Origin of the sequence: Thermanaeromonas toyohensis ToBE, from assembly GCF_900176005.1 — a bacterium.
Taxonomy (GTDB): domain Bacteria; phylum Bacillota; class DSM-521; order Neomoorellales; family Neomoorellaceae; genus Thermanaeromonas; species Thermanaeromonas toyohensis.
Window position 1 is genome coordinate 286,845 of record NZ_LT838272.1, and the last position, 100,656, is coordinate 387,500.

Here is a 100,656-nt window from a genome sequence, read left to right on the forward strand (position 1 = left end):
TTCCTTCGAAGGTGCCGAGGATATTCATACCTACATTGAAAAAGTCTTGACGCAGAGGATAGGGGAAGCGGGGAAAAAATTACATACCGCCCGTAGCCGTAACGATCAGGTAGCCTTGGACCTGCGCCTTTTCCTTAAGGAGGAAATCCCGGAAATCTCTTACCTCTTGCACCGGCTACAAGAGGTACTGGTTAATCTTGCCCAAGAACACCTTAACACTATCATGCCCGGGTATACCCACTTACAGAGGGCGCAGCCTGTAACCTTGGCTCACCATTTCCTGGCCTACTTTGAGATGCTAGAGAGGGACCAGGGCAGGCTAATGGACTGCTTGAAGCGCCTGGATGTTTCGCCTTTAGGCTCCGGTGCCCTAGCCGGAACTACCTTACCCATAGATCGGGAAATGGTGGCCCGGGAGCTAGGCTTTAAAGAGATCGCAGCCAACTCTTTAGATGCTGTGGGAGACCGGGATTTCGCTATAGAGTTCCTGGCTGCGGCTAGTCTCCTTATGATGCATTTGAGCCGCTTGGCCGAAGAAATCATCCTCTGGTCCACCGAAGAATTTGGGTTTTTAGAGCTGGATGATGCCTACACCACCGGTTCCAGTATGATGCCCCAGAAGAAGAATCCAGATGTAGCAGAACTTGTGCGGGGTAAAACCGGTCGGGTATACGGGCACCTGGTGGGGCTTTTAACAGTGCTTAAAGGATTGCCCTTAGCCTATAACAAAGATTTACAGGAAGATAAGGAAGGCGTATTCGATACAGTGGATACTTTGAAGGGTTGCCTGGCTGCCTTGACTCCTCTCCTGGCCACGGCTAAATTTAAAACCCAACGGATGCGGGCGGCGGCGGAGGGCGGCTTCAGCAACGCTACCGATGTGGCAGAATACTTGGTGCGTAAAGGAGTCCCCTTCCGCGAGGCCCATTCTATAGTGGGGGCGCTGGTCCTTCGATGTCTTGAGCGGGGCTGCCGCTTGCAGGATCTGAGCTTGGAAGAGTTTAAAGCCTTTTCCCCCCTTTTTAGTGAAGATATTTATGAGCAGCTCTCGGTAGAGGCCTGCCTTGCCCGGCGAAATCTACCGGGTGGTCCGGCACCCCAGGCTGTAAAGAAAGCCCTGGAGCGGGCCCAGGGTTTGCTCGCCCAGCGAGCTGGCTTTTTTAAGCTATAGAAAGGGTTGGCGGATAGAAATGAAACCGGGACAGGAAAATAATAAGCAAGAGAATTTGCTAGGCTGGTTTTGCAGCTATACCCCGGTAGAGATTATCCGGGCCCTGGGGTTTAAGCCCTACCGTATCTTACCCCCTTTGGGTAGGGCTCCGCAGGCTGATGGTTTTTTTGTGGGTAACCTCTGCCCTTATGTAAAAGTTTGTCTTGAGAGCGCCCTGGCTGGCAGGTTACCGGGTCTTTTAGGGGTGCTTCTGGTCCCTTCCTGCAATGCCATGATCCATTTAAGTAACCTGTGGCGAGACTTAAAACTTCCTGGGCCGGTTTGGATACTAGATGTACCCCGGAGCTATAATTCTTTAGCTGTAGAGTATTTCAGCCGGCGGCTAAAGGAAGTTGCTTATGAGGTAGCCGCTTTTTACGGTCGGCACCTCCGGGAAGAGGATTTATGGGAAACTATTGAGGAAGAAAGGCGGCACAAAGAGCTTTTTAAGATGTTGCTTGAAGAAAGGGCAGCGGGGAGGATATTCTTAAGGGGTACACAAGTTCTAAATCTTTTAGAAGATGGGCTAAAAGGAGGAGAAATTTCGTTCGATAAGGGGAAAATGGCTGCTGTACCGGTGGGCAGGCCCCGGTTATTATTGATAGGGAGCCTTTTGCCTGCGCCTCTCCTGGAGATAATAGAGCAGGCAGGGGCCATAAGTAGTTTAGAGGACGCGTGTACCGGATGGCGCTTCCTACCTGGAGAGGCACCGCGGGTCACTTCTCCTTATACCTATTTGGCCCATTTGTATTTAAGCAAGCCGCCCTGCCCGCGGATGGTGGCTGATAAGGGTCGAAGGCGGAAATACTTACAAGACTTACTTTCCCGTTACCGGATCGACGGGGCCATATATCACGTTATGAAATTCTGCGATGCCGGGCTTATGGACTGGGTTTTGGTTAAGGAAGAACTGGAGATGAGAGGCATACCGGTGCTACGGGTGGAAGGAGATTATACTGGCGGAAGCCGCGGTCAATGGAGTACCCGCGTGGAAGCCTTTCTGGAAAGATTAAGAAGGCAGGTGGATAAAGATTGAAAGAATTATATAAAAGTTTGCGCTCGGCCCTGGCCGTACCCCTGCGGCGTAGGGCTTTTTCTCCTTGGGTAATCAATTTGGTAAAACGTCTTGTAGCGATCTCTCCCCACGCCTTTCCCTGGCGGGCTACCCATCTTATGGTCCTTAAAGCTTTAGATCAGGTTGCGGCAGCTTACCTTCGAAAGCGACCCGTAGTATGGCATAATGTCTTTTTTCCTACCGAAATCCTCTACGGCTTAAAGGTTATTCCTTTTGCGCCAGAAGCAGCCTCTGCCTTGGCTGTGGGTTTAGGCTTAGCTTCCGAAGCCTTCCAGGTGGGGAGTACCCATTGGGTGGGTACCGATATTTGTTCCTTCCATAGGCTGGCTATAGGCCTTGACCTGGCAGGTTATTTTCCGGCCCCCGATGCTGTAGTATGTACTTCCCACCTCTGCGATATAGCTCCCCACTCCCTGGCCTGGAGCTCAGCCCGGCATGGTAAGCCTTTTTATCTTCTTGATGTTCCCTTGAGGAAAGGCCCAGGGGAAGCCAGTTTTATAGCCCGGCAATTGAAGTGTATCTTTTTTTCCCTGGCCCGGGACCTGGGGGTGTCTCCTGATATAGAGGCTTTGGTGAAGGCCATGGAGAAGTCTAATGAGGCAAGAAGACTCCTTCTTAAGGTTAAAGAGATCCGCCGAGAGCCGCCGGCTGTTATTCGAGGAGAAGAAGCCCATGGTTTCTTGTATCTTATGTTAACTAGTTGGGGGGCGAGTCTCGCTAAAGAAGTATATCAGGAATGGTTAGAGGAGCTTAAAGCCCGGCGGCAGGAAAGGAGATGGGCTATTCCCCAAGAGAGATTTCGCCTTCTGTGGCTCCATTTAAGGCCTTACTATCCCACAGAAATTTTTAAGATTCTTGAGGAGGAAGGTGGAGCTGTAGTCGTTTTTGAAGAAATGCATCATGTTTACTGGGAAGAGCTGGACACTAGACGTCCCTTTTATAGCCTAGCCCTTAAAGTATTGGGGCATCAAGGCTTAGGTTTTCTGGACAGGCGTATTAAGGTGATTTTAGATATGGTGCGAGAATTTAAAGCCCAAGGGGTGATCCATTTTGCCCACTGGGGATGCCGTCAAAGTACAGCAGGGATACGCGTATTACAGGAGGCTCTCCGGCGAGAAGGAGTAGCCTTCCTTAACCTTGATGGAGATTGTGTAGACCGAGAAAAGTATGCTGGGGGTAGCGTACGTACCCGGTTAGAGGCTTTTTTAGAACTTTTGGCTACTGGGAAGGTTTTACATTAGAACAGAGGAGGCGAGAAGACTGTGGTAATTACGGCAGGATTGGATCTAGGCTCCTTATCCACTAAAGCAGCTATTGTCGCTGGAGGAGAATTATTATCTTTTTGTATACTACCTACCGGCCGAGGTGGGCCAAGGGTAGCGGAAAGGGCTCTGGAGGAAGCCTTAAGCCGAGCTGGCGTTAGGCGGCAGGATTTGAGAGGTATTGTGGCCACAGGTTACGGAAGGATAAGTGTACCCTTCGCCGACCGCCGGGTTACAGAGATAACCTGTCATGCCCGCGGAGCCTGGCACCTGTTCCCTGAGGTGGCTACGGTTATCGATATAGGAGGGCAAGACAGCAAAGTTATCCGGGTAGGCCCTGGGGGAAAGGTTTTAGATTTTGAGATGAATGAAAAGTGCGCGGCAGGAACCGGCCGGTTTTTAGAGGTTATGGCCCGGGCCCTGGAAGTTGATTTAGAGAAAATGGGGGAGCTAGCTTTAAAGGCCCGCCAGGCAGCCCCGATAAGCAGTACTTGTACTGTTTTTGCAGAATCGGAAGTGGTATCCCTCTTGGCAGAGGGAAGGCCTTTGGAAGAGATCCTTAAAGGATTGCATTATGCCGTAGCAGAGAGGGTAGCGGCCATGGCCCAGCGGCTGGGTTGGGAGAATCCTGTGGTCATGAGCGGGGGGGTAGCTAAAAATAGGGGGGTAGTAAAGAGCCTGGAAGAGAAATTAGGTGCTTATTTTTATATACCGTCAGAACCTCAGATACTAGGAGCTTTAGGAGCGGCTTTACTGGCAGCCGAAGAAAACTAGAAGCTATAGGAAAACTAAAAGCTTTAGCAGGATTTCCTTAAAATTTGTGGAATATGTTTGCGTATCATTTTAAGGACGGGAGGACGGTAGTCAATGAAAATTTTTATTTTACTCCTCTACTTTATCGTAATGCTAGCCATCGGCCTGGCGAGCCATCGGCGCTCGCGGGATGTCGGTGGCTTTTTCTTGGGCCACCGTAGCATAGGACCTTGGATCTCCGCTTTCGCCTATGGCACCACCTATTTTTCTGCTGTTATTTTTATAGGGTATGCAGGTAAAGTGGGTTGGGGGTTTGGCCTATCTAGCCTATGGATCGCCTTGGGCAACGCCTTGATTGGTAGCTTCCTGGCCTGGAAGTTCCTGGCTAGGCCCACACGGGTTATGACGGCGCGGCTTAATGCCTTGACTTTACCGGAGTTCCTAGCCGCCCGTTATGATAGCCCTGCCTTAAAGACAGCATCCGCTTTGCTTATCTTTATATTTTTAGTTCCCTATTCTGCCTCTGTGTACTTGGGGTTGAGTTATCTTTTTGAACAGGTTTTCCACTTGGATTTTAACTTGGCCTTGATGCTTATGGCTGGCCTTACGGCTATATACCTGGTTTTGGGCGGTTACATAGCTGTAACTTGGACCGACTTCATCCAGGGCCTAGTGATGTTAGGTGGGGTATCCCTACTCGTTTACTATGTAGTTACTGCCCCTCCTATAGGAGGCCTTGTCCAGGGGATAAAAGCTTTAAAAGATATCCACCCGCAATTGGTTTCTCCCCTAGGGCCTAATTGGGTGAGCCTGCTTTCCCTGGTTGTTTTAACGAGCTTAGGGCCCTGGGGACTACCCCAGATGCTCCAGAAATTTTATGCTATAAAGGATGAAAAAGCCATCCGGCCTGCTACTATAGTATCTACCCTTTTTGCCCTGATAATCGCTGGAGGGGCCTATTTCACAGGCTCTTTTGGACGTCTATTTTTCAATAACCAGATGCCTTTACTAAACGGCAGACCTAATCCCGATCTTATCATGCCTCTAATTATTGAGCGCTTTTTACCCCCTGGCATCGGGATAGTGATATTGTTGTTAGTCCTAGCAGCTTCCATGTCTACTTTGTCTTCCCTGGTTTTGGTGAGCAGTTCGGCGGTGGCTATAGATCTTCTACAGGGAGCTTGGCCTAAGATTTCTAAACGGACAGTGCTTTTGTGCTTGCGCTTTTTTTGCGTTTTGTTTATAGTTCTCTCGGTATATATCGCTTTAAAGCCTACTATTATACTGGTCCTCATGTCCCTTTCCTGGGGTACGGTGGCCGGTGGGTTCCTAGCTCCTTACCTTTACGGCCTGTATTGGCGCAGGACTACTAAAGCTGGAGCTTGGGCTGGGTTTATCACCGGGGTGGCCCTTTCCTTAGGCTTATCCTTCTATTACCGGTTAGACAGTACTATAATTCCTACTATTGGGTCCCTGGCCATGCTCCTTCCCTTGGCCGTGGTACCTGTGGTGAGCTTGTTCACCCCTGCTTTCTCTCCTGAACACCTAAAACATGTGTTCGGCGAGGAATCTCCTGGATTGTTAAGGGATTTACGGGGTTGGACGCGAGAAACCGAACGAGTCACTGGATAAAAGTTTGCTGGAGGTTGTAGTCTAGGATGGAAAAACAAGGAGACTGTATGATTTGGGACCCGGTTAATGAGTGCCGGCCGCGGAAAGAAATAGAAGCTTTACAATTAGAAAGGCTAAAGAATATTGTTGAGTATGTATATGAACGGGTGCCTTTTTATCGCCAGGCCCTTAACGAGCGTGGGCTACGTCCCCGGGATATTAGGAGTCTTGAGGATATCCGGATTCTTCCCTTCACTACCAAAGAAGATTTCCGTAAGAATTACCCCTTTGGGCTTTTTGCAGTACCTTTGAAAGAAGTAGTACGCCTCCACGCTTCTTCGGGGACCACTGGGAAACCTGTTGTGGTGGGGTATACTCGGCGGGATATGGAGATCTGGACAGAAGTGGTGGCCCGCTTGGTAACAGCAGCTGGGGTCACATCTGGGGATGTGGCTCAAGTGGTCTTTAGTTACGGTCTTTTTACTGGAGGCTTTGGGCTCCATTATGGTCTCGAGCGGGTAGGAGCTACGGTGGTCCCGGCGGCTGCTGGCAATTCTAAGCGGCATATTATGCTTATGCAAGATTTTGGGACCACAGTGTTGGTGGGTACGCCTTCTTATGCCCTGCACCTGGCGGAGGTGGCTGAGGAGATGGGAGTAGATCCTAGGGCCCTTCCAGTGCGGTTAGGGCTCTTTGGAGGGGAAGCCTCTAGCCGGGAGATGTTAAAGGAGATCGAACGGCGCTGGGGTATGCTAGCTACGGATAATTATGGCCTTTCGGAAGTGATGGGCCCCGGTGTCTCTGGGGAGTGCCGGTATCAGGATGGTCAACACATAGCTGAGGATCATTTCCTTGTGGAGATCATAGATCCTTCCACAGGAGAACCTTGCCCGCCAGGAGTGCCCGGGGAAGTGGTGATCACTACTTTAACTAAAGAGGCCGTACCTGTACTCCGGTATCGCACAAGGGATATTTCCTCCCTTAACTATGAACCTTGCCCCTGCGGCCGTACTACTGCCCGCCTGGCCAAGATAACAGGGCGTACTGATGATATGCTTATTATCCGTGGGGTTAATGTCTTTCCCTCCCAGGTGGAGAGCGTGCTTATGGAAATAGAAGAGGTGGCTCCCCATTACCAGTTAGTGGTCTCCCGCCGGGGTTATTTGGACGAGCTCGAGGTACGGGTGGAAGTAGATGAGCGTTTCTTTACTGGGCGCTTTAGCGACCTGGAGAAGCTAGAGGAAAAGGTAGCCGACCGGCTTAAGACGGTGCTACAGCTTAAAGCCCGGGTCCGCTTAGTAGAACCCCGTTCCATTGCCCGTAGTGAGGGTAAGGCCCAGCGCATCATCGATCTTAGACCCAAGCAGGCATAAATAATAGGTATAAATTAAAGTAAAAGTAGCTTAAAGGGAAGTCCTAGTATGCTTTATAACATTTAAGCTTAGCGTAAGCCCAGCGGGCTATTAGCGTGGTGGCTTCTGCCGGGGGAGGGCCTCTTGTCTTACCTTGCTTGGGGTAAGATAGAGGTCTCTTCGTTTTTTCTTGCTCACATGGGAAGACAGGGAGGGAATTGTACTTCTAATGGCGAATTAACTGTACCTGGCAGAACAGAGTCCTTAAAGCTTTATAGAGCACGGCCTTTTTGCTATTACAGGAAAAAGATTAAGGAGTGAAGTTTTAAGATCATGCGCGAAGTCATGCTAGGCAATCACGCTGTAGCTCGGGGGGCTTGGGAAGCTGGGGTGCGGGTGGCGGCTGCTTACCCGGGTACCCCGAGCACCGAAATTATCGAAGCCTTAGCCCAATATCCAGAAGTATACGCTGAATGGTCGGTTAATGAAAAGGTGGCTTTGGAGGTAGCGGCCGGGGCAGCCATCGCTGGGGCCAGGGCCCTGGCGGCCATGAAGCATGTAGGCGTAAATGTTGCTTCTGATCCTCTGATGACCCTGGCTTATACAGGGATAAATGCCGGATTGGTGCTAGTTTCCGCTGATGATCCTAATCTTTATAGTTCCCAGAACGAACAGGACAACCGGATATACGCCCGGTTTGCCCAAATACCTTGCCTGGAGCCAGCGGACAGCCAAGAAGCTAAGGAGATGACCAAGCTAGCTTTTGCCTTAAGCGAAGCCTTTGATACTCCTGTTATGCTTCGCCTGACCACGCGGATAGCCCATTCTCAAAGCTTGGTAGAGCTAGGGGAACGAGAAGAAGTTCCCCTCAAAGAATATTCTAAGAAACCTTCGAAATATGTGATGTTGCCAGCCTTCGGGCGGGAGCGGCATAAAGCGGTAGAAGAAAGAAGGGCTAAACTTTTGGCCTATGCCGAGATCACCCCTTTAAACAGGGTGGAATGGGGAGATCGGCGGGTAGGTGTTATTACCTCAGGGATTTCTTATCAATACGTAAAGGAAGCCCTACCGGGGGTTTCTGTCCTTAAATTAGGCTTAACTTATCCCTTACCCAAGAACCTTATTCGTCAATTTGTAGCGGCGGTAGATATGTGCTTGATAGTGGAAGAGCTGGAACCCTTTCTGGAGGAACAGATCTCTTCATGGGGATTGCCGGTACAGGGTAAGGAGTTTTTGCCCCGTATTGGAGAATTCAACCCTCGCCTGGTGGCTGAAAGTATAGGGCCTAAGGTGGCCGAGATAAACCCTTCCTTGGTCAATGATATTTTGTTGCGCGACAATTCTTCCCCTATAAGTTTTGCTCTTCCTGGACGGCCGCCCGTTATGTGCCCTGGATGTCCCCATCGTGGGGTGTTCTACATCTTGCGCAAGTTAAAGCTTACCGTAGCAGGGGATATTGGCTGCTACACCCTGGGGGCCTCTCCTCCCTTAAACGCCATGGATACCTGTATCTGCATGGGAGCTAGCCTGGGGGTGGCCTTGGGGATGGAAAAGGCCCGCGGGCAGGACTTTGCCCGGAGGCTTGTGGCTGTAATAGGGGATTCTACTTTCTTACATGCGGGTATGACAGGCCTTCTAGACATGGTTTACAACCAGGGTACAAGTACTGTTATCATCCTGGACAATGGTACTACGGCCATGACCGGGCACCAGGACCATCCCGGCACGGGGTACACCGCTTCTCAGGCACCGACTACCAAAATTGAGCTAGAGCAGGTAGTGAGGGGTCTTGGAGTTAAGCGAGTACAGGTGGTGGATCCCTATGATCTGGCCCGTACCAGGGAAGTTATAAGTACTGAGGTGGCTACCTCGGAACCCTCTGTGATTATTGCACGGCGTCTTTGTGCTCTGCTGGCCAAGGGAACCGGTAAATACCGGGTAGTGGGTATGTATTGCCGCTCTTGCCAGTGTTGTTTAGATTTGGGCTGCCCCGCCCTCACTTTTAACGGCGAAGAGGCGGTAATCGATGAAATACAGTGTACAGGCTGCGGCCTCTGTGCCCAGGTGTGCCCGGCAGAGGCTATTGAAAAGGTAGGTGAGAAAGATGCATGAGCAGGTTACCAGCATTATTTTAACTGGTGTAGGGGGGCAAGGGACGGTTCTGGCAGGCCGTATCCTTTCTCGGGCTGCCGCGAGTTTAGGGAAAGAAGTTAAAGTGGCGGATCTCCACGGCATGGCCCAGCGGGGCGGCAGTGTAATAACCCATGTTCGATTCGGCCCCAAGGTTTATTCCCCAGTGATAGCATCAGGTACGGCTGATTACTTAGTAGCCTTTGAGAAATTGGAAGCCTGCCGGTGTTTACCCTTTCTTAAGCCTGAAGGGGTACTGATTGTTAATAACCAGGAAATTCCCCCACTTCCGGTTCTAATTGGTGCTGCTAGTTATCCTCGGCAGCTTCTAGAAATATTAGATATGTACGTAGAAAAGCTAGTGATTGTGGATGCTTTAAAGAAGGCGAAGGAAGCAGGTACCGTCAAAGCAGTAAATATGGTCCTCTTGGGAGTCCTGGCTCGCCATCTATCCATCCCTAAGGAGTGCTGGGAAGAAGCTATTCTTACCTCTGTAAAACCTGAATTCCAGGAGGTTAACCTTAGAGCCTTCTCATTAGGATGGGAGACTGAGAGCTAAGGGGGAACTTTGGGGGTGCCGGGAGGGATAGGAGAGCCCGAGCTTAAACCCAGACCTCCTATTAAGTGGGCAGGAGGAAAGACACAGCTTATCTCTCAGTTTAAACCCTTGTTTCCTAAGGTTAAATATCACCTTTATGTGGAACCCTTTGTAGGGGGAGGGGCGGTCTTTTTCCACCTCCTCCCCATTAGGGCTATACTTATGGACAGCAACGAAGAGCTGATAAATTTCTACCTCGTAGTTCGGGATAGTTTGGAAGACCTCCTAAAAGATTTAAAAAGGCACCAAAACACTCCGGAGTATTATTACCGTATCCGCGCCTTGGACCCTGAAAATTTATCCCCTGTGGAACGGGCCTCTAGGTTTTTATACCTTAATAAAACAGCCTACAATGGATTATGGAGGGTAAATAGTCAAGGGAGGCACAATGTTCCCTTTGGACGCTATAAGAATCCCAAGATAGTAGATGAGATAAACTTACGTCGGGTAAGTTTAGCTTTAAAGAGGGCAGAGATTTTTTGTAGCGACTTTAGCTTAAGCCTAGAATATGCTTCCCCTGGGGTCTTTATCTACCTTGACCCGCCTTACTATCCCCTATCCGAAACCGCCAACTTTACGGGATACACCCCGGCTGCTTTCGGCGTGGAGGATCAGTTGCGTTTGGCCGCTGTGTTCAAAGAGCTCGACCGGAAGGGATGTTTAGTAATGCTTAGCAATTCTGACACACCCTTTATCCGGCAACTTTATGCTGGTTATGATATCCGGACAGTTGTGGCCCGGAGGGCTATAAACTGCCGTGGGGACAGGCGGGGCCCGGTAGTGGAGCTTGTAATCAGAAATTACTGGTGAAAGCTTTTACCATTCTTTCAGTCCCAACTTATCTTTTAACACGCTGCACTCCAGATAATATTCCCATCGCTTTCCAAGGTTTGAAATAGAGTACCCTTAGAAGTAGAATTACGCTCGCCCTAAAGTTTTTGTTCCCTCTTTAAGAGGGGCTCTTTTTTACCCTAGTAGCCTGCTTTTTCCTTTTTATCTTGATCTGGTAAAGCAAGATCGAGAGCTATAAATATAACTAAATGTTATAAGAAATATAACAGGAGTTTGAGATAGGATAGAGAATAATATTCTCCTGCAAAAAGGTTTTATGCTAGTCTGGAGGGGGACAAGGTTATGAGAAGTAAAAAAGAAATTTTACAAGACTTGAAGAATGCAGTTGTGGAGCTGGATGAAGAGAAAGCTATACAAGTGGCTAGGGAAGCTATAGCAGCCCATATTGATGCTTACGAAGCAATAATGGAAGGCCTAGTGGCCGGAATGGATGTTGTTGGGGATAAATACGAGAAGGGAGAATATTTTATTCCGGAAGTGTTGCTAGCTTCCGATGCTATGAATGCAGCTCTTTCAATACTTAAACCCTACCTCCCCAAAGAACATACTAATCCTTATAAGGTAGTTATTGGTGTGGTTCAAGGAGATACGCATGATATTGGCAAAAATATAGTGAAGATAATGCTGGAGGCAGGCGGGTTTCAGGTTATTGACCTTGGGCGTGATGTACCACTGGAGTGTTTTATCGAAAAGGCAGAGGAGACGGGGGCTCATATTATAGCCATGTCTACTTTGATGAGTACTACTATGGATGGCATGAAAGAAGTTATTGACATGTTAAAAAAGCAGGGAAAGAGGCACAAATACAAAGTAATGGTTGGTGGGGGGGCTATTTCTCAAGCCTTTGCTAATGCCATTGGGGCAGATGGATATGCACCTGACGCTAATGCAGCCGTAAGAAAAGCAAAAGAACTGATGGAGGGTTATAGCTATGACCTCTAAGGAAAGAATTTTGGCTCTTTTACAAGGCCGACCTGTAGATCATATTCCTTGTGTGCCTTTAGTAATGAACCATGCGGCACGGGTATTGGGAGTTAAAGTTTCTGAGTTCAATAGCAATCCTCGAGTAATGACCAAGGCCCACCTGGCAAGTTGGGAAAAATATGGTTATGATATGATTTTAATTTTTACTACTACAGCTACGATAGCTGAAGCCATGGGAACTACCCTCTATTTTCCAGAGGATGATGTACCTTATGTACATGTTCCAGCTGTTCAATCTCCAGAGGATATTAAGAAAGTAAAAATAATTGAGCCCCAAAAGGATGGTCGAATACCCGTCTATTTAGAGGCTGCTGAACTTTGCCTTAGAGAAGTAAAAAATCAAGTTCCCGTGGGGGTTATTTTTGCCGGACCTTTTACAACTGCTGCCCATCTTAGAGGTACAGAAGTTTTTGTTAAAGAAACTTACAAGAATCCCCAATTAGTTAAAGCTCTATTAGAAATAGCTAGGGAGAGCATAAATATTATGCTGGAGGCTATATTGCACATAGGGGCTGTACCAGTATTAGTAGAACCCGTTGCTAGCGGTAGCCTCATAAGTCCCAATATGTTTAGCAAATACGTTTTCCCTTATGTACAGCAATTGGTAGACCGGGCTCATGAGCTAGGGTCTCCCATTTGTTTACATATTTGCGGGAATGCCAATCCCATTTTAGACCTAATGGCGGATACAGGGGCTGATATTTTGAGTTTAGATTATCTTGTTGACTTGGAGGAGGCGAAGGTACGAGTAGGGTCTAAGGCTTGTTTGATGGGCAATATAGCCCCAGCAGACATTTTACTTCGGGGTAGCCCAGATAGGGTTGTGCTAGAAACTAAAAAAGTTATAGCCAAAGCTTCTGATAATCCGAAAGGGTTGATTGTCGCTTCGGGATGTGAAGTACCTTTAAATACACCTGCTGCCAACTTAAAGACAATGGTAGATACAGTACGTATGTGGGGTAATATTAAATGCGGGGTAAGGGAAGATGGATAGCCGCGAGAGGTTGTATAAGGCCATGGCGAGGGAGGAGATTGATCGGCCTCCGGTAATTTGTCCGGGAGGAATGATGAGTGCAGCCACTACGGAAACTTTAAATAGGGTAGGAATTCGATGTCATACGGATCCCGTGGCTATGGCTAAACTAGCCGAACTAATCCATGTCTTTTCTGGTTTTGAGAATATAGGAGTTCCTTTTTGTATGACAGCGGAGGCCGAAGCTTTCGGTTGCCAGGTCGATTTAGGGAGTTCTGAGGTAGAGCCGAGGATAAAAAAATATTTAGACATTAAGCCCAGAGATATTATAGATAAACCTTTGCCTCGACCCGAGGATTCTGGACGTTTACCGGTAATTTTAGAAGCAATAGCTATATTAAAAAAAGCATATCGTGATATACCAATAATAGGAAATATCATCGGCCCCTTTAGCTTGGTTACTTCTGTCTTTGATCCTTTGTTAATCTTTCGCATGGTATATAAAAATTCTAGAGAGCTTTTAGAGGTTCTAGATTATATAACTACATTTTTGCTTAATTTTGCTTGTACACAGGTACGAAAAGGAGCAGATATCATTACTATTGCTGATCCTGCTGCTACTGGAGAGATTCTTGGGCTAAAGAATTTTGAGGTGTTTGTAAAACCGTTTCTTAGGAAAATAATCCAGAGTTTAACAGACCTTAGGGTACCAGTTATTTTGCACATTTGTGGTGATGCAAGAAGATTAATACGAGAATTAGTTCATCTTCAGGCTTCAGTTTTAAGCTTTGATGCTTCTGTGAATTTAAGAATGATAAAGGCAACCTATCCCGAACAAGTAATTATGGGAAACGTTTCTACCCTATTATTGCACCGGGGTAGTCGTGAAGGTATAAGAAAAGTTGTAAAGCATTTATTGCGCGCCAACGTAGATATAATTTCACCCGCCTGCGGTATAAGTTTGAGGACGCCGGTCGAAAACCTACGTGTTTTGACTGAAAGCATCAAGTATCACAGACGGATCACAACCAGCTAAAAAAGGTGTTGACAGGTTCGCTACAGCGTGATAAACTGTAGGCAAGAGAAAAACGTTTTCCTCAGGAGTGAAGTATGGTTACTATAAAAGATGTAGCTCGGCGAGCTGGAGTTTCCGTAACCACAGTATCACGCGTCTTAAACAACACCCCTCACCCTGTAAGCCCAGAGACGAGGCAGAAGGTATTGGAGGCAGTAGCCGAGCTAGGGTTCTGCCCTAATGCTGCGGCACGTAGCCTTCAACTCCATGAGACGAGAACCATAGGGCTTATGTTACCTGATGTAGCCAACCCTTACTATTCGGGTATCGTACGCGGTATCGAGGATGTGGCCCACGAGGAGGGTTATACCATCGTCCTCTGCAATACAGATCGTTCCCGGGAGCGAACCCTTAAGTACCTCCGTGTATTGCGAGAAAAAAGGGTAGATGGTGTAATCTTTATGGGTGGGGGTATAGCAGAAGATGCTAAGGAGGACCGTTTTTTCCAGCAAGAAGATATTCCTACGGTAGTCATAGGTCGCCATTCCGGGGCCTTCCCTTCTGTGCAGATCGATAATGCCGAAGCAGCCCGGCAAGCGGTGATGCATTTGCTTACCCGGGGATATCGATATATCGGTTGTATTGCTGGCCCTTCTTCTTCCACCACTGTCCAGGATCGCTTGGCTGGATACCGCCGAGCCTTAGTGGAAAACGGGCTGGAGTATGAACCTTCGTGGGTAGTCCACGCCGACTTTACCCCTGCCGGGGGGTACCGGGCAGCCCAGGAGCTTTTAGAACGTCAACCTCGACCGACAGCCCTTTTAGTGCATAACGATCTTATGGCTGTAGGGGCTATAAAGGCTCTAGCTGATAGAGGATTGGTAATACCCCGGGATGTGGCTGTAATAGGTTTCGACGATATCCCTTTGGCGTCTTATGTTACACCTGGGTTAACCACAGTTAGGATACCCGTATATGAGCTGGGCGCTACTGCCATGCGCCTTTTGCGGGACTTACTGGTTGGTCAACCTGTCCCTGAGGTAACTATACTACCTGTAGACTTAGTGGTGAGAGGATCTACCTAAAAAAATTTACCTGCTTAAGCAACCCAATATTGATTGTGCTTATTAGCTTCGAATATGGGGAGCCGCGGCTATTCCCTTATAAACCAAATAATTTTTGGAGGTTTTAGGAGATGGCTAAGAGATACAATTTACTAGAATGTTCTTATGTTGAAGCCCAAGAATGGTTTAAAGAGACAGATGTAGTTTTAGTACCTGTGGGCAGTTGTGAAAAACACGGTGCTCATGTACCTCTAGGTACAGACAGTTTTACTACCATTTCTGTAACTGAACGGGCGGCTAAGCTAGCTAATGTTCCCTATACACCTCTTCTACCCTTCGGATATTCCCCCCATCATATGGGCGAGGTAGGGGAAGGCTGCGGTACCATAACTTTGGCTGCAGAGACCTTCCGCCGCGTCCTCTACGATATCGCCCGCAGCCTTATATATCACGGTGCTAATAAAATTATCTATGTTTCTCACCATGGTTCTAACACCAAGCCCATAGATGAACTCTTACGTAGGATCCGGTACCAGACGGGAGCTTTTGTGGCTTGGTATAAGACACCGACAGAGAGGGAGTGTGAAGTAGTTAAAGGGATAATTGAGGGCCCACCCGAGGAGACGCCTGGTTGGCATGCGGGAGAGATGGAAACGTCCCAAGTATTGGCTTATGATGAGAGCCTGGTAGATATGAGCCGGGCGGTTCGGGATACTGCCCACGCTCCTCGCTGGATGGGGCCGGAGTTTTCCAAAATAGATGGTACAGCTACGGTAAAATTCCGGGGTTCGGAAAACATTATTGTACCTATGGAGCATCATGAGTATTGTGACACTGCCACTATCGGTAATCCCTTCCGGGGAAGCAAAGAGAAAGGTTTAAAGCTCTTTGAAAAAGAAGCGGAACACCTAGCGGCCTTTATCAATGAGGTAAAGAAGTTCCCCTTCCAGGTTAGGAACCGCGATTTTCCTGAAAGGGCGTAAGTCCCCAAATGTTACTTCCCCGGGCGCAAGCTGGCTGTTTGCCAGATGCGTCCGGGGGAGAAACCTCCTATAGGGAGAAGGTGCGAGGAAATTGTCTTGGCCGGCTAAACTTAAGGAGCTAAAAGATGAGCTTATAGAGGTAACGCGAAAGCTTTACGATAGGGGCCTTTCTTCAGGTACTAGCGGTAACACCAGTGCAAGGCTTCCCGGGATGCCAGATAAGGTATTGATTAAAGCTAGCGGGCGTTCCTTTGGTGAGGTAGGAGAAAAGGACTTCCTAGTAGTAAATTTAGATGGAGAGGTACTGGAAGGGGAAGGAAAACCTTCTAAAGAGATAAGGTTTCATCTGGGAATTTACCGGGTGCGGCCAGAAGTTAATGCTGTAATCCATGGTCATTCCCCGTATGCTACAGCTTATGTCACGGCTTTCGGTGGGCTACCGGTAGTCACGGCGGCAGCTGAGATGGGTCTGCGGCGGGTGGCTGTGGTAGATTTTGCACCACCTGGTTCGGAAGAGTTGGCGCACCTTGTCATAGAAACCTTCCGGGATCCGGAAGTTAAGGCGGCAGTTCTGACCCGACATGGTTTTGTGACGGTGGGAGAGAATATCCGGAAGGCTTATTACCTGGCAGATGTGTTGGAAGACAATGCTAAGGTAGCCTGCCTTCTCCAGAGTTTGAAGGGCTTGGCGGCTGGGGACTTTTAAAAGCTTTACTGTAAACAAAGGTGAACTTCAGGCAATTGAGGGGGCGTTTTAAGTTGGAGGGCTCTATTTACCGTTACATGAAGGTGGGCATTGTCCATTTTAAAGCTTTCCCAGAGACGGTGCAGGGGACCGGGCCTATCTTAGAGACTTTGCGCCGGATAGCGGAAGACGATTTCTTTACTGCCGTAGAGGTAGGTTGGATACGGGACGTGAAGGTGCGGCTGGAGGCTGCTCACATGCTAAAGGTATCCCACTTGGAGGTATGTTATGCCACCCAGCCGGCCATGTTTAGCCAAAAACTAAACCTTAACTCCCTGGATCCTCAGGAGAGGAAAAAGGCTATCAAGCAGGTCTTCAATTGCCTTAAGGAAGCCCTTGACCTAGGAGCTACGGCGGTGCGGATACCTGCAGGCAAGGATCCTGGGCCAGAGAAGCGGGAGGAAGCCAAAAAGCTTTTAGTAGATTCCTTGGCCCAGATCTGCGAGTATGCCCGGGAGATGGGTGATCCTTTTATTACCTTGAAAATCTTCGACCGGGATATCGACAAAGAATCCTTAATAGGGCCCTTCCGGGATGCCCTGGATATAGCCCGGCAGCTTAAGCCCCAATATCCTAAGTTCGGACTTCTAGCTGATCTTTCGCATTTTCCTCTACTTAAGGAAAAGCCAGAAGAAGCTTTGCCGCTGGTGAAAGATTATCTTTTAGCCTTCCATATCGGCAACTGTGTAATGAAGGATCGTCGTCATCCCTTATATGGCGATTTGCAGCCTCGTTTTGGTGTAGAGGATGGTGAAATAGATGTAGCTGAAGTAGCAGCCTACTTCCGGCTGCTGGTGGATATGGGATTAGTAGGTCCGGAGAAGAGGCCGGTTTTGAGCGCTGAGGTGCGTCCACTGTTGCCAGGGGAGACCTCAGAGCTTATCTTAGCTAATGCCAAGCGCGTAATCAGGGAAGCCTGGGCCCTGGCCTGAGGCTAGGTAACCTTGTTTGTGTAGCGGCCAAAATTTTTGCTCAACACAATGATTAGCAGCTTTTTCGGGAGGAACTTCCTGTGCCCCTTCCAGCTATAGCTATAATTGCTACAGTAGACACTAAGGAAGCAGAGACTCGCTTTTTACAAGAATTTGTTAGGTCCCATGGGTTTGCTGCCCCGGTATTGGATGTTAGCACCTATGCTCCCCATGGCTTCCAGGCAGACTACCCCCGGGAAGTTATAAGTCGGCTGGCCGGGGTGGAGTTCAGCGAGCTTAAAAGTTTGCGACGGGATGCCATGATGGAGACCATGGGCCGGGGAGCGGCCAAGGTACTGCAAGAACTTTATGAACGGGGTGAACTAAAGGGAGTATTAGGTATCGGGGGTAACCAGGGGACGGCTATAGCTTCCATAGCTATGCGTTCTCTACCCTTCGGGGTTCCCAAGGTTATTGTTTCTACCGTGGCTTCGGGGAATGTAAGACCCTATGTTCAGTATAAAGACATAATGATGCTTTTTTCAGTAGCTGACCTCCTAGGGGGGCCTAACACGGTAAGCCGTTCTATCTTGACTAATGCTGCGGCAGCTGTGATAGGTATGGCGCAGCATGGGTCAGGCCTTAAACGGGGGAACAGGCCGGTTATCGCGGTTACCGCCTTTGGTAACACTAATGCAGCAGTTACCCGGGCCAGGGAATGGCTAGAGAATAAAGGATATGAAGTTATTGCCTTTCACGCTTCTGGAGCCTGTGGTTCAGCCATGGAGGAACTTATTGAGGAGGGCTGGATAGAGGGAGTATTGGATCTTACTCCCCATGAACTAGTGGGGGAGATCTTCGGGGATGACATCTATGCTCCCTTACGTCCCCGGTTGGAGGCGGCGGGGAAAAGAGGGATTCCCCAGGTGGTGGTACCAGGTGGGTTGGATTATTTCTGCTTCGGTCCTCCAGATACTATTCCCCCCCGCTACCGGGGAAGGCCCACCCACTATCATAATCCCTATAATACCAATGTAAGGGCTACTGCCGATGAACTAGCGAAGGTAGGCCAGGTGCTGGCGGAAAAGCTAAATGCTTCCTGCGGCCCGGTGGTGGTACTCATCCCTTTACATGGTTGGTCTGAAAATGGCCGGGAGGGAGGGCCATTACACGATCCTAAAGCTGATAAAGCTTTGGTAGAGGCCCTGGAGGTACATTTGAAGCCGGAAATACGCTTAATTAAGGTGGAAGCCCATATCAATGATGCTACCTTTGCTGAGCTGGCCGCTAGCACCTTACATGAGATGATAAGGATAAAGATGGGAGCTGGAAATTCTTAGGATAAAAGTTGGAATTTTTAAGAAGAAAGGGGTCAAGAAAATTATGGAATTTACTATTCCCGAAAAAATGAAGGCCTTAGTCTTATTTGGACCTAACGATGTCCGGCTAGTAGAGAAGCCTGTCCCTAAACCTGGACCGGGGGAGGTTCTAGTAAGGGTAGCGGCATGTGGTATTTGCGGAACCGATGTCAAAATTATTACTAAAGGTATGCCTAAGATGCCCCCCTATGGAGAATTTACCTTCGGCCATGAGTGGGCCGGCACAGTGGTAGCTGTAGGGGAGACAGTGGACGAATTTAAAGTGGGCGACCGGGTGGCCATCGAAGCCCATAAGGGTTGCGGACGTTGCGAAAATTGCATTGATGGAAAGTATACCGCTTGCTTGAACTACGGCCGGCTGGATAAGGGTCATCGGGCTGCCGGGATGACGGTAGATGGGGGGTTTGCTGAATACGCTGTCCACCATGTAAATTCTGTATATAAGATCCCCGATAACATTTCCTTTAACGAAGCGACTTATGTGACTACAGCGGGCTGCGCCCTCTACGCCATAGATAAAAGCGGAGGCTATATTGCGGGAGATACGATAGTAGTCATCGGCCCCGGTCCCATCGGGCTTTCCGTAGTCCAGTGCGCTAAAGCTTTAGGAGCAGAAAAGATAATCCTGGTCGGCACGCGCGAGGATCGCTTAAATAAGGGCCGCCTGTTGGGAGCCACCTATACCATTAACGTGCGGGAGGAACCCGCACCCTTAGACAAGATTTTAGCCTTGACTAATGGTAAGGGTGCAGAAAGAGTCTTTGAATGTGCGGGAACCTCCGACAGTTTCGAGCTAGCTATTAAGTCAGCTAAGAAGGGCGGAGTGGTAGTACTGGTATCTTTCTATAAAGAGCCAGTCACCGCCAATTTAGACTATGTGGTCCTTAACCAGATAAGCCTTCTTACCGTACGTGGCGAGGGTAATCGTAATTGCCAGCGGGCTCTCTCCCTTATGGCCCAGGGGAAAATTGATGCTAAGCCTATTATGACCCATGCTTTCCCCCTGGAGGAGTTCCATACAGCTCTGGATTACTTTGTAAACCGTAAAGACGGGGCTATGAAGGTGGTGGTGAATCCTTAAAAAAACCATTTTGAGATTTTGAACTTATGATTATTTTAAGAAGGAGGTCTGGATGCAAATTATGGTTAAAAGAATTTTAGGTATAATAATGGCCAGTATGCTACTAGCGGGCTTAAGTTTTATAGTAGGAGGTTGTGGGGGGAAACAGGGTTCCCCTGGCGGGCAGGCTAAGGAACAAAAAATAGAGTTCCCTACTAAACCCATTGAAATGACTGTTCTTTTTGGACCGGGCAGTGGAGCTGATCTTTTGGCTCGTAAAGTGGCAGAGCTGGCTGGTAAAGAGCTAGGACAGCCTATTGCTGTAGTTAACCGGACTGGTGCTGGTGGGGCTGTAGGATATAGCTATGTAAAGGAACAGAAACCGGATGGTTATTCAATTGTGTGGAATTCTAACTCTATTAATACTGCCTATCATGCTGGTAACATGAATTTCAACTATACCGCCTTCAGCGGGGTGGCCGAACTCACTACCGAACCCGTGAGTCTCGCTGTTAAAGCCGATGCACCTTGGAAGGATATAAACGAATTTATAGAGTATGCCAAGAAAAATCCTGGCAAAATTAGGATTGGTAATTCAGGTAAAGGTAGCTTCACCCACTTGGTAGCTGTAGCGTTAGAAAATAAGACAGGTGCTAAATTTACTCATGTACCCTTTGGACAGGGTTTAGCTGTATCTAGCCTATTAGGAGGTCAGATTGAGGCTAGCTCCCAGTTACCGGCAGAGATTATGTCTCAAGTAAAGGCCGGTCAGGTAAGGATTTTGGCTATTACAGGAGAAGAAAGGCTTAAGATTTTACCTGATGTACCAACGTTCAAAGAAAAAGGCATCCCCCTTACCCTTTCCCTGTGGCGTGGTATTGCAGTACCTGCTGGTACACCCGAACCGGTAATCAAGAAACTGGAGGAAGCCTTTAAGAAAGTAGCCGAGAACCCTGAGTTCAAGAAATTTGCCGAAGAAATGGGCGCTAATATCGAATTTCGCGGGGCTAAAGAGTTTGACCGGTTTATTGCCGAGCAGGATAAGGAACTGGCGGCATTGATGGAGCAGATCGGCATGAAGAAGCAGTAGTATTTTTTGAATGATAATTGGGGGACACCTTACTTAAGGGTGTCCCCCTCAAGATAACTTGGGGGAGTTGATAGATTGGGTAAGGGAGTAGCGAGCAGCCTAGTAATAGCAGGTATTGGAATATTCTTTCTGATATATTCTTTTCAATACGATTTAGGGACCCTAGATTCCCCGGGAGAGGCCGTTTTCCCCTTGCTTGTAGCCATAGCGGTTGTAGCGATGGCAGGCTGGTTATTGTTGGCTAATATATTAACTTATAGAGTCCAAAGGCAAGGTGGAGAAAGAAATAGTAAAGGTATTAATTGGGGTAGCGAACGAAAAATAGTGGCCCTTGTGGTGTTAAATATTCTTGTGCTTTGGGGTATGGAATTTTTAGGTTTTTTTACTAGTAGCTTTATTTTAGTCTGCCTATGCTGCAAATTATTGGGGGTTAGAGAATGGAGTAAAGCTATAGGAATAGCGTTGGGCGCTGTTTTAGGAGCTTACCTAATTTTTGCCTTCTGGCTACAGGTTTCGTTTCCTAGAGGTCTTTTCATCTAAGGAGGTCCTGTTTAATTATGTCCCTTCTTTCTGCCTTAGAAATAGCCCTTACTCCTTATAACCTCTTTGCTTGCTTTATAGGAGTAGTAGTAGGAACATTGACAGGAGTTTTACCGGGCTTGGGCCCTGCTGCAGCTATGGCTCTGCTTTTACCTTTAACTGTAAAGATGGGACCTACAGCAGGTTTGATCATGCTAGCAGGAATCTATTATGGGGCTATGTACGGTGGTTCCACTACCTCTATTCTGGTCAATGTACCAGGAGAGCCGGCCAGTGTAGTTACTTGTATAGAAGGCTACAAGATGGCTAGAAAAGGAAGGGCCGGTGCAGCCTTAGCTGTCAGTGCTATAGGTTCCTTTATAGCTGGAACCCTGGGGATAATCTTATTGCAGCTCTTCGCTCCCCCTCTGGCTAAAGCAGCCCTAGCCTTTGGGCCGGCTGAATTTTTTGCCTTAACTGTAGTAGGTATTATTTTGCTTTCCAATCTTTCAGGCAAAGGTGGTATAAAAGCATTCTTGATGATAGCCTTGGGACTTTTGCTTTCTACTGTGGGACTGGATCCCTTGGGCGGGGTGAACAGGTTTACCTTTAACCAGGCTTTGGCAGGTACTGGCTTAAGTTTTATTGCCCTAGCTGCGGGTTTATTTGGAGTGGGCGAAATTTTATGGTTAGCCAGCCAGCCAGAAGAAAAGACGGAACTTGTCACTAAGGTACGCTTACGAGATCTTTATCCTACTAGGGAGGAAATAAAGAGGTCTCTACCTCCTATACTTCGAGGGAGTTTCCTTGGATTTTTAATCGGCCTTATTCCAGGCCCAAGTGCGACCATTGCCTCTTTTGCTTCTTATAGCTTAGAAAAAAGCATTTCTAAGCATAAAGAGGAGTTCGGTAACGGGGCCATCGAAGGCGTGGCTGGCCCGGAATCGGCTAACAATGCTGCCTGCGCGGGAGCCATGGTACCTTTGCTTTCCCTTGGAATACCTTTTTCCCCTGCCATTGCTGTTCTTTTAAGTGGTATGCTCTTGGTGGGAGTTACACCTGGCCCCCTTTTCTTGCGTGATCATCCCACCGCTTTCTGGGGAGTAATTGGCAGCATGTATATTGGTAATATAATGTTGTTAATTTTAAACTTACCACTGGTAGGAATATGGGCCAGCATCACTCGTATTCCTTCCAAATACTTGATGCCTATCGTGTTACTATTCTGCATTGTGGGGGCCTATGCTGACAACAACAATATATTTGATGTATGGGTAATGCTTGGGGCTGGAGTAGTGGGATATTTGATGCGGAAATATGAATACGATCCTGCTCCCCTCCTCATCGGCTTGGTAATGGGGCCCATAATGGAGCGTTCTTTGCGCCAGGCCTTAATTATGGGCCGGGGAAATCCCATGATCTTTGTGTCCTCACCCCTTTCCCTCGTTATGTATGGGATAGCTTTGGCTATCGTTATTTTCATGCTAGTTAAAAAGCCCAGGGTTATAAGTGCAGATTGATATAGTGAGCTTGATGGGGAGGCAGGATACTTTGCAGGGAAAATCAGGCCTTTGGCTTTACGCCCTCCAGTGGGTTGTTTTTCACCTAGGAGTCATTATTTCAGTTCCCGTCATCGCGGGGAGCGCCCTGGGAATGAGTGCTTGGGAAATAGCTAGATTAAGTCAAATAACCTTTTTTCTAACCGGCTTGGCTAGTTTAATTCAGGTCAAGTTTGGCCACGGAGTATTGTTAGTGGAAGGGCCGGCAGCTCCTTGGTGGGCTGCCTATATACTTTTGGCTAGTATGGCGGCCGGGACGGGTAAGTCTCTGGTACAGGTCCGGACTAACATCGAAGGGGCCATGATCGTTGTGGGGGTTATTCTGGCTATAATGGCATGGGCCAGGCTAATCACCAGGTGGCGGTCCCTTTTTACACCACGCATTACAGGAGTACTCCTTACAGTATTAGGATTACAGATTGGGGGCGTAGGGGTTAAAGGTATTATTAGTGGGGGAATAAAGCTTTTTGGTATTGGCCTCTTGGTTCTGATAATGGTGGTTTATCTCACCCTGAACGGTAGAGGGATGTTAAAGCAAGGGGCCATTGTAGTAGGTGTTGCCTTTGGGTGGGTATTGAGCTTAGTAACCGGCTCCTCATCCTTCCCCAGGATAAAAGATGTGGGCTTGATTTCGTTGCCCTCTCTTTTCCCTTGGGGTAGGCCTACCTTTGATTTTGGAACCCTATTTTCCTTAAGTTTACTGGGTATATTGCTGATACCTAATGTAATAGGTAGTATTTCAGCCTGGGAAGCCGCTACAGGCGATAGATTGTCCGCCAATAAATATGACAGGGGGCTAGCAGCCAGTGGGGTGGTTAATATAATGAGCGGACTCGGGGGCGGAGTGGGAACTATTCCCTTTGCTATTTCTGCTGGACTTATTTCCGTTACGGGGAACGCATCTTCCCCACCTTTTATACTGGCCTGCCTAATGTTTATTGCTATGGGATTATTTCCCCCTTTAGGGAGGCTTATTGGGAGCATTCCCCAACCGGTAGTTGCTGCAGTATTGCTGGTATCAGGCAGTTCCCTAGCGGTGATTGGGCTAAAGGATATGTTACGGGAGGAAATTGCCATAAGGGAAAGCTATATAATAGGCTTAAGCCTCCTTTTAGGGATAGGAGTAATGCTTTTACCTTCGTCATATTGGGCAAAGGTGCCTGCTTGGGCCGCAGGGGCTTTGAGCAATGGTGTCATTGTGGGGACGTTAACCAGTATCTTGCTAGAACACGTAATCCTTAGGAGAAAACGCCAGCACCAATTAACCCAGAAGAAAGGTTAGGCTAGTAGATCTAATAGATCCCTAGCATTGGCGAGGGCATATCCTTGGGCGTCATTATTAAAGTAAGCATAGACGTCCAGGTTCTGTTCTAGCCAATGCTTTATTTTTTTAGCCCATTCCTTCAGCTCTTCTCGGGTGTAAGAGGAAGCGTACAGCTTCTGGCTTCCGTGGAAGCGTATGTATACAAAGCTTGCTGTAATTTCCTCAACCTTAGGCCAGCGAGGGCTGTCCGCCAGACAGAGGGCACACCCCGCTAAAGATAAAAGGGAGTAAACTTGAGGAGAGAACCAGGTTGCATGGCGGAATTCAAAGGAGTGACGTACTTGACTAGCCAGGGGGTGAGCTTGAAGGGCGGCGATAAAATCCGCTAGTAGCTTTGTGTCTGCTTTAAGGCCAGGAGGTAACTGCCACAAGATGATCCCTAGTTTATGCTGCAAGTGGGATACATGATGAAAGAATTTTTCAAGCTCAGTTTCCGTTTCTTTAAGGCGCTTGTAATGGGTTATCTGGCGGTGGCCCTTTAAAGCGAAGGTAAAATCTTCTGGAGTTTGTTCGTACCAGTTACCAAAGGTGGTGGGCCGGGGTAGGCGGTAAAAAGTTACGTTGAGCTCAACAGTAGGAAAATAGGAGGCATAAAATTTAAGCCAATCTTTGCTTGGCAGTTCTAGAGGATAAAACCGGCCCCGCCAATGGGGATAGTTAAATCCGCTGGTTCCAAGGAAAAGCTTGGCCACCCTGGAATCCTCCCTCTAACTTTAAAAGCGAGAATAGCTTACCATGGTAAGCCAACCCATGAATTATGAGAGGTTTATTCTACATGTTTAATTCTATTTCCTCTAAAAATATAACATCTCCGTATAAGTACTCGTACTCCCAGGGAATACTCCAAAGAGGCGTTGCGCTTTGGCAAAGCTTGCCTTATCTTGGCGAAGGAGTATAATTAACTTAGCAGGGGGTGACCGCCAGTGCCTTTACGGGTGGGTATCCCACGGGGATTGTCGTATTATTATCTTTTTCCTTTTATGCAGGGTTTCCTGGAAGCCTTGGGGGTAAGAATAGTAGTATCTCCTCCTAGCGACGGGCGGACCTTAGCCGATATGGTTTGCTGCCCTACAGATGAACCCTGTGTATCGGTAAAGCTCTATTTTGCCCATGCTAAGAGGCTCTTGGAAAAAGGAGTAGATTACCTGTTTGTCCCCGTTCTTTCTAGTGTAGATAAGGACAACTATTGTTGCCCCAAACTTATTGGGATAGCAGACATGCTAAAGAATGGGCTTGGTCTAAAGAGGAACCAGATTTTAACCCCTGAGTGGAACGAGAGGGAAAAACCTGGGTTTTGGGAAGAAAGCCTCAAAGAAGTGGCGGCTTGTTTAGGGGCAAGTATAGAGAAGGCGGAGGAAGCTATAAGGGCGGGAAAAGAAAGGCAAGCTTTCTTTGAAAGGTTAACCCGCCAGGGTCTCACTGTGGTAGAGGCTTACGCACAAATAACGGGTCAGGGTGGGGGGCCACGGCGCCGTTTTGACCCTGCGGCCGAGTATGATCCTTCCCAGGTTATAGGAGTATTAGGTCACCCCTATGTCCTTTATGATATAGTGGGACATAACCTAGTTGACCGGTTGCGCGAGTATGGGCGAGTTTGGACAGCCGAGATGGTCCCGCAAGAAGAGATCTCAAAGGAAGTGGGGACCCTTTTTGAAGGGAACAGGATGTGGGCCTTTGAGGCCCGGCTGTTAGGGGCAGGGTTTTACTTGTTACGGCGGGGTTTGGTAAATAAACTTATCCTAATGGAAGCCTTTTCTTGTGGCCCTGCCTCTGTACTGGAAGCCTTTCTAGAAGCTGAGGCTGAAGCTAGAGGTATACCTTTTTTGCGTCTTACAGTGGACGAGCATACTGGAGAAGCCGGCTTCGTTACCCGGTTGGAAGCTTTCCTGGACACCAGCGCCGGAGAGCCCTGGATGTCTCCTTTAGGATCACAAGCATCTCCTGGAGCAAGGTCAGATTCTTTAGTGTTGAATGGCGAGCTAGCTAAGGTTAGCGAGAGCCAGCGGTTACCAGTTTCGCACATCCCTGCCTTAAGGAGGGAAGAACTTAAGGTAGGGGCCCCGGGGATGGGGCTTTTGGATATCGCCTTGGAATCTGCCTTGGCTGAGTGCGGGGTTGAGATGATACCTACACCTCCCATAAGTAAAACCATTGTGGAGCTAGGGAAGGAACTGGCTCCTGAGTTTATCTGTTATCCCTTGGTTACCACCCTAGGCCAGATGCGAGCTGTTTTGGAAAAAGGCGCTAATACCATTATCATGGTGGGTGGTAAGGGAAGATGTCGCCTTGGTTGGTATGCCCAGCTCCAGGAACTCCTCCTTAAGAGTAAAGGATACGACTTCCGGTTAGTGATTATAGATTCCCCGGTACCTTTAAAAACCCGTTGGAAAACCTTCCGCCAGGCTTTGCGGGAAGCTACAGGTAACGCACCTTTATGGAAGATAGCGAAAGGCTTATACTTAGGTTATCATAAGATGGCTGCCTTGGACCGGGGTGAGGCTTGGGTCCGGCGGAAAAGGGCTTATGAAAAAATTAGAGGGGCAGCCGATAGGGTATGGAGGAGATTTGTACGGCAGATCAAGGAGGCGGGTTATGTTGGGCAGGTTAAAAGGGCAGAAAAAGAATTGTGGGAGGAGTTGCAAGCTATACCGGAAGAAGAGATTATCCCTTTGCGGGTAAAGATTATAGGGGAGATTTATACAGTTTTAGAGAGTTTTGTTAATCAAGAAATCGAGCGTTTCTTAGCTTCGCGAGCCGACTTAAGGGTAGAAGTAGTACGTAATTTGACGGCTACCCAATGGTTTGATCTCCATGTACTAAATAAGCAGGAAGCTCGTCAACACCACCAGCGGGTCATATCTGCTGCTAGGCCTTATTTAAGCGTTCCTGTAGGAGGTCATGGCCAAGAAAGCGTAGGCGAGCTAGTGCTGGCTAAAGAGGAAGGCTTTGATGGAGTGATACATCTTTTGCCTTTTACCTGTATGCCCGAAACAGTAGCCCAGAATATAATGGTGCCCTTAAGCGAGAAACTAGATTTACCCTTGCTTTCTCTGATAATCAACGAGCAGACAGGAACAGCAGGTTGGGAGACGCGGCTGGAAGCTTTCTTAGAGGTTCTGGCCGAAAGACGAGAAGAGGGCTTAAGCTATGGAGGTGGAAGATTTGGAGTGCTTCTTGGGTATTGATGTGGGTAGCGTAAGTAGTAAGATAGTGGCCTTAAGCCCGGAAAAGGAGATCCTTTTTGAAACTTATCTTCGAACCCACGGTGGCCCCATTGAGGCTTTGCAGACGGGTTTTAAAGAACTTCAGGATGCACTCCCCGATGCCCAGGTACTAGCTGTAGGTACCACGGGGTCTGGACGCCATTTGGCCGCGGCCATGGTGGGGGCGGATACTATAAAGAATGAAATTACTGCCCATGCAGTGGCGGCGCGAGAAGTTCATCCTGAGGCTAGGACAGTGATCGATATTGGGGGACAGGATTCTAAGATTATATACCTTAAGGACGGGGTATCTCGCGGGTTTAACATGAATACTGTGTGTGCAGCGGGGACAGGCTCTTTTCTGGATCATCAGGCAGCACGGTTAAATGTACCCATCGAAAAATTCGGGGAACTAGCTTTAAAATCTAAAAGCCCTGTACGCATTGCGGGACGCTGCGGGGTCTTTGCGGAGTCTGACCTTATCAGTAAACAGCAGATGGGGTATAGCAAAGAGGATTTAATCGCTGGACTCTGTTTAGCCTTAGCCCGCAATTACCTTACCAATGTGGCCCGCGGTAGAGAAATAAAACCTGTGGTTCTTTTCCAAGGCGGCGTGGCGGCCAACGTGGGCTTAAGAGCAGCCTTCGAGGCTCTTCTAGGTTTACCCATAGTTGTTCCCCCCCATTTTCGCGTGATGGGTGCCCTGGGAGCAGCACTACTTGCGCGGGAGAGGTGGCTAAAATACCGGATGCCCACTAAGTTCCGGGGCATCGCTGCCATAGCTAGTTTCAAGTGCACCCCGCGGAGCTTCATTTGCAACGATTGCGCTAACACCTGTGAAATAAGCGAACTTTATGTCCATGGAGAGCTTGTGGGCCGGTGGGGCAGCCGATGTGGTAAGTGGGCTAACTTAAGCCTTTCTTCCGCTGATCGTGAAGATCAAAGGGAAAAGTTGACCCTTTTACGCCCCGGTGCTTAAGCTAAAGGGGGAGAGCATGGTGCGGGTAGCAGTTTATCCGGGCACCTTTGACCCTATTACCAATGGTCACCTGGATGTCATCAAGCGGGCGTGCAAGCTTTTTGACCGAGTTATTGTCGGGGTGGCCAGGGATAACTATAAGCAAACCTTGTTCTCTTTGGAAGAAAGGGTTAGGCTGGTCCAGGAAGTTACGCGGGATATTCCCGGGGTGGAAGTTAAGGCCTTCCAAGGCCTTTTAGTTGATTTTGTACGGCGTGAAGGGGCCTGCGCTGTGGTACGGGGCTTAAGGGCGGTTTCCGATTTTGAATACGAGTTTCAGATGTCTATTATGAATAAAAAGCTGGCCGAGGAAGTGGAAACCGTTTTTCTTATGACAGCCACGGAGTATTCCTTCCTGACCTCCAGTATTATACGCCAGGTGGCTGCCCTGGGTGGGTGCATCAGGGGGTTGGTCCCTCCGGCGGTAGAACTAGCCCTTTACGAGAAATTCAATTTAGCAGAGAAATATAGGGTCTAAGGCGTTTCCGTTAAATAAGCTTTTTTTAGATAAGGGTTTCTTTGGGAATAGGTAATAGGGTGATTGGATATAGGCAGGCTAAGGCCTGCTATTTTTTATTCTTCATTTTTTACTTAATTAGGTTGTCCTTAAACAAGAAATTAGCTATTCTATATTGCGTACTAGAGGCATATAGTATAACATAATTATTGTAAGATCTTATGATGCAGATCGCCTCATTAAAAGGGGGGTTGATACATGCCAGAGAAAATTACCTTAACGGTGATCAAGGCGGACATTGGAGGGTGGGTAGGCCATTCCAGCGTGCATCCGCGCCTGTTAGAGACAGCAAAGGAAGTCCTCGCTGGAAGTGATCTTCTTGTGGATTTTCATGTTACCCATGTAGGAGATGATATTAACTTAATTATGACCCATCACCGGGGAGTGGATAGCCCGGAGATCCATCACCTGGCTTGGAATGCCTTCTTACGGTGTACCGAAGTTGCCCGGGAAATGAAGCTTTACGGCGCCGGCCAGGATTTGCTTTCCGATGCCTTCTCAGGAAATGTTCGAGGCATGGGACCTGGTGTGGCGGAGATGGAATTTGAAGAGAGAAGAAGCGAACCTGTAATTATCTTTATGGCCGATAAAACAGAACCTGGCGCCTGGAACCTTCCTCTTTATAAAATGTTCGCCGATCCCTTTAATACCATCGGTTTAGTTATAGATCCCAAGATGCACCAGGGCTTCCGCTTTGAAGTCTATGATTTGGTGGAAAATAAGCGTGTGGTCTTCTCCTTACCTGAGGAAATGTATGATCTTTTAGTATTCATAGGCGCACCGGGCCGGTACTGCATTAAAGCTGTTTATTCTAAAGCCACGGGGGAAATTGCGGCTGTTTCCAGCACCCAGAGGCTGAACTTCCTAGCTGGCCGTTATGTGGGGAAAGATGATCCGGTGTGTATTGTGCGCTGCCAGAGCGGGCTACCGGCTGTGGGAGAGGCTTTGGAGCCTTTCGCCCATCCTCACTTAGTGGCGGGTTGGATGCGAGGGTCACATGTAGGCCCTTTGATGCCTGTATCTGTGGCCCAATCTGCACCTACCCGATTTGATGGCCCGCCCCGCGTGGTAGCCCTTGGTTTCCAGCTAGCTAACGGGAAGCTTATAGGGCCACAGGATCTCTTTGCAGATGTGGCTTTCGACCAGGCTCGCAGGCTTGCCAATGAAGTAGCTAGTTACCTCCGCCAGCTAGGGCCCTTTGAGCCCCATCGTCTTCCTTTAGAGGATATGGAGTATACTACTTTACCAGAAGTAATGGCGAGGTTAAAACACCGGTTTACCAAGGTAGCCCAAGGGGTAGAAAGAGAAGTGGCTGCTGCGCGTGAGGAATTGGGCGCGAAGTAAGCTTAAGTACCATATTCTTAAGTAACGCTTTTAAGGGGGCCTGAAGAAGGGGCCCTCTTTAATTTTTAAATTTTACCCGCTATGGTTTTAAGTTGTTGACGAAAGCCCGGGATATTAGCATAAAAAATAAATAGACCAAGAATTTTTTCCTTGCATTTACCCCCAGCTTGTGGTGTAATTGATTTTGCTTGCTACTTAATAAGTGGGGGTCTGTAGAGGTGCTAGACCAGACAAGAACACCCATTTTCACTGCTTTAAAGCGGTACGTTGAAGAGGGAGTTTTGCCTTTCCATGTACCCGGGCACAAACAAGGCCGGGCGTTACCGGAATTTAAGGAATATGTAGGCGAACGGGTCCTGGCCATGGATTTAACTTGTATGCCTGATCTGGATAATATTTGTAACCCCCGGAGCGTTATTCGTGAGGCCGAAGAGTTGACAGCCGAAGCTTATGGTGCTGACCATGCCTTCTTCCTGGTCAATGGTACTACCTCCGGGATCCAGGCCATGATCTTAGCTCTATGTAACCCTGGTGACAAGATTATTATCCCTCGTAATGCTCATCGTTCAGCTCTAGGTGGTCTTATTTTAAGCGGTGCGCGGCCCATTTATATAGAACCGGAGATCAATCACGATTTTGGAATCTCCATGGGTGTAACACCGGAGAAGGTGGAGCGGGCTTTAAATGAACATCCAGATGCTAAGGCAGTCTTTATCATAAACCCCAACTATTACGGTACAGCTCCGGCCCTAAAGGAAATAGTAGAAGTAGCCCACCGGTATAACGTTCCGGTAGTGGTGGATGAAGCCCACGGGGCTCATCTAAAATTTCATCCGGCTTTGCCGTTATCCGCTATGGAGGCGGGAGCGGATCTGTCGGCGGTAAGCGCTCATAAGCTGGCGGGTTCCCTTACCCAGAGCTCGTTTCTCTTAGCGCGGGGCGATAGAATAGATCCTAAGCACCTCAAGGCTGTCCTTAATATTTCCCAAACTACCAGTCCCTCTTATATCCTTTTAGCCTCCCTTGATGTAGCGCGCAAGCAGATGGCTCTTTGGGGCCGCCAGCTTCTAGATCGTACTCTAGAGATCGCCCACTTTATCAGGCAGGAATTATCTGGTATCGAAGGCCTGCGGGTTTTAGGTGAAGAAGTAATTGGGGTGCCCGGTTGCCATGCCCTAGATCCTACCAAGATTACAGTGAACGTGCAGGATCTAGGCCTTTCGGGCTATGAGATGGAAAATATCTTACGTAGAGAATATCGCATCCAGGTGGAGTTATCCGACTTGTACAATGTGCTACTCCTTATCTCCATAGGCGATGATTGGGAGATGGCCAGGCAGGTGGTAAAAGCTTTTAAGGATATTGCCAGCCATCGCCCTGTGAAGAATGTGGTACGCTTCTGTCCTCCCTTACCTGCTATACCCCGTATGTCGGTGTTGCCGCGGGAAGCCTTTTATAGCCAGACCCGCAGTATAGAGCTAGAGTATGCCGAAGGGGAGATTAGCGCCGAAGCTATTACAGCCTATCCCCCGGGGATTCCTTTAGTCTGCCCCGGAGAGGTGATTACGCGGGAGATTATAGATTATGTCAATCTGCTTAAAAAAGAACAGGCCGATCTCCAGGGACCCGAGGATCCCGAACTTAAATATATCCGGGTGTTGAAGGATACGGTGAGCCTCCTAGAAAGGGAGGCGATAAGCCGCGCCGGGCGGGCTTAGGATATTGGCAGTAAGCTTTCGGTAGAAGAAGGGCTAAAGAAGCGGAGTTAAAGCGTAGATGAAGTGGAGAGGGCCTCTATACTTATGTTATAATATCCATAGGGTGAGTTAGCCCATGGTTGTATATGGGGTTATTCTTTTAGGTGGAGTAGTGTTAGTCTGCGGGTATTACCTCTATCGTCAACGGAAGGATCCAGGAATAGAAATTTTCCCAAGGAATACACCTCCGAATAAAGGATAAATTCAAATTGTGTCGAATAACTGGTCGTGAGCAGGGAAAGGGAGGAAGGGGAACATTTGCGGGTACTTCCTCTGGAATGCTTGCGACCGGGTATGGTGGTAGCCCGGCCCATCTTTGATGCAGAAGGCCGGGTATTATTAAATAAGGGTGTTATCTTAAAGCCATATTACATACAGCGGCTACGTGAATTAGGTATACCGGCCGTTTATATAGCCGATGAGACAGGGCCGGAGGAAGAAATAGCGGACGTAGTGTCCGAGGCCACCCGGCTTAAGGCCCTAAAGTTGGTTAAAGAAACAATGGAAGGAGTTAAAGGAAATAGGAGCGCAGGTAAGGCAACTTTAATTGAACCACAACGTGTACGGCAAGTAGTAGAAAATATTATCGAGGATCTCTTGAGCCATAAGGGTATAATGGTTAATCTTAAGGATATAAGGGCCCTTGATGATTACACCTTTGCCCATTCAGTTAATGTGTGCATTTTCGCTGTTATTACAGGGATAACCTTAAAGTATCCTAAAGCCAGCCTCCTCCAGTTGGGCATGGGTGCTTTACTACATGATATTGGGAAAACCCTTATACCCGTTGAGATTCTTAATAAGCCGGGTCCCTTAACCCCAGAAGAATATGAAATAGTATGTAAACATGCACAGCTAGGTTTTGAGATATTAAACCAGCAGGAAGGGTTGGGGAAGCTTGTTCCCCTTGTGGCTGGTCAGCATCATGAACGGTATAACGGCAGCGGTTATCCTTGTGGTCTTAAAGGGGAGGCTATTCATGAATTTGCAGCGATAACAGCTATTGTGGATGAATACGATGCTTTGACAGCTGACCGGGTGTATCGCAAAGCCTATCCCGCTCACGAGGCTTATGAGATGCTGGCAGCAGCAGGTAATTTTAAACATGATTACCGTTTAGTGAAGGCTTTCCTCTCGAACGTAGCCGCTTATCCTGTAGGTACTTTAGTGCAGCTTAATACGGGGGAGGTAGGAATAGTACTAGAAACCCTCCCGGGAAATTCCCATAAGCCCCGGGTGCGTCTTCTTTACGACCGCGAGGGGAGACCGCTTAAAGTTCAGCCAGAACTAAACTTAGCTGAGGAATGGGAACGGTGGATCGTGAAGGTGGTACCGCCTGGGGATGAACTTAAATAGGTAAACGGGGTGAGAATAAATGCCAACCTATGATTTTAGGTGCCAGGAATGCGGGCATATCTTCAGTGAATTTGTACCTATAAAAGATAAAGATAAAGTGCGCTGTCCAGCCTGCGGAGGGGCTGTGAGCCAGCGGTTTACCGGTTTTATTTATATGGCGAAAGGTAACGGTGGTAGCGTAAGCTCGGGTGGCAGTTGTAGCGGTAATAGCTGTAGCAGTTGTAGCGGGTGTCATTAGAACGGGAAAGGCCTCGTGGAAGAGGCCTTTTTTCTTCACTTTTTGCTAAGAGCTATGAGATAAATTTCGTCCGTTCCTGCAATTGTATTGAGGAGCTGTTCTGCTTCTTTAAGCTTTTCTAGCTGGTTTTCATTTAGGGTAGCTATTTTTAGCCTTTCCCAGTTAAGCATTCCTTTGACCTCCTTTCCAAAGATTATTTTTGCTTTATTACTTATGTATGATGCTGGGAATTCACTCCGAAAGATAAAAAATTGCATTGTCTTAGATTTTAGTAGATCCAAAGGGAAAAGTCGACATTAGTGAAAGAGAGTATTTGCTTTCGCTTCATTTTTCAGGTTTAGTGTTTAAAGTTGCATAAAAATTATTATTTAACTGGCAGGATTTTTTGCTTTCATGTTGAATATATTGTACATGTAAGATGGTCTAACTATCAGAACATATAAAAAGAGAGGGGGCGAGAGGAGTAGACTACGCCCAACGAAATAATTTAGAAAAGTGATTTTAAAAAATACCCTAAACACGGTATTGGACAAAGCACAAGGGAATTTTTTAGCGGACGATATAATAAAAGCAGTAAAGTAATAAAAGCAGTAAAGTAAAAGCAGGAGGAAGGGGTGGCAAAATGAAGTTTTATCAGAATTATAACCCGCTAGGTAGTTTTGCACTCTCTACTCTTGTGGCAGCTCTACCTATAATAGTTCTACTTTACCTTTTAGCCATTCATCCATGGAAAGATGAGCAGGGGCGACAGCATAGGGGCATTTTAGCTCCGTATGCCGCAGCTTGCGCTGTTGCCACGGCTCTCCTTATAGCTATCTTAGTAGAAAAAATGCCAATACCCACAGCTATCGCAGCTTTTATAAATGGTTTTGCCTTTGGAATGTTACCTATTGGATGGATTGTATTTTCAGCTATGTTTCTTTATACCATGACCTTAGTAACTGGTAAATTCGAAATTGTAAAAAACACTGTCGCTGGAATATCGCCTGACAAGCGGCTTCAAGCTCTGCTAGTCGCCTTCTCCTTTGGAGCTTTTATGGAAGGCGCTGCAGGCTTCGGGACGCCAGTGGCAGTAGCAGGGGCAATGATGGTAGGCTTAGGATTTCGTCCGTTACCAGCGGCCGTGATCTGCTTAATTGCCAATACTGCACCTGTAGCATGGGGGGCTATCGGTACTCCTATTATTACTTTAGCTGGTGTAAGCGGTATACCAGAGAAACTATTGACTATGATGGCGGGTAGACAGCTTCCTTTGTTTTCTATTATTGTTCCCTTCTGGATGGTAGCCACCTTAGTATTTATGAATAGAGGTACCTGGCGGGATGTTTGGGAGGTATGGCCTGCCACTTTAGTATGTGGTTTATCTTTTGCAGTGGCTCAATTCACCATGTCTCAGCTGGGTAATACCATGATTGTGGACATAGTTAGTGGTATCTTTAGTATGGTGGTAACGGCGCTCTTCTTAAAGATATGGCAGCCTAAACGTATTATTACTTCTGAAGAAGAATTCGGAAATCATGGTAAGACTAAGGGCTTAGATCCTGATTGGCGCAAAAAATTGCCCCACTATAGTACTGGTGAAATTATCCAGGCCTGGATGCCCTGGATTCTCCTATCTGTTGCGGTTTTCCTATGGGGCCTGCCCGGTTGGAAAAGCTTCTTAAACAAGATTTCTGTGATAAATATACCTGTCCCTTATTTGCATAATGTGGTATACAGGGTACCACCTGTTGCTCCACAGCCTCATCCAGAACCTGCCATTTACACTTTTAATTGGCTTTCAGCAGCTGGGACGGGGGTATTTATTGCCGCTCTTATTTCAGGACTCTTTGTCCTTCGTATGTCTGCAGAAGAATGGAAGTTGACCATTAGACGCAACATAAACCGCATGAAATTGCCCCTTGCTACCATCGGCCTAGTACTTGGTCTCGGGTTTACTACCCGGTATTCTGGTCTGGATGCTATTTTAGGGCTAGCTTTTACCCGGACAGGATGGCTTTATCCTTTCTTTGCTTCCATGTTAGGATGGTTAGGCGTGTTTTTAACGGGTAGCGATACTTCTTCCAACGCTATGTTCGGTAGCCTCCAGCGTATAACGGCAGAACAGTTAGGTATGAATCCTGTGCTTATCGTTACAGCTAACAGCACTGGTGGTGTGATGGGCAAGATGATCGATGCCCAAAGTATCGTGGTGGCTACTGCTGCTTGTTATGAAAATCAAGAGGAAGGGACCAAGGCAGTAGGACCTATCTTCCGCAATGTAGTATGGCACAGCATTTCCTTAGCTATCCTACTTAGTTTCTGGATTTTCCTACAGGCATATGTATTCCCCTGGATGATACCGCCTTACACGCCGCGTTAAGTAAAAGTAAAAGATTTAGCTGGGCTTTCAAAACTTGTATGCCCCGGTTATATATACCGGGGCTTTGTTTGTGTGCCCGGCATGGGCGTTGGCTATAGGGTGGAAGTCCCGAACGACGAAGGTAGCAGTAGTCGTTAGCTTAAGGCAAGGGTGTCCGCCGTGAGGCGGAATCCGAAGGAAGCCGGCGGCAAACCTCCGGTCCGACGAACAGGAACCGCATAGGAGGCTAACAGCAGTTGGATGAGCTTGCGAACCAAAGCGAAGTCCTTGCTACCGAAGGCTGCTGAGAGTATATGCGGCGGATGGATGGAGGGAAAGTCAACGCTCTTACCCGGGGAGGCCTGCCAGGTATGCCAGGTAACCTGGTAACCTGCACTGGAAGGTGCGGTTGAACTGGCAGGAGTCAGCAGAGGTCATAGTACCTCTCTCAGACGTCAGAGGGAGGGAAGGACCGAACATAAGGACAGGGAGGCACTTTATGAGTTTGAGAGAAGGGCGAAGACAGCCGAAAATCCTGGAAGGGAGCTACCCACGGGAGGAAGCGGTGAATCTGCGGGGGACCGTGGGAGTGCCTAGTCCTTCTCCGGCACGAGTAGGGGAGCCACCCTGCGGGGACGGTACCGACCTGATGGAGAAGGTGGTAGAGCGGAGCAACATGCTTCGTGCCCTGCGCCGGGTAGAGAGCAACAAAGGAGCGGCTGGTGTAGACGGCATGGAGATAAAATCCCTTCGACCATACCTCAAGGAGCACTGGCTGAGGATAAGGGAAGAGTTGCTCAAGGGAACCTATAGGCCGCAGCCGGTACGGAGGGTCGAAATCCCGAAACCCGACGGAGGCGTAAGGCTATTAGGGATACCCACGGTGCTGGACCGCCTGATCCAACAGGCCCTTTTACAAGCGTTAACGCCGATTTTTGACCCGGGTTTCTCAGAACATAGTTTTGGCTTTAGGCCGGGCAGGAACGCCCACCAGGCGGTAAAAGAAGCCCAGGGGTATATTCGAGAGGGATACAGGTATGTGGTGGACCTGGACTTAGAGAAATTCTTTGACCGGGTAAACCACGACATTCTCATGGCCAGGGTAGCCCGGAAAGTTAAGGACAAGAGAGTACTGAAGCTTATCCGTGCTTACCTTAAGGCAGGGGTCATGGTGGGTGGTATCTGTATAACCTCAGAGGAAGGAACGCCGCAAGGAGGGCCGTTAAGCCCACTTTTAGCCAACATAATCCTTGACGATCTGGACAAGGAGTTAGAGAGACGGGGTCACAAATTTGTCCGTTATGCGGATGACTGCAACATATACGTAAAGAGCCAAAGGGCAGGACTTCGCGTAATAGAGAGCGTGAAAAGGTTTGTAGAGGGGCGACTAAAGCTCAAAGTCAATATGGAGAAGAGTGCAGTAGACCGGCCATGGAGAAGGAAATTTTTAGGCTTCTCCTTCACCTGGGAACGGGAACCGAGGATAAGGCTAGCGCCCAAGACGATAAAGCGGTTTAAGGATAGGATACGGCAGATAACGAGGCGGAACTGGAGTATAGAGCTTAAGCAGCGCATAGAGCTTTTGAACACTTATCTTAAGGGATGGATAGGGTACTTTCGGCTAATAGACACGAGAAGCACTCTGGAAGCGTTGGATGAATGGATAAGGCGACGGCTCAGGATGTGTCTGTTAAAACAATGGAGGAAACCCCGCACCAGGAGACGTAACTTAGTAGCGCTAGGGATACCTGAAGACTGGGCGAGCCTTATAAGCGAGTCCCGGAAAGGGTACTGGCGGCTGGCGAACACTCCCCAAGTGAATAAGGCCCTTGGCCTTAAATATTGGAAAGACCAAGGGCTGACGAGCTTAGTTGAACGGTACTTAGAACTTCGTAGCGCCTTATGAACCGCCGTATACCGAACGGTACGTACGGTGGTGTGGGGGGACGGGGGTTAGCCACCCCCTCCTACCCGATAACTTAACAAGAATTTAACATAGGAAAATCCTTGACACCCCTAGCTAGGTTCTTTATACTGAAACATAAACATATTTTTTAAGGCTTTATTATTTCTTCTTTTGGGCGGGTGAGGCCCTAAGGAGAGTGGGAGGGAAGAGATAGGGTGGGGCTTATTATTTACTTAGATGGTAAATTTGTGAACGAAGAAGAGGCTAAAGTTTCTGTGTTTGATCACGGGCTCCTTTATGGTGATGGTGTGTTTGAGGGTATCCGAGCTTATCATGGTCGGGTGTTTAAGTTAAAGGAGCACATCCAGAGGCTTTATGAATCGGCCAGGCATATAGCCCTGGACCCTGGTCTTACCCAGGAACAAATGATGGAGGTAGTACTGGAAACCTGCCGGCGTAACAACCTTAAGGATGCTTATATCCGGCTAGTGGTAACTAGGGGCCGTGGTGATTTGGGACTAGATCCGCGCAAATGCCCCAAACCCTTCATCTTCTGCATCGCCGCTGATATTCAGCTTTATCCAGAGGAGCTGTATGAACGGGGGTTGGAGCTGGTTACGGTAGGGACGCGAAGGAACGCGCCCGATGCCTTGGATCCGCGCATTAAGTCCCTAAATTATCTTAATAACATTCTAGCCAAAATAGAGGCTACCCGCGCGGGGGCACCAGAAGGATTGATGCTCAATAAAGAAGGCTATGTGGCAGAAGCAACGGGGGATAACATATTTATTGTTAAAAATGGCTACCTCTATACCCCTCCTGCTCACATCGGCCTTTTGGAGGGCATCACCCGGAATACAGTCCTTGACTTAGCTAGGAAGCTTGGTATACCTGCGGCAGAAAAAGTGTTCACCCGCCATGATGTATATACGGCGGATGAATGCTTCTTAACCGGGACTGCAGCAGAAGTTATCCCTGTAAGCCAGCTAGATAGCCGGCCTATCGGGGATGGCAGGCCGGGACCTATAACCCGGAGGCTTATCAGCGCTTTTCGCGAGTTAACCCAGGTAGATGGACCGGAAATCTTTCCCCGGAAGGAGTAGTGAGGGAAATTGCGTAGCGATAGCATGAAAAAAGGCTTAGCGCGGGCTCCTCACCGCTCGTTATTTAAAGCTACTGGCCTTACGGATGAAGAATTATCTCGCCCCCTTATAGGAATTGTAAACTCCTACAATGAACTCGCTCCGGGCCATGTTCACTTAAAACTTGTAGCCGAGGCCGTAAAAGCAGGTGTGCGGATGGCCGGGGGAACTCCTTTAGAGTTTTCCACTATAGGGGTCTGCGATGGTATTGCCATGAACCACCTGGGTATGAAATATTCTTTGGCCAGCCGTGAACTTATTGCTGATAGTATCGAAATAATGGCTATAGCTCATCCCTTTGATGGCCTGGTTTTCATTACCAATTGTGACAAAATAGTTCCGGGGATGCTTATGGCTGCCGCAAGACTAAACATACCCGCCATTTTTATAAGCGGTGGCCCTATGTTGGCTGGACGATACCTGGGAAGGGATGTATCCCTTACCACCATGTTTGAGGGCGTAGGTGCAGTTCAGGCAGGTAAGATGACGGAAGAAGAGCTTAAGGAGCTGGAGGATTGCGCCTGCCCAGGATGCGGTTCTTGTGCAGGGATGTTCACGGCTAATACCATGAATTGTCTTACAGAAGCCTTAGGGATGGGCTTGCCAGGCCATGGCACCATCCCGGCTGTACATGCTGCTAGAGTGCGCTTGGCTAAGGAGGCCGGGCAAAAAATTTTGGAGTTGGTGAAGAGGGACATCCGTCCCCGGGATATCATGACCGAAGCGGCCTTCCATAACGCGGTGGCTGTAGATATGGCTCTGGGAGGCTCTACCAATACCTGCTTGCATCTTCCGGCCATCGCTAGGGAGGCAGGGGTAGAGTTACCTTTACAAGTTTTCGATGAAGCTAGCCGGCGCGTACCCCAACTTTGCAAGCTAGATCCAGCGGGTAACTATCATATACAGGATTTACATGAAGCTGGTGGTATCCCAGCGGTTATGGCTGAGCTATACCGTGCTGGATTGCTAGAGGGTAATTGCCTGACAGTAACGGGCCGGACGGTAGCAGAAAATTGCCAGGGGAAAAAGGTGTACAACCCGGAGGTCATCCGGCCTGTGGAAGATCCTTATAGCCCGGATGGTGGTCTAGCTATACTTTATGGTAGCCTAGCTCCGGAGGGAGCAGTGGTTAAAAAGGGAGCTGTGCTCCCAGAAATGATGGTCCATAAGGGACCAGCACGGGTCTTCGATAGTGAAGAAGAAGCTTTTGAAGCTATCATCGGCGGAAAGATTAAGCCGGGCGATGTAGTAGTTATTCGTTACGAGGGGCCGAGGGGAGGCCCCGGGATGCGGGAGATGTTAAGTCCCACCGCGGCTCTGGCTGGCATGGGTTTGGATACTTCAGTTGCTTTGATTACCGACGGCCGCTTTTCTGGTGCCAGCCGGGGAGCTTCCATAGGTCATGTGTCCCCGGAAGCTGCGGCTGGAGGGCCCTTAAGTTTGGTAAAGGAAGGAGATCTTATTTCTATTGATATCCCAGGACGTCGATTGGATCTCTTAGTAGAAGAAGAAGAGATGGAGCGCCGGAAGAAGGAGTGGCAGCCGCCGGCTCCAAAGATAACAAGCGGATATTTGGCTCGCTACGCACGCCAGGTGAGCTCTGGCGCCCGGGGTGCAGTACTAGAGTAGATTGCCTTTAAGGTGGTAGTTAAGCACCGCCATGGCGTTACTTCATGGTAGGTGCAGTGCTAGGCAAACTCCCTTCAAGGAGGTGCTTTTACCATTGGGGATTTCGGTACGAAAACGAGGTTAACAGGTGCCCAGATAATTATCAGGGCTTTACAAGCTGAAGGTGTGGATACAGTATTCGGGTATCCCGGCGGGGCTGTGCTTCCCCTCTACCATGAACTTTATACAGCCAATATCCGCCATATTTTAACCCGCCATGAACAGGGAGCTGTCCATGCTGCTGACGGTTATGCGCGGGCTAGTGGGAAGCCAGGAGTATGCATAGTAACTTCCGGGCCGGGGGCTACTAACCTGATAACAGGCATTACCAACGCTTTTATGGATTCTATCCCCCTTGTACTCTTAACTGGCCAAGTAGGTGTAAACTTAATCGGCCGGGATGCTTTCCAAGAGGCGGACATCACGGGCATCACCATGCCCATTACTAAATACAATTTTCTAGTTAAAAATATAAAGGATCTTGCGGCTACCATCCATGAAGCTTTTTATATTGCCACTACAGGTCGACCTGGGCCAGTCCTTATAGATATCCCTAAAGATGTTACCACCCAGATAGAGGTTTTTAATGGTTACCCGCCTAAGAGTACTTTAAGGGGTTATCGCGTGTACCAAGACCCCCATCCCCTACAGGTGATCCAAGCGGTTAAGGCCATATCCAAGGCGGAGCGCCCCTTGCTTTTTGCTGGGGGAGGAGTTATAAGTTCTGGCGCCCATGAAGAGTTAAGGCTTTTAGCTGAAAGCCAAGATATTCCAGTAATTATTAGCATGATGGGTAAGGGCGCCTTCCCTGAGGATCATCCCCTTTTTGTGGGTATGGTGGGCATGCATGGAACCGTGGCCGCCAATAATGCCGTCTGCGAATGTGATCTTTTAATCGGAGTAGGCGTGCGTTTTGATGACCGGGTTACCGGGAAGATTGAGGATTTTGCCCCGCGGGCTAAAATAATCCATATTGACATCGATCCAGCAGAGATCGGGAAAAATGTTCCCGCCCATATTCCTTTGGTGGCTGATGCCCGGCGGGCTCTACAGGCCTTGCTGGCTGAGCTACCTGGTCCCCAAAAACATCCTGCTTGGCGAGAAAGGATCCGCCGCTGGCAGGAAGAATATCCCCTCCAGTATAATAGGGATTGTGGTCTTAAGCCCCAATATGTGATAGAGGAACTTTACCGTTTAACTCAAGGAGAGGCCATTATTTCTACTGATGTAGGGCAGCACCAGATGTGGGCTGTGCAGTATTACCCGGTCAGGCGACCGCGCACTTTCTTGTCTTCTTGTGGCCTAGGAGCCATGGGTTTTGGTGTGCCTGCAGCTATGGGTGCCCAGATTGCTAAACCTGAGGCTACTGTTATAGCTATTACCGGTGATGGTAGTTTCCAGATGAATTCCCAGGAGCTGGCAACCATAAGCTATTACAAGCTCCCTGTTAAGATAATATTACTGGATAATGGTTATCTAGGGATGGTACGCCAGTGGCAGGAATTCTTCTTTGACAGACGTTATTCTTATTCAGATCTGTCCGCTGGTAACCCTGATTTTGTAAAACTTGCCGATGCTTATGGTATCCCTGCCCTTAGGGTTACGGAGAGATCCCAAGTAACTCAAGCTTTGGAAAAGGCCTTAAGTTATAACGGTCCCTTCCTGGTGGATGTTAAAATAGACCGCGAAGAGAACGTCTTACCCATGGTGCCTCCCGGTGGCACCTTAAGTCAGATGGTGGTAGGGAGGTAAAGGGAATATGAAACATACTTTAGCTGTTCTGGTAGAGAATCGACCAGGGGTCCTGATGCGGGTAGCCGGTCTTTTTGCCCGCCGGGGGTACAATATCGAGAGCCTGGCTGTAGGGCCTACGGAAAACCCTTCTATTTCCCGCATGACTATAGTAGTAGAGGGAGACGAGCGCACCATTGAACAGGTGTGTAAGCAGTTAAACAAGTTAATAGACGTTATCAAAGTTAGCGATATAACTGCCGATCCCCATGTGGGCCGGGAACTTATCCTTATCAAGGTAAATGCAGATCCCCAGGTGAGAGGGGAAATCATGCAGATTGTGGAGATCTTCCGGGCCCGCATTGTGGATATAGCCCGCGACACCCTTATTATAGAAGCCACAGGCGATGAGGATAAGATAAACGCCATAGAGAATGCCCTAAGGCCTTTCGGGATCCGGGAAGTAGCCCGCACAGGGAAGATCGCCCTGGTGCGGGGGGCGAGAGGCAAGATTTTGGAGGCTAATATCAATGGCCAGGAGACGGCTACTCAAACCGGGTAGAAGGGGGGAAGGGGATTGGCCCGTACTGGTGCCCAGGCAGTTATCGAGGTTTTGCTGGAGGAAGGCGTAGAACTTATTTTTGGTTACCCTGGAGGGGCGGTATTGCCCCTTTACCATGCTTTGGCGGACAGCCCTATAAAGCATATTCTGGTCCGCCACGAGCAGTCGGCTGTACATGCCGCTAGTGGATACGCCCGGGCCAGCGGTAAAGTGGGAGTCTGTTTTGCTACTTCCGGTCCAGGGGCCACCAATTTGGTTACCGGAATCGCTACTGCTTATATGGATTCCATTCCGGTAGTAATTATTACAGGTCAAGTACCTACCAGCATGGTGGGTACTGATGCTTTCCAGGAAGTAGATGTGACCGGTATTACCATGCCCATAACTAAGCATAATTATTTGGTTAAGAATGTATCTGACCTCCCGCGGGTGGTTAAAGAAGCTTTCTATATCGCCCGCACCGGCCGGCCGGGACCTGTATTGATAGATCTTCCCCGGGATGTGGCTTTGTCTCCCTGCGAGGCACCCATCCCTTCTAAAATAGAGATACGGGGTTATAAACCTACCTACCGGGGGCATCCAGGTCAGATCCGGGCCCTGGCGGACCTATTGCTTAAGGCTGAGCGCCCGATTATCTTTGTTGGTGGTGGAGTTATCGCCTCGGGTGCGGAAGAGCTTCTCCTTAAGCTTGCGGAGACCCTCCAGGCACCAGTAGCTACTACTTTACCGGGCCTGGGAGCTTTTCCAGAGGATCATCCCTTATCTTTAGGTATGGTAGGCCTCCATGGAAAACCTTATGCTAACCATGCTGTTATGGAGTGCGATGTTCTGTTTGGGATCGGAGTTCGGTTTGACGATCGGGTGACGGGTGCCCTAGATAAGTTTGCTCCGCAGGCCAAGATAGCCCATGTGGACATTGATCCTGCTGAGATCGGTAAAAACGTCCGCGTGGATTTGCCACTGGTGGGGGACGCCCGCACGGTTTTGGCGGATCTCCTACCTTTGCTTAAGCCTGTTAAAAGGGAGGCCTGGCTTAAACGTATAAAGGAGCTACAAGAAGAATTCCCCTTAACTTATGGACGCGGGGGCGGGGATGTGCGTCCCCAATGGGTCATCCAGCGGCTAGGAGAGATGACCCGTGGCCGAGCTATTATCACCACTGATGTAGGCCAGCACCAGATGTGGGCTGCCCTGTATTATGGGTTTACGCGGCCGCGGAGCTTCATATCTTCTTGCGGCCTAGGTACCATGGGTTATGGTTTTCCCGCAGCTATCGGGGCCAAACTTGCACGGCCGGAGGAAATGGTGTGGGTGATCACCGGGGATGGCAGCTTCCAAATGGGGATGGCCGAACTAGGTACGGCCATGGAACACAATCTCCCTATCAAGATCCTCCTCTTTAATAACCAAAGCCTAGCCATGGTTCGTCAACTCCAGCATTTTTATTATGAGGGTAAGTATACAGCTGTACATTTCCATGGCAACCCTGATTTTGTTCGGCTGGTGGAAGCTTATGGTGCGGTGGGCCTGCGGGTGACTCGCCAGGAGGAAGTAATTCCTGCCCTGCAGGAGGCTATGCAGAATGGCCGTTTAACCCTTATAGAGTTTCTCATCAGCGAAGAAGAGATGGTATATCCTATGGTCCCTGCTGGAGCTGCCTTAAACGAGATGATCTTACCGGAGGATTAAAGTAAATCTTAAGGGGAAGAAGGGAAAGGGAGCATTTAAGACATGGAAAGGGAAGGACGAAGGATTTATATCTTTGATACAACTTTGCGCGATGGCGAGCAATCTCCGGGTGTAAGTTTAAACGTCCAAGAAAAACTGGAGATCGCACGGCAATTGGCTAAACTAAAGGTGGATGTTATCGAGGCTGGCTTTCCTATCGCTTCGCCAGGAGATTTTGAAGCAGTAAAGGCTATAGCCCAGGAGATAGAGGGGCCAGTTATAGCCGCCTTGGCCCGTATAAACGAAAAAGATATTGATCGCGCTTGGGAAGCAGTTAAATATGCTGCCCGGCCTCGCCTGCATGTGTTTATTGCCACTTCCGATATCCACATGAAACACAAATTACGCATGACGCGGGAGGAGGTTCTGGCTGCTGTCCAGCGAGGGGTAACTTATGCTAAACAGCACTGCCAGGATGTAGAGTTTTCTCCTGAGGATGCCTCCCGGAGCGATCCTGACTTTTTATGCCAAGTTTTGGAACTGGCCATCGCTTCGGGAGCTACTGTACTTAATATTCCCGATACTGTGGGTTATGCCACTCCGCCAGAGTTCGGGAGGCTTATAGCCCTTATACGCCAGCGCGTGCGAGGTATAGAAGGTGTGACTTTAAGCGTGCATTGCCACAATGATCTGGGCTTGGCAGTAGCCAATTCTTTAGCGGCTATAGAAAACGGCGCCACCCAGGTAGAGTGTGCCGTAAATGGGATCGGTGAACGGGCTGGGAACACGGCCCTGGAAGAGATCGTTATGGCCCTGTTTACCCGCTATGATTACTACCGTTGTAAAACCGGCATCGTTACCGAGGAGATCTACCGCACCAGCCGCCTGGTTAGTACCCTTACGGGTATGCCGGTCCAATACAACAAAGCCATTGTGGGTAAGAACGCCTTCGCCCACGAATCTGGTATCCACCAGGATGGCGTGCTTAAAGAAAGAACCACCTACGAGATCATGAATCCAGCCATGATTGGCCTGGTGCAAAGCAATATCGTCCTGGGCAAGCACTCTGGTCGTCATGCTTTACGTACGCGTTTAGCTGAGCTAGGTTTTAATTTAACTGAAGCTGAGTTAGAAAAAGCTTTTCAGCGCTTCAAAGAGCTTGCCGACAGGAAAAAAGAGATAACTGACCGGGATCTAGAAGCTATTGTAGAGCACGAAATACGGCATATCCCGGAAAAGTATGCTTTAGAACACCTGCATATCTCCACGGGTACCCACGTGATACCTACGGCTACAGTAGGGCTTAAAGTGGGAGACCAGGTATGGGAAGAGGCGGCTTGTGGCGAAGGCCCGGTGGACGCTACCTTCAAGGCTATAGATAAAATTACGCGCCTCCCTCTAGCTCTTAAGTCTTATTCGTTAAATGCCGTAACTGGGGGCAAGGACGCCATGGGCGAAGTCACTGTGCAAGTGGAGTATGAAGGGCGGACCTTCATCGGGCGCGGTATAAGTACTGATATCCTGGAGGCCAGCGCACGGGCTTATCTTAACGCCATAAATAAATTAGTTTATGATGTGGGCGAGGAGAACTTACACTATGTAGACGAAGTGAATAACGGAAACGCACGCACCGGAGTCAACACCTAACTCCAGAAAATACGGGGCAGGATATTAGGAGGCTATTGGAGAGTATGGGCTTGACCATGACAGAAAAGATTTTGGCTTTCCATGCTGGCCTTAAAGAGGTGGAGCCGGGGCAGCTCATAAATGCGCGCATCGATCTAGCCTTAGCTAACGATATCACGGCTCCCCTAGCTATAAAGGAGTTTCGCCGCTTAGGTGTAAGCTATGTCTTTGATCCCCAACGGGTGGTCCTGGTCCCCGATCATTTCACCCCCAACAAAGATATAAAATCGGCTGAGCAAGTAAAGATAGTGCGAGAGTTTGCCCGGGAGCAAAAGGTTATCTATTATGAAGTAGGCCGCATGGGGATCGAACATTGCCTATTACCTGAGGAGGGGCTGGTGGGGCCGGGGGATCTCATTATAGGTGCGGACTCCCATACTTGCACTTATGGAGCCCTGGGTGCCTTTGCCACGGGTGTAGGTTCCACCGATCTGGCCGCAGCCATGGCTACTGGAGAATGCTGGTTTAAAGTGCCGGAGACCATACTCTTACGGTATTACGGAACCTTACGCCCCTGGGTGGGAGGTAAGGACTTGATACTATATACTATCGGGGACCTGGGGGTAGACGGTGCCCGTTATAAAGCTTTAGAGTTTACTGGGGAAGCCATAGCAGAGCTATCCATGGACAGCCGGTTCAGTATGGCCAACATGGCTATTGAAGCGGGGGCCAAGAACGGGATCTTCCCGGTGGATGAAAAGACCTTGGAATATATTCGAGGAAGGGTTAAACGCTCTTACCAAGTTTATACCAGCGATCCCGATGCCCGCTATGCTGAAATACGGGAGTACGATGTTAGCCGTATTGAACCCCAGGTAGCTTTCCCTCACTTGCCGGAGAACACCCGGCCTATAAGCCAGGTGGGGGATATCAAAATAGATCAGGTTGTAATAGGTTCCTGCACCAACGGGCGGATGGAAGATCTGCGGGTGGCGGCTAAAATTTTACGGGGGAAGAAGGTACATCCGGAGGTCAGGCTTATAATTATCCCGGGAACCCAGAGGATCTACGCCCAAGCCATTGAAGAGGGTCTTATAAGCGTATTCATTGAGGCCGGGGCAGCTGTATCCACACCTACCTGTGGGCCCTGCCTGGGCGGTCATATGGGTATCCTGGCTCGGGGAGAAAGGGCCGTGGCTACTACCAACCGTAACTTTGTGGGGCGTATGGGACATCCCGAAAGTGAGGTATACTTGGCTGGACCGGCGGTGGCCGCTGCCAGCGCCATTAAAGGCCGTATAGCTGCGCCCGAGGAAGTATTGTAAAGATCAAAGGGGGAATCCGGGCGAAATGCAGCCTATCCAGGGTAGATGCCATAAATTCGGCGACGACATAGATACTGATGTCATTATCCCGGCCCGCTATCTTAATACCGCTGATCCCCAGGAGCTAGCCAAACACTGCATGGAAGATGCGGATCCTACTTTTCCCGCCAAGGTTAAACCTGGCGACATTATAGTAGCGGGAAAAAACTTCGGCTGCGGGAGCTCCCGGGAGCATGCGCCCTTGGCTATTAAAGCGGCTGGGGTAGCAGCAGTAGTAGCTTCTTCCTTTGCACGTATTTTTTATCGCAATGCCATCAATATAGGGCTTCCTATTTTTGAAGCTCCGGAAGTGGCCAAATCTTGTGAGGCGGGAGATGAAATAATTATCTATCCGGAACAAGGTATAATCACCAACTTGACTAAGAATATCACCTTCCGGACAGCACCTTTCCCGCCCTTTATGCAAGGGATTATGGCGGCGGGAGGACTTATACCTTATGTAGCAAGGAAATTGAAGGGAGAGATTTAACGGTAAATGTACAAGATCGCTGTTCTCCCTGGTGACGGAATCGGTCCAGAAATAATTCCCCAAGCTATTAAGGTTCTTAAGGCCATCACCAAGAAGTACGGGGTAAGGTTTGAATTCCAGGAGGGCCTGGTAGGGGGAGCGGCCATAGATGCTTATGGGACGGCCCTGCCGGAGGAGACTTTGAAACTTTGCCAGGAGAGCCAGGCCATCCTCTTGGGGGCAGTAGGGGGGCCTAAATGGGATTCCCTTCCTCCTCCTCAGCGGCCGGAAACAGCAGCCCTACTTGCCCTGCGGAAAGGGTTGGGGCTCTATGCCAACATAAGGCCAGCTTATCTTTTTCCTGCCCTGGCCGATTCTTCCCCCCTAAAAAAAGAAGTGGTAGAAGGAACTGATCTTCTGATCTTGCGGGAGCTCACCGGTGGCCTCTATTTTGGAGAGAAAAAAAGGGAACGTACGGCCACCGGGGAGGTAGCTTGGGATACCCTCATATATACTTCTGAAGAGATAGAACGCATACTCCGTTTAGGCTTCGAGTTGGCCAGAGAGCGTAGGAGGAAGCTCACCTCTGTAGACAAGGCTAATGTACTTATAACCTCCCGCCTCTGGAGGGAAACAGCGGAAAAGTTAGCCCAAGAGTACCCCGATGTAGAGCTAGAACATATGTACGTAGATAACTGCGCCATGCAGCTCATCCGCCGGCCACGCCAATTTGATGTCCTGGTCATGGAGAACACCTTTGGCGATATTTTAAGCGATCTAGCCTCGGTGTTGAGCGGTTCCATCGGAATGCTACCTTCGGCTAGCATAGGAGGGAAAACTGCTCTATACGAGCCGGTTCACGGCTCAGCTCCAGATATCGCGGGCCAGAAAAAGGCTAATCCTTTAGCTACCATACTCTCAGCGGCCTTAATGCTCCGGATCTCCTTTAAAATGGAACAAGCGGCTCGTGACATAGAGAACGCGGTAAATAGAGTCCTGGAACAAGGTTACCGGACGCTGGATATCTTGAGCGAAGGTACAACCCTGGTCAATACTGAGGAAATGGGAGATCTGGTAAGGCAGGCAGTGGAAGAGGGGTAAAGGTATGGCGGAAAAGATATACCTCTATGATACTACTTTACGGGATGGCAGCCAGGCGGAAGGTATAAGCCTTTCAGTAGAAGATAAAATTAAAATAGCTAAGCGGCTAGATCTTTTCGGTATGGACTATATTGAAGGCGGCTGGCCCGCGGCCAATCCTAAGGATATGGAGTTTTTTGAGCGGGCTCAAAGACTCACCTGGCACCACGCAAGGCTTGCTGCCTTTGGCCGGACACGAAAGCCCGGAGGCCGGGTAGAGGAGGACGAAAATCTCTTAGCCATACTACAGACAGGTGTTAAAGTTGCCACCATTTTTGGCAAGACATGGGATTTACATGTCTACCAAGCCTTAAACACCACCCTGGAAGAAAACCTGGCCATGATCCGGGAAACAGTGGGCTTCCTGGTGGAACGGGGTCTCGAGGTTGTTTATGATGCTGAGCACTTTTTTGATGGGTATAAGAACAATCCCGATTATGCCCTGGCCTGCCTTAAAGAGGCAGCTTCGGCGGGGGCTAGCTGGATCGTTCTTTGCGATACCAATGGTGGCTGCCTGCCGGGCGAGATCGAAGAGGCGGTTAAACGGGTGCGCCAAGTTATAGATAAACCCTTGGGCATCCACACCCACAACGATGGTGAGCTGGCAGTAGCCAATACTTTGGCGGCGGTTATGGCCGGGTGCCGCCAGGTACAGGGTACCATTAACGGGTTCGGGGAGCGTTGCGGTAACGCCAACCTTTGCTCTGTAATTCCCAACCTAGAGCTAAAATTGGGCTACAGGTGCTTACCACCCGGCCATCTAAGGGAGCTCACCGAAGTATCTCGCTATGTAAGCGAGATTGCTAATGTAATCCAGCCTAACAATCAACCCTTTGTAGGTTATAGTGCCTTTGCCCACAAGGGCGGTATCCATGTTAGCGCAGTGATGAAAAATGCCTCTACCTATGAACATATTCCGCCTGAAAAGGTGGGTAATAAAAGGCGCGTATTAGTCTCCGAGCTGGCTGGGGCTAGCAATCTACGGTATAAAGCAGCAGAGATGGGCCTAAAATTAGACGGCCGCCAGACAAGTGATGTGGTGGAATGCATTAAGGAGCTCGAACGGCAGGGTTATCAGTTTGAGGGAGCTGAGGCCTCCCTGGAGCTTCTCTTACGTAAGGCCAGCGGGGAATACCGCCAGCCCTTTCAGGTGGATTACTTCCGGATCTTAGTAGAAAAGAGGGAAGATCAGGAGGCTACTGCTGAGGCTATTGTTAAGCTCCGGGTAGGTGACCAGGTAGTACACACGGCGGCGGAAGGGAACGGCCCGGTTAATGCGCTGGATAATGCCCTGCGTAAAGCCTTAGAAGAATTTTTCCCTGCCATCCGGCGTATGCGCTTGACTGACTACAAAGTTAGGGTACTAGATGAGGAGGCGGCCACCAGCGCCAAGGTACGGGTATTGATCGAATCCCGGGACGCTAACAATTCCTGGAGTACAGTGGGAGTATCTACCAACATCATCGAGGCTAGCTGGGAGGCCCTGCTAGATAGTATGGAATATGCTTTACTTAAAGAGGGTGCTCAAAGAGAGGCGGCGGGAGCTTAAAAGGTATAGATGTGCAAGAACTGCTTATTTGCTTGCAGCTTCTTCTTTAGCAGGATGGCCGTATTTTAACCTTATGGGCGGGGCTGCGGGGAGCTTAATTTCTTGGTGCTTTTTAATATCCGGGCGGATGTTATAAAGTGTGCTTAAGTTATCTATAAGACCGCCTGTAAAGGTTAAACCTTTTTCCAGGGTATCAGGATCCCCGATGGCCTTGATCACAATAGGATAGAGGAGTTTCTGGCCGTTTACTGTGTGGTAGATACTGCGGCCTTCTTCTTTATCCAGTATAAATGTGGCCGGGGTTACACGGTGGTCGTTTATAGCGATGGCCTCGGCACCGGAAACCCAAAGTTCATTTACCAGGTCCACCAGGTCAGTATCCAGAAGAGGGGCATCGCCAGTGAAACTTACGGTGATCCCGGGGCCCTTTACAGGAATAAGTCCTAGGGCGATCTTCAAGCGCAGGAGCTCCTTTTCCAGGGCGACCTGGGCTTTATCACTTTCTCCCCAGGTATTAGTTAAAGCCTGAAGCTGTTCCTCAAGCTCATTGACTTCTTGGACGAGCTGGCTACGCTTGGCATTAGAATTTTTCCACATGGCTACCAGATCCTCTGTTTTCTGGGCTTCCAGAGAGCTAGCCAGGAGCCTTTGTGTACGAAATTGTAAAGCCAAAAGGATGCCTAGGATGACCAATACTACTGTTAGACAGGTTTGACACCAGACTCTACGCGGGAGCATGAGCTTAATTACCTCCTTAATTGGCTGGGCGAACATATTGGGATGGTAGAGCGCCTTTATAAGCAGGGAGCACTATTTGGGAAGCTTTGGTTAATTTAACAGGAAACTCCCGGCTCTTAAGATAAGTGAATTCCTCTGAGCGTAAGATGGCAGCCTCTAACTTTTCTGGATCGCCTATAGCCTTTATCTCATAGGGCGGAGCCAAGCGAGTAGAATTGACCAGGATAACTGTACCTACGCAGCGTATATCTGAAGTAGTTACTAAACGCTGGCCATTTACAGCTATGCCCTCCGCCCCTGCAGCCTTTAATTCATTGACCAAATAGAGGATATTTTTATCATGGATAATATAATTTTCTGGGTTATAGGTAGCAGGAGAACTTGTTTTAGCTGCCTGAGCCCCAGCAGTGTTATCATCTAAGGTAATAATTATGCCAGGACCTGTGAGGGGTACCAGGCCAGCTGACACTTTAAGTTCGTCTAGTTGTTGTTGCAACCCGGTCAAACGGTTCTCAAAGCGGGCTTGGTTTTTTTGGTTTTCTTCTAGTTTTTGGCGTAGAGTAGCGATTCTTTCTTCTAATCCTTTGTTCTCCTGTTCTAGGGCATGGATCACTTCGATTAGACTAGTATCTTTTTTGTTTTGGGCAGCGCTGGTGAGCTGGGTGCGTAGCTGCCAAGCCACTAGCAGTCCAGAAAGGAAACATATTCCAACTAAAGAGATAAACCGGCGCAATTTACTTTTCCTCCTTTACGGTCTATTCTAGCTTAAGCCTTAAGGGATCTGCAACTGACAAAAAGGGGAAAGATTAAATTAAAAAAGGGTTTTACGGTGTTCTGTCGAATGAAGTGAGGGGTGGGAATTTTGGAAGCCCTCTGGTCACGCTTAGCAGAGTTAAATTTTTGGGATGTGTTGCGCCTTATTGTAGATATTGCTATAGTGTCTTATGTAATCTATAGGTTTCTTTTGCTTATCCGGGGAACCAGGGCGGTCCAATTGCTTAAAGGCCTAGCTGTGTTAGTGGTAGCTTCTGTAGTGGCAGAGAAATTGCAGCTTACTACCATTACTTGGCTTTTAAGCCAGCTCCGTTTAGTGATTGTGGTCGCCTTGCCGGTGGTCTTTCAACCGGAATTACGCCGCGCCCTGGAACAGCTTGGCCGGGGCAAATTTTTTGCTCGCCCTTTTAGGTTATTGGGTACGGAAGACATGGCCCGGGTTATAAGTGAATTGGTAAGGGCGACACAGGTGTTAGCTAAAGGCAAGACAGGGGCTTTAATTGTAGTAGAACGGGAAACGGGTCTCAACGATTATATTGAAACAGGCATCCGCGTGGATGCTGTGGTCTCGGCTGAGCTACTTATAAACTTATTTGTCCCCCTTACCCCCTTTCACGACGGGGCTGCTATCATTCGAGGCGATCGGGTGATAGCTGCGGGTTGTTTTCTCCCTCTTTCTGATAGCCCCTACCTCAGTAAGCAATTGGGTACTAGGCACCGGGCAGCTTTAGGGATAAGCGAGATTTCTGATGCAGTGGTTATAGTGGTTTCCGAAGAAACTGGAGCTATATCGGTGGCAGAAGGGGGACGGTTAACCCGCTTCCTGGACGAAAGGAACCTGCGAGAACTGCTACAAAGTTTGCTTTTACCGCAGTCCAATCATAGCTCCTTTTTCTGGCCCTGGAGGTCCTAAAGGATGTTGGAACGCTGGCGGGAAAACTTAGGTGTGAAACTTCTGGCCGTAACTTTAGCTCTTATTCTGTGGCTTTATGTAACTTCGGAACAGAATCCCACCACTGAACACGTGGTACGTATCCCCTTGGAAGTGGAGAATTTAAGCGCAGGACTGGTAGTGGCCAATTTGCCTTCCGAGGTCCAAATAAGGTTAGAGGGCCGTAAAGGGCAGATAAAGAACTTGTTGCCCAGGGATATTAGAGCTTATGTGGACCTGCGGGCGGCCAGGGTCGGTGAAAATACCCTTCCTGTCCAAGTAACCCTCCCGGAAGGGGTTAGACTAGTGCGGGTTAACCCGGCCCAGGTGACAGTAAAGGTAGAGCAGGTTCAAGAAGTTTCCCTTCCTGTCCAAGTTAACTTAAATGGAGAACCTGCGGGTGGTTACCGGGCCCTAGATCCTATCCTTAAACCCTCCCAAGTAATAGTTTCGGGACCCGAAGCGCTCCTTAAAGAGATAGGGAAGGTATATGTAGAAGTGAAGCTCGACCAGGCGCGGGGGAACTACTTAGCTCAACTACCAGTACAGGTGGTTGATCGGGAGGGCCACCCTTTAAGCCGCTGGCTTACCCTTAAACCAGAAAGCGTGGAGGTATTCGTTCCGGTAGTCCAGGATATGCCTAGCCGGATGGTCGCTATTAGGCCGCGGCTGGTGGGAGAACCAGCAGCAGGGTACCAGATAAAGAGAGTAATTTTGCATCCCGAAGTAGTGGAGGTATTGGCTCCATATAATGTGCTAGCAACTTTAGATAACCTTTACACTACTCCTATTAACATCGCGGGGGCTCGCAAGAATATTATAGTGGAAAGCCAACTGGAGATACCGCCGGGTGTCCAGCTCAGTAGCTTCCCGCGAGTTCGCGTAATAGTGGAGATTGAAAGGGTGGGATAGGTGTGGGGAGGTTATTCGGAACCGATGGTGTACGGGGTGTGGCTAATAAAGAGTTAACCCCGGAGCTGGCCTTTAAGCTAGGCCGGGCGGGTGCTGCCATTTTAGCCAGGGGTCATACCCGGGTTCGGGTAGTTGTAGGGAGGGATACTAGGATTTCCGGCGATATGCTGGAGGCAGCCTTAGTGGCCGGCATTTGTTCGGTGGGCGGTGATGTGCTCAAGGTGGGGATTATACCTACCCCGGCGGTGGCCTGGCTTACCAGAGCTTTAGGTGCTGATGCGGGGGTGGTTATTTCAGCTTCCCATAATCCGGTAGCAGATAATGGTATTAAGTTTTTTAGCTCCCAGGGCTTTAAACTGCCGGACCCTGTAGAAGAAGAGATTGAAAGGGAAGTGTTAAAAGAGAAGGATGAACTCCCCCGGCCCACAGAAGGAAATTTAGGGCGAGTATGTGAGGTCCCGGAGGGAGCTGATAAGTATGTATCTTATGTGTGTTCTACTACTAAAAAGACTCTTGCGGGGCTTAAAGTAGTATTAGATGTAGCTAATGGTGCTGCCTACCAGGTGGCTCCGGAAGCGCTTCGCCGTCTAGGTGCGGAGGTTATAGTCCTCAATAATGCTCCCAATGGAACTAATATCAATGTAGGTTGCGGTTCTACCTGCCCTGAAGTTTTAGCTAAGGCTGTAAAAGAATCCCGGGCCGATGTAGGCTTGGCCTTCGATGGAGATGCCGACCGGGTTATTGCGGTAGATGAGGAAGGCCAGGTGGTAGATGGAGATGCTATTATGGCTATCCTGGCCTTGTACCGCCAGAAGCAGGGAGGCCTTCCAGGCGGGAGAATAGTGGTGACTGTTATGAGTAATTACGGCCTCCATCAAGTCTTGACTGCGGCCGGGCTTAAGGTACATCAGACTCAGGTGGGGGATCGTTATGTACTAGAAGAGATGCTTCGTACAGGTGCTATGCTGGGGGGTGAGCAATCGGGGCATATTATCCTTTTGGAATATAATACTACAGGGGATGGATTGATCACCGGCTTACAGCTTTTGCAGGTTATGGTGGACACGGGGAAGCCCTTAAAGGAGTTGGCGGCAGTTATGCCCCGCTTTCCCCAGTTGCTAGTGAACGTACCTGTCCGGGATAAGGAACAGGCCATGGCGGATCCTGTTCTTTTAGCAGAAGTGGAAAGAGCCCGGGAAAAGTTGGGGGGAAGAGGCCGGATACTTGTACGGCCTTCAGGGACCGAGCCTTTTTTAAGGCTTATGGCTGAGGGGCCCGATGAACAGGAACTTCAGGAGATTTTAAGCCGCCTGGAGAGGGTGGTCAGGAGGCTAAGCTAAAGGGATGATTTTATAACCGAAGAGAAGCCGCTCATAGGGGCTGGTAAAGTAGGGTTAAAAGCCCAGTTCAAGGAGGTGGTGTTATAGAGAAATAAAGGGGAGTTTTCATCTGGGAGAGAGGTTAAAGCACCAAGATTAAAAGACCTTACTAATTCAAGCGCCTGGACCGCCAGCTAAAGTTACACCCTTTAGGCTTTGAGCCGGCGGTTGACGAGGAAGGGGTTAATCGAGGTTTTCGGCGGGTGCCCCTCGGTTGGTTACGACCGTTAAAGGCGCTACAAAACCCGGGAGCAATCCCGGGGACAAAGGGCGCCGGGTAACCTTTGATCTCTCTCCTTACATGAGCCCACCTTATAGCTTTGATCTTACCCTCCTTGTCTTCTGTCACCAGCGAGGTTGGGAGTGAGGTTGTTTTTCCCACTTTAGGCGTGGGCTTATCTTCTCCTGAAGCGCTTTTGCCATTTTAAATCCAATATTTACCAAGTTCTGTTGGGAGAAGGAGGAACCTTAAGATGTGTGGGATCATCGGTTACCAGGGTTACCGGGAAGCGGTGCCCGTATTGCTGGAAGGATTGGAAAGGCTCGAATACCGGGGCTACGATTCCGCCGGTATCGCAATAATAGAGGGAAGGGAACTTAAGGTTGCCAAAAGGGCAGGTAAGTTGGTAGAGCTTAAGGCTCACCTTAACGGTTACTTTGGCTCAGCGCGGGTGGGTATCGGACACACCCGGTGGGCTACCCATGGCCGACCCACCGATACTAACGCTCATCCCCACTTGGATTGTAGCGGGAACTTCGCCGTAGTGCACAATGGGATTATTGAAAATTACCAAGAACTAAAGCAATGGCTTACCGCGGAGGGCCATCACTTTCTTTCGGAAACCGACACCGAAGTCCTAGTTCACTTGATAGAACACTATTATCGAGGCGACCTCTTGCAAGCAGTCCAAAGGATGTTGCCTAAATTACAGGGCTCTTACGCCCTGGCTGTAATAAGCCCGTGCCATCCGGAAGAGATAGTAGGTGTACGCCAGGATAGCCCGCTTATCGTAGGCTTGGGGGAAGGGGAGACTTTCCTGGCCTCCGACATCCCAGCTTTGCTCCCTTACACCCGGGATACGTACATCCTCGAGAACGGCGAAGTGGTTTATGTCACGCCGGAAGGCGTCCGCATCCTAGATTCTTACGGACAGCCTAGGGGAAAACAAGTATTTCACGTTACCTGGGATTTAGAAGCAGCCGAAAAGGGTGGTTATGCCCATTTTATGCTTAAAGAGATCCATGAACAACCCCGAGCCTTACGGGATACTTTGGCTAGCCGGCTAGATGTATCTTCCGGCGGGGTTAAGCTAGAAGGGGTAAACTTGACTTCAGAGGAAGCCCGGTCTTTGCAGAAGGTGGTACTTATCGCCTGCGGTACGGCCGCCTACGCAGGAATGGCGGGTAAGTATATATGGGAAAGACTCTTACGGTTGCCTGTGGAATTCGATGTAGCTTCCGAGTTCCGTTACCGGCAGCCACTATTAGATGAACATACCCTAGCCCTGGTCATCAGCCAGTCGGGCGAGACGGCGGATACCTTGGCTGGCCTGCGGGAAGCTAAAAAGCATAAGGCTAGGATACTGGCTATTACTAATGTGGTCGGAAGCTCAGTAGCCCGGGAAGCCGATGATGTGCTTTACACTTGGGCCGGGCCCGAGATAGCTGTGGCTTCTACTAAAGCCTATCTTACCCAGCTTGCAGCCCTATATCTCTTGGCCCTTTACTTGGGGCGGGCGAGGGGAGAGGCTACTTGGGCCCTGGAACTGGCCCGGGAATTAGCTTGTGCCCCTTCGAAAGTAGAAAAAATATTTGATTTGGAAGAAGAAATACAGGAACTGGCGAGTAACCTAGCCCCCCATGAGCACGCCTTCTACCTGGGCCGGGGTTTGGATTATGCGGTAGCTTTGGAGGGGGCCCTCAAACTTAAGGAGATTTCTTATCTCCATGCCGAGGCCTGCCCGGCAGGAGAACTTAAACATGGCCCTTTAGCTCTCATAGAAGACGGGACACCGGTGATAGCCCTGGCTACCCAAGAGGACTTGCTGGAGAAAATGCTGAGCAATATAAAAGAGGTTAAAGCCCGCGGAGCTTGGGTATTAGCCCTAGCCTTAGAAGGAAACGAAGCGGTAGCTCAAGAGGCTGATCGAGTGCTTTATTTGCCGCGCATCCACCCGATCCTCTCTCCTTTGGTGTCCGCTGTGCCTTTACAGCTTTTGGCTTATTATGTAGCTAAAGCCAGGGGCTGTCCCATAGACAAACCTCGTAACCTGGCCAAAAGCGTGACCGTAGAGTAAGAGCCTCCTTAGCCCTGGCCATAGCGCCAGGGCTAAAAGAATTTTAGGAGACCTTTAGAGGAGAAGTTTATTGCTTGCCAGCCTTTCCTCTATGAGCTTTAGGTTATAGTTTTGGAGAAACCTTTTAGAAGGTAAACCTAAGGAAAAACCTAAAGAGGAAGGAGACATAATCCTCTATGGGCCAAGTATTTCCCTCGGTTTGCCCGCTGGACTGCCCGGATACCTGTGGGCTCTTGGTAGAAGTGGAGGGAGGTAAAGTAATTAAAGTAACTGGAGACCCGGAGCATCCTTTCACCCAGGGTTTTATCTGTGCCAAGATGCGGCATTACCCTCTCCTTATCCATTCTCCTGAGCGAATCTTAACCCCCCTTAAACGTACAGGTCCTAAAGGGAGCGGCCAGTTTAAGCCTATCTCTTGGGAGGAAGCGCTGAAAGAGATAGCCTGCCGGTGGGGAGAGATTATAGATACTTATGGAGCCGAGGCCATACTACCTTATTCCTACGCGGGAGTTATGGGACTGATCCAGCGGAATGCCGGGCATCCTTTTTTCCACCGGCTGGGCGCATCGATCCTAAAAAGAACCATCTGTTCCCCAGCGGCTGACGCTGGCTGGCAGCTAGTGATGGGGGAAACGATGGGGACAGACCCGGAAACAGTTATCTACTCTGACTTTATTATCTTATGGGGTACCAACTCGGTTTCTACCAACCTCCACTTTGCCTCCCTGGTAAAGAGAGCCCAACATCAAGGAGCCCGGGTGGTATTAATAGATGTTTACCGCACCCGAACAGCGAGTTTAGCCGATGAAGTGGTCTTGGTAAAACCAGGAAGCGATGCTGCCCTAGCCTTAGGGATGATGCATGTACTGGCCGAAGAGGGCTTGGTGGATGAGGATTTCCTCGCGCGTTATGTGGTGGGCTACGAGCGGTTAAAAGCTGAGGTCCTACCCCATTTCCCATCCCACCGGGTGGAGGAATTAACCGGGGTACCAGCTGGCCGGGTGATAAATTTGGCCCGGGAATACGGGAAAGCTAAGGCTCCCTTCATCCGTATAGGCCACGGCCTTTCGCGCCGCAGCAACGGGGCCATGACTATACGGGCTATAACTTGCCTGCCCGCCCTGGTAGGGGCTTATAGAAAAAAGGGCGGGGGAGCCTTGCAATCTACTGGCACTGGTATAGCCTTTAACCTGGAGGTAATCACCCGGCCCGATCTTAAACCCAAACCGGTCAGGGAAATTAACATGGTCCAGCTAGGCCGCGCTTTGACCTCTGGCCTTCATCCTCCTATTAAAAGCCTGTACGTTTACCATGCCAATCCCGCTGCTGTGACCCCTGACCAGAACCGCGTTATTGCTGGGCTTAGCCGGGAAGACCTCTTTACCGTTGTACATGAGCGCTTCATGACCGATACAGCCCTTTACGCCGACCTTATCCTGCCGGCCACTTTTTCAGTGGAACAATGGGATATCTATCGTAGCTATGGCCACTTTTACATCCAAATGTCTCGACCTGTTATTTCTCCTCCTGGCCAGGCTAAAAGCAATTGGCAGACTTTCTGCCTTTTGGCTCAAGAGCTAGGCTTTGAGGAGGATATTTTCCGCAGTACAGAAGAGGAACTTATACGAAAGCTTTTAGCCTCGCCCACCCCTTTCCTTGAAGGGATCTCCTATAATTTTTTAGCTAGCGGCCGACCAGTACGTATAAATACTGGCCACCTTAAGGAGAAAAAGTTCTTCACCCCTTCAGGTAAAATAGAAATTTATTCTTTCCAAGCCCTGGCTAAGGGGCAGCCGGCATTACCACAATATATACCTCTTAAAGAGGAACTCAAAGAGCTATATCCCTTCCAGTTGATAACCGCTCCTGCCCATTATACCCTTAACTCCAATTTTGCCCAGCTTAAATCTTTACAGGATAAAGAGGGTGGGCCCCACATTTTAGTAAACCCGGGGGATTGTCGTAAGAAGGGGCTTATTAATGGTGGTTGGGCCGAAGTATATAACCACTATGGATCCTGCTTCTTAAAAGTGGTAGAAACTGAAGATGTCCCGCCTGGTATAGTGGTGGCCCCAGGGGTATGGTGGCTTAAAGATTCCCCAGGGAAAAGAAATGTAAATACTCTAGTGGGGGATGAGCTCACGGACCTAGGAGAAGGGAGTACTTTCTATGGCTTTCGGGTTGATCTGCGGCGGGCCTTTTAACGTATCGTCCAGCTTAATAGATTTTGGGCATGTCCCTGGAGGATTTTGTGGGCTGTTTAAGATGATTTGGAGTAAGCTTAAGTTTTGACTAATGTTTACCATTAAAGGATTTTAAAGCCTAAATGGCGAATATTAGTTTAGCCAGGATGGAACACCGAGAAAAAGGTGGCGATTTTCGTGTCAGAACAAGTTCTAAAAGAGATCCTTGGTGAACTAAAAACTTTAAACTACCGCATGGGCAACCTAGAGCAAGGGCAACAGGAGTTAACTGGGCGCCTTGGCAATCTAGAGCGAGGGCAGCAAGAAGTTATTGGTCGTATCAGCAATCTAGAGGAAGGGCAGCAAGAACTTGTTGGGAGCATCAGCAATCTAGAGCATGGGCAGCAAGAACTCACTGGGCGTATTGGGAATCTTGAACGAGGTCAACAGGAGTTAACTGAGCGTATCGGGAATCTTGGGCGAGGGCAACAAGAGCTCGCTGGGCGTATTGATAATCTTGAGCGGGGGCAACAGGAGTTAACTGAGCGCATCGGCAATTTAGAGCAAGGGCAACAGGAGCTTGTTGGTCGTATCAGCAACCTAGAGCAAGGCCAACAGGAACTGGCCGGACACATCAGCAATCTGGAACGGGGCCAACAAGAACTCACTGGGCGTATTAGCAACCTAGAACGGGGGCAACAGGAACTCGCCGGGCGTATCACTAATGTAGAGCAAGGTCAGCAAGAACTTACAGGCCGCATAGGTGACCTGGAGGGCCGTATGGGTAATTTAGAAGGCCGCATGGGGAAACTGGAGGTTCGCATAGAAAACATAGAGGGTCGCATAGACAACCTAGAAGGCCGCATAGATAACTTAGATGGTCGCCTAAGTAACCTAGAAGGCCGCATAGACAACTTAGATGGTCGTATAGGCAACCTAGAAGGTCGCCTGGGTAATCTAGAGGTCCGCATAGATAATTTAGACCAAGGGCAGCAAGAGCTTGCCGGTCGCATCGGAAGTTTGGAACAGGGCCAACAAGAACTTGTCGAGCGTATGGGTGAGTTAGAGCAAGGGCAGCAGGAAATAAATAGCAGGCTAAACAAGATTGAACTCCGTATGGAAAGTGAGCTAATTGAGAAAACCCGTGCCCTATACGATGGTTTCCTCCTTAGAGGAGACCAGATTGAGAACTTAAGAAAGCACCTTGATGAACGGCTAGATGCTATTATCCTTGACCTCAATTACCTGGTTAGAAAAACCGCTCAACAAGAAACTGCAATTCAAGAACTAAAGCGTGCTAGATAAGCTTTCCTTTATGTCTTGGACTTTACCACCTTGAAGGCGGGAATTTTATAGAAACCTTCTGCTCTGTTAAAATATATTCCATGGAGAAAATACCTTTAAAGGAGGTTTTTACAAATTGCAGCCTAACTCTCTTCTGGAAGAGTTATCACAGCCTGGCCAGACCAAAATGGTACTTATAGTCCTAGATGGACTAGGTGGCTTGCCCGTCCCAGAACTAGGTAATAAGACCGAATTAGAAGCTGCAGCTACACCTAACCTAGATGAGCTAGCTGCTAGATCTTCCTTGGGGCTAGCTTACCCAGTGATGCCAGGTATAACCCCAGGTTCTAGTGCTGGGCACCTAGCCCTTTTTGGCTATGACCCGGTAAAGTATGTGATAGGCCGGGGGATCTTAGAGGCTTTAGGTATAGGTTTTGACATTAAGCCTCAGGATATAGCTATCCGGGGTAATTTCTGCACTGTAGAAAAAAAGGGAAGTGAGCTAGTAGTTACCGACCGCCGGGCAGGGCGGCCGAGTACTGAGCATACAGTTAGAATATGCCAAAGGCTACAAGAAGAGATACCAGAAATCGAGGGAGTAGAAGTATTTATCCGGCCAGTTAAAGAGCACCGGTTTGTGACCGTATTAAGGGGAGAGGGGCTAGATGCCAGGGTGAAGGATACTGACCCGCAGAAAGAGGGACTAGCGCCATTAACTCCTGAGCCTCTAGTACCTGAGGCCAGCCGCACAGCTAGTGTGGCGCGCAAGCTCCTAGAAAAAATAGCTAAGCTTTTAGCCGATGAACCCAAGACCAATTATGCTCTCTTGCGCGGTTTCTCCCGCCAGCCAGGTCTCATCCCTTTTCCTGAGCGGTTTAAACTAAAAGCCGGGGCTATCGCAGTGTATCCCATGTACAGGGGACTGGCTTCTTTGGTAGGTATGGATCTCCTTACCGTAAAGGGGGAAACACTAGCCGATGAAATAAGCACTTTAAAAGAACACTGGAGGGAGTATGACTTTTTCTTCTTACACCTAAAGGCTACAGACTCTAGAGGAGAGGACGGGGACTTTAATGGTAAGATCAAAGTAATAGAGGATTTCGATAAACACCTTCCTTCTATCTTAGAACTAAAGCCTGATGTCCTGGTGATTACCGGCGATCATTCTACCCCTTCTCTATATGCTGCCCACAGCTGGCACCCGGTTCCCTTTTTGTTACATTCGCGCTGGGTACGCGCGGAAAGGGAGACTGGCTTTAACGAATATACTTGTGCCCGGGGTATGCTGGGCCAATTCCCCCTTTTATACACTATGAATTTTATGTTAGCCCATGCTGGCCGCCTGGAAAAGTTTAGCGCTTAAGTTTGAAAGCTTTAAGGCTGGGGTGTGATAGAAAGGGTGTAAGGCGGGCTTGAAAATTTCCCTTATTCAATTTGCCCCAGAGAGAAAAGAGCTCGAGAAAAACTTAAGGCGAATGGAAGAGTACTTAGCAGAGGTACCTAAAGATACAGAAGTTATTTTGTTACCGGAAGCTTGGATGGGCTCTCAAGTGCTTACCGAAGAAAAATATAAGGAGCTGGTGTTCCAGTTATACAAGCGGCTCCCCCAGGAGGGCCCCCTTCTTATTCCTGGAGCCCAGTATGTAAATATGGGGTCTAAGGTGTATTCCTTGGGTATGGCCTTAGGGGGCAAACTAAAGGAGCCCCTTTATTACCCAAAGATATTCCCTTCCCAAGCCATCGGGGAGAGAGCTTATGTAGAGCCAGGTAATAGGCTATTAGTAATAGAGCACCAGGGTTCGGGTATCGGGATATTGGTGTGTGTAGATCTTTTTTACCCTGAACTAGCCCGGAACCTTGCCCTCCGTGGCGCCCTTCTTATCCTAAATCCAGCTAACATCCCTGAAGAAAGGATGCCCTTATGGCATAGCCTAGGGCTTACTAGGGCTTGTGAAAATACTGTATTCCTGGCCATGGCTAATAATACCTATACCTATTACCCGGATGGCAGGGAAGTTAAGGGGGAAAGCTTTGTAGCCTACCCCGATGGGTACACCCTTTTAACCTGTGGAAAAGAACCGGGAGTGTATACTCTTGACCTCGACCTCTCCCTTATACCCCGCGTACGCCAGAGATGGCCTTACCTGGAAGATATAAGAAAAAGGTTTACCGATGAAAGAGGACCTTTTTAAGGGGGATTCTTATGGTTTTAAAAGGTAATTGCGTAATAGCCCAGTCCGGCGGGCCGACACCTGTTATCAATAATAGCCTTTACGGGTTGATAGAGGAGGCCTGGAAGAAGGAAGAGATCGCCGCTCTTTATGGTGCCCTTTACGGGATAACCGGGCTTCTTAAGGAAAGACTAATAGATTTAAAGAAAGAAGACATCGCTGTTCTTAAAGGCCTACGTTATACCCCCGGTGCTGCCCTGGGCTCTTGCCGGCATAGACTTAAGGCAGAAGAATACCCCCGGCTTTTAGAAATATTTAAACGCCATAACATCCGCTATTTTTTCTATATCGGCGGCAACGATTCCATGGATACGGTATATAAAATAAACAGGCTAGCCCAAGAAGAAGGGTACGAAATGCGGGTAGTGGGGGTGCCTAAAACTATAGATAACGACTTGCCTGGCACTGATCATTGCCCTGGATATGGGAGCGCAGCTAAGTATATTGCCAGCGTAGTGCGGGAGACTGGGCTAGATCTTAAAGGGATGCTATCCCAAAACAGGGTGACCCTTTTGGAAACCATGGGCAGGAATACGGGCTGGCTGGCAGCAGCAGCTATGCTAGCTAAGAGATCCCCTGAAGAAGCGCCTCACCTTATTTATCTCCCTGAAAGGCCTTTTAATATCGATAAATTCCTTTCTGATGTAAAAGTAGTTTACCAGGAATACGGCTATGCCTATGTTGTGGTAGCTGAGGGGCTTAAAGATATAAACGGTAATTATATTGTAGCTGAGGAAAGCAAGGATGTTTTTGGCCATAGGCAGTTAGGAAGTGGCCTAGCTGCTTACTTAAAAAATGCCATCGAGGGATCCTTACCAGTAAAGGCTAGATACATTGTACCCAGCACTGCCCAGCGTAGCTCTATGCTTTATGCCTCCAGGACGGACGCGGAGGAAGCCTATCTAGTGGGGAAGGAAGCTGTAAGCCTTGCTTGCCAGGGGCTTTCCGGTATTATGGTAACTCTAGAAAGGGAAAAAGGTAGCCCGTATCTTTGCCGGGTGGGCTATATAGATGTAGCCCAAGTCGCTAATCAAGAAAAAAGCGTACCTTTAGAGTGGATAACTCCAGAAGGAAACTTCTTGACTAGGGATTTTATAGAATACGCTTTGCCGCTGATACAAGGGGAGATCCAGGTGCCTTTTGCTGGGGGCCTGCCGGATTATGCAAAGCTGAACGTGGAGAGGAAGTAGAGAGGGGCTAATAGGGGCAGGTGGGAAATTTTTTTAAAAACCAGAAGGAATCTTTTATTGTACGTCGAATATATGACAACGATAGACAAAGACAACGTTATCAAGCCTGAGGAGTCTGGTATTTTTGGAGAACAATAAAAAAGATACTTTTAGATCTATTCCTACCATAAAAGACGTAGCTATTGCTGCCGGTGTTTCCTTAAAGACGGTATCGCGTGTGATAAATAATAGCGATAACGTAAGACCTGAGACGCGGGAGAAGGTATTAGCGGCCATTAAAGCAATAGGTTACCAGCCCAATGCCATCGCCCGGAGCCTCAGGGTAAAAAAGACTTATACCATCGGCGTAATTATTGCTGATATTACTAACAGTTTTTACAGCGCCATTGTCCGGGGCATTGAAGATGTAGCGGTTAGTAAAAATTATAGCGTGCTCATAGCCAATTCTGATGAGGTATTAAAAAAAGAAAAGCTTTACGCCCGGGTCTTTGTAGAAAAGCAAGTAGAGGGGATGATTATTGTACCGGCCAGCGGTTCGCAAAAATATCTAGAAAACCTGGCGGGGCATTTGCCCTTAGTCTTTGTAGACCGTTACCCGGAGGGGATAAGCGCTCCTGTAGTTAAAGTAGAAAACGAGAAAGGCGCCTATGATCTTACTTCTCACCTTCTAGATCATGGCTATGAAGAGATAGCTTTTATCGGATACGAGCCTGCCTTGACAACTGCCCAGGAACGCTTTGCTGGTTTTCAAAAAGCATTGCAGGAACGGGGGTTAAAGCCTAGACCAGAATTAATCAAGACAGGGAATAAAACTGTGCTAGATGCTTATCACGCTACCGAGGAAGTTTTAAAGCAGCCACGCCGGCCCCAGGCGATATTTGCTGCTAATAACTTCATGATGCAGGGTGCCTTACGCGCCTTAAACCATGCCGGATTAGAAGTGCCGCGCGATGTGGCCGTGGTGGGATTTGATGATTTTGAGATGGCCGATGCTTTTCGCCCTCGCTTAACTGTAGTTTCCCAGCCTGCCTATACTATAGGCCGGGAGGCAGCGTGTTTACTTTTTAGCAAGATGGAAAACCGTAGTGGAGGAGCAGAAGCTGTTGTATTACCTACGGAATTGATAATACGAGAATCGTGCGGATGCTTGCGAAGAAAGTTGGAACATGAATTGCGGTTCAGGTAGGGTGTTCTACAGGGATTGACAACGTTGCCAAAGATTAAAGAAGTTTCTTTAAAGGGGAGTTTGAAGTGTGGCGGAAGTAATATGTTTAGGCATTATGGTAGCTGACCTGGTGGGGCGGCCGGTACGAGGTCTTCCGGAAAAGGGGAAATTGGTTTTAGTAGACGAGATGGAGCTTCATACCGGCGGGTGTGCTGTGAATACGGCTATAGCTTTAAGAAAGCTAGGGATCAAAACCGGGGTTATAGGTAAAGTGGGGAGGGATGTTCTGGGAGACTTTATAGTAAACCGATTAAATCAGGTAGGGATTGATACCAGGGGAGTTAAGCGGGATCCCAGTACTACTACTTCGGCCACCATGGTAATGGTCAATGAAGACGGTGAGCGCAGTTTTATCCATTATGTAGGTTGCAATGCCAAACTGACTCCCGAGGATATTGATTGGGACATAGTAAAGGGAGCACGGATCCTGCATATTGCTGGAAGCCTGATCATGCCTGGGTTTGATGGAGAACCAACAGCAGAAGTTTTAAAAAAGGCCAAAGATATGGGTTGTCTTACAAGTATGGATACAGCCTGGGATCCGAGTGATAGGTGGATGCAAGTTTTAAAACCGAGTCTTCCTTATGTGGATGTTTTCTTGCCTAGCCTGGAAGAAGCTAGAAAGTTAAGCGGTTATGATAAGGTAGAAGAAATGGCCGATGTTTTTCTGGAAGTTGGCGTGAAAATAGTGGCTATAAAGATGGGTGAAAAGGGATGTTATATTCGAACAAATAAAGAACAATTGATGCTTCCAGCATTTAGTGTCAAGGCTGTAGATGCGACAGGTGCAGGAGATGCTTTTGTAGCAGGTTTTTTAGCTGGTTTAGTTAAGGGACTGGATTTAGAAAGTACCGCCAAGCTAGCTAACGCTGTAGGTGCCCTCGCTGTTACGGCTATAGGAGCTTCTAGCGGGATACGTAGCTGGGAAGAAACTCAGGCTTTTATAGCAGCGAATGCTTAAGAAATTAATGAGGAAAGGAGAAGAACTTACTATGCTCTACCCGCTCAAGTTCAAACCTCACCTGCGTTTTTATCCCTTCGGCGGTTACAAGATAGCTCAGATGTTCAATAAAGAAGATATCCCGAAAGATCGGCCGGTAGCCGAGAGCTGGGAGATCAGTGCCTGTCCTGGCTCTGAAGGAATCATTAAGAACGGTCCTCTAGCCGGCTTAAACCTACAGGAAGCAGTGGATAAGCTCCAGGCTGATTTGGTAGGAGAGGTTATCTGGGAACGTTACGGGAATTACTTCCCCCTTTTAATAAAGTTTCTAGATGCAGCTAAAGTGTTACCTCCCCAAGTTCACCCTGATGATGAATATGCTGCCAAAGTAGGCCTACCCTACCGGGGCAAAACAGAGGCGTGGTATATTCTCCAGGCTGACCCGGGGGCAGAAGTTTGGTGCGGGAGTAAGCCGGGACTTACTCTAGAAGAGTTCCGGAGGCTGATTGAACAAGGCGATACCTTTGCTCCCATGAAGAAGCTAAAGACCAAGGCAGGGGATGTTTACTTCGTTCCTGCCGGGCATCTCCATGCCATTGGTGCCGGGAACTTTATCGTTGAAGTGCAGCAAAATAGTGACGCTATCTTCGCCTGGGACTGGCTGGACTGGGAGATAGATGAAGAGAGGCGGAAAAGCGATATCGAGCACAGTTTGGCCGCGGCTGTAATTCAGGAGGGAGACCCAGAGGATATTCCACCTATAAAGTTAGAAAGAGGGAAAAACCTCCAGGAGTATCTATGTGCCTGCCGTTACTTCACCATGGAGCGGTTGGTCCTCCATGAACCCTGGACCGAAATTGGGGATCCGAGGCGGTTTACGGCATTGATTCCGGTAGCGGGGCAAGGGCAACTTCGTTACAAAGATGGTATAGAGAAAGTTAAAGCCGGTGAATCCATACTTATACCGGCCAAGATGGACTCGTGGACAGTAGAACCGGAAGCAGAGTTGGTCTTAATCCGCGCTATGGTACCGGTGGACTTACGGGAGGATGTCATACAGCCCCTGCGTGAGGCAGGGGTAGACGATGAGCGAATTATATCCCTTGGTGGTTACGTCATCCAGAACGATTTACGCATGTTGCTCGTACCTAAATAACGTAATGGAAGCGGGAAAGGAGTCATGTGCTGCTCTACTTTTACCAAGAATTATAGCGGGGTTAACTTTTAGCGCAAGGGAGGGGATGATCTTTTATGACAGCTAAACTATTATAAATTGAACGTAATTAGTAATGTAAGCCGGAGGTTTTTGAATTTAAGATAATTTTTTACTCGGAGGGGTTAAAATGAAAAACTATAGAAGTGTGAAAAACATTTTGGCATGGGCAATTGTAGCAGTTTTAGCTCTATCGTTAGTGGCATGTGGAGGCCCGAAAAGTGAGGGAACAAAAACCGAAGGTTCATCTAAGCCTACAAAGATAATAGTTGCCGGTGTCGTATTCCAGGAAGACCAGTTCATGAAGTTGCTACAGAAAGGTTACCAGGATGCGGCCAAGGCAGCGGGAGTAGAATGCTTACTAGCTAATACCAATAATGACCAGGCTAAAGAGACAGAGTTAATCAATACCTATGTTGCCCAGAAAGTCAGCGGTATTGCCATAGCTCCCTTGAGCAATACTACTTCGGTGGAGACGCTTAAAAGGGCCTCTGAGCAAGGAGTAAAGATTGCTGTATCTAATACAAACTTAACAAACGCTCCCTTTATTGTAGGCGGCTATACTTCTGACCAGAAGGAACTTGGTAGGCGCACAGGTCAGGAAGCTGCTAAGTTTATCCAAGAAAAACTAGGCGGAAAAGCTAAAATAGCTATTCTCCAATTTAAATCGCTTCTTCCTGAGCAGAGCGGCGACCGCACCAGTGGCTTCCTAGAAGAAGTCAAGAAGCTACCCGGTGTAGAAATTGTGGCGGATCAAGATGCATGGCTGCAGGATAAAGCGATACAGGTAGCAGGAGATATCATCACCGCTCATCCCGATGTTAACATCATCTGGGCTGCAAATGAAGGCGGTACGATAGGCGCTACTATGGCAGTCAAAAATGCAGGTAAAGCTGGCAAAATATTTACTTTTGGAACAGATGCCAGTGAGCAGATAGTTGCTATGTTAAAAGATCCCGCTAACATACTGCAAGCTGTAACAGGCCAAGACCCGTATACTATGGGTTACAAAACCATGGAGACTCTCATAAAAGCTATTAAGGGTGAAGATGTAAGTAGTACTCAAGGGAAATGTATTCCAGTTCCTGGTGTAGTTTTAAGCCGTTCAAATCCCGACGGTATAGCTAAATTTGAAGCCGATCTAAAAGCAAAAATGGGCAAATAATTAAGCATTACAAATGCAAAAGGTGGGGATTTGCGATTTGCAAATCCCCACCTAAAATGCGAGGTAAAATGTGATGAGCGTTTTACAGGCACGTAACATCACAAAAATATATCCTGGCACCGTAGCCTTAGATAACGTATCCATATCTTTTGAAAGCGGTAAAGTCCACGCATTGGTAGGTAAAAATGGTTCCGGAAAATCCACCTTAGTAAAGATATTTTCTGGAGCGGTAGAGCCCACCAGGGGTGAAATTTTGATAGATGGTACCCCCATTAAATTTAGTGATCCGGCGGAAGCTTTTTTAAAGGGTATAGCCACCGTATATCAAGAGCTTAGCCTCGTACCAGGCCTTACAGTAGCAGAAAACATCTTTATGGGAAGATTGCCTACGAAAGGGAGATTTGTAGATTGGAAGAAGACTTATGCCATGGCTAAAGAACTCCTTGAAGAAATGAAAGTAGATATTCCCCCGCAAGAAATAGTCTATAATCTAAGTATGTGGCAGCGGCAGATGGTAGAGATAGTAAAAGCTATGAGCTTTAAACCCAAAGTATTACTATTGGATGAACCTACATCGGCTTTATCTTATAATGAGACCCAATCTCTCTTTAAAATGGTAAAAGAACTTAAGAAAAAAGATGTCATTATAATCTATGTTTCCCACCGTCTCCAAGAGCTTTGGGAGATAGCTGACACATGCACGGTCTTAAGAGACGGGAAACTAATAGGCACCATATCTATGGAAAGTGCCACCCATGAGCAAATAATAAAAATGATGTTTGGCGACGTTAAAATATACACCAGGCCTTCTGATCTCCAAATATCTGATGAAATAGTATTAGAAGTAAAAGACCTAACTCGTAAGAACTATTTTGAAAACATATCTTTTAAGCTGAAAAAAGGAGAAATACTGGGAATAGCTGGGATGTTGGGCTCCGGAAGGACGGAACTTTTAAAATCTATTTTTGGAGCCGATCCCATAGATAACGGTGAGATAATATTAAACGGTAAACACATAAGCAAACCTGATCCTATAAAAATGAAAAAAGAAGGTCTTGTGTTGAGCCCGGAAGACAGAAAAAACGAAGGGTTAAACCTGATGGGTTCAATAAGAGACAATTTATGTCTCGCAAGTCTTGATTTAATAGCCAGTGGCCCCTTCATAAAACCTGAATTAGAAAATAACTTTGCAAATCGACAAGTAAAAGACCTTGAAATAAAGGTAGCGGATATAACCCATCCAGTATCCTCCCTTTCAGGAGGGAATCAGCAAAAAGTAGTAGTGGGTAAGTGGTTAAATACAGATCCCCAAATAATATTGTTCGATGAACCTTCCCGGGGCATCGATGTAAATGCCAAACAACAAATATTTAAGATAATCTGGGACCTGTCAAGAAAGGGTGTATCCAGTATCATAGTATCATCGGAACTAGAAGAACTTTTAGAGATATGCCACAGAATACTCATTATGAGGCAAGGACATATCATAGGAGAAGTAAAGCCGGAAGAAACGAACATAGAACAGCTATATTCACTGTGCATGGGAGTGGGAAGAATTGAAGCTCGAAATACGAACAGCAAATAATGGTATAAGAATGATAATAAATAAGTACACGCTGGAATGTATTCTCTTAGTAATAAGTATAGCCATAGCTCTTATGACACCGGGATTTTTGACCCCTAGCAACTTACTTAATATCTTGAGAAACATATCCTTACAAGGAGTTATAGCTTTTGGCATGACCATGGTAATTATAGCCGGAGAGATAGACCTATCTATAGGCTCCACCGTAGCCTTGACTGGTGTCATTATAGCCCTTACCTCAGGTAGCCTTGCAAAGGCCGGTATAATGCCTATGGAGACAGGAGTTATTGTAGGGATAGTCCTCGCATTTGTTCTAGCTGCATTAATAGGACTTTTTAATGGATGGCTCTTGACTACTTTTAAAATACCCTCGTTCATTATTACCCTGGCAATGCTGAATGCCTTGTATGGTATAACGGCGATTATATCCAAAGGATTTCCTGTTACCACACTTCCCAGATGGTATAACATGCTGGGAGCGGGCCACATATTTTCCATACCCATACCTGCCATTATACTAGTTATAGTATTTATAATAATATCCGTTATAATGAACAGAACAAAATTTGGGAGAGCAGTTTATGCAGTAGGTGGTAATCCCGAAGCCGCTCGCCTTTCAGGCATAAATGTGCGAAGGGTTAAAATTACAGTTATGATAGCTGTACAGGTCCTGGCAGCCCTTTCTGGTATGTTAGTATCATCTCAGGTGATGGCGGGTTCCTCTACCTTTGGCAGAGGTTGGGAGCTAAATGTCATCGCATCGGTCATTATCGGTGGTGCTAGCCTATTCGGCGGCATAGGCAAAGTATGGGGTACCTTCATAGGTCTTGCATTTCTAGGTGTATTAATAAACGGTATGACCCTGCTCAATATCAATGAATACGTACAATACGTAGTAAGAGGTTTATTGATACTAGCAGCGGTGCTCATAAATACCATGCAAACACAGCCCAAACAGTAGGATAACCTCAATATTCCCTAACCACTCTTCTTTTTAAGATTCTTACCCTTTTGCCAATCTAGCTAACCAGGGACATCTTATCAGGGAAATGTTTTTCTACCAGAACCAAGATATTCTTTTAGTTAACCCTGGGCTATGGTTAAAACGTTTCTTTAAATAAAGCTTAAGATAGAACTTAAAAATATTGAGGTGGTTAAAAATGCGCGAAATGACTCCCCTTGAACGCTGCCTGGCTACTCTCCGGTTTGAGATTCCAGACCGAGTGCCAGTAGTTCCTCAAGCCTTTATGGTGGCCTGCGCCACGGCAGGATATAAAATTGGAGAGATTAATAAAAGCGGCAAACTTATGGCTGAAACCCACCTTATTTGCCAGGCTAAATATGGCTATGATGGCGTTGTTATTGATATTGATGATGCTACTTTGGCTGAAGCATGTGGTGCTAAGGTAATCTGGAGGGAGAATGATGTAGCTATTGTAGATGAAGAACAGCCAGTATTAAAAGATTTACGGCAGATCGAAGATTTGCCATTGCCTGATCCATATAGTTCTGGTCGCTTGCCGGAATGGTTAGAGGCTACTCGCATCTTAAGAGAGAAAATTGGTGATCATGTATTTATTATGGGTAGAGCTGACCAAGGACCATTCGACTTAGCCTGTTTACTGCGCGGCACTCAACAATTCATGATTGATCTAGTGACTGCGCCGCCGGAATTAATTTGGAAGGTTCTAGATTGGTGTAGGAAGGCTGGTACCCTTTTTGCCAAAGCCCAAAAGGATGCGGGAGCTCATGCTACCTCAATCGGTGATTCCTTTGCCGGGCCAAACTTGATTTCACCAGCAATGTATCGCCAATTTGCTCTCGAACATGAAATTACCATGACTAAAGAAGTACAGGACTATGGTATCCCTTTCTCCATTCACATCTGTGGTAATACCACGGCTATTTTAGAAGATATGGCCAGTACTGGAGCACATATTTTGGAGCTTGACTGGCAAGTAGATATGGGCTATGCCAAGAAAGTTGTTGGGAACAGGGCAGTATTAATGGGGAACATTAACCCTAGCGATCCTTTGGTATGGGGTACGCCGGAAGAGGTCGAGGCTCAAGCTAAAAATATTATTGAAGCTACGGGAGGTATTGGGCTTTTCTTAAGTTCTGGCTGTGCTATGGGTTATAACACGCCCGAAGAAAACATGTGGGCCCTGGTTAATGCGGCCGAAAAGTATGGTACCTATGAACAATTGATGGAATTGCAAGTGAAAAGGAGTAAGGCATAAAATGGTATGGCCCTGGGGCGGGGAAATTAGTTTTCGTAGAATAAAACGATATTGTGGTAGCATAAAACAGCTAGCTGGCATTACCCGGTTCATTTATGCTGAAGGCAAGGCTGCTGGCTTGGAAGCTGCTGAAGTGCGGACAGGTGCGGGCTTTCGCTTTGTTGTACTCTTAGGCCGGGGGATGGATATTGGCCTTGCGGAGTACAAGGGGATACCGCTAGCCTTTTATTCGCCGGTAGGGGAGGCCCATCCTAAGTATTATGAGCCTTCTGGGCTAGGATGGCTTAGAAATTTTGGTGGTGGGTTATTAGTAACCTGCGGGCTTACCCAGGTAGGGACGCCCTGTGAAGATTATGGTGAAGAGCTAGGGCTTCACGGCCGTATCTCGAACATACCAGCCGAAGAAGTAGGCACAGGTGGCTACTGGGAAGGTGAAAAATATGTAATCTGCGTGCAAGGTAAAGTTCGTGAGGCCAGCGCCGTTTTCGGACCCCACCTGGTACTCAAGCGCCGTATATGGACCTACTTAGGAGAAAAGCGCCTTTTTTTAGAGGATGTAGTGGTAAACGAAGGGTTCACTCCCGTGCCCCATATGCTTCTTTACCATATTAATATAGGTTTTCCGGTTTTAGACGAGGGGTCCGAACTTCTAGCTCCTAGCCGCCGGCTAGAGCCCAGGGATGAAGTGGCGGCTAAGGACTTGGCTAATTATCGCACTTACCAAGGTCCTACTCCCGGCTTTCCAGATACTGTTTTTTACCACGACCTCGAAGTAGACCAGGAAGGTTGGACTCAAGCAGCTCTGGTTAATCCCAGGTTAAATATGGGAGTATATGTGCGCTACGAGAAGAAAAACCTCCCCAATTTCATCCAGTGGAAATTCACTAACGAGGGGAACTATGTGGCTGGCCTGGAGCCAGCCAACTGCCGGGTGGAGGGCAGGGTACGGGAGAGGGAGCGAGGAACGTTGGTGGTGCTTTTGCCAGGGGAAGAAAGGTGCTACCGGTTGGAAATAGGTGTATTGGCTTCTAAGGAGGAGATAGAAATTTTCCGGGAAGGTATAAAGGTAGCTTGACCAGTGGAACTTCCGCGGAACTTTTAAGAATTGAAAGCGAGCAATAGAGCTGGTACTGGGAGTGACTTTTATGCGTCAAGCCCTGGGCATTATAGAGACTAGCGGTCTGACAGCTGCCCTTGTTGCGGCCGACACCGCTGTTAAGGCCGCCAATGTAACCTTATTAGGATATGAACTGACCAAGGGCCGCGGTATGGTAACCGTACGTTTTACTGGCGACGTAGGGGCAGTAACTGCCGCACTAGAGGCAGCAGTAAAAGCTGCTTCCGCAGTAAAAGGGGTTCATGCCTTTCACCTTATCCCTAAGCCCCATGAAGAGCTAGACAAATACCTCCTAACCCCCAAGAAAGACGCTGTAGACTAAGGGGAAGAAGATCCGCCATGCCGATAGTAACTCTAAAGGAAATTCTACAAGATGCTTTTCAAAATCGCTACGCAGTAGGAGCTTTCAACGTAATCAACGTAGAAATGCTAGACGCTATCTTAAGTGCAGCTATAGAAGAGCAAGCTCCCATAATTTTAGCCTATGCACCCATACACAAACAATATATCAGCCTGGAGACCATAGCACCCCTCATGCTTAAGGCCGCGCGGGAGGCGCCTGTACCGGTGGCCGTCCACCTCGATCACGGCCAAGAATTTGCCGACTTGATCAAAGCTATGCATTATGGCTTTACCTCTGTGATGTTCGATGGTTCTACCCTGCCTTATGAAGAAAACGTATACCGTACCCAAGAAATAGTAAAAATAGCCCGGGTTTTAGGTGTCTCCGTAGAGGCGGAACTAGGGCATGTAGGAGGTGCAGAAGGTGGAGCGGGTGGGATCGAAGACCCGGCAGCCTGTTATACAGACGTAGAACAAGCCGCTGACTTTGTAGCTCGGACTGGAATAGATGCCCTAGCTGTAGCTATAGGAACCGTGCATGGTATTTACCGCTTTCCACCCAAGCTAGACTTTGCACGGCTTAAAGCCATAAAAGAGCGGGTAAATATACCTCTGGTACTGCACGGCGGCTCAGGTTTAAGCGAAGAAGACTTCCGTCAGTGCATAGCCCGGGGCATTGCCAAGATTAACATTTTCACCGACATGTCCCAAGCTGCGGTAGGGACCCTGAAGGAAACCCTGTGTACTTGTAACAGACCTAGCTGTGACCCTTCCTGCGCTGACACCTGCCTGATACAGCGGGAATCCCTTCCTGCTCCCGGTGCCGGTGATATAGAAATGTTGGTTCAGCGGGTAGTGGCTCGGGTGTTACAAGAGCTAAACCTAAAATCAGCCCACAGGCAGCCAACTACCTGGAGCTACCCAGAGCTAGTACTTGCCGCTCGGGAAAGCATAAAAGCCGAAGTAAAGAAAAAAATCCGCATCTTTGGCAGTAGCGGTAAGGCTTCAAAAACAAACCTAACCTAAAACCTAAAAGGGAGGACTGAGCTATGTTAAACGGAGCTTTAGGAATGGTAGAAACCAAAGGCTTAACAGCAGCCATAGAGGCGGCTGATGCCATGGTAAAGGCGGCTAGCGTAAGCCTCCTAGGCCTGGAAAAGATCGGCTCCGGCCTAGTCACCGTCTTCGTAACTGGTGATGTAGGAGCAGTAAAGGCAGCTACTGAAGTAGGAGCTCAGGCTGCCCAGAAAGTAGGCGAGTTAGTAGCAGTCCATGTAATCCCACGGCCCCATGCCGACCTAGAAAAAATACTGCCGGCGAGGGAATAATCGGTGCTCCAAGGCTTAGTAACCCAAGAAAAGCTGGTAATCCTTATCACGCGGGCAGTACTAGCTGAACTGAGGGAACAAAAAAGACTTATACCGGTAGGCGTCTCGGCCCGCCACCTTCATATAAGTCGCGAACACCTAGATATTTTATACGGTCCCGGATACCAACTGCGCCCGCTTAGACCCCTAATGGCTGGCGAATTTGCTGCTGAAGAAGTGGTCACTCTGGTGGGGCCCAACTTGCGTACCATAGAAAACGTGCGCATCCTGGGTCCGGAAAGAAAACAAACTCAAGTAGAACTAGCCCGGACTGATGCCTTCCGCCTAGGTATTGATCCTCCAGTAAGGCAATCTGGGGATCTAGGCGGCTCTCCAGGCCTGGTGGTAGTAGGCCCTAAAGGAGCAGTAGTGCTAAAAGAAGGGGCCATCATCGCGAACCGTCATATTCACATGACCCCCCAAGACGCCTACCTTCTGGGCTTAAAAGATAACGACTATGTAGATGTGCAAGCCCTAGGGGAGCGGGGTGCTATCTTGCACCAGGTACAAGTGCGCGTGCACCCCAAGTTCCGTACCGAAATGCACATCGACACTGATGACGCCAATGCAGTTGGTTTGCGCTGCGGCGATAGGGTAAAAATACTAATCCAGGGGTCGGATACTTGATGCTCATAGGCAAAATAGTAGGCACCGTAGTTTCCACCCGCAAACATAAAGAACTCACAGGTCTAAAGCTTCTAATAGTTAGGCCACTTAATACCCGTTCGCCGCATCAAGATCTAGTCGCTGTGGATAACATCGGCGCCGGGGTAGGGGAGATAGTACTGGTGGTTCTGGGTAATAGCGCCCGGCTGGCCATAGGCAACCCCCAAGCTCCGGTAGATGCTGCCATAGTAGGGATTGTAGACCAGTAGAGGGGAAGAATAACCATGTTATTAGAAGAAGAACGCCTGGCCGAATTGGTAGCTAAGGTTCTGCAAAATCTTAGACCCTATTTGAACGAAGGTCCGACGGAAACACAAACTGCCTCCTGGGAACCTCGGGGAGAAGAGGGCATCTTTGAGACTGTGGAGGCTGCCCTCAAGGCAGCCCAAGAAGCCCAGTCGAGGCTTATGAGATTAGACAAAGGGGCCAGGAAGGCTATTATATCTTCCTTGCGCCAGATTTTCCTGGAAAATGCTGAAAGGCTTGCCCGATTAGCTATAGAAGAGACAGGCCTGGGTCGGTACGAAGATAAAATAATCAAGAACAAAAATGCTGCTCTTCTTACCCCTGGGCTGGAAGACCTGGAACAAAAAGTAGATGCCGGCGAAGCGGGGATGATTTTGACCGAACGAGGGCCCTTTGGTTTGATACTTTCCATCGAGCCGGTTACTAACCCTATAGCCTCGCCAGTCAACCATGGCCTAGCCATGATAGCGGCTGGCAACGCCGTATTTTTTGCTCCCCATCCCCGTGCTGTTAGGTGTTGCCAGGAGGTGGTGCGCCTCTTTAACGAAGGTATCAGGAGGGCCGGAGGACCGGCTAACCTGGCTGTAACCTGTCGTACAGCTAATTTGGATAACGTACGGCAAGCCCTAGCTTCACCTTTGGTTAACTTGGTAGTAGCCACTGGCGGTCAAGCCCTAGTGGAGGTGGCCTTATCTAGTGGTAAAAAATGTATCGCTGGTGGGCCGGGCAATCCGCCTGTCATCGTGGATGAGACGGCGGACCTGGAGCTAGCGGCCAAGAATATCACCCTAGGGGCTTCCTTTGATAACAACCTCCTTTGCATCGCTGAGAAAGAAGTTTTTGTAGTCGAAAGCGTAGCTGAAGCCTTCTTGGAAGCTATGGGGCGACAAAGCAATTATCTAGCAAGCAGGCAGGAAATGGAATCTCTTACCAAATTACTGGTAGTTGAAGGTCGCATCAATTCTCGTTTTATCGGCCAAAACCCCTCTAAAATTTTAAGAGAGATTGGTGTAAAGGTGGGGGATGAAGTAAGGCTGGTAGTGATAGAAGTACCGGCCGACCATCCTTTGGTTTTCCTGGAACAACTGATGCCTGTATTGCCGGTAGTAAAAGTAAAAGACTTTTCCACTGCTTTGAAATTAGCTAAAGAAGCAGAACACGGTTTTAGGCACACGGCTGCAATTTACACCCGCGATTTTACCCGAGCTGCCGCCATGGCCCGTGTCATGGAAACCACCTTGCTGGCTGTAAACGTCCCTACTTATGTAGGCCTAGGTGGAGAAGGCATAGGCAAGCCCACCATGACTGTAGCTGGGCCTACAGGCGAAGGTATCACCACCCCCCGGACCTACACCCGTGAGCGTAACATAGTCTTCGGTGGGCATTTAACCATTATTTAAATTTGAGGTGAAACACCTTGACTGGCCCGGAACTAGTGGCCAAAGTGTGGGAAGGCGGAGTGGTGGGAGCTGGTGGCGCTGGCTTTCCTACTCACCTGAAGCTTAAGGCCAGGGTCGAGATAGTAGTGGCCAACGGGGCCGAATGCGAGCCTCTCCTACAGGTAGACCGGCAATTGCTGGCCGCCGAAGCAGGAGTTATATTACAGGCCCTTAAAGCTGTGAAGGAAGCGGTAGGGGCGGTGCGGGCTTACGTGGCCCTTAAAGCTAAGTACCTAGAAGCAGCAGAAACAATAAAAAGGCTTTTGCCTTCCTATCCAGGTCTAGAGCTTAAATTCGTGCCTGACGTTTACCCGGTTGGTGATGAGCAAGTATTAGTCTTTGAAACAACAGGTCGCCTAGTACCCGAGGGAGGTATTCCACCCCAGGTGGGGGTGCTGGTTTTAAACATAGAGACGCTATTTAATATATATAATGCCCTGACAGGGTGGCCGGTAGTGGATAAGTACGTTACGGTAACCGGGGCTGTAGCTCGACCCTTAACCCTTAAAGTGCCAATAGGTACTCCGGTAGCCGAACTTTTAGCCCTGGTTAACCCAACGGCACAAGACTTTATTGTACTCGATGGCGGGCCTATGATGGGCAAGCCGATTCTACCTACCCAGGCAGTAGTGACCAAAACCACCAAAGGATTGATAGTTTTACCCTCCCAACATCCCTTAGCACGAAGAAAGCAACTTTCAGCCCGAGTAGCCTTAAAAAGGGCCCTGGCGGCCTGCTGCCAGTGCCGCGAATGTACAGAGTTTTGCCCACGCTACCTTTTGGGTCAGGCAATAGAACCTCACAAGACGTTAAGATCTGTGACCTATGGAGTGAGTAGCGATAGTTCCAGTATCCTCTCGGCCTTTTTATGCTCGGAGTGTGGACTGTGTGACCTTTTTGCCTGCACGCTGGAATTGTCCCCACGCCAGGTCAATATAGCCCTGAAAGCAGAATTAAAGCGGCAGGGATACCGGCCACAACCAAAGAACCGATTCCTAAAAGTAAGGCCGTGGAGGAAACATCGCCAGGTGCCAGCCAGCAGGCTTCTCGCAAGGCTAGGGCTTCTACCCTACGAGCGGCCAGCTCCGCTATCTCTTGAGCTTTATCAGCCACGCCAGGTTATATTACCCCTGCAGCAAGGGGCTGGGCGACCGGTCCAACCCCTGGTTAGGCCGGGGGATAAGGTGGCGCGGGGAGAAGTGATCGGGCGATTAGCCGAAAATGAGATGGGTGCCAATCTTCACGCCAGTATAGCGGGGACAGTAGTGCACGTTGGTGATACTATTGTAATTAGGGCCTAAAAGGAGGAACAACGAGTTTGAGGCACGCCATTGGGCTAGTAGAGCTAACGAGTGTGGCTCCCGGCCTTAAGGCTGCGGATATTATGGTGAAAGCCTCTAAGGTAGAGCTTCTCCAGGCTATCAGTATGTGCCCGGGCAAGTTTGTGATACTTATAGCCGGAGAGATTAGTGCTGTGCAGGGAGCTATAGAGGCAGGGATAAAAGATTTGTCCGCCTATGTTATAGGTAGCCTAGTGCTGGGCAACATACATGAAGATGTGTTCCCGGCCTTAAAGGGTGAGGTCCCGGTGGACGACCTGGGTGCTCTGGGGCTTATTGAGACTTTTTCCGTAGCTACCGCTATACGAGCGGCGGACGCGGCGGCCAAGGCAGCTAAAGTAAAGCTCCTGGAAGTGCGGCTGGCCCGGGGTATGGGTGGTAAAGCCTTTGTGCTCTTGACGGGAGACGTAGGAGCAGTGACGGCAGCGGTGGATAGCGCATCTAAGCTGGCGGAAGAAGAGGGGATGCTGGTAGGAACAACTATTTTAGCCAATCCTGACCCTCAATTGTGGGCGCAGATATTATAGTGCAATTTATTAAGGAAGGGAATGTGTTATGCAGCTTTTGTGCCTCAATTGTGGCGGTTCTTCTATGAAATATCAATTGCTACGTATGCCGGAGGAAGAAGTGTTAATAAAAGGAGGGATTGATCGCCTATTTACACCTCGTGCTGAGTTCAAATTTAAAATGCCGGGAAAGGAAGAGAGGCGGTGGCCGATACCTGGCGCTACTTTTGCCAGCGGCATACAGTATTTGGTAGATATATTGCGTCAGGAAGGCCTTATAAGTAACACTCAGGACATTGCGGCCGTGGTCCACAAGTTGGCCCATGGAGGAGAAAAATTTAAAGAGCCTACCTTGATTAGTGAAGAAATGATAGCGAATTTAGAAGAGCTTTATCTCCTAGCACCGGTTCACCTGCCGCCGGCAGTAGAAGGTATAAGGGTGTGCCAAAGACTTATGCCTGGAGTACCTCAGTATGCTGTTTTTGAAACCAATTTTCACCAGACTGTTCCCCCTTATGCCTATATTTATGGCCTACCCTACGAGTGGTATGAGCAGTACGGGATTAGGAAGTACGGTTTCCACGGAACTTCCCACCGATATGTTAGCGAGGAGGCAGCCAGGATTTTGGGATGTAAGGTGTCAGAGCTAAAGATTATCTCTTGTCACTTAGGTAGTGGGACTTCAGTAGCCGCTATAAAGCAGGGGCGGTCGGTGGATATTAGCAGTGGACTCACCCCCCAGTCGGGGACCATCATGTCCACCCGGCCAGGGGATTTTGATCCTTGGGTGCTCCCTATGGTTATGGCCAGAACCAACATGACGGTAGAAGAGGTTAGTGAGGTACTGGTGAGGCAAGGAGGACTTTTGGGTATCTCTGGTCTAAGTGGTGATATGCGCGACCTGGAGGAGGCGGCCAGCCAAGGCCATGCCCGGGCAAGATTGGCTATTGAGGTGTTCTGTTATCAAGTTAAAAAATATATCGGCGCTTTTGCAGCAGTTATGAACGGACTGGATGTTTTGGTTTTTACTGGGGGTATAGGGGAGAAATCGCCGCGCATACGAGCTAAAGTTTGCGAGGATATGGATTTCTTAGGTATTAGGCTAGATCAGCAAAAGAATGAAAACCCCACCTCGCCTGGTATCATCTCACCTGAAGGTGCACCGGTTGCCGTTATGGTTATCGCTACTAACGAAGAGCTGATGGTGGCCAGGCAGGTGTTCGCTTTGATAAAGACTGCAGCTCAATTTTAGGCCGCCCCTAATGCATTACATATTGACCTACTCTTGACGGTTTTAATGTGAATTCATGAGCAAGAGCGGGAAAAAAGCGGCGATATTGAAATAGGGATCCGGTTGTTAACTACAACTTAAGGGAGGAGAAACTTAAAAATATGGTTTCCAAAACCCTAGACGTGCTCTCCATCGGTGAAATACTTATCGACTTCGTGGGCAAGGATACAGGTCTCCCCCTGGCCGAGGTAAAGGAATTCACGCGGGCTGCGGGCGGTGGGCCAGCCAATGTAGTGGTAGGGGTGGCCCGGCTAGGCGGCAAGGCGGGCTTTATCGGTAAAGTGGGGCGAGATGCCTTTGGAGAACATTTGCGCAAGGTTTTAGAGGAAAATGGAGTGGATGTGCGTGGGCTTATTGAAGATCCGGAGGCTAATACAACCTTAGTTTTTGTAGCCTTAAATGAAAAGGCGGTCCCAGAATTTATATTTTTCCGCCGGGGCACGGCGGATACCCGGCTTTCACCCCAGGAGCTACCCCTAGAGATTCTTAGCTCTACCCGCATCCTCCATTTTAGCTCTGTTTCCCTTACCGTTGAGCCTGCCAGAAGCGCAACATTAGAGGCGGTGAGGATAGCGCGGGAAGCTGGCTCCCTTATCTCCTTTGACCCTAATATTCGCCTTTCCCTCTGGCCGGACCTTGAGAGCGCCCGGGAGGAAGTGCTTAAAGCTTTAAGCTTGGCCGATGTGGTAAAGCTTAATGAAAGTGAGTTAGGTTTTTTGATGCTTCCAGATCATCCTCCAGAAACAAGCCAGAGTTACTATGCTATGGGTTCTCTAGAGGCTTTAATATTTGAGGCTTATACCCTTCTTAATAAGGGCCCGCGGCTTGTAGCCGTGACTTTAGGAGACCAGGGCGTTCTGGTTATGACCCTTAAGGAAAAGATACATATACCTGCCTTCCAGGTAGAAGTGGTGGATACTACCGGGGCCGGGGATGCTTTTATGGCCGGGATGCTTATGGTACTGGTGGAGGCCTTAAAAGAGGGAATGGGTGTGGGAGCTCTGGAAGGGGAATGGCTTAAAAGAATAGGCCTTTTCGGCAATGCTGCTGCAGCTTTAACTTGCACCCGTCCTGGGGTGATGCCGGCTTTACCTAGGAAAGAAGAAGTGGAGACGTTGGTGGGAACGAAGACGCTTACCGCTGGATGTTAAAGTTTTATTCTTGCTGCTTTATTTTGGTGTATATACCTAAGCCTTCCTGTACAGGCTAAAATAATAAAAGCCTGGTATAGGAGGGCTTTTTTGGTGTCTCCTACTTCTAGGCGCTATTTCCGAAAGACCAGAAAGATAGGGAACCATCATACAGGGGAGGCGGGACCATCAGAGATCCTGGATAAACCTCCCCAGCGTTACCGCTTGGCTTCCCCTTTGGCTGATGAAGGAGAGGCCCGGCCAATTCCTTTCCATTATAACTTGGAAGCTAATCTAAAATTGTTTCAAGCTCTTTTAAAGGATTGCCAGGATGTGGTGTATCGCCGCTTGAAAATCGGGGGGCTAGAAGGCCGGGAGGCTGTACTTATTTATATCGACGGCCTGGTAGATAACCACATGGTGGACACCCAGGTGGTAAAAGCCTTGCTCTTGGAGGCTCCTTTAGCCACGCCCTTTTTAACCTCACCCGGGTGGTTTTTTCGACAGGTGCGGGATTCCCTTGTTACGGTAGCCCATATCCAGGAAATGAAAGATTTAAGGGAAGCAACCCTTTTTCTTATGAGCGGGTTTGCTTTGCTCCTTCTTGATGGAGTTAAAGAAGTCTTAGCCCTGGAGGTTTGCGGCTGGGAGCATCGAGGCGTAGAGGAACCCCCGGCAGAATCCCTTATCCGCGGTTCCCGAGAAGGCTTTTCGGAGTGCCTGCGTACCAATACTACCCTTCTCCGCCGGCGTATACGGGATCCCCAATTAAAGCTAAAAATCCATTTCCTCGGCCGTCGGACCCGGACAGCGGTGGGGATTATGTATCTGGCCGGAGTAGCAGACCCGGCTTTGGTAGGGGAAGTAGAAAGGCGCATTAAGGGGATTGACATAGATGGGATCCTGGAGAGTGCCTTTATCGAGCAATTAATAGAAGATAAGTGGTCCTCCCCCTTTTCCCAGATCCAGAACACTGAGCGACCAGATGAAGCTGCGGCAGCTTTGCTAGAAGGAAGGGTGGTGATTTTAACCGACAATACTCCCTTTGCTTTGATCGTTCCGGCCACCTTTAATACCTTGTTACATACCCCAGAAGACTTCTACCACCGGTGGTTCATTACTGTGCTTATTCGTTTATTGCGTTTCTTAGGATCTATCCTGGCCTTAATCCTTCCCTCTATGTATATAGCCATGGTTTCCTTCAACCCAGAGATGATACCCACATCCCTAGCTATTTCCATCGGTGCTGGCCGGGAGGGGATACCTTTTCCTACCATCATAGAAGCCTTTATTATGGAATCTACCTTAGAGCTCCTGCGGGAAGCAGGGATAAGGTTACCCAGCCCTTTAGGCCAAACCTTAGGCGTTGTAGGTGCTATTATCTTAGGGCAGGCGGCGGTCCAGGCCGGGATAGTGAGCTCCGCTATGGTGATCGTGGTATCTTTAACTGCTATAGCCGGGTTTGTAATCCCGAGTTACGATGCTGCTATTGCCATACGTATTTTACGCTTTTTCCTTATGATAATGGCAGCTATCTTCGGGCTTTACGGTATTATCTTGGGTTTGATGCTTATCCTTGTCCACCTGGTCACTCTTAAGAGTTTTGGGGTACCTTATCTTAAACCCTGGGCGCCCTGGACCTTACAAGATCTTAAAGATAGCGTATATCGCGCCCCCTTGTTTAAACACCGTACGCGGCCTCTTTATGTTAAGCCTTTAGAAGAAAAACGCATAGGGGAGTAATTAAAGGATGGGGGGAGTTGTGGGTAAGGCTCTAAGGTTAGGGTTAGTTGTACTTACAGTTATACTTTTGGCCGGTTGTTGGGATAACCTGGATCTAGAGCGGCGGGCCTTGGTTTTAGGTGCCTTTGTAGATTTGGCATCTTCCTCTCCAGATAAGTTTGAGTTGACCTTAGAGATGCCTATCTTACGCCGTATGGCTGCGCGGCCTGGGGCTGGAGGGGGAGGCGGGGGCGAAGGCCGGGAGGAGACGCTGCCTACCTGGCGCCTGACGGTCACTGGAACCACCTTTGCTGAAGCCATGCGGAAGGCGGCTACCCGTTCGGAGCGTCAGCTTTTCTTTGGCCATCAGAAGGTGCTTTTAATTGGGGAGGAGCTAGCCCGGAGGGAGAAACTTGAGGAAGTTATTGATTTTTGGGCCCGCAACCGGGAGAGTTACCTGGCCATTACAGTCCTTTTGGCCCAGGGACGGGCGGGAGAAATTTTTTCTGCCCACCCTAAATTCGCCCGCAGTGTAAGCATGTTTCTGCAAGAGCAGTCTGAACGGCAGATCAGAACTTCGCGTTTTGTTAAGCATAATTTGATGGAACTATTCGCTGCCCTCTATGGAGGTAGGGATATCCTAGTTTCCCGGGTAAGGACGGTACCCGGCCAGGATTCCTTAGAACTAGAGGTTAGCGGTACGGGGATAATTAAAGAAGGGAAGCTGGTGGGCTGGCTTAGCCCAGAGGAGACCCAGGCTGCCTTGTGGGTTACCGGAGAGGGAAGGGGAGGAGATATTATCCCTTTGCCTTTACCAGAAATTAAGCACATCTTTACCTTGGAACTTTGTAACGTAAAAAACAAGATAAGGGCCCAGGTGAAAGAGGACAAGCCTGAGTTTAATATTAAGCTAGAGGTCATGGCTGACATTTTAGAGAGAATAGGTTTTACAGAGCCCTTTAATCCCCCTATTTTACGCTATATCGAAGCCCGCGCGGCTGAAATTATAAAAAAGCGCGTGGAAGGGGTGGTATTTAAACTGCAGAAGGAATACCAGGCTGACGTGTTGGGTTTCGGAAAAAAGATCGAAGAAGTCCAGCCGCGCTGGTGGCAACAAGTTAAAGGAAACTGGCGGGAACTATACGCCCGTGCACCTGTCCGCGTAGAAGTTAAGGTTAAAATAAGGAGCACAGGAATGGTGAGTTAAAAGATGCTTACTCGCGAAAGGATAGGCACCCCGGAGGCTTTCTTTTTAACTGTAGCCGCCATGATCGAAGTGGGGACTTTAGTTGGGGCTAAGGATATTGTGGACAAGGTGGGGGTGGATACCTGGCTGGTTTCCCCTTTAGAGACCTTGACCAGCCTGGGGGCCATTTACCTTGTTACCAAGCTAGCCATGAAATTCCCCCATTTGGATTTGCTAGGTTATAGCCAGCTATTGGTAGGTAAGTGGCTGGGCTGGCTTTTAAGCCTTCCTGTATATGTTTATTGGCTTGGCCTTTCTGCGGAAGTAAGCCGGGTAACGGTAGATGTAATTAAAAACACCCTTCTTCCCCGTACTCCCATGGAAGTGATATTATTTACTTTTATTTTAGCGGCTGCCTATCTAGCCAAGCAGGGTCTAGAACCTTTGGCTCGGGCTTGTGTTATTATTGTAATCATTTTCCTACCCCTCACCATGCTCCTTTTTCTCCTCGTTATACCCCGGGTGCGCGTAGAGAATTTTTTACCTTTTCTACCCCAAGGGCCCTGGCCGGTATTGAAACTTGCCTTATGGCGCATAAGCAACGCGGAAGAGATGAGTTTTTTTCTTATTTTGGTTCCCTTTATGCAGAAGCCTAAAGAAGCCTGGAAGGCAGCCAGTTTAGGGTACTTACTCGTTATGGTAGTGGTTGTTATTGTTTTAACCACTTGTCAAGGCGTATTAGGAGTAGATAAACTTAAGTACACCCTTATTCCTGGGCTGGCCGTAACGCAGCTTGCGGAGTTTGCGGGCACTTTCATTGAACGTATAAGCTTACTGTTCATTTCTTTATGGGTGATTATTGTCTTTCCTACTGTTTCTTCCCTGCTCTGGGCTAGTTCCTATCTTTTAGGCTGCCTTTTTAACTTTAAAGATTACCGGATGTTAGCCTTTTACCAACTTCCCGTAGTGTATTTCTTGGCTATCCATCCGCGGAGTACCTTTGATGTCAAGCGCTTCTTTTTCTTTTTGCAGCCCTTAGGGTTGGTGGTGTTGGTAGCTATACCGGTCCTGCTCCTGATGGTATCTTTTTTCCGCTTTAGAGGCCGAGGCGAGCTTTAAGGGGTCCGGCTTGGTTGCGGCTTACCGGTACTTCGCTATGCTCTTTGTCGGAGAGGATGAGGGTATAGGTACCGTTAAAGAAAGGCACTATTTCCCTTACTTTAGTGAGATTCACAATATAGCAACGGTGGGTGCGGAAGAAAATACTAGGATCCAGGCGGTTAAGGAGCTCTTTTAGAGTATAGCGCGTGGAGTAATGCTCGGCAAAGGTTTTTAGATAAACGCTATCGTTTTGGGTGTAAGCATAATAAAGATCGTTTTGATCTAAAAGAAGGGTTTTGCCATCCTTCTCTACAGGTATACGGTTAAGGCGGCTATCTGGTTCTGGAGGACGAGGTACTTCCTCGACCTTGGCCTGCCGAGGTCCCTGACCTTGTTCTAAGAGGCGGCGGACCTTTTCTAAGGCCTGGCGCAGGCGGCGGGTCTCAAAGGGCTTAAGCAGATAATCTACGGCATTAACTTCAAAGGCTTTAAGAGCATATTCTTCGTAAGCAGTGACGAAGATTACAAAGGGAGGGCTGGACTTTTCTTGTAGCGCCCGGGCAAGCTCTAAACCGTTCATCCCGGGCATGTTGATATCCAGGAAGACCACGGTATAATCCAGGGCACTGATGAGACTTAAGGCTTCCTTGGCATTGGTGGCCTCCCCTACGATCTCTACATCTTTAAATTCTCCAAGCATAAATCTTAGCTCCTGCCTGGCAGGATATTCGTCGTCCACTATGAGGGCTTTAATTTTAGTCATAGGACCTCCTCTCCTTATTTATATCCTTGTTTTGCTGGGCACGGCGTTTTCTAGTTTAGACTAGCTCTATGGCTTTCCCTTATAGAGGCTGGGAGGGGTATGACCGGGACCCTTAAAACTATTTCCGTACCCCGGCCGACTTCACTTTTAAGCTTAAGCCCATACTCAGGCCCATAGAGGCTTTGGAAACGTAAATTTACATTACTTAGGCCCACACCGTTTCCAGAACCGCATCCCGGTTCCAGCACATGGGGTAGTTTCTCGGGTGCTATCCCTACACCGTCGTCACTTACGGTAATTTGTAACTCGCCATTTTGGAGGCGGGCGGATACTCGGACTACCCCCGGCCCTTCCTTAGGTAAAATGCCATGATGTAGAGCGTTTTCTACCAAGGGTTGTAGGCTCAAAACTGGAAGATGATAATCTAAAACTTCTAAAGGTACATCCTGGATATAGCGGAATTTGTCACCAAAGCGAGCTTTCTCCAGGGTAAGATAATTGCGCACGTAAGCTAGCTCTTCCCTTAAAGTAGTGAAACTGCCGCGGCGGTTTAAAGTCTGGCGGAAAAGGCTAGCCAGCCGCACAAGAAGCATGCGGGCGCGCTCAGGATTGGTGCGGATGAAATTTATGATAGTATTCAAGGTGTTAAAGAAGAAATGGGGGTTTATCTGGGCGTTTAGGGCTTCCAAACGGGCTTCGGCCAGCAACTGCCGCTGGCGGTCTATCTCAGATAACTCGATCTGTAAGCTCAAAAGTTCACCTAAACCTATGGCTAGACGGATCACCTGGGGCGGTAGCGTCCCTTCCTCCGTTTGGTAGAGCTTTAGAGCCCCTACTATTTCACCTCTGCACTTAAGGGGCACGATAACAGCTGCCGCTAAAGGACACTCGCAGTAGTGATAACGAGGGCAATTAAGGCCACGGGTAGAATGGACCACTTTGTAACGGCCGGTGGCCAGGACCTCTTTAGTGGCCTCGGTTAAGATGCGCTCCCCCGGGGGATGTTTTTCACAACCCGCCCCCAAGAAGGCCAGCACCCGCTCGCGATCCGTAATGGCTACTGCGGCCACTTCCGCGATATCCTTGATTATTTCTGCCGTCTTGGCTGCGGTGACTTCATTTAGGCCTCGCCGGAGGTAGGGCAGGGTCTGATGGGCGATCTGGAGGGTGGGATCTATGGGTGCATCTACAGGCTGGCACACCTTTTCCTCCTTCCAAGCCTCTTGGCAGGGGGGAAGGAGGTAGCGGAGGAGGATAAGAAGGGCGACAGCATTTAAACTGCTAAAGAACGTTAAGGCCCCAAGCAAAGGAGCCTTAAATAAGCCCACTGCCCCTATGGTTTCTCCTAAGCTTAAAGCGATAGCTCCGGCGATAAAGACCCAGGGTTGCAAACTTATAACACCTCATTCTTAATATTTTGCACATTTAAGCTTGATTTCCGTACCTTTGTATTTTTGTACTTTTATGCTACACCTAGGTAGGGTTCTTGTCAATAAAGAAGCCCTGCCAGGGAGACCGGCAGGGTAGGGTATCCTGGATAGGGTATCCTTAAATTTTAGTTTTAAGCTTCTTCGGCATAAGCTTGGCGAAGACGTTCTAAAGATGAGGGATCGGCCAGGGTGGAAGTATCTCCTAAAGCCCGCCCTTCGGCTATATCCCGGAGGAGCCGGCGCATTATTTTGCCGCTCCTGGTTTTGGGGAGTTCGGGGGTGAAGAGGATTTGCTCTGGTCTAGCTATGGCGCCGATTATTTTTACCACGTGCTCTTTAAGCTCTTGGGCCAGCTCAGGAGAAGGGGTAAAACCCTCCTTCAAGGTGACAAAAGCTACGATGGCCTGACCCTTAATGGGATGGGAACGGCTAATTACAGCGGCCTCGGCTACAGCCTGGTGATCCACCAGGGCGCTTTCCACTTCCATGGTACCTATCCGGTGACCAGAGACGTTTATGACATCATCCACCCGGCCCAGGATCCAAAAGTAACCGTCTGCATCCTTCCGGGCACCGTCGCCGGTGAAATAGCAACCGGGGATGCGAGACCAGTACTGCTCTACGTAGCGCCGGTGGTCGCCGTAGATGGTTCGCATCATGGCTGGCCAAGGCTTCTTAATAACCAGATAACCCCCTTTTCCAGGCGGAACAGGATTCCCTTTTTCATCTACCACGTCAGCCTCGATACCCGGTAACGGGCGGGTGGCCGAGCCTGGTTTTAAAGGGGTCTCCCCAGGCAGGGGGCTTATGAGGATCATGCCCGTCTCTGTCTGCCACCAAGTGTCTACAATGGGGCAGCGCCGGCGGCCGATGTGGATATAGTACCACATCCAGGCTTCAGGGTTTATAGGTTCTCCTACAGTACCCAGGAGCCTTAAGGAGGATAGGTCATGGCGGGCCGGGTAGCTCGGGCCCCAACGCATAAAAGAGCGTATGGCGGTGGGGGCGGTATAGAAAATGTTTACTCCGTATTTTTCGATAATTTCCCAGAAACGGTTGGGCTGGGGATAATCAGGAGCACCCTCGTAGATGAGGACTGTGGCTCCGTTACTTAGGGGACCATATACGACATAACTATGGCCGGTAATCCAACCGATATCTGCTGTACACCAGTATACATCTTCCTCTTTGAGATCGAAGACATATTTGGCTGTCATGGTTACCCCTACCAGATAACCACCAGTAGTATGCACTACCCCTTTAGGTTTTCCGGTGGTGCCGCTGGTATGGAGGATAAAGAGAGGATCTTCGGCCTCCATAGGTTCTGGTTCTATATAGAGGGAAGCAGTATGCATAATTTCATGCCACCATAAATCGCGGCCCAGCTGCATATTTATATGGTGACCTGTGCGTTTGGTTACAATAACCCTTTCCACAGTAGGCGCGTTTTGTAAAGCGAGGTCAGCGTTATCCTTTAATGGTATTACTTGTCCCCGCCGGAAACCGCCATCGGCGGTTATAAGGAGCCTGGAGCCGATATCGTTTATGCGTTCTTGTAAAGCATGGGCGCTAAAACCGGCAAAGACCACATTATGGATGGCCCCTATACGGGCACAAGCTAGCATGGCAATGGGGAGTTCTGGTATCATGGGCAAATATATGGTTACCCGGTCCCCACGCTTTATCCCTAAGGAGCGCAGCACACTGGCAAATTTATTGACTTCCCGGTATAGATCACGGTAGGTAAGGACGCAAGAGTCGCCAGGTTCACCTTCCCAGATGAGGGCGGCTTTGTTGCGGCGGAAGGAGCCTAGGTGCCGGTCCAAGCAGTTATAGGAGACGTTTAAGGTGCCTCCGGTGAACCAGCGGGCTTGGGGATAGTCCCATTCTAATATCCTCTCCCAGGGCTTAAACCAATGTATAAGGGAAGCGCACTGGCCCCAGAAGGCCTCCGGGTCTTTGATTTTGAATAGTTCTGTCTCTTGAGTGTTGGCCTTTTGGCTAAAATGTTCTGGTGGAGGGAAAAGACGAGGTTCCCGCAGGAGGGCCTCCAGGACTTTGGCCTCCGGGCTCATGGTTATCCCCCTTCCAAACTGTTTTAATCTTAGTTTTATTTACTATAATACGTACGGACCCTTGTTCCAGAAAAGGCTTTGGCGGCCAAAAGTAGGGAATAAAGGGTAGGAAGAGGATTTTTAAGGCCTAATGGTTAAAGAGAAGGTATTCGACATTTTTTGCCGAACCTTAACAGAAGATAAAGGCCAGGGTGGAGGGCTTAAAGCTTAAGGCAAAGTATAAAGGTAATACTTGGAGATAATGGTTAAAGAAAGGATAAAGGGAGGAAAGCAGAACACTGGACTTAAGTAGCTAGAATAGAAGGAGGTCGCGGTAAACAAGGGATGATCGGAGGGATAGGTGTCGATATAATGGAGATTGACCGGATTAAAAGGGCGTTAGAGAGGCACCCGAGGTTGTTAAAGAGGGTTTTTACCCCCCAAGAGGAGGCTTATTGCTTAGCTAAACCCCGACCGGAAGTTTCCTTGGCTGCGCGCTGGGCGGCTAAGGAAGCAGTGTTTAAGGTTTTAGGCCTTAGGAGGGGTGAGCTTAGGTGGCGAGAGATAGAGGTATTGAGTAACAATTGGGGGGCGCCGAGAGTGAGACTGCATGGCCGGTTGGCGGAACTTGCCCGGTCTTTGGGAATAAAAGAGATAACTTTAAGCCTTTCCCATAGCCGGGAGTATGCTGTGGCTGTAGCTATAGGAGTAGGAACTTCTGTCGACGCCAGGACGCCTACTTGAGGTAGTTTATAGGCTACCTAAAGTAGTTTATAGAAACGTAAGCATCGGGGCCTAGTGAGGGGAATATCCAGAAGGTTCAGGGGGTAAGGAGAATGTATGTAGTTACCGCAGCAGAAATGGCAGAAATAGACCGGATGGCCAGCCGGGATTATTTTGTACCCAGCATAGTTCTTATGGAAAATGCAGGCTTAAGGGTAACTGAATCCATACGGCGCTATTTTGGCGGCCGGGTAGCGGGGAAACGGGTGCTGATTTTTGCTGGTAAAGGTAATAACGGTGGAGATGGCCTGGTGGTGGCCCGGCACCTGCATAATGAAGGAGCTGAAGTTAAGGTCTTTCTTTTAGCTAGGCCGGAGGATCTGCGGGGAGATCCCCGGACTAATCTGGAAATATACCAGAAGATGGGAGGAAAAATCTTTCCTATCTTGGAGCAGAGCCATCTCCAGAGGGCTGACATTTCCCTGTTGTATGCGGATCTGGTAGTAGATGCCATCTTCGGTACAGGGTTTAAAGGTGCTGCTTTGGGACTTACGGGAGAAGTTATTAAATTGATTAACAATGCAGGTAAACCTATAGTCGCGGTAGATCTCCCTTCGGGCCTGGATGCCGATACAGGCCAGGTGCACGGACCTTGTATTAAGGCTACCTGGACGGTGACCTTTGCCCTTCCTAAAAGGGGGCTGGTCCTAGAACCAGGGGCTACCCTGGCTGGGGAGCTGGAGGTTGTGGATATAGGTATACCCCGGCGGCTTATCGAAAGTCGAAATTTAAGGTTGCGGTTGTTAACTCCTGCCTGGTGTAGGGAGCAACTTAAGCCCCGGGATCCCAGCAGTCATAAGGGAAATTTCGGACATGTCTTGGTAGTGGGGGGCTCTCAAGGCATGGTGGGGGCTGTAGCTCTAGCGGCTCTAGGGGCCTTACGGGCTGGGGCGGGTTTAGTTACCGCAGCTGTCCCCCGTAGCCTCCAGGATGTACTTGCGGCCAAGACGACAGAGGTTATGACGCGGGGGTTGCCAGAGATGCCGGGAGGGGTTTTAAGCCGGGAGGCCCTTCCCTACATTTTAGAGCTTCTGGAGAAGTGTACTGTCCTGGCCATAGGCCCGGGTTTATCGCGGGATAAAACTACTGTTTCTTTAGTTTTAGAGCTTCTCCCGCAGGTCCGTTGCCCGGTGGTTATTGATGCCGACGCCCTCAACGCCTTGGCCGAGGATAGAAAATATCTCAGGGAAGCCGAAAAGGAGGCTGTTTTGACTCCCCACCCCGGGGAGATGGCGAGGTTAATAGAAACCACCACAGCACAGGTCCAGGCGGATAGGCTAGGGGTAGCTACCCGGGCAGCTCAGGATTGGCGGGTTACTGTAGTACTCAAAGGAGCCCGGACAATTATTGCTTCCCCTTCTGGAGAAGCCTTTATCAACCCGACTGGAAATCCAGGTATGGCTACCGCCGGCAGTGGCGATGTGCTAACAGGGGTGGTGGCTGGACTTATAGCTCAGGGGCTTCCAGTACCGGTAGCTGCGGCCTTGGGCGCCTACATACATGGTGCGGCCGGAGATTATGCTGCCCGAACCCAAGGCCAACAGGGGCTGGTAGCAGGGGACCTTTTGAATTATTTACCGCGGGTTTTCCGGAAGCTGGAAGCAAGAACGGAAAAAACTTGCCTTGGTAAAGGTTTGCCGCTATAATTAGATATAGCTTGTTTGTTATACTCTCAAGGAGGTGCCTTCCTTGCCAGGCGTAAAAAGGATCATGATCAGCCTACCCGAAAGCCTTCTAGCCGAAGTGGACGGACTGGCTACCCTGGAGAAGCGCAACCGCAGTGAATTTATCCGTGAAGCTATGAAATTATATATAGCAGAACGTAAACGCCGGACCTTACGGGAACAGATGAAGCGGGGTTACCAAGAAATGGCCCAAATTAATTTATCCCTAGCCGCGGAAAACTATGCAGTAGAGGAGGAAGTCCAAAACTACTACGATAGTAAACTGGCGGAGTGCAAATAGGATGCTAGTAAGGCGTGGCGATATTTTTTACGCACAACTCAATCCAGTGGTAGGGTCTGAGCAGGGAGGTACCCGACCTGTATTGATTATACAAAATGACATCGGCAACCAATACAGCCCCACCACTATTGTAGCTGCTATTACTTCCCAGATAAATAAGGCCAAGCTCCCTACTCATGTAGAAATAAGCGCAGCCAAAAGCGGCCTGGAGCGAGACTCGGTAATTTTGGCGGAGCAGATCCGTACCATTGATAAAAGCCGCTTGCGTCAAAAAGTAGCAGCCTTGGATGAGGAGACTATGGAAAAGGTTAACCGGGCCTTGGAGATAAGCCTTGGATTGACGGAAATATAGGCTTAAGGGTTAAAAGGCTAAGTCTACCTGCCCGGCGGGTAGACTTTTTATTTTTGGTATATTTTTGGTAGAAGAACCTATGGGGGAGGGTAGCCCGTGGCTGCTGTTATAGGTTTGACCTGTGATGGCGATCTAGAAGGTAGCAGGATTTTCTTAAATTCTGCCTATGTAGCCGCTGTTTCCCAAGCCGGGGGCATTCCTCTCCTTCTTCCTCCTGGATCTCAAGAGATGGCAGAAGAGTATTTAAAGATAATCGATGGTCTTCTTTTAACAGGGGGTGGGGATGTAGATCCCCGCCTTTATGGCGAGGAACCTAAGGAAGGCTTGGGCCGTGTGCTAAGGGAGAGGGATACCTTCGAACTTTATATTACCAGGCGCGCCCTTCTTTTGGGAAAACCTATTTTAGCTATTTGCCGAGGGATGCAACTTTTAAATGTGGCGGCCGGCGGCACCCTTTACCAGGATATAGTTCGAGAGTTAGGTTCTTCCCTGCATAACCCAGGCGGCCCTCGGTCCGCATTGCATCATAGGATAGAGATACAACCGGGTACGTTATTATACAAATGGCTAGGTGGCCAAGTTAAGGTCAACAGTATGCATCATCAGGCAGTGCGCTCTTTAGGCCAGGGTTTAAGGGTAAGCGCGACATCCGAGGACGGTCTAATCGAGGCAGTGGAGGGTACGGGAGAGGCTTTTGTGGTGGGTGTACAGTGGCATCCGGAAGAATTGACAAATTTTTACCCCGAACAGCGAAACCTTTTTAAAAATTTCGTGGTTGCAGCAGATATTTCCACTTAATGCAGGATTTTGGAAGGGAAGGTCGAATTTAAACATGGAGATACGAGGTGTCTCCCAGGAGAGGTGGAGGGATGAGTAGCCCAGCCAAAGTGCTTATAGTAGATGATGAGACAGGTGTGCGGCTGCTCTTAGAGTTGGTCTTTCGCGAAGAAGGGTATCAGGTAGCAGCTGCCGCTAACGGTCTTGAAGCTTTGCAAAAGGTGCGGTCTTTTCAGCCCGATATAGTAATTATGGACATTAAGATGCCTATCATGGATGGTCTAGAAACCCTTCCCCGCATTAAAGCCCTCTCTCCCCTTACTAAGGTTATTATTATAACGGCTTACCTGGAAGCAACCACCATGAAACAGGTCTGGGAACGAGGGGCCAGCGGTTTTCTTTATAAGCCCTTCGATTTAAGGGATATAAAGATGGCGGTGCGCCGATTGGTGGAGGAAAGGGACCAAGCCTATGGAACCTAAATTAGAGGTGAGAAAGGAAGTATGAAATACGATCTTTATGTTGTTACTTCTTCAGAATTATCCCGGGGTCGCGATACTTTGGAAGTGGTGCAGGCGGCCTTGGCCGGAGGAGCAACAATCATCCAGCTACGGGAAAAACATTGGCCTGCCCGCAAGTTAGTAGAGGTGGGAAGGGAAATCAGGAGGCTCACCTTAAAAGCTGGGGCAGGTTTTATTGTAAATGATCGGTTGGATGTAGCCCTAGCTTTAGAGGCCGACGGGGTCCATATAGGGCAGGAGGACTTGCCTGTTGATGTGGCCAGGAGTCTCCTTGGCCCAGGTAAAATCCTAGGGGTTTCGGTGGGTTCAGTGGAGGAGGCTAAAGAAGCTATAGCTCAGGGGGCGGATTACCTAGGGGTAGGTTCTATTTTTGCCACTACTTCTAAAGCCGATGCTGGTCCTCCTGTAGGAGTAGAACTCATCCGGCAGATAAAGGAAAAAGTTAATGTTCCCGTGGTGGGTATCGGGGGTATAAACTTAAGTAACGCTGCCCAGGTCATAGAGGCTGGGGCCGATGGAGTAGCTGTGATATCAGCGGTGGTGTCCGCAGATGATATAGAATCCGCAGCTAGGGCGCTGCTTAAAGTTGTACAAGCTACTAAAGCTAGATTGGCCCGGCCAAGGTAGAAATAAGCCCTATGGAGGATGGAGGGCCGTGAACTGGGAAGAGCTAGAACAGCAAGTAAAATCATGCCGATCTTGTGGCCTACACCGAAGGGCTAAACAGCCTGTGCTCGGGGAAGGGAATTTAAGGGCGTTACTTATGTTGGTAGGGGAAGCTCCAGGTGCCAGGGAAGATGAGCTAGGCCGGCCCTTCGTGGGGGCAGCTGGAGAACTCCTCAACAGGATTTTACAGGCTGCCGGGTTCAAAAGGGAAGAAGTATATATCACTAATGTAGTAAAATGTCGTCCACCCGGTAACAGACTTCCTACACCAGATGAAGTACAAGCTTGCCGGCCCTATTTGGAAATCCAAGTTGAGTTGGTAAGCCCGAAAATTATCGTCTGTCTAGGAGCCTTAGCTACGCAAGTTCTTATCGCCCCTGGGGCCCGGATAACCCGCCTTCGTGGCCAGTGGATCCAAAAAGATGGCATTTACTATCTTCCTACCTTTCACCCTGCAGCTTTGTTGCGGGATGAAAGCAAAAAACGACCTGTATGGGAAGATTTTAAGCGTGTACGGGCTCTTTATCGTGAGCTAAGTACTGTACAGCTCTCCTGGAATTTTGTGGGTAGGTAGCTGGCTATACTACTGCTGGGTGGTACAGGGATGGAGATATATTTGGAAAACGAAGAAATTACCCGGCACCTGGGACGGGTGCTAGGGGAACTGCTTAAACCAGGAGATGTGGTCCTACTTTGCGGAAGCTTAGGGGCAGGGAAGACCACCTTAGTTCAGGGTCTAGCTGTTGGTTTGGGGGTAAAGGAGCGGGTAACCAGCCCTACCTTTACTTTGGTGCAGGAACACCGGGGGCGCTATCCCCTATATCACATCGATCTTTACAGGTTGGAAACACTTGAAGAGATACAAGAGCTAGGGCTGGAAGAATACTTGGGAGGGCCTGGGATCACGGTTATAGAGTGGGGAGAGAGGTTGCGCGAATTTTTGCCTGAACGGTTGGAGGTACATTTAGAAATGACCCCCCAGGGAGGGCGGTGGGGACGTTTAAAGCCTTATGGAGCACGTTATCAGGAACTTATTAAGGAGATGGCTAAAAGACTTCCTTAAAAAAAAGGAGCTGAAGTTGTTGTTAGTTTTAGGCCTGGAAACTTCCACCGCAGCCGCTAGTGTAGCGTTAGTAAAAGAGGATAGGTTGCTAGCGGAAATATTTTTTAACACCCAGCGGTATCATTCTCGTCAGACCCTCTCTTTAATTTCCTTATTACTTAAACAAGCCGGAGTGGAGTTTAGGGAACTGGAAGGTATAGCTGTTGCCCTCGGCCCGGGCTCCTTTACTGGCCTGCGCGTAGGAGTGGCCATAGCTAAGGCCTTGGCCCATGCCAGCGGTAAACCCCTGGCCGGGGTGCCCACCTTAGATGGCCTGGCTTTAAACGCGGCTGGCGTTGCGGGGTTAATTTGCCCGGTGGTGGTAGCTCGGCGGGAGGAGGTATACACTGCCCTTTATCGCTGGCAGGAGGGAAGGTTATGTCGCCTTACTCCTTATCAGGCAGTAACTCCAGTTTCGTGGGTTGGCTATCTGGCCTCTTACAACGAGCCAGTTTATTTTTTAGGCGATGGGGTACAGCCTTTCAAAGAATTTTGGATAAGCTTAAGGGAAAGAGCTTTGTTCTTGCCCCCCGAAAGTTCTTTTCCTCGGGCCGGCCATATTGCTCGGTTAGGAGAGGAGCGCTTGAGGCAGGGGGAGAGGGACGATCTTTTCCAGTTAAAGCCACTTTACCTGCGCCCGCCGGCAGCGGTATTCAAGGGGCTTTAGAGGTTTATGTAGTACCTATGACTAGCCAACATTTAGATGGGGTACTGGCCATCGAGCGGCTATCCTTCCCTACCCCTTGGAGCCGCTCTTCCTTCTTAAATGAACTTTACACTAACGATTATGCTTATTACTATGTGTGCCTTTGGGGAAATAAGGTTGTAGGATACGCGGGAATGTGGATTATATTAGATGAAGCCCACCTTACCAACATTGCTGTACATCCTGGATTTCGGAGGTGCGGGATAGGCGAACTACTTTTGGATACGTTAATTAAGGAGGCTTTAGATTTAGGAGCTGAGCGTATGACTTTGGAGGTACGCATATCTAATATACCTGCCCAACGGCTTTACGAGAAAAAAGGTTTTGTGCGCAGCGGAATCCGGAGGGGTTATTATACTGATACCCAAGAAGATGCTATTATCATGTGGAAGACTTTGCGCGAAAAAGGTGGTGGAAATGGGTAATGTTATCCTGGCCATTGAGACCTCTTGCGATGAAACAGCTGCCGCGGTAGTAGTAGATGGGGTAGAAGTGCGGGCTAATATTATTGCCTCCCAGGATATTCACCGGCGTTACGGAGGGGTGGTACCGGAGATCGCTTCGCGGCGCCATCTAGAAAATATTGTACCAGTAGTGCAGGAAGCCTTAGATCGAGCAGGAATTACTTTGGCCAGGGTGGATGCGGTGGCCGCTACCTATGGGCCTGGCTTAGTAGGTTCTTTACTTGTGGGGCTGTCCTATGCCAAGGGTTTGGCCTTTGCATTAGAGAAGCCCTTCATTGGTATCCACCACCTGGTGGGCCACATTTATGCGGGCTTCCTAGAATATCCTGAGCTGCCCCTGCCTGCTGTATGCTTGGTGGCTTCGGGGGGCCATACTAGCCTGTTTTACCTGGTAAGCCATGAGGAACGGTATCTTTTGGGTTCTACCAGGGATGATGCGGCGGGGGAGGCTTTTGATAAGGTAGCCCGGGCTTTAGGTTTGGGTTATCCTGGGGGGCCTGAACTGGAAAGACTAGCTCACAAGGGTAAACCAAATATCTATTTCCCGCGAGCCTGGCTAGAGGAAGATAGCCTGGATTTTAGTTTTAGCGGGTTAAAGACGGCCGTGGCCAATTATCTACGCCAAAGTAGGGAGACAGGCCAGGATATTTGCCTTCCTGATGTGGCGGCCAGTTTCCAAGAGGCTGTAATAGAGGTATTGGTGGTCAAGACCCTGCAGGCCGCCCGCAGGAAAGGAGCTAGCTCTATTCTGGCGGTGGGAGGGGTGGCCTCCAACCAATACTTTCGCCGCTCCTTAAAGACAGCGGCCCTTGAGGTAGGGATACCGGTGTTTATACCCCGCCCTGTTTACTGCACAGATAATGCGGCTATGATTGGCTGTGCCGCCTATTACCAGTATTTGCGAGGCCAGTTTTCTTCCCTAGATCTGGACGCTGTCCCCGATTTGCCCCTGGAGGCCCTATAAAAGGGCTGGGGGAGGTCCTAGGGACCATAGCCCCTACCTTTGGGGATAAAAAAATGTGGATAATGTGTATAAAGCTGTGACTAAAGCTCAAACTCGAAGCCGGGCTGTGTGGAAAAAGATAACCCTTTAGAACTTCTTAAGATAGCTCTTTCTGTGGATAAACTGGCGAAAGCCTTGAAAATTAAGCTTTGGGGTTGTGGATAATTTTGTGAATAAGTGGCAGCTCTTGGTCTTGACTTCTTCTCGGTTTAATATCCTTCCCTTAACTTCTACTTGTAATTTGCGCTGTATATTCTGCAGTCACCACCAGAATCCCCCTGGTGTAGAGGCTATTTTTATTTCACCTTTAAGCTTAAAGGAAATCGAGGAGCTTTTCGGGTACCTGGACCCTGCACGGCCCATTGTGATAGGGGAATCGGCTACCCGTATAGTAGAGGGGGAGCCTTTAACCCATCCTGAATTTTTCACCATTATGCGCAGTTTACGCCGACGTTTTCCCCATACCCTTGTGGAAATCACTACTAACGGGGTACTGCTAGATAAACCTCAAGTAGAAGCTCTAAAAGGATTAAAGCCCATAGAAGTTAAGATTTCCCTTAACAGTGTTACGTCCGGCGGAAGGCAGAAGCTTCTTGGCGCTGGAGGAGCAGCGGGTATCCTTAAGGCTATAGAGGAACTTACCAGGGGAGGGATTCCCTGCCATGGGAGTATAGTAGCCTACCCTAAAGTAGTAGGGTGGGATGACTTGGAGAAAACTATATATGCCTTAGTCCAGGCGGGGGCCCTCACTGTACGCATATTTATTCCCGGTTTTACCCACAGGGCACCAGCCATTTTACGCTTTGATCCTTGGGGATTTCGCCAGGAGCTAGAGTCTTTTCTGGAAAACTTTCGCCAGGAGGTTAAAATACCTATAATTGTGGAGCCTCCTTTTCTCCGCGACCTTATACCAGAGGTGGCTGGCGTGCTTCCGGGTTACCCGGCGGAAGGGAGCGGTCTTAAGAGGGGCGATGTACTTTTAGAGATAGACGGGCAGGTTCCCCGCTCCCGGGTAGAGGCCTTCCGTCTACTTTCCCGGCCAGGCCGGCATAAGTTAAAGGTGAGACGACCCGGGCAGGAGTTACGGGAGGCAGGCCGGGAACTGGAAATACTCCTTGAAGTGCCCCTTGGTGGCAAAAGCGGGGTAGTCATGGAATGGGACGGTGATCCTGAGGTTTTAAAAGCCATCCATAGATCCTGTTTACGCCATCAGGCCAGGAAGGCTGTAGTTTTTACTTCTGAACTAGCTCATCGAGTTATGGAAGGCATGGTATCAGCATTA

The 100,656-nt window shown here is 48.8% G+C and carries 91 protein-coding genes (2 of these 91 running past the window's edge); 84 read left to right on the forward strand and 7 right to left on the reverse strand.

Going from position 1 to position 100,656, the window contains the following annotated elements:
• The 22 genes from argH to B9A14_RS01585 form a co-directional block, all read left to right on the forward strand.
• Positions 1 to 1,171, forward strand: partial view of an argininosuccinate lyase gene (argH, locus tag B9A14_RS01480; RefSeq protein WP_084663335.1) — the 3' portion only. Its footprint begins 221 nt before the window's first position; only the last 1,171 of its 1,392 coding nucleotides appear in the window; the start codon falls outside the window, past its left edge; the stop codon is at positions 1,169 to 1,171.
• A 19-nt stretch (positions 1,172 to 1,190) separates the two neighbouring features.
• Complete coding sequence (locus tag B9A14_RS01485; protein ID WP_084663337.1) at positions 1,191 to 2,246, forward strand: 2-hydroxyacyl-CoA dehydratase subunit D; 1,056 nt, start codon at positions 1,191 to 1,193, stop codon at positions 2,244 to 2,246.
• On the forward strand, positions 2,243 to 3,526 hold the full coding sequence (locus B9A14_RS01490; protein ID WP_084663339.1) for a 2-hydroxyacyl-CoA dehydratase subunit D: 1,284 nt from the start codon (positions 2,243 to 2,245) through the stop codon (positions 3,524 to 3,526). The genes B9A14_RS01485 and B9A14_RS01490 overlap by 4 nt, the downstream gene beginning before the upstream one ends.
• Before the next feature lie 21 nt (positions 3,527 to 3,547).
• Positions 3,548 to 4,321 (forward strand): acyl-CoA dehydratase activase, encoded by a 774-nt coding sequence (locus B9A14_RS01495; RefSeq protein WP_084663341.1) that lies wholly within the window; start codon positions 3,548 to 3,550, stop codon positions 4,319 to 4,321.
• A gap of 93 nt (positions 4,322 to 4,414) precedes the next feature.
• Complete coding sequence (locus B9A14_RS01500) at positions 4,415 to 5,932, forward strand: sodium:solute symporter family protein (protein ID WP_084663343.1); 1,518 nt, start codon at positions 4,415 to 4,417, stop codon at positions 5,930 to 5,932.
• 47 nt (positions 5,933 to 5,979) lie between these two features.
• The gene (locus B9A14_RS01505; RefSeq protein WP_084666994.1) at positions 5,980 to 7,284 is read left to right on the forward strand and encodes a phenylacetate--CoA ligase family protein; all 1,305 of its coding nucleotides are present in this window, start codon (positions 5,980 to 5,982) and stop codon (positions 7,282 to 7,284) included.
• A 312-nt stretch (positions 7,285 to 7,596) separates the two neighbouring features.
• A complete protein-coding gene (iorA, locus tag B9A14_RS01510) occupies positions 7,597 to 9,375 on the forward strand; it encodes an indolepyruvate ferredoxin oxidoreductase subunit alpha (RefSeq protein ID WP_084663345.1) in 1,779 nt (592 codons plus the stop codon).
• Positions 9,368 to 9,952, forward strand: a complete 585-nt coding sequence (locus B9A14_RS01515) for an indolepyruvate oxidoreductase subunit beta (protein WP_084663347.1) — start codon at positions 9,368 to 9,370, stop codon at positions 9,950 to 9,952. The genes iorA and B9A14_RS01515 overlap by 8 nt, the downstream gene beginning before the upstream one ends.
• A gap of 15 nt (positions 9,953 to 9,967) precedes the next feature.
• Positions 9,968 to 10,801 (forward strand): DNA adenine methylase, encoded by an 834-nt coding sequence (locus B9A14_RS01520; protein ID WP_231967872.1) that lies wholly within the window; start codon positions 9,968 to 9,970, stop codon positions 10,799 to 10,801.
• A gap of 324 nt (positions 10,802 to 11,125) precedes the next feature.
• Positions 11,126 to 11,785, forward strand: coding sequence for a corrinoid protein (locus B9A14_RS01525; protein ID WP_084663351.1), 660 nt, complete (start codon positions 11,126 to 11,128; stop codon positions 11,783 to 11,785).
• Positions 11,775 to 12,821: a uroporphyrinogen decarboxylase family protein gene (locus B9A14_RS01530; protein WP_084663353.1), complete on the forward strand. Its 1,047-nt coding sequence runs from the start codon at positions 11,775 to 11,777 to the stop codon at positions 12,819 to 12,821. Before B9A14_RS01525 ends, B9A14_RS01530 begins: the two co-directional genes overlap by 11 nt.
• Positions 12,814 to 13,836: a uroporphyrinogen decarboxylase family protein gene (locus tag B9A14_RS01535; protein ID WP_084663355.1), complete on the forward strand. Its 1,023-nt coding sequence runs from the start codon at positions 12,814 to 12,816 to the stop codon at positions 13,834 to 13,836. The genes B9A14_RS01530 and B9A14_RS01535 overlap by 8 nt, the downstream gene beginning before the upstream one ends.
• 74 nt (positions 13,837 to 13,910) lie before the next feature.
• Complete coding sequence (locus B9A14_RS01540) at positions 13,911 to 14,900, forward strand: LacI family DNA-binding transcriptional regulator (protein WP_084663357.1); 990 nt, start codon at positions 13,911 to 13,913, stop codon at positions 14,898 to 14,900.
• A 110-nt stretch (positions 14,901 to 15,010) separates the two neighbouring features.
• Positions 15,011 to 15,862: a creatininase family protein gene (locus B9A14_RS01545; protein WP_084663359.1), complete on the forward strand. Its 852-nt coding sequence runs from the start codon at positions 15,011 to 15,013 to the stop codon at positions 15,860 to 15,862.
• Positions 15,863 to 15,953: 91 nt separating this feature from the next.
• Entirely contained in the window at positions 15,954 to 16,568 is a 615-nt protein-coding gene (locus B9A14_RS01550; protein WP_084663361.1) for a class II aldolase/adducin family protein, read from the forward strand.
• Positions 16,569 to 16,621: 53 nt separating this feature from the next.
• Positions 16,622 to 17,539, forward strand: coding sequence for a sugar phosphate isomerase/epimerase family protein (locus B9A14_RS01555; RefSeq protein ID WP_157109735.1), 918 nt, complete (start codon positions 16,622 to 16,624; stop codon positions 17,537 to 17,539).
• 80 nt (positions 17,540 to 17,619) lie between these two features.
• Positions 17,620 to 18,858 (forward strand): Tm-1-like ATP-binding domain-containing protein, encoded by a 1,239-nt coding sequence (locus tag B9A14_RS01560; RefSeq protein ID WP_084663363.1) that lies wholly within the window; start codon positions 17,620 to 17,622, stop codon positions 18,856 to 18,858.
• A 43-nt stretch (positions 18,859 to 18,901) separates the two neighbouring features.
• The gene (locus B9A14_RS01565; protein ID WP_084663365.1) at positions 18,902 to 19,978 is read left to right on the forward strand and encodes a zinc-dependent alcohol dehydrogenase; all 1,077 of its coding nucleotides are present in this window, start codon (positions 18,902 to 18,904) and stop codon (positions 19,976 to 19,978) included.
• Between the two features lie 61 nt (positions 19,979 to 20,039).
• Positions 20,040 to 21,047 carry a tripartite tricarboxylate transporter substrate binding protein gene (locus tag B9A14_RS01570; RefSeq protein WP_172839009.1) on the forward strand — a complete coding sequence of 336 codons (1,008 nt, stop codon included), beginning with the start codon at positions 20,040 to 20,042 and terminating at the stop codon, positions 21,045 to 21,047.
• Between the two features lie 75 nt (positions 21,048 to 21,122).
• Positions 21,123 to 21,587 (forward strand): tripartite tricarboxylate transporter TctB family protein, encoded by a 465-nt coding sequence (locus B9A14_RS01575; RefSeq protein WP_084663370.1) that lies wholly within the window; start codon positions 21,123 to 21,125, stop codon positions 21,585 to 21,587.
• A gap of 17 nt (positions 21,588 to 21,604) precedes the next feature.
• Entirely contained in the window at positions 21,605 to 23,086 is a 1,482-nt protein-coding gene (locus B9A14_RS01580) for a tripartite tricarboxylate transporter permease (protein ID WP_084663372.1), read from the forward strand.
• Positions 23,076 to 24,407: a uracil-xanthine permease family protein gene (locus B9A14_RS01585; protein WP_084663374.1), complete on the forward strand. Its 1,332-nt coding sequence runs from the start codon at positions 23,076 to 23,078 to the stop codon at positions 24,405 to 24,407. Before B9A14_RS01580 ends, B9A14_RS01585 begins: the two co-directional genes overlap by 11 nt.
• On the opposite strand, the gene B9A14_RS01590 is transcribed toward B9A14_RS01585, so the two are convergent.
• Positions 24,404 to 25,141 (reverse strand): DUF72 domain-containing protein, encoded by a 738-nt coding sequence (locus B9A14_RS01590; RefSeq protein ID WP_084663376.1) that lies wholly within the window; start codon positions 25,139 to 25,141, stop codon positions 24,404 to 24,406. The two genes, B9A14_RS01585 and B9A14_RS01590, sit on opposite strands and share 4 nt — an antisense overlap.
• A gap of 231 nt (positions 25,142 to 25,372) precedes the next feature.
• Between B9A14_RS01590 and B9A14_RS01595 the strand changes: the two genes are divergently transcribed.
• The 7 genes from B9A14_RS01595 to B9A14_RS01625 all read left to right on the forward strand — a co-directional run bounded on the left by B9A14_RS01595 (position 25,373) and on the right by B9A14_RS01625 (position 33,882).
• Positions 25,373 to 27,634: an acyl-CoA dehydratase activase-related protein gene (locus B9A14_RS01595; protein WP_084663378.1), complete on the forward strand. Its 2,262-nt coding sequence runs from the start codon at positions 25,373 to 25,375 to the stop codon at positions 27,632 to 27,634.
• Positions 27,597 to 28,631, forward strand: a complete 1,035-nt coding sequence (locus B9A14_RS01600) for an acyl-CoA dehydratase activase (RefSeq protein ID WP_197686545.1) — start codon at positions 27,597 to 27,599, stop codon at positions 28,629 to 28,631. The genes B9A14_RS01595 and B9A14_RS01600 overlap by 38 nt, the downstream gene beginning before the upstream one ends.
• A gap of 19 nt (positions 28,632 to 28,650) precedes the next feature.
• Positions 28,651 to 29,148 (forward strand): pantetheine-phosphate adenylyltransferase, encoded by a 498-nt coding sequence (gene coaD, locus B9A14_RS01605; protein ID WP_084666996.1) that lies wholly within the window; start codon positions 28,651 to 28,653, stop codon positions 29,146 to 29,148.
• 237 nt (positions 29,149 to 29,385) lie between these two features.
• Positions 29,386 to 30,531 carry a fructose-1,6-bisphosphate aldolase/phosphatase gene (fbp, locus tag B9A14_RS01610; protein WP_084663380.1) on the forward strand — a complete coding sequence of 382 codons (1,146 nt, stop codon included), beginning with the start codon at positions 29,386 to 29,388 and terminating at the stop codon, positions 30,529 to 30,531.
• Between the two features lie 218 nt (positions 30,532 to 30,749).
• Positions 30,750 to 32,249 (forward strand): aminotransferase class I/II-fold pyridoxal phosphate-dependent enzyme, encoded by a 1,500-nt coding sequence (locus tag B9A14_RS01615; protein WP_084663382.1) that lies wholly within the window; start codon positions 30,750 to 30,752, stop codon positions 32,247 to 32,249.
• Positions 32,250 to 32,546: 297 nt separating this feature from the next.
• Entirely contained in the window at positions 32,547 to 33,644 is a 1,098-nt protein-coding gene (locus B9A14_RS01620; RefSeq protein WP_084663384.1) for an HD-GYP domain-containing protein, read from the forward strand.
• A 19-nt stretch (positions 33,645 to 33,663) separates the two neighbouring features.
• On the forward strand, positions 33,664 to 33,882 hold the full coding sequence (locus tag B9A14_RS01625) for an FmdB family zinc ribbon protein (RefSeq protein ID WP_084663386.1): 219 nt from the start codon (positions 33,664 to 33,666) through the stop codon (positions 33,880 to 33,882).
• Between the two features lie 35 nt (positions 33,883 to 33,917).
• Here the strand turns inward: B9A14_RS01625 and B9A14_RS17865 are convergent, their stop codons facing one another.
• Positions 33,918 to 34,052: a hypothetical protein gene (locus B9A14_RS17865; protein WP_269456751.1), complete on the reverse strand. Its 135-nt coding sequence runs from the start codon at positions 34,050 to 34,052 to the stop codon at positions 33,918 to 33,920.
• Between the two features lie 452 nt (positions 34,053 to 34,504).
• On the opposite strand from B9A14_RS17865, the gene B9A14_RS01630 reads away from it, so the two are divergent.
• From B9A14_RS01630 to cimA, 12 genes are all read left to right on the forward strand, one after another.
• Complete coding sequence (locus B9A14_RS01630; RefSeq protein ID WP_084663388.1) at positions 34,505 to 36,244, forward strand: L-lactate permease; 1,740 nt, start codon at positions 34,505 to 34,507, stop codon at positions 36,242 to 36,244.
• 478 nt (positions 36,245 to 36,722) lie between these two features.
• Entirely contained in the window at positions 36,723 to 38,129 is a 1,407-nt protein-coding gene (gene ltrA / locus B9A14_RS01635) for a group II intron reverse transcriptase/maturase (RefSeq protein ID WP_084663390.1), read from the forward strand.
• 215 nt (positions 38,130 to 38,344) lie between these two features.
• Entirely contained in the window at positions 38,345 to 39,232 is an 888-nt protein-coding gene (gene ilvE, locus B9A14_RS01640) for a branched-chain-amino-acid transaminase (RefSeq protein ID WP_084663392.1), read from the forward strand.
• A 9-nt stretch (positions 39,233 to 39,241) separates the two neighbouring features.
• Entirely contained in the window at positions 39,242 to 40,900 is a 1,659-nt protein-coding gene (gene ilvD, locus B9A14_RS01645; RefSeq protein WP_084663394.1) for a dihydroxy-acid dehydratase, read from the forward strand.
• 93 nt (positions 40,901 to 40,993) lie between these two features.
• Positions 40,994 to 42,691 (forward strand): biosynthetic-type acetolactate synthase large subunit, encoded by a 1,698-nt coding sequence (gene ilvB, locus B9A14_RS01650; RefSeq protein ID WP_084663396.1) that lies wholly within the window; start codon positions 40,994 to 40,996, stop codon positions 42,689 to 42,691.
• Positions 42,692 to 42,698: 7 nt separating this feature from the next.
• A complete protein-coding gene (gene ilvN, locus B9A14_RS01655; protein ID WP_084663398.1) occupies positions 42,699 to 43,232 on the forward strand; it encodes an acetolactate synthase small subunit in 534 nt (177 codons plus the stop codon).
• Between the two features lie 15 nt (positions 43,233 to 43,247).
• A complete protein-coding gene (ilvB, locus tag B9A14_RS01660; RefSeq protein ID WP_084663400.1) occupies positions 43,248 to 44,921 on the forward strand; it encodes a biosynthetic-type acetolactate synthase large subunit in 1,674 nt (557 codons plus the stop codon).
• A gap of 42 nt (positions 44,922 to 44,963) precedes the next feature.
• Complete coding sequence (locus B9A14_RS01665; protein ID WP_084663402.1) at positions 44,964 to 46,547, forward strand: 2-isopropylmalate synthase; 1,584 nt, start codon at positions 44,964 to 44,966, stop codon at positions 46,545 to 46,547.
• A 44-nt stretch (positions 46,548 to 46,591) separates the two neighbouring features.
• Entirely contained in the window at positions 46,592 to 47,851 is a 1,260-nt protein-coding gene (gene leuC / locus B9A14_RS01670; protein ID WP_084663404.1) for a 3-isopropylmalate dehydratase large subunit, read from the forward strand.
• A 25-nt stretch (positions 47,852 to 47,876) separates the two neighbouring features.
• Positions 47,877 to 48,380 carry a 3-isopropylmalate dehydratase small subunit gene (locus B9A14_RS01675; RefSeq protein ID WP_084663406.1) on the forward strand — a complete coding sequence of 168 codons (504 nt, stop codon included), beginning with the start codon at positions 47,877 to 47,879 and terminating at the stop codon, positions 48,378 to 48,380.
• Between the two features lie 6 nt (positions 48,381 to 48,386).
• Positions 48,387 to 49,460 (forward strand): 3-isopropylmalate dehydrogenase, encoded by a 1,074-nt coding sequence (gene leuB, locus B9A14_RS01680; protein WP_084663408.1) that lies wholly within the window; start codon positions 48,387 to 48,389, stop codon positions 49,458 to 49,460.
• Positions 49,461 to 49,464: 4 nt separating this feature from the next.
• On the forward strand, positions 49,465 to 51,048 hold the full coding sequence (cimA, locus tag B9A14_RS01685) for a citramalate synthase (RefSeq protein WP_084663410.1): 1,584 nt from the start codon (positions 49,465 to 49,467) through the stop codon (positions 51,046 to 51,048).
• Positions 51,049 to 51,072: 24 nt separating this feature from the next.
• Here the strand turns inward: cimA and B9A14_RS01690 are convergent, their stop codons facing one another.
• Both B9A14_RS01690 and B9A14_RS01695 read right to left on the reverse strand, forming a co-directional pair.
• Positions 51,073 to 51,786: a DUF881 domain-containing protein gene (locus B9A14_RS01690; protein WP_157109737.1), complete on the reverse strand. Its 714-nt coding sequence runs from the start codon at positions 51,784 to 51,786 to the stop codon at positions 51,073 to 51,075.
• 16 nt (positions 51,787 to 51,802) lie between these two features.
• Positions 51,803 to 52,519, reverse strand: coding sequence for a DUF881 domain-containing protein (locus tag B9A14_RS01695; RefSeq protein WP_084663414.1), 717 nt, complete (start codon positions 52,517 to 52,519; stop codon positions 51,803 to 51,805).
• Positions 52,520 to 52,648: 129 nt separating this feature from the next.
• Between B9A14_RS01695 and cdaA the strand changes: the two genes are divergently transcribed.
• The 30 genes from cdaA to B9A14_RS01845 all read left to right on the forward strand — a co-directional run bounded on the left by cdaA (position 52,649) and on the right by B9A14_RS01845 (position 86,806).
• Complete coding sequence (gene cdaA / locus B9A14_RS01700) at positions 52,649 to 53,473, forward strand: diadenylate cyclase CdaA (RefSeq protein WP_084663416.1); 825 nt, start codon at positions 52,649 to 52,651, stop codon at positions 53,471 to 53,473.
• Between the two features lie 3 nt (positions 53,474 to 53,476).
• Positions 53,477 to 54,403 carry a CdaR family protein gene (locus tag B9A14_RS01705; RefSeq protein ID WP_084663418.1) on the forward strand — a complete coding sequence of 309 codons (927 nt, stop codon included), beginning with the start codon at positions 53,477 to 53,479 and terminating at the stop codon, positions 54,401 to 54,403.
• Positions 54,404 to 54,405: 2 nt separating this feature from the next.
• On the forward strand, positions 54,406 to 55,743 hold the full coding sequence (gene glmM, locus B9A14_RS01710; protein ID WP_084663420.1) for a phosphoglucosamine mutase: 1,338 nt from the start codon (positions 54,406 to 54,408) through the stop codon (positions 55,741 to 55,743).
• 512 nt (positions 55,744 to 56,255) lie between these two features.
• Positions 56,256 to 58,079: a glutamine--fructose-6-phosphate transaminase (isomerizing) gene (gene glmS / locus B9A14_RS01715; RefSeq protein WP_084663422.1), complete on the forward strand. Its 1,824-nt coding sequence runs from the start codon at positions 56,256 to 56,258 to the stop codon at positions 58,077 to 58,079.
• A 176-nt stretch (positions 58,080 to 58,255) separates the two neighbouring features.
• Positions 58,256 to 60,283: a molybdopterin oxidoreductase family protein gene (locus B9A14_RS01720; protein WP_084663425.1), complete on the forward strand. Its 2,028-nt coding sequence runs from the start codon at positions 58,256 to 58,258 to the stop codon at positions 60,281 to 60,283.
• A gap of 177 nt (positions 60,284 to 60,460) precedes the next feature.
• On the forward strand, positions 60,461 to 61,567 hold the full coding sequence (locus tag B9A14_RS01725) for a coiled-coil domain-containing protein (protein ID WP_084663427.1): 1,107 nt from the start codon (positions 60,461 to 60,463) through the stop codon (positions 61,565 to 61,567).
• 115 nt (positions 61,568 to 61,682) lie between these two features.
• Entirely contained in the window at positions 61,683 to 62,909 is a 1,227-nt protein-coding gene (locus B9A14_RS01730; protein WP_157109739.1) for a 2,3-bisphosphoglycerate-independent phosphoglycerate mutase, read from the forward strand.
• Between the two features lie 49 nt (positions 62,910 to 62,958).
• Complete coding sequence (locus tag B9A14_RS01735) at positions 62,959 to 63,738, forward strand: carbon-nitrogen hydrolase family protein (protein WP_084663429.1); 780 nt, start codon at positions 62,959 to 62,961, stop codon at positions 63,736 to 63,738.
• A gap of 11 nt (positions 63,739 to 63,749) precedes the next feature.
• On the forward strand, positions 63,750 to 64,967 hold the full coding sequence (locus B9A14_RS01740) for a 6-phosphofructokinase (RefSeq protein ID WP_084663431.1): 1,218 nt from the start codon (positions 63,750 to 63,752) through the stop codon (positions 64,965 to 64,967).
• Positions 64,968 to 65,091: 124 nt separating this feature from the next.
• Complete coding sequence (locus B9A14_RS01745) at positions 65,092 to 66,153, forward strand: LacI family DNA-binding transcriptional regulator (RefSeq protein WP_197686546.1); 1,062 nt, start codon at positions 65,092 to 65,094, stop codon at positions 66,151 to 66,153.
• A 67-nt stretch (positions 66,154 to 66,220) separates the two neighbouring features.
• Positions 66,221 to 67,153 carry a carbohydrate kinase family protein gene (locus tag B9A14_RS01750; RefSeq protein WP_084663433.1) on the forward strand — a complete coding sequence of 311 codons (933 nt, stop codon included), beginning with the start codon at positions 66,221 to 66,223 and terminating at the stop codon, positions 67,151 to 67,153.
• Complete coding sequence (locus B9A14_RS01755) at positions 67,146 to 68,288, forward strand: type I phosphomannose isomerase catalytic subunit (protein ID WP_084663435.1); 1,143 nt, start codon at positions 67,146 to 67,148, stop codon at positions 68,286 to 68,288. The genes B9A14_RS01750 and B9A14_RS01755 overlap by 8 nt, the downstream gene beginning before the upstream one ends.
• A gap of 205 nt (positions 68,289 to 68,493) precedes the next feature.
• Positions 68,494 to 69,510 (forward strand): substrate-binding domain-containing protein, encoded by a 1,017-nt coding sequence (locus B9A14_RS01760; protein WP_084667000.1) that lies wholly within the window; start codon positions 68,494 to 68,496, stop codon positions 69,508 to 69,510.
• A gap of 73 nt (positions 69,511 to 69,583) precedes the next feature.
• On the forward strand, positions 69,584 to 71,095 hold the full coding sequence (locus tag B9A14_RS01765) for a sugar ABC transporter ATP-binding protein (RefSeq protein ID WP_084663437.1): 1,512 nt from the start codon (positions 69,584 to 69,586) through the stop codon (positions 71,093 to 71,095).
• Positions 71,067 to 72,056, forward strand: coding sequence for an ABC transporter permease (locus tag B9A14_RS01770; RefSeq protein WP_084663439.1), 990 nt, complete (start codon positions 71,067 to 71,069; stop codon positions 72,054 to 72,056). The genes B9A14_RS01765 and B9A14_RS01770 overlap by 29 nt, the downstream gene beginning before the upstream one ends.
• Positions 72,057 to 72,255: 199 nt before the next feature.
• Positions 72,256 to 73,335 (forward strand): uroporphyrinogen decarboxylase family protein, encoded by a 1,080-nt coding sequence (locus tag B9A14_RS01775; RefSeq protein WP_084663441.1) that lies wholly within the window; start codon positions 72,256 to 72,258, stop codon positions 73,333 to 73,335.
• A gap of 1 nt (position 73,336) precedes the next feature.
• Positions 73,337 to 74,410, forward strand: coding sequence for an aldose 1-epimerase family protein (locus B9A14_RS01780; RefSeq protein ID WP_084663443.1), 1,074 nt, complete (start codon positions 73,337 to 73,339; stop codon positions 74,408 to 74,410).
• A gap of 70 nt (positions 74,411 to 74,480) precedes the next feature.
• Positions 74,481 to 74,774: a BMC domain-containing protein gene (locus B9A14_RS01785; RefSeq protein WP_084663445.1), complete on the forward strand. Its 294-nt coding sequence runs from the start codon at positions 74,481 to 74,483 to the stop codon at positions 74,772 to 74,774.
• Positions 74,775 to 74,791: 17 nt separating this feature from the next.
• A complete protein-coding gene (locus B9A14_RS01790; protein ID WP_084663447.1) occupies positions 74,792 to 75,820 on the forward strand; it encodes a class II fructose-bisphosphate aldolase in 1,029 nt (342 codons plus the stop codon).
• Between the two features lie 23 nt (positions 75,821 to 75,843).
• Complete coding sequence (locus B9A14_RS01795; protein ID WP_084663449.1) at positions 75,844 to 76,122, forward strand: BMC domain-containing protein; 279 nt, start codon at positions 75,844 to 75,846, stop codon at positions 76,120 to 76,122.
• Positions 76,123 to 76,125: 3 nt separating this feature from the next.
• Positions 76,126 to 76,788, forward strand: coding sequence for a phosphate propanoyltransferase (gene pduL, locus B9A14_RS01800; RefSeq protein WP_157109741.1), 663 nt, complete (start codon positions 76,126 to 76,128; stop codon positions 76,786 to 76,788).
• Positions 76,788 to 77,036, forward strand: a complete 249-nt coding sequence (locus tag B9A14_RS01805) for a EutN/CcmL family microcompartment protein (RefSeq protein ID WP_084663451.1) — start codon at positions 76,788 to 76,790, stop codon at positions 77,034 to 77,036. Before pduL ends, B9A14_RS01805 begins: the two co-directional genes overlap by 1 nt.
• Positions 77,037 to 77,051: 15 nt before the next feature.
• Positions 77,052 to 78,473, forward strand: coding sequence for an aldehyde dehydrogenase (locus B9A14_RS01810; RefSeq protein WP_084663453.1), 1,422 nt, complete (start codon positions 77,052 to 77,054; stop codon positions 78,471 to 78,473).
• Between the two features lie 17 nt (positions 78,474 to 78,490).
• A complete protein-coding gene (locus tag B9A14_RS01815; protein ID WP_084663455.1) occupies positions 78,491 to 79,813 on the forward strand; it encodes a 4Fe-4S dicluster domain-containing protein in 1,323 nt (440 codons plus the stop codon).
• A 17-nt stretch (positions 79,814 to 79,830) separates the two neighbouring features.
• The gene (locus B9A14_RS01820) at positions 79,831 to 80,379 is read left to right on the forward strand and encodes a BMC domain-containing protein (RefSeq protein ID WP_084663457.1); all 549 of its coding nucleotides are present in this window, start codon (positions 79,831 to 79,833) and stop codon (positions 80,377 to 80,379) included.
• Positions 80,380 to 80,407: 28 nt separating this feature from the next.
• Positions 80,408 to 81,610 carry an acetate/propionate family kinase gene (locus B9A14_RS01825; RefSeq protein WP_084663459.1) on the forward strand — a complete coding sequence of 401 codons (1,203 nt, stop codon included), beginning with the start codon at positions 80,408 to 80,410 and terminating at the stop codon, positions 81,608 to 81,610.
• 140 nt (positions 81,611 to 81,750) lie between these two features.
• Positions 81,751 to 82,800: a carbohydrate kinase family protein gene (locus B9A14_RS01830; RefSeq protein WP_084663461.1), complete on the forward strand. Its 1,050-nt coding sequence runs from the start codon at positions 81,751 to 81,753 to the stop codon at positions 82,798 to 82,800.
• 93 nt (positions 82,801 to 82,893) lie between these two features.
• Entirely contained in the window at positions 82,894 to 84,522 is a 1,629-nt protein-coding gene (locus B9A14_RS01835) for a spore germination protein (RefSeq protein ID WP_231967874.1), read from the forward strand.
• Positions 84,523 to 84,541: 19 nt separating this feature from the next.
• Positions 84,542 to 85,708 carry a Ger(x)C family spore germination protein gene (locus B9A14_RS01840; protein WP_172839010.1) on the forward strand — a complete coding sequence of 389 codons (1,167 nt, stop codon included), beginning with the start codon at positions 84,542 to 84,544 and terminating at the stop codon, positions 85,706 to 85,708.
• Positions 85,709 to 85,711: 3 nt separating this feature from the next.
• Positions 85,712 to 86,806, forward strand: a complete 1,095-nt coding sequence (locus B9A14_RS01845) for a GerAB/ArcD/ProY family transporter (RefSeq protein ID WP_084663465.1) — start codon at positions 85,712 to 85,714, stop codon at positions 86,804 to 86,806.
• Here B9A14_RS01845 and B9A14_RS01850 read toward each other — a convergent pair.
• The 3 genes from B9A14_RS01850 to acs all read right to left on the reverse strand — a co-directional run bounded on the left by B9A14_RS01850 (position 86,784) and on the right by acs (position 91,056).
• The gene (locus B9A14_RS01850) at positions 86,784 to 87,551 is read right to left on the reverse strand and encodes a LytR/AlgR family response regulator transcription factor (protein ID WP_084663467.1); all 768 of its coding nucleotides are present in this window, start codon (positions 87,549 to 87,551) and stop codon (positions 86,784 to 86,786) included. The genes B9A14_RS01845 and B9A14_RS01850 overlap by 23 nt on opposite strands.
• A gap of 50 nt (positions 87,552 to 87,601) precedes the next feature.
• On the reverse strand, positions 87,602 to 88,942 hold the full coding sequence (locus B9A14_RS01855; protein WP_157109742.1) for a histidine kinase: 1,341 nt from the start codon (positions 88,940 to 88,942) through the stop codon (positions 87,602 to 87,604).
• Positions 88,943 to 89,112: 170 nt separating this feature from the next.
• On the reverse strand, positions 89,113 to 91,056 hold the full coding sequence (gene acs / locus B9A14_RS01860; RefSeq protein WP_084663469.1) for an acetate--CoA ligase: 1,944 nt from the start codon (positions 91,054 to 91,056) through the stop codon (positions 89,113 to 89,115).
• Between the two features lie 324 nt (positions 91,057 to 91,380).
• Between acs and B9A14_RS01865 the strand changes: the two genes are divergently transcribed.
• The 13 genes from B9A14_RS01865 to B9A14_RS01925 form a co-directional block, all read left to right on the forward strand.
• The gene (locus B9A14_RS01865) at positions 91,381 to 91,779 is read left to right on the forward strand and encodes a holo-ACP synthase (protein WP_084663471.1); all 399 of its coding nucleotides are present in this window, start codon (positions 91,381 to 91,383) and stop codon (positions 91,777 to 91,779) included.
• A gap of 92 nt (positions 91,780 to 91,871) precedes the next feature.
• Entirely contained in the window at positions 91,872 to 93,464 is a 1,593-nt protein-coding gene (locus B9A14_RS01870; RefSeq protein ID WP_084663473.1) for an NAD(P)H-hydrate dehydratase, read from the forward strand.
• 43 nt (positions 93,465 to 93,507) lie between these two features.
• Positions 93,508 to 93,783 (forward strand): CopG family ribbon-helix-helix protein, encoded by a 276-nt coding sequence (locus B9A14_RS01875; protein WP_157109743.1) that lies wholly within the window; start codon positions 93,508 to 93,510, stop codon positions 93,781 to 93,783.
• A gap of 1 nt (position 93,784) precedes the next feature.
• Positions 93,785 to 94,135 carry a type II toxin-antitoxin system PemK/MazF family toxin gene (locus B9A14_RS01880; RefSeq protein WP_084663475.1) on the forward strand — a complete coding sequence of 117 codons (351 nt, stop codon included), beginning with the start codon at positions 93,785 to 93,787 and terminating at the stop codon, positions 94,133 to 94,135.
• Between the two features lie 96 nt (positions 94,136 to 94,231).
• Positions 94,232 to 94,933, forward strand: coding sequence for a gamma-glutamyl-gamma-aminobutyrate hydrolase family protein (locus B9A14_RS01885; protein WP_084663477.1), 702 nt, complete (start codon positions 94,232 to 94,234; stop codon positions 94,931 to 94,933).
• A gap of 71 nt (positions 94,934 to 95,004) precedes the next feature.
• Positions 95,005 to 95,394: a response regulator gene (locus tag B9A14_RS01890; RefSeq protein WP_084663479.1), complete on the forward strand. Its 390-nt coding sequence runs from the start codon at positions 95,005 to 95,007 to the stop codon at positions 95,392 to 95,394.
• A gap of 21 nt (positions 95,395 to 95,415) precedes the next feature.
• Positions 95,416 to 96,060 carry a thiamine phosphate synthase gene (thiE, locus tag B9A14_RS01895; protein WP_084663481.1) on the forward strand — a complete coding sequence of 215 codons (645 nt, stop codon included), beginning with the start codon at positions 95,416 to 95,418 and terminating at the stop codon, positions 96,058 to 96,060.
• Positions 96,061 to 96,088: 28 nt separating this feature from the next.
• On the forward strand, positions 96,089 to 96,673 hold the full coding sequence (locus B9A14_RS01900; protein ID WP_084663483.1) for a uracil-DNA glycosylase: 585 nt from the start codon (positions 96,089 to 96,091) through the stop codon (positions 96,671 to 96,673).
• A gap of 30 nt (positions 96,674 to 96,703) precedes the next feature.
• Positions 96,704 to 97,162 carry a tRNA (adenosine(37)-N6)-threonylcarbamoyltransferase complex ATPase subunit type 1 TsaE gene (tsaE, locus tag B9A14_RS01905; RefSeq protein WP_084663485.1) on the forward strand — a complete coding sequence of 153 codons (459 nt, stop codon included), beginning with the start codon at positions 96,704 to 96,706 and terminating at the stop codon, positions 97,160 to 97,162.
• A complete protein-coding gene (tsaB, locus tag B9A14_RS01910) occupies positions 97,110 to 97,868 on the forward strand; it encodes a tRNA (adenosine(37)-N6)-threonylcarbamoyltransferase complex dimerization subunit type 1 TsaB (RefSeq protein ID WP_084663487.1) in 759 nt (252 codons plus the stop codon). Before tsaE ends, tsaB begins: the two co-directional genes overlap by 53 nt.
• A gap of 17 nt (positions 97,869 to 97,885) precedes the next feature.
• Complete coding sequence (gene rimI / locus B9A14_RS01915; RefSeq protein ID WP_084663489.1) at positions 97,886 to 98,332, forward strand: ribosomal protein S18-alanine N-acetyltransferase; 447 nt, start codon at positions 97,886 to 97,888, stop codon at positions 98,330 to 98,332.
• Entirely contained in the window at positions 98,325 to 99,335 is a 1,011-nt protein-coding gene (gene tsaD / locus B9A14_RS01920) for a tRNA (adenosine(37)-N6)-threonylcarbamoyltransferase complex transferase subunit TsaD (RefSeq protein WP_084663491.1), read from the forward strand. The genes rimI and tsaD overlap by 8 nt, the downstream gene beginning before the upstream one ends.
• 208 nt (positions 99,336 to 99,543) lie before the next feature.
• Positions 99,544 to 100,656: the 5' portion of a DUF512 domain-containing protein gene (locus B9A14_RS01925; protein WP_157109745.1), read on the forward strand. 240 nt of this gene lie beyond the right edge of the window; the window shows 1,113 of its 1,353 coding nt (coding positions 1-1,113); its start codon is at positions 99,544 to 99,546; the stop codon falls past the right edge of the window.

Coding starts and splice junctions, on each gene's coding strand:
- B9A14_RS01810 (WP_084663453.1), top strand. CDS start 77,052: ATGTTATTAGAAGAAGAACGCCTGGCCGAATTGGTAGCTAAGGTTCTG.
- B9A14_RS01765 (WP_084663437.1), top strand. CDS start 69,584: ATGAGCGTTTTACAGGCACGTAACATCACAAAAATATATCCTGGCACC.
- B9A14_RS01825 (WP_084663459.1), top strand. CDS start 80,408: ATGCAGCTTTTGTGCCTCAATTGTGGCGGTTCTTCTATGAAATATCAA.
- B9A14_RS01870 (WP_084663473.1), top strand. CDS start 91,872: ATGTATGTAGTTACCGCAGCAGAAATGGCAGAAATAGACCGGATGGCC.
- iorA (WP_084663345.1), top strand. CDS start 7,597: ATGCGCGAAGTCATGCTAGGCAATCACGCTGTAGCTCGGGGGGCTTGG.
- thiE (WP_084663481.1), top strand. CDS start 95,416: ATGAAATACGATCTTTATGTTGTTACTTCTTCAGAATTATCCCGGGGT.
- ilvN (WP_084663398.1), top strand. CDS start 42,699: ATGAAACATACTTTAGCTGTTCTGGTAGAGAATCGACCAGGGGTCCTG.
- B9A14_RS01600 (WP_197686545.1), top strand. CDS start 27,597: ATGGAGGTGGAAGATTTGGAGTGCTTCTTGGGTATTGATGTGGGTAGC.
- tsaD (WP_084663491.1), top strand. CDS start 98,325: ATGGGTAATGTTATCCTGGCCATTGAGACCTCTTGCGATGAAACAGCT.
- B9A14_RS01790 (WP_084663447.1), top strand. CDS start 74,792: ATGCCGATAGTAACTCTAAAGGAAATTCTACAAGATGCTTTTCAAAAT.
- B9A14_RS01675 (WP_084663406.1), top strand. CDS start 47,877: ATGCAGCCTATCCAGGGTAGATGCCATAAATTCGGCGACGACATAGAT.
- B9A14_RS01720 (WP_084663425.1), top strand. CDS start 58,256: ATGGGCCAAGTATTTCCCTCGGTTTGCCCGCTGGACTGCCCGGATACC.
- ltrA (WP_084663390.1), top strand. CDS start 36,723: ATGAGTTTGAGAGAAGGGCGAAGACAGCCGAAAATCCTGGAAGGGAGC.
- B9A14_RS01830 (WP_084663461.1), top strand. CDS start 81,751: ATGGTTTCCAAAACCCTAGACGTGCTCTCCATCGGTGAAATACTTATC.
- B9A14_RS01500 (WP_084663343.1), top strand. CDS start 4,415: ATGAAAATTTTTATTTTACTCCTCTACTTTATCGTAATGCTAGCCATC.
- B9A14_RS01890 (WP_084663479.1), top strand. CDS start 95,005: ATGAGTAGCCCAGCCAAAGTGCTTATAGTAGATGATGAGACAGGTGTG.
- B9A14_RS01580 (WP_084663372.1), top strand. CDS start 21,605: ATGTCCCTTCTTTCTGCCTTAGAAATAGCCCTTACTCCTTATAACCTC.
- cimA (WP_084663410.1), top strand. CDS start 49,465: ATGGCGGAAAAGATATACCTCTATGATACTACTTTACGGGATGGCAGC.
- acs (WP_084663469.1), bottom strand. CDS start 91,056: ATGAGCCCGGAGGCCAAAGTCCTGGAGGCCCTCCTGCGGGAACCTCGT.
- leuB (WP_084663408.1), top strand. CDS start 48,387: ATGTACAAGATCGCTGTTCTCCCTGGTGACGGAATCGGTCCAGAAATA.
- B9A14_RS01880 (WP_084663475.1), top strand. CDS start 93,785: ATGCTAGTAAGGCGTGGCGATATTTTTTACGCACAACTCAATCCAGTG.
- leuC (WP_084663404.1), top strand. CDS start 46,592: ATGGGCTTGACCATGACAGAAAAGATTTTGGCTTTCCATGCTGGCCTT.
- B9A14_RS01505 (WP_084666994.1), top strand. CDS start 5,980: ATGATTTGGGACCCGGTTAATGAGTGCCGGCCGCGGAAAGAAATAGAA.
- B9A14_RS01805 (WP_084663451.1), top strand. CDS start 76,788: ATGCTCATAGGCAAAATAGTAGGCACCGTAGTTTCCACCCGCAAACAT.
- B9A14_RS01780 (WP_084663443.1), top strand. CDS start 73,337: ATGGTATGGCCCTGGGGCGGGGAAATTAGTTTTCGTAGAATAAAACGA.
- B9A14_RS17865 (WP_269456751.1), bottom strand. CDS start 34,052: ATGCTTAACTGGGAAAGGCTAAAAATAGCTACCCTAAATGAAAACCAG.
- B9A14_RS01705 (WP_084663418.1), top strand. CDS start 53,477: ATGTTGGAACGCTGGCGGGAAAACTTAGGTGTGAAACTTCTGGCCGTA.
- B9A14_RS01535 (WP_084663355.1), top strand. CDS start 12,814: ATGGATAGCCGCGAGAGGTTGTATAAGGCCATGGCGAGGGAGGAGATT.
- B9A14_RS01530 (WP_084663353.1), top strand. CDS start 11,775: ATGACCTCTAAGGAAAGAATTTTGGCTCTTTTACAAGGCCGACCTGTA.
- B9A14_RS01630 (WP_084663388.1), top strand. CDS start 34,505: ATGAAGTTTTATCAGAATTATAACCCGCTAGGTAGTTTTGCACTCTCT.
- B9A14_RS01850 (WP_084663467.1), bottom strand. CDS start 87,551: ATGACTAAAATTAAAGCCCTCATAGTGGACGACGAATATCCTGCCAGG.
- B9A14_RS01775 (WP_084663441.1), top strand. CDS start 72,256: ATGCGCGAAATGACTCCCCTTGAACGCTGCCTGGCTACTCTCCGGTTT.
- B9A14_RS01540 (WP_084663357.1), top strand. CDS start 13,911: ATGGTTACTATAAAAGATGTAGCTCGGCGAGCTGGAGTTTCCGTAACC.
- tsaE (WP_084663485.1), top strand. CDS start 96,704: ATGGAGATATATTTGGAAAACGAAGAAATTACCCGGCACCTGGGACGG.
- fbp (WP_084663380.1), top strand. CDS start 29,386: ATGCCAGAGAAAATTACCTTAACGGTGATCAAGGCGGACATTGGAGGG.
- B9A14_RS01795 (WP_084663449.1), top strand. CDS start 75,844: ATGTTAAACGGAGCTTTAGGAATGGTAGAAACCAAAGGCTTAACAGCA.
- B9A14_RS01565 (WP_084663365.1), top strand. CDS start 18,902: ATGGAATTTACTATTCCCGAAAAAATGAAGGCCTTAGTCTTATTTGGA.
- glmS (WP_084663422.1), top strand. CDS start 56,256: ATGTGTGGGATCATCGGTTACCAGGGTTACCGGGAAGCGGTGCCCGTA.
- B9A14_RS01570 (WP_172839009.1), top strand. CDS start 20,040: ATGGTTAAAAGAATTTTAGGTATAATAATGGCCAGTATGCTACTAGCG.
- B9A14_RS01740 (WP_084663431.1), top strand. CDS start 63,750: ATGGTTTTAAAAGGTAATTGCGTAATAGCCCAGTCCGGCGGGCCGACA.
- B9A14_RS01845 (WP_084663465.1), top strand. CDS start 85,712: ATGCTTACTCGCGAAAGGATAGGCACCCCGGAGGCTTTCTTTTTAACT.
- B9A14_RS01525 (WP_084663351.1), top strand. CDS start 11,126: ATGAGAAGTAAAAAAGAAATTTTACAAGACTTGAAGAATGCAGTTGTG.
- B9A14_RS01625 (WP_084663386.1), top strand. CDS start 33,664: ATGCCAACCTATGATTTTAGGTGCCAGGAATGCGGGCATATCTTCAGT.
- B9A14_RS01515 (WP_084663347.1), top strand. CDS start 9,368: ATGCATGAGCAGGTTACCAGCATTATTTTAACTGGTGTAGGGGGGCAA.
- B9A14_RS01865 (WP_084663471.1), top strand. CDS start 91,381: ATGATCGGAGGGATAGGTGTCGATATAATGGAGATTGACCGGATTAAA.
- B9A14_RS01545 (WP_084663359.1), top strand. CDS start 15,011: ATGGCTAAGAGATACAATTTACTAGAATGTTCTTATGTTGAAGCCCAA.
- B9A14_RS01690 (WP_157109737.1), bottom strand. CDS start 51,786: ATGCTCCCGCGTAGAGTCTGGTGTCAAACCTGTCTAACAGTAGTATTG.
- rimI (WP_084663489.1), top strand. CDS start 97,886: ATGACTAGCCAACATTTAGATGGGGTACTGGCCATCGAGCGGCTATCC.
- tsaB (WP_084663487.1), top strand. CDS start 97,110: ATGGAGCACGTTATCAGGAACTTATTAAGGAGATGGCTAAAAGACTTC.
- B9A14_RS01665 (WP_084663402.1), top strand. CDS start 44,964: ATGGAAAGGGAAGGACGAAGGATTTATATCTTTGATACAACTTTGCGC.
- B9A14_RS01485 (WP_084663337.1), top strand. CDS start 1,191: ATGAAACCGGGACAGGAAAATAATAAGCAAGAGAATTTGCTAGGCTGG.
- B9A14_RS01785 (WP_084663445.1), top strand. CDS start 74,481: ATGCGTCAAGCCCTGGGCATTATAGAGACTAGCGGTCTGACAGCTGCC.
- B9A14_RS01755 (WP_084663435.1), top strand. CDS start 67,146: ATGCTTAAGAAATTAATGAGGAAAGGAGAAGAACTTACTATGCTCTAC.